The sequence below is a fragment of the Herbinix hemicellulosilytica genome (assembly GCF_002904165.1).
GTDB lineage: Bacteria > Bacillota > Clostridia > Lachnospirales > Lachnospiraceae > Mobilitalea > Mobilitalea hemicellulosilytica.
Window position 1 is genome coordinate 1 of the sequence record NZ_CVTD020000026.1, and the last position, 115,343, is coordinate 115,343.

The window sequence follows — 115,343 nt, forward strand, 5'->3', positions numbered from 1 at the left end:
CAAAGAGCCATAAAAAATAAATACTTAATGTCAAAAGGCTCTATGCCATATTAAGAATAATTGATATATTTCTTAATAACTGGCACAGAGCCTATTTAAATCTTTTATTATTTTAAATTTAAAGCCATTCAGATTAATTGCCAAAATTTTAAAGCAAATTATTACTTTTAAATATCGTAATCAGGTTACTATATGCATTCATTTATACTTTAATTTTCAGTCCTCATAGCCTCAATTGCACTGATCTTTGTCGCCCGTCTGGCAGGGAAATATCCGGACAAAAGTCCTACCACCACTGATATTCCCAGACCAAGGAAAGGCAAATAAAACGGTATTATTGAAAATGTAGCAGCCATACCTTCTGCAGGCTGGCTTCCGGACATCAGCGCTCCAAACAAAGGCTGCCCGTATTTGTTGATTAGAAATGAGGCCACAAAGCTAAATGCTACGCCGATAACACCGCCTAAAAATCCGATCATTCCCGCTTCAAACAGGAATAACATGCGGATATCCTTGACCATACATCCTAAAACCTTCATTATACCGATTTCCTTAGTCCTTTCATATATAGACATTACCATGGTGTTAGCTATACTTATGGCAGACACAAACATGGATACGGCACCAAGGAAGAAGAATATGATCTGTAAGGTTTTAGATGCTTCTATAGTAGGCTTGATATATTGCATCACACTGTATGATTGATACCCCATTTCTTTTAACTTATCCTGGACTTCTTCGACATGGTCAATATTGTCTACATTAAGTCTTATCTGCTGATAATTTTCCAGCTCTTGAAGGGCTTTCTTTCTGTCTTCCAAGACCAGGGTGTTAGCATATTGACGATATATTTTTTCGTAGAAACCAAGATCAATATATATGTAGTAATCGTGTTCCGATTTGGTTTCTACCATCTTGGCAATGTTATTTACCTGCCATACAAACTCTTTCTTTTTTTCATTTCTCCTATATTGCCAATCATTAAATTTGAAATATATTTTTTCCTTTTGCAGGTCAAGTTCTATAGGAGTATAGTTTCTCCAATTCTTTGAATCAAAAAATTCAGGCTGACCGGATCCGAATACAAATACACTGTCATTCTCTTCAGAAGGATATTCGCCATACTGCAGTTCCGGAAATTCAAAGTCATCGAATACGGCCATATCCATTGCCATCATATTGCTCCATCGGGTTTCATACTTTCCCGTATAGAATGTTCCATTTACATTTACTACAGGTGTTACCGCCCTTACATGATCAATAGATTTTATTTTCTCTACCAGATTTTTGTCCAGCTTCTGCTGCTGGCTTCCGGTCCAGTTTCCGCTCTCGTCATAGATATCTCCCCAGGTGTATATGGTTATCATAGTAAGGCTTCCGAATTCCTTTACCTGGGTTTCGAAACTTTTATCCATTCCATGACCGATAGAAATGGTTATAATAATGAACAAACAGCCGATAACGACCCCCAGTACAGTTAGAATGGTTCTTACTTTTCTTCTGAACAGGCTTCTGAAACCCATTTTCAGCAAATCACTAATCCTCATACAGATCAATTCCTTTTTTGATTTTAAGTTTGGCCAGGAACGCACCGAGAGCAATACTTACAAGAAGCACGGCTGCGGATATTCCTATCACAAACGGCCATGAAGAAAGTAACGGATCTTTCACCTCGCTCATTCCAGTTTCCATATCCGGATACATTATTTCTCCTTCAACATATCCGGGATCAACATATCCTTCATCGAACTCCGGGATTCCAATTTCTCCTTCTTCGAAAGACGGCTCCGCTGTCACTCCGTCTTCCATGCCTTCATTAAAAGCATCTCCGGAAGTATTTTCCTCGGAAACAGCGTCGAACTCTCCGGCATTTACTTCATCCGAAGCTGTATTTTCGTTCATAATGGCATCTGCTTCTGCATCTATGGTTATATTTTCATCGGATATAACATCCATAGTAGACATTTCCTCCGTAGCTGCTGTATTTTTTCCAATTCTCATAAATTCACCCATAATATCCTCCATTCCTATAAAAACCTTTTATAAGGCTAATTAGAACATTTCCTCTTCTTTCTTGCGAAGTCTGTTTTTATATATGCTTATGATTACTTTCCTGGATACAGGAACAAATACTATAAATAATGCAACCTGTAATACTACAAATGCCCATGTAGGAAGAATAGGTTTCTTAGGCTCAGGCAGGACAGGATTGAAAACATCAACCCCTCCGTCTTCAATGCCCGGATCCCAAACCTGTGCTCCCATTACAAAGGTCTCAAATTCCTTAATATATACCTGTTCGTCCCCGTTGCTGTCTTCATATGTTATTTTTAATATTCCTTTAGCCATTCCTTCCACATTGGGGATTACATCAAATTCTCCATATTGGCGGTCTCCCGCATTGACATTGCCTAAAAAATACATACTTCCGGCAGAACCAACAAAATCGCCTTCCACCGTAGCTATAACGTTATTAAGCATGGATTTACCCATGTTATAAAATTCAAACCCTAAAGTTGCCGGATTGCCCACCATTACATTACCGTCCCAGGAATAGACCTGGACATTATCTACCACCGGTCTGGCATTTTCCACAACCTGTAAATTTAATTCATGAGTTACTTTCTCTCCGATTTCTCCGGTAGTAGGATTTGGCTTAATACCGTCGTATTCATATTCTATGGTTACCGTTATCGGATATGCTGCGGTTGCCGCATCCGATTTGATCTTCAGCTCAAGAGTATTGGTATAGGTTTCTCCGGGTCCGATCTTACTTACAAAGAAACTGTTGCTTCCCTGGGTAGGGGAGAATATCTCTCCCTGACTGCCCGAAGACTTACCGGATACAGTTATAATAATGTTTTTAGCTGCTACCGATGAATGGGTATTGCGTACCTCAAATGTGAAATTGAATATTGAACCGGCACGGAGTTCTTCTGCATCCGATCCGTAATTGCTGATTATAAGCTTAGGTTTGCTGGCACTTCCCAACTCATTTCTTACATTTAAAATAGGTATGTCTATATCACTTCCGCCATCGGTATATGAATATCCCAGTGTCAGGATATTTAATCCTTCTACGGCACTTTCAGATACCGTAAAGTTCATAGTTACTCTCTTTTTAGTTCCGGCTTTTAGCACATTTATATAGTAGTAAGGATCGGAATCTACAGGAATAAAGCTGCTTCCTGCCAGATTTTTTATAAGCAATTTAAAATCATTAAGATCCTTTGAACTCTTGTTTTCCACATCAAAGGATACGGAGATTCTTCCTCCTGCTTCAGGACTTTCGGGAGTCTGTTTAACGTTGCTTATAAGTACGACTGGATTTCCGTCTTCTGTTACCCCTTCCGCTTCTATACTCGGGTAAATTGTTAAAGTAGACTTATACTCCACTCCCTGCTCATCAAAATATACCAGATTTAATTTAATTTCTTTTACTCCTCCCGTAATGTCTTTGGAAACCAGCAACGGGATTTCGGTTTTATATGTACTCTTGGCATCTATATCCCACAATTCTATATAGTCGGTGTAATAATCTTTTATAAATTTTGAAGCTCCGAGGCTTGATTCGTCCACACTGATTCTGGGATTATAGGCTGTTGTTTTACCGTTGTTTTTAAACTTTACAATGAGGCCCAGTTTTTCACCGGGTTTTACACTTTTCTCATATTCATAACCGTCCAAAATAAGGTTAGGCGCATCATTATTTTCTTTTAAGGTAATATATACATCATAAGAATCGGTTATGGATTCTCCTTCTGCTGTCTTATGAGTCAGATTAACTTTAATAACATTCATTCCCGGTTTTGCACTGGACAAAATCTTAATAGGAATTTTAACGGCTACTTCCTTAAGTCTTTCAATATCCTGAAGCTTAATATTTTTAGTAGCATAGTCGGCTATCATTCCTGTATCGCCGTAATCTACACTTACAAAAACATTTCTGGCAGTAATTTCACCGTCGTTTCTTACGGTAAATGTTAATTCAGTACTTTTTCCTATAACCGCATTGCTATATTTAATATTATAAATTCCCAGCTGCGCCGGTCCTATTTCCTGTAAAATCTGAGTATTAACTGTAAAATCCGTTGAAGCCGGATTCCCATTCTCATCGGTACTGTAAATGTATAATTTAATCTGGTAAATACCTATTTTTGCAGTTTCTGAAACTGTAACATCAAATTCTATGTACTGATCAACAGATTGATATTCATAAATTATATCGGTATTTAAACCTAATCCGGGCGTAACCAGTTTCGGCTGTGTAGCGGTATAAGGAGTCCCGCTGGTATCGGCTATTATAACCGGTGAATGTATGGAAGATCCCACAGCCCTTACCGGAACTTTAAGTGTTGTTGTCTCACCGGGAGTTAAAACATAAACTTCCGGCTTGGGGTTAATCACTTGAATTCCCTGTGCTTTAACCGGTATTGTATTACCTGCCAAAATCATAATTAACAATACTGCCGATAAAAATGTTGATATAAATCTTTCTACTCTCTTACTCATCCAATATCCCTCTACTTCCTATTATTTGTTATTATATCTTTGAGTTTAAATTAGTTTTAATCTTAAGACATTAATACAATTGCTAATTGCTTGCCGATAAGGCATTTATATTATCAGCTGTTTGCTCATAAACCTGATTTGGTGTGTTTTCGGAGCTTTCCTGACTTTCCTTACTGTCAGGATTAACCTCAATAATCTCCTGAATCTTACCGTCAAGTATGTGAATAATTCTATCAGCATAATCAGCTAAACTCCTGTCATGGGTAACCATGACTATCGTCTGATTATTCGCCTTTGCCATACTTTTTATGAGCTCCATAACCTCTCTGCTCGTTTTCGAATCCAGGTTACCGGTAGGTTCGTCAGCAAATACAATCTCCGGTTTACTGACAAAAGCTCTGGCAATTCCTACTCTTTGCTGTTGTCCTCCGCTCATTTCCGTAGGTTTATGTTTCAGGCGTGACCCTAAACCGACATTTATAAGCATCTGGCGGGCCAACTTCCGTCTAATCTTTGGCTTCATATGTTTAAAAACAAGAGGCAGTTCCACATTTTCCAGGGCTGTCATGGAATTAAGCAAATTATATGACTGAAATACAAAGCCCAAAGTGTTTTGCCTGAACTTTGCCAATGCTTTTTCACTCATTTTATGTATATTATACCCTTTAATAATTATTTGGCCCCTCGAAAGCTTTTCTATGCCGGCCATCAGATTCAGCAAAGTCGATTTACCGGATCCCGATGCGCCGTACAAGCAGCAAAATTCTCCTCTTTTTATAGAAAAGCTTACGTCATCTACGGCAACAATACGTTCCTTACCCATTCGGTAAATCTTTTTCGCATTTTTGACCTGTATAATAATATCCTGATCGTTTTTCATATGGCACCATCCTATACTTTTAGGCAAATTTTAGGCAAAGCCAGTATTATGTTTACAATATATTACATTATAATCCTTGTTAAAATTTTAATCAATAAATAATTTCTTTTATTTTCCTGATGTACTATATATTAGACGATTGAAACAAAAAAATATATCCATTAAATTTATAAAATTTATAAATTTTTTTATTTCTGTAAATTTATTCAAATTTTGTTCGGTTTAGCATCATTTGTCGTATCTGCAGGTTTTACAGTCTGACTTTTTTTAGCGGCTCTGTTTTCAACAAATCTTACAAATACCAGTTTCACATAAGCACCTACCGGCACCGCAAGAAGCATACCCAAAAAGCCGCCGACCGCACTGCCGAAGATTAGAGATATTATTATTATCAGAGGATGAATTTTAATTGAACGGCTTAAAAGTTTCGGCCCGATATAATTTCCGTCAATAAACTGAATGACGGCAAGAATTATAATGGATATTACAAGTTTTTTTATTTCACCGTTTATGAGACAAACGAATGCCGTACTTACATAGGCAATAACCGGTCCGAAATACGGTATTAAATTGCCTATTCCGGCAAATATGCCTATAACCAGTGCAAATCTGACACCGGTAAGAGACAAAGTTAGGCTTATTAGTACCATCATAACAAGAGCATCGGTCAATTGCCCTCTAAGATAACCGGAAAAGGCATAATCCAAATCATTCAGTATAAGGGTAATTCTGTTGTTGGTGTTTTCGGAAAAGACTGCATAAAATGTTTTCTTTATAAAATCCTTAATTATTTTTCCGTCGATGATAAAATAAAATCCGATGATAAAGCTAAAAATAACCGTTGTAAGATATTTTGATATATTAGTAAGAGTATTGACTATGTTTTGTGCCAAATTCTTTAGTGCATCCAGTATTACAGTCACGGTCTCTTCCACATACTGCTCCAACTGGCTTGAACGAATATCTAGCTTCTCCATATTTTGCAAAATAGAATTATAAAAAGCTTCCAAACTCTTTTTATAACCTTCCGCCAGTCTTATAATATCATCAAAGTTAGCCAGTTTTAGCTGATCCGTCACGCTGTAAATCAGCAGTGATATTAAAGAAGCCACAACTATAAACAATAGTACAACAGACAAAACAGCCGCCCAGGTTCTTTGCCTTTTCATTTTTTTAAACAATTTAAACTTATGAAATTTTTCTTCAAAAAATCCTACAACCGGATCCATCAGATAAGCAAATACAAAACCTAATATTACCGGTTTTATCACCTTAAGCAGCCAATTTAACTTTTCAATCAGTACAGACAAAATCTGCCATGCATTTTTCGCCAATAAAGAAAGTATATAAATAATAATAGCCGTGAAAATAACATACAGGGATATCTGCAAATACTTACGATTAAATCGGTCTTTAAGCTTCATTAAAACGATTTATCTCCTTTCGCCGTATTTAATATAATCCGCAATAATTTCAACCGCATTGTCTATACCCACATAATCACTTCGTACAGATATATGATAATTTTCAGTCCTGCCCCATTTTTCGCCGGTATAATAATTGTAATAATTCGCTCGTTGCTTATCGATTTTTAAAATATTATCCTCGGCCTTTTCTTTAGGCATACCGTACAAATTAATTGCTCTTTCCTTGCGGTAAGCCAAATCTGCCCATATAAATACATGAACAGCTTCCCGGCGGTCTTTTAATATATAATTGGCGCATCTTCCTACTATAACGCACGGCCCTTCCCCGGCTATTTTTCTGATTACATCAGACTGAGCCAGATATATCTGATCATCCAGAGAAAGATTAATAAAACCTATATCCTGGTTTCCGTATGCATTCATCCCCATAGCTATGGTATATAGAAGGCTGTTGGTTGCCTTTTTTTCCGCATTTTCAAAAAAAGCTTCAGAAAAGCCGCTCTCTTTTGCAGCTCTTGTAATTATTTCTCTGTCATAAAAAGGAACACCGAATTTTTTAGCCAGTTTCTCTCCTATTTCCCTTCCGCCGCTTCCGTATTGCCTGCTTATTGTAATAATGTTTTTAATAGTATTCACCCCCAAATACATTATCAAATACATTATTTAATACATCCAAATTCAGTATATCATACTATTTTTTATAATTGTTAATATTAGAACAAAATAAGATTAATTTTTAATTAAAAATCTTGCTTTTAAAATCACTCTTTTTATAGCGGAAGAACTGGTATATAACTGTTTGTATAAATTGTTATAAAACTCCTCTATGATCAAATACTCCATGAAACCAATTTCATTTTTTCCAAATCTGGCTTTCCTGGCAATATCCATGCATTCTTCAAAGTCTTTAACCGGAAGCAATGAAAAATTCATTTTTACATATTCTTCATTGTCTTCTAAGCTTTTTGCTTTATTTGGAAGCAAACCGCCGATAATAAATAACCGTTCAATGTTTTCATAAATCCTTAATGCTTTTTTGCTGAAGTTTTCATTTTTTTTGCCGAAATTTCTTTTAAATATATATGAACATAATGCCGCGGTAAGAATAAGTATCGCCAAACCGTACCATATGGTGCCTGATGAATTTTTTTCGGCTTTTTTGCCATTAATGCCATCTTTCTTTACGGCTTTATTTTCACCAGGCTCAGGTGCGACCGTTATATTCATATTATCCGGAATTTTGGTAGGCTCTGGACTGGGACTAGCCATAGCCTTAGTAGGAACCGGAGTAGGTAATACATCATCCCTGCTTTGTTCAGTCCCGTTAATATCTGCAATTATGTCAGACATATCATCCATGCCTGACCCGACAGTAAAATCCACCGGAATCCATCCAAAACCGTCCAAATAAACTTCAGCCCATGCATGGGCATTATTGTCCCTTACGGTTATTTCTACACTGCTGTCTTCTCCGTCTATTTCATCTAAATAAATGGATGAAGAATTCATAAGATCGGAACTGTTTATGGCATACCCTTCCACATACCTGGCCGGATATCCCATAGCCCGAAGCATCAATGCTCCTGCCGAAGCATAATGGGTACAATACCCTAATTTGTTTTCATACAAAAAATATTCTACAAAATCCTTGTCTTTTGGAAGCTTGCCCGGTGCAAGGGTGTACCGTGTATTATTAAACAAATATTCTTTTATATACGATATGGCATCGGCAAGATTTTCCGCTCGCCTTCCCAATGCTTCCCTAGAAAAATCATTTTTTAATCGTTCTAATCCTTTCTCGGGCAGTCTGGTATAGATATCATATACAAACGCTCTGTATTTTTCTTCATTTTTTTTATATTCAGCCAATTGATCGTCTGATTTAAGCCCTTCCCTTAATGTTTCATAAAAACTTCTATACAAAAATTCATTAAAACCGGTGGTTAAATTGTAATAATAATCATAGGTTCCTATTTTAATATTTTCGTCGTTCTTAACCGACAGGTCATACTCATAACCGACCTTGTCCTTCTCATAAAAAATACTGAAATAGGGTACGTATATTAATCTTTTATCGGCTTTCAGATAAATAACCGTATATCGGCCTTTTTGAACAAAGTGCCGATACGGATAATAGCTTAAAATTATAGCATTTCCTATAACAGGATCATACTCTTCTCTTGACATATCTCCTATAATTTCTTTATACCTGTCGGCAATCTCTCTGGTATGGGGTTCCCAGCTGTCACCGGTATAAACGCTTCCAACATAACCTTTCAAGTATATGCCTTCCGTTACCGAGCTTAGCGGAACTTTTATCAGAAGATGCTCTGTATTGTCATAAACCACCTGATCCACTTTCCCAAGATCTCCAAAATTAAGTCCGCCGGAGCTTGTAATCTTGCCGGAACCTATATTCCATTTAACATCGGCAATTTTCTCCGAAACATCCTGTATGGAAAAATTCATAATCTTGTTTTGTATCCTGGATTTTGCTTCGTATATTTTGCTTCTGTTGAAATTTTCATAATGCCTGGCAGGAATAATAAGTTTTAAGGTAAAAAATAAAGACAGCGACAAGAGACAGATTATCATGGCTGATTTTATTCCAATACGGCGAATCATACTCTGTTGAAACCGGCTTGATTTATTATGGGAATAGTCCGCAACCTGCAATAGACCGTTGGATACAGACATGAAAAGAAAAACCAGAATATATCCGATCAGTTGAATTTCCGGAGGGGTAATGCCCATGGCAAAGCTTACCGCCACAGGAAAAAGCATAAGGACATATATCATCCGGTTTAACCGGCCCCTAAGCAGCGAATAAGCCAAAATACCGGTTACCGGTACAAGAAAAAATATAATAACAAGGGTTAAATCCTTTTTGGCGTTAGAAATATCGACAACAAATTTGAACGCCTCAAATTCATAATACTCGCTTGCCCGTTTTATTACTGCATTTTCCAAGAGATAAAACCCGTTCCGGATATTCTTAAAAAAATAACGGAATAAACCGCCATATATAACAAGGGAAATTATCATTTTTATTAAGTCATAGGCAGGGTGTATGAAAAAAACAAAAAATATGCAACCTGTTATGAGTATACTAAAATACAGCCAAATGTATAAAATTTTTAAACTAAAACATCTTATTAAAAAGTCAATAAAGAAGCAGCTACCGCCTAATACAGCAAGCAGTTGTATTAATCTCATATAAAAAGGAAATTTCTTCTTGTTTTCCTCTTCCAGATAAACGGTATTATCAAAAATTATACCGTCTTTTCTCTTTTTTTTCATACCTTCATCGTCACTCCGAATTAATTTTCAGATTTTTAAGTCCTGACTTTATGTCTGAAGAACTTACAAAAAACAGGCCCATTCCGGTTTCAAGCAACTTTTCTTTAATATTATCGGCGGTAAAATCCTCTTGAGCAATTGAACTGTACTGGGCGGATTCTTCATCCTTATTAACGTATATAATAAGTCTGCAGGTGCTTTTTATCAAAATAAGAGAATCCAGTTTTTCGTCATTAACCCTGTTTGTTATATAGAATACATCCGTATATAACTCGTTGGCGTACTGTGCAAAATAATCTGCCGCTACATCCACATCTTTAATGTAAGGGCCACTGCTTAACAATCCGTCTATAGCTTCATATAAGTCATTTTCATTAACTATTCTTACTCTTATTATGGTTTCCTGTGTCTTGTCATACCAGGCAAGATAATGGATTTTACCTTTCAGCATAAAAGAATATGACAAAGATAGAGTACAATCCAGCAATGAATCTATTATATCCGGTCCGTCATTCCGCCCGGATATGGCCATATCGGCTATTATCACCACCGAGCAATTTAAAGGCTCGCTGAAATCCTTTATCATAAGCTGATTCTGTTTTAGACTGAGCTTCCAATGTATTCTCTGGGGCCTGTCACCCTCCCGGTATTCCCTGATGGCAAATACCTCAGAGGGATCATCTCCGCTTTTTGTATTTGAATAAGTATCGCTTTCTATCTGCATCCCGCAGCGGGCATTAATTATGTCATCGGTCATCTCATATAAATTTGGTAGCACCGCTACTTTAATTTCATTTAAATTTTTCTTTCTGAGAGAAAATATTTTTAAATAATCATATATTTTAACTTTAGATAAGGATACAACTATATTTCCTGCATAATCCGATTTAAGGTTACAAGTGGCATGGGTAGTCGAACGGCTGTCAACGGATACGTAAAAAACCTGTTTGTGCTGCTTAAACCGGTCCGAAAAAGAGTTTACATAACTGATTGTTATGCATATTACAGTAACAGGAAATAAGGTAGGATTATGAATTTGCACGGATACAGGTATGTTTTCCCCTTTACTTGCCACATGTGCTGAAGAAACCAGTTCAACGGACAGGCTTACATAGACATAAAAAAGAATAGCAAGAAGTATAAAAGGGCAAATCACAACCGCAAGAAACAAAATCCCCATATAATAATCATTGTATAATACAGCTAAAAGCCCTGTAAGGATTATAATTGCAATATACTTTAACTGATTTTGTACCATTGCCCACCTTCTTAATATCTAAAGCCGTATTCCGCTTCTTTTCCTTTTATAATAATTCTTGGCGGCCTTACTATTCTTAAAATATCGTCCAGCAGGTTGTCCACGGTAATGTTGTTTACCCTTGCTTTCGGTTTTAATATAATCCTGTGGGCAGCAACATCTTTAAATATATACTGGACATCCGACGGTATTACATAATCTCTGCCGCTTAAAAAAGCCAAGGCTTTTACCATATTCATTATAGCCAGGGACCCTCTCGGACTTACTCCCAGTTCTATCAAAGGATTTTCCCTGGTTTGCTGTACAAGTAAGGTTATATACTCATAAATGGAATCATGAATATATACACCCTCTACCATATTCTGCATATATAAAATGTCGTCCCGTTCAACTACTTTAGTAACCTTGTCCAGCGGATTGGAATTCTGTCTGTCTTTAAGAATTCCTATTTCGCTTTTTAAATCAGGATATCCTATTGATAATCTTACCATAAACCTGTCCAGTTGAGATTCCGGCAACATCTGAGTACCTATGGACCCTATCGGATTTTGTGTAGCTATAACCACAAAGGGTTTGGGTACGTCTCTTGTTATGCTGTCAACCGTAACTTTGCCCTCTTCCATAACTTCAAGCAAAGCCGATTGAGTTTTGCTGGATGTACGGTTTATCTCATCAGCCAAAAAAAGGTTACACATAACAGCACCGGGTTTGTACTGATAACTTTCCCCATCTTTGGTTAACAGATGAAATCCAACTACGTCCGTAGGCAGTACGTCCGGCGTAAATTGAAGCCTGTTATATTTGAGAGCCATAGCTTTTGAAAATGCCAAAGCCATAGTTGTTTTTCCGACCCCGGGATTATCTTCAAGCAAGATATGACCTTTGGCCAAAACAGCCGCCAGGACCTTGATAATTATTTCCCTTTTTCCTATAACAACCTCATTTACTTCGTTTATAATTTGCAATGCTTTACTGTTATAAACTTCCATCAGGGCCACTCCTGTTATCCAATTATTTCTGTATATGTTGTTATTATAACATATTTTTACACCAATTCAATTAATTTGGAACCCAAGTAGTCAATATATATGTAAATTATTAACATTTTTCTCTGGATTTAATAAGATAATTAGTATAGACTTAACATTTTAAAATCTTCTAAAAAATTATATTTTTATAATTTTACTAAAATATATAGGAGAAATTTTCTACATAGTAAAAAATAATCAGCTACATATTGACTTATCGTCAGAATCGTTTAAAATTAACTTCATGATAAAACGTTGGAGGTAGCAAAGTGAACAAAACAAAGAAAACAATAAAAGGTACTCAGAATATAAAAAAGAAAAAACAGTTTAAAATCAGCCCCAAAATATGGATTGCGACTTCTGCAGTATTAGGCCTGTTATTAATAGGCGCCATTTTATTTGATCAATTGTATAAAAGGCCGTTAATAACCATAGAAGGTGAAAAATTATATCTTGAAGACCTTACTTACTATTTTTACAATAGCGAGTCCACCTATGATTATATGAATCAGTTGTTTGGCGGTTCTTACTGGGACATGACTTACGACTATTCTACCGGCATGACTGTTAGGGACTACGCAAAATTGGAAACAATAAATAATGTCATTTATACTGAAGTCCTTTATAGAGAAGCCGTAGCCAACGGATATACATTGACCCAAGAAGAAGAGAATACTATTAAGGAAGACATTGATAAATTTTTAAACGATAGCGGCTTATCCGAGAAATTTATTGAACGGAACGGATTTACCCCTGAATATCTAACTGAGATATTCACTAAAATCAAATTGGCGGAGCGATACAAACAGGATGTTATTGACCTGTTGCCCATTGATGAAGAAGCAATCAAAGCAGATATAAATTATGACGAATACAGGCAATACGATATAGAGTATCTGTTTATATCCACCAAAAAAACCAATGAAGAAAATTCTTCCACTGAACCTATGAGTGAAGATGAAAAGAAAGCCGCCTATGATAAAATTGCCGATATGAGGGAAAAAGCCCTGAATACTGAAGACTGGTCCACACTTGTTCCCGTTGAGGAAAACGAGCTTAGATACCTAAAAACAAACTTCCTTGCCAAAGATACATTTTTCACCGATGAATTTAAAGAATCTGTAATGGCACTGGAAAACGGCGAAATAAGTGAAATCCTTGAAACAGAAGACGGATATTATGTTGTTCGCATGATTAACAACAATTCATCAGAAGCCTATAACAATGCTGTGGAACAAGCAATCAAAGATAAGGAAGAAGAAGCTTTCAGCAAGCAATATACTGAAAATATCCTTCCCAAATATGATTATAAGTTGCATGAAAGAGCAATTAGGAATTTAAGAATGGGCAGAATTACAATGGTTGATTAATTTTTCCTTATGGCCGTATAATATATCTCTTTTCTGAAATAATAGTAGTGTATAATTCCATAAGATATAACAATGCATTTTTGCTTTGTTATTCACAGAAAGGAGATATCATGGCCAAAAACAAAAACAATAATTACAAAAACAAGAATTCTGTAAAAAATCAGGAGAAAAATCAAGCTAAAAACTCGGTAAAAAATTCCCATGCCCAGGTTCCTGATGATTCACCCGGTCGCAGCGGTCCGGGAGGCAACTAAATATGAAATAATAATAAAATGAGACTGGATACACATAAAATTCATGTGTATTTCAGACTCATTTTGTTTATAATTATGTAAAAATTCCCTACTAATTTCCTATATATAAAACACAGTATAGTTAAAATTTTGCTATCGTAATATCTTGCATTTTGAATAAATAGTGCTATAATGAGTGAACGTAATTCCTATATCTAGATGAATCATAAAATATTTTTAAAAGTATATATAGCAGAGAGGAATATCAAAATGAAAATAATAATTGTTGGGTGTGGAAAAGTAGGCAGTACCCTTGCCGAGCAACTGGATAAAGAAGGCCATGATATCGTTGTTGTGGATAAAAAAAGTGCTGCTCTAAAAAAGGTTACCGATTCCCTTGATGTTATGGGAGTTATAGGAAGCGGAACCAGCCACCGTACCTTGCTCGAAGCCGGAATAGAAACGGCTGACCTTTTAATTTCGGTAACCGGTTCTGACGAACTTAACCTGCTTTGTTGCCTTATAGCAAGAAAGACGAGCCGCTGCCATACCATAGCCAGGGTACGTAATCCGCAATATAACGAGGAAATTGAATTTATAAAAGAAGGCTTGGGTCTTTCTATGACTATAAATCCAGAATTGGAAACCGCGGTTGAAATAGAACGGCTTATAAGGCTTCCGTCCGCAATAAAAGTCGAAACTTTTGCCAAAGGCAAGGTAGAATTGCTTAAACTTCATATACCGGAACACTCAGTGCTTGACGGTATGAAAATTTCGGAACTGTCCGACACACTTCGTTGTAAGGTATTGGTGTGTGTGGTAGAGCGCGGAAATAATGTTTACATTCCGTCGGGAGGTTTTGAACTTAGTTCAAACGATTTGATATCAATAATAGCATCTCCGCAGAATGCCATTGACTTTGTGCATAAATCCAGAATACTGGTCAACGATATAAAAAATATCATGATAGTCGGCGGCAGTACCATTGCAGAATACCTTGCGCTTAGGTTGGCTGATTCCAATATTAACTTAAAAATAATAGAACAAAATCTTGAAAGATGTGAAGAACTTAGTGAACTTCTTCCCGATGCGATTATTATCAACGCCAACGCCGCAGACAGGGATGTTCTTATAGAAGAGGGTATTGAAGATATCGACGCATTCGCGTCTCTTACAAATCTGGACGAAGAAAATATAATACTGTCCCTTTATGCTAAAAAGCATTCTAAAGCAAAGATATTTACAAAAATTACACGGCTGACATATGAAGATATTATTTCCGAAATGCCTTTGGGAATAATTATTAACCCGAAGTTTATTACAACCGACAGTATCCTGCAGCACGTAAGAGCTATGCAAAATTGCGGAGGTTCCGGTATAGAAGCGCTATACAGAATAGTAAGTAATAAAGTCGAAGCTTTAGAATTTTATGCAGGAAAGAATGCAAAACTTCTTGGCATCCCATTGGAAGCGCTTTCACTTAAACCAAATACATTGGTTTGTTGCATAAACAGAAACGGTGAAATAACAATCCCTACCGGAAAGGATTATATTTTGGAAGGAGATACCGTCATTATTGTGACTACAAATAAAGGTTTATACGATCTTAATGACATTCTGCTGTAGTGCTGTGTATCTTAAACAGCACTATATATTTTCTCTTATTTTTATATATAAAAGAACAGTTTAAATCATTTAAATATATCTAAAACAGTCAAAAGGGTTGGGATTAGAAATGAATAAATCGATTATATTCTACATAATAGGATGGATTTTAAATATAGAAGCAGCATTGATGATTTTTCCGGCTATTTGTGCCTTAATATACGGTGAAAAAAGCGGATTCGCTTTTTTAATTACAATAGCCGCCTGCTTATTGATAGGACTTCCCTTGTCCTTAAGAAAACCTAAAAGCAGAATATTTTTTGCAAAAGAAGGATATATTACGGTCGCCCTTTGCTGGATGTCTTTAAGTATTATGGGTGCACTTCCATTTTTCATAAGTGGGCAAATACCCAATTATATCGATGCCCTGTTTGAAATTATATCCGGTTTCACAACCACCGGTTCAAGTATTTTAACCGATGTTGAGGCAATGGATTATGGTATGCTGTTGTGGAGAAGCCTTACCCACTGGATAGGCGGTATGGGAGTTTTAGTTTTTCTGCTTGCAATTATTCCTATGTCAGGCGGTGAAAGTATACACTTCATGCGTGCGGAAAGCCCCGGCCCGTCTGTGGAAAAATTGGTACCCAGAATTAGAGCAACTGCCCTATTACTATATAAAATATATCTGGGAATGACCCTTTTACAAATTGTTTTGCTTTTAATCGGCGGTATGCCTCTTTTTGATGCTCTGACTATTACTTTCGGTACGGCGGGAACCGGCGGATTTGCTATTAAAAATACCGGTATTGCTGATTACACCCGGTACCAGCAAACCGTTATAACAATATTTATGTTTTTGTTCGGTATCAATTTTAATGTTTACTATCTTCTTTTATTAAGAAAATTCAAAGATGCCTTTAAAAGTGAAGAATTAAAATGGTATGTATCAATTGTAGCTGCTTCTATTTTTCTGATATCCTTAAATACCGGCGGTCCAAAAGGATTTTTCGCTGCAATTCATCCTGCGGCTTTTCAGGTTTCATCAATAATCACTACAACCGGATTTGCCACTGTAGACTTTAATTATTGGCCTACATTTTCAAAAGTAATTCTTGTAATTTTAATGTTTATCGGAGCCTGTGCAGGCAGTACCGGCGGGGGTATGAAAGTCTCCCGTATTGTTATTCTAATTAAAACTGTGCGCCATGAAGTTTCTTCACTTATGCATAAACGAAGCGTCAGAGTATTAAAAATTGACGGAAAGAAAATTGAAAATGAAACCATACGTTCCATTCATGTGTTTTTTGTAGCTTATATACTCATATTTGCTGCATCTCTTCTGATAGTATCACTGGATAACCAGGATTTCACCACAAGCTTTACGGCCGTTGCGGCTACATTAAATAATATTGGTCCGGGTCTTGAAACGGTTGGCCCTATGGGTAATTTCAGTGCTTTTTCAAACCTGACCAAAACTGTTCTAATGTTTGACATGCTGGCAGGAAGGCTGGAAATTTTCCCGATGCTTGCTCTTATAAATCTAGTAAAAAGCAAAATAATGTCCCACAAAATCACATTGACCAGGTAAAATCCGGTCAATGTTTTTTATGCTCAACTTGCAAATGTTAACTCTTAACAACTATTACTTCAGTTACCTAATAGGCTCAAATTCAACTTCATAAAGTCATTTTCATTATTACTTTATCAGCAAAAATCAGGTAATACGGCTCCGTCTTCGGAGAAAGGTATTAAAAATTCTGGTATACCACTGGCATAAGGGGCAATCTCATACTGCTGAAAATATATAACAACGCCGTCGTTTGTCAAATAGAAATTGCTGAGATTTAAATTTTCCCTTACGAGATTTTCGTAGTCATCAAAATACATCATTATTCCATTTTGAGGTTCATTTTTTATTTGCTCCAGTATTTCCCTTATATAATATTCCCTAATATCCGTACCGGCAGAAAACAGGTCTGTAATAGAAAGCGGCCTGCTGCAGGCTATATTCCATGAATCCGATGTACGGACCGTTGACCCGTGGGCTCCTCCGGTATACACATACCGGTCAAAATAAAAGCTTAAAATACAATCCCGGTTGTATGTTACGGTAAAATCTTCATATATCTCATACTGTCTTACCGGAAATTGATTAGCCATCGCATATTCATAATCAACCGTTGCCTGCATATATAGGTTTTTGATTTCTTTATTTATGTACATCATGGCCCTTGTCCTGTAATAGGCATTTATCTGCTCCAGAATAAGCAGATTATAATGTGAAGTGAAATAAGGATAGTTAACTGTATAGGTCAAAATAACCTGATTTTTATAATACATTTCCTGTGTTATAACATTCTTGCCAACAAAAATACGGCATTCAGGCATATAATTCAACTTCCGAAAAGTTTTCTTATCAAATCATATGCCTGATACCGTTTATCTATGCTTATCATTATATTACTGTTTACATTATATTGCCGGGCATATCTCATTCATTATTATAAATATATTATTAAATTCAGTTTATAAATCTTCTATCTTATAGGACAAGCCCCTGTTTCACATTCTTTATCGATTATATCATGGATATCGTCATTCTCTAATTTTGCCAAGAGTTCATAATCGAAGGGCTTAATTTTTTGAAGCCTCTCTTCGTAGTCCTCCTTTGTGGTACGCTCGAAAGGAAGGAGAGGGTATGTTTCTTCTGACAAAGGCAGGAAAGTTATTCCTACTATATCGTCAAAATTATCATAAACCCACTGTGCAACCTCATCCCATTCGTGATCTCTGACATGAACCGTAATAGAGGTATTATGGTCGGTCCAATGTTTCATTGACAACTTATAAAGCTCCAATTGCTCTATAGCTCCCACATCAAATTTTGTCTTGCCTTCGGATGCCTTAACCGGGAATTCTATAACCTTAATGGTACAATCTTCATCGGTCTGTCCTACCTCATTATAGATCGGATAGCATCCAAGTTTCTCAACCATTTTATACAAAGGATCGTTTACGGAAATTCTTATCCTGCGAATATAATAATTGGAGTGAGCAAAGTGAATTCCGCTGCTAACACAAGGTAACATTGATAATGTTCCCTCCGGTTTTATAGTGGTCATAAGACTCGGAGGTTCAATTCCCAGTTCTTTGCAGTAACGATGGCCTTCTTTGTGAACTTCTTCTTTCAATCTCGAAAGCAGGCCTGCCAGGTCATCATAGCTCATGCCGGTTTTATTTACCATGTCCATTATGCCGGTAAGAGATACCCCGATAATTCTGTCCTCCTGCATAACCTTATTCCATTCTGGAAGTTCAACATCAACCAAAGTCATCCTGATTGCCACCCTGGTTGACAGCCTAATAATTTTTTTAAGCTGTTCTTCATCCAAAACAGATCCTTTAACGAATCCCATCAGGTTATTGGTAGTAAGATTACAGCACTGTTTTGACCTAAGAAGAATTTCACCGCAGGGATTGCAGCCTTTAAAGGAAGGCTTTCTTCTTAAAGCTTCAGACGCATTTATAAAGCCCGGCTCTCCGTTTATTTTAATTGATTCCAAAATCTCTCTAATTCTTTCTTTAGAGGGGCGCTCAGTATAAAGTACGGAATTATTGCTCATCTTTCTGTGGGATATTTCTGTATCCTCTATCCATTTACCGTCAATAACCTTGTATATATTGCGTTTTGCATTTATAACTTCATCGTCGTCTTCATCGCATATCACCATCATAGCGCTTCTTCTGACTCCGCCGGATACCACATTCTCGCTGATGATTGTTGCAATATCAAGTATGTCTATGGTCTTAAGAACGCCGTCCTGCCTGCGATTTATAACCTTATTAATTTTTTCAAACATCTTTTTTAAAGATTTATGACCGGAAGCTCTGCCTCCAAATCTTCTTAACCTCTCACCCTCAGGTCTTACATAACTGTAATCAATTATTATCTTTGTTACATTTTTAAATTCGTCAAGGGTAACCAGCTTAAAAAAGCTGTCCAGAGCATCACACCAGCCTTCTTTACTGTCGCCTACAATAATTACCGCAATGGAATTATCCTTATCATCATGAATGCATCTGGTATTTTCCATTTCCTCTTTGGAAGTAACGGCCCTTATGGTACCGTCATATCTACCCTCCAAGGTAACGCGGCGCACCTTTGGCAGCTTTCCTATCAAATCTTTGGTTATACGGACTCCTACTCCGCTTCCTATCATAAGCAGATAAAAGACATCTACCAGATCGGATAATTTCTCTATATTGGTAAAGGCACAGTTATAGTTGGATAAAGGATATTCTTCCACAATTTCGGTCCCGCCCATATAAAGGGTTCTTCCGGAAGTAAATGTCCTGAGATTAAATAAGTTGTCAAATAAAAGCTCGGCTTCCTTAATCTCCTCGTCCATATTTATATTTATGCCCATTTTCTTTTTAAACTTGATACCCAGGCCTACATTATACTCCGTTGTCCTAAGAACCGTCTCAAACCATGTTTCGCGTCTTTTTTTATCTTCAAGATATCTGGAATAGGTCCGAAGATAAACAAATTCCCCGATGGGACTGAGCGGGTTTTTTGCATTGCGATATGTACTTAAAAATTCCTCTGATAATAAACGTTCCATTTCCGTACTCCTTCCTGTCGGCTTAATTCCTATGGATTTTTAATATTAATCATTTCACAATTATATTTGGATAAACCGTTTGGTTTTATTCGGCACAACATATTGTATGATATATTATATTATACTACTATATGTATGTCAATACTAATTGATTACTATTATCATTTATTACCAAAATTAATATTTTAAAGGCAAAATAATAAACACTATTTTAGGAATTAAAGTTCCGTCCTTAAATAGTGTTCATTTTCTCTAATTAAATTAAATTATATATTAATTATCGGTATTTAAGTTTATCCCTGGCTAAAACTGTTTATAAACCTCATCTCTTACCCCAGATTTTTAACGCAACAGCCAATTCTTATTTTTCTTTGGCTATCTCTTCCAAAGAAATGCCTGCCATAACCGTTTGGTCCATTTTTTATCATGCTCCAATCCGATTAAAAAACTGTCTGCTACTCTTCAAAATATGCCGTTGCATCATAGGGAATATCTTCGATCCGTTTAGCCAAGTTATCCCACAAAAGCTTGTAAAGTTTGTCTGAATCTTTCATCTTCAAAGCCTGCAGATAGCTTTCGTGCTCTAAGATCATGTTTTCCCTGTCATTCTTATCTTTAATAAATTTTTGTCCGTAAATCAGCTTAAAGAAAGATAAACAGTCCCACAACGATTCAATCATGGAACATATACGGGTTAAACCGCTTATATTATAAATACTGAAATGATAATAACGGTTAAGAATATATATCTCTTTGGCCGGTACCTCGTCCTGGCGTACGGTCATCTTATACTGTTCATGAATCTTTTCCAAAAGTTCAATGTCTTTCTCAGTGACTTTATTGCAGGCATAGCTTGCTGCAACAGGTTCCAATGCTTGTCTTGCTATATAAATCTGCCTTACATCTTCCTGCGTAAGCTTAGCAAGTCTGGTTCCCACATAAGGTATAGATTCTGCCAATCCCATCTTTTCCATGCTGCTTAAGGCTTCGCGAATAGGCATACGGCTGACTCCCAGTTTGCTGGCCAGCTCTTCGGTATTTAGCTTTTCTCCCATATGTAGTTTTCCGTCCATGATCCAATCCATCAGTTTATCAAGAACTAAATTAGGCAGCTTGTTATGTTGAATAACATCTGTATTAACATTATTCATTGTAATGCGCATATTTAAATTCATGACTATTCTACCATCCTGTACATAAATTATATAAACTTAGTATGCTTATCAAACCTATAGGATTTCCACCTGAGCGGTTTCTTCAATTAATTCTGCCGTATGAAAAGTATTAAGAGTGTCCTTGTCCATAACCACAATACCATGGTAGGCAAGTATAAATCCCGGAAGCTATGGATGCTCTTTTAATACTGCTTTCTATGCTTTTTAACATTCAATTCCTCACCTATCAATTTTATCATATCATCCATGTTTTTCAAATCCCTTCGTCAAAATTCCTCTTTTCATAATTATATCAATATTTTTTATAATCCGATAGAAACTATCTGTTTGTCATGAGCTTCTTCCAATGAACAGACCGTCTATACTCGGTTCCTTTATCAGTGCTTCAGTATTTACCATACTCAAATTTATTATTGAGGCTTACACCCCCTTGAAAAATATTATAAAAAGGTTTATAATTGGTAAAAATCAATATGGACATATCAGCGATGATAAAAGCTACGATTTGTGAACTTCTTCAGAGAGCCGATGGTTGGTGGGAATCGGTGAAGGACCAAATCTTTCCACTTTTGGAGCTGTTGGCGATGAGTCAAAGGCTGGTACCCTTTACAGTACTGACGAGTGGTCGGCTCTTTTAGCCGGCAATTTGGGTGGCAACGCGGATCCTTCCGTCCCATTAAATTGGGACAGAAGGATTTTATATTATATGCATAACGGCTGTTTTTGCCTGCCTGTACCTTTAAAATAATTAATTTAAATCGAGTATATGTAATTAAAAATTTGTAAGGAGGAATATTATGATTGATTTAAAATTTCTCAGAGAAAATCCTGAAATTGTTAAAGAAAATATCAGAAAGAAGTTTCAGGATCATAAGCTGGAACTGGTAGATGAAGTCATCGCTCTGGATATCGAAAACCGCAAAACCAAACAGGAAGCCGACAATTTAAGATATGAACGCAATACCCTGTCAAAGCAAATAGGAGTCCTTATGGGCCAGGGCAAAAAAGATGAAGCCATGGAACTTAAGAAAAAGGTTACAGAGCAATCCGACCGTCTTAAAGAACTGGAAGAAAAAGAGGCCGAATTAAACGAAAAAATAACCAAGATAATGATGATTATACCAAACATAATCGATCCCAGTGTTCCTATAGGTAAAGATGACAGTGAAAATGTAGAACTTCAAAAATTCGGCGACCCTGTTGTTCCCGATTTTGAAATACCCTACCATATCGATTTAATGGAAAGATTAAACGGTATAGACCTGGACAGTGCCAGAAAAGTTGCAGGAAACGGCTTCTACTACCTGATGGGAGATATCGCAAGGCTCCATTCGGCCATTATTTCCTATGCCCGTGACTTTATGATAGATAAGGGTTTCACTTATTGTGTTCCTCCCTTTATGATAAGAAGCGAAGTTGTTACCGGTGTTATGAGCTTTGCCGAAATGGAAGCCATGATGTATAAGATAGAAGGGGAAGACTTGTACCTGATTGGTACCAGCGAACATTCCATGATTGGTAAATTTATAGATACAATTATACCTGAAGAAACTCTGCCCCAGACTCTAACCAGCTATTCGCCTTGCTTCCGTAAAGAAAAAGGAGCACACGGTCTTGAGGAAAGAGGCGTATACAGAATTCATCAGTTTGAAAAACAGGAAATGATCGTGGTATGTAAACCCGAAGACAGTATGATGTGGTTTAATAAAATGTGGCAATACACCGTAGAATTGTTCCGTTCTTTGGATATCCCGGTACGGACCATCGAATGCTGTTCCGGTGATCTTGCTGACCTTAAGGTTAAATCTATAGACGTGGAAGCATGGTCGCCAAGACAGAAAAAATATTTTGAAGTAGGAAGCTGCTCCAATCTGGGTGATGCCCAGGCTAGAAGGCTTAAAATTCGTGTAGTCGGCGAAGGCGGCAAATATTATCCTCATACATTAAACAACACAGTAGCCGCTCCTCCCAGAATGCTTATAGCATTTTTGGAGAACAACTTAAATGCCGACGGTTCGGTCAATATTCCCAAAGTCCTTCAGCCTTATATGGGCGGAAAGACCATTATAAAGTAATATAAATCATAAGATCCTTTATGAAGGTTAAACACATAACGAAATAAGGCTTTGGTTTAAAGTTTATAAAACGGCTGTAATAAAATAATAACACACCGCTTTGATTTGATAATTATATTATCAAATCAAAGCGGTGTGTTTATAGAATTACCTTGTTATCTTCAAAGGTCTCATCATCTCATTGTCTTCATGATCCAATAGATGACAGTGCCATACATATCCTACCCCTGAAGCAGGATCAAAGGAGAAATAATTTTCACCGGGTTGTGACAAGCCTTCAGGTACATCCTGCGGGCTAAATCTTACCCTAATTCTGGTTACCTGGCCTGGATGAACTATAACCGTATCCTTCCAGCCTCTTTCGTTTTCAGCAGGCGGAATCGGTTCTCCTATTAAGAACGGCTCTACGGGTATTGCTACGGGAGGTTTTTTAAGAGGCAACGGCCCGTTTATCCTGCTCCATTCTCCTTCATAGGCATTTACATTAAAATTATGCCGGCCGATGATCTGGAACTGGATCAGATGTAAATGAATTGGATGGGAGCCAGCGGTCAGACTTACAATATACCAGTCCTCAGTGGCACCCACTATGGGAGTTTCTGTAACGTTATCCGTCCACAACTGTCCGTTAAGAAGCATCATGGTTGGTATACCGCCGGATGCCGCAATATCATTTACAGTTAAAATCCGTCTTGGCACATCGGCATACAAAGTCGGAATATAATTTAAAACTTTCGGAAGTTCCTTGGGCTTAACGGGTTTAGCCGCATCTAATGGAACCGTAAATTGCATTATTTGACCGACCGTTTCAGGATCAGGCGGAGCACCAAAAGGATACGGAGCCGGTGCATTATTTAAAAGAACTATTTTCGTACCCGGCTCAATACCCGAAAAGTCCACTACAATATCAGCTCTTTCACCAGGTGCAATCAAAAGTGATTGCAATTCTGCGGGATACTTTAGCAATCCTCCGTCACTGCCAATCTGAGTAAATTTCATACCGTTTGAAAAACTGAGATTATAGAATCTTGAGTTTGAACCGTTAAGTATTCTGAAACGATACTGGCGTCTTTCCACATCCAAGTTAGGCCATGCCTTACCGTTTACCACAATAACATCTCCGAAAAAGCCCGGAGACCAATAAGGATTTTCTTCGGGAGTAGTTCCCTCATTTATAAACAGCAAAGAACCGTCAGTATTAAACATCTTATCCTGTATAATCAAAGGAATCTCATAATCTCCTGAGGGTAAATCCAATCTTTGCTCGGAAAATTTCTTTTTAGATACCTTTTCATCCCTAAGAAGATAAAAACCGGCCAGACCGGCATATACATTTAGCCTTGTCATACCTAACGTATGATCATGATACCACAAGGTTGCCGGCTCCTGAGTGTTAGGGTAGGTATAAGTATCACTTACAAAAGCCGGTCCGTGTTTTCCATCATGAGTAAACCAGGCTTCAGGATGGCCATCGCTGTCTGACTGCACCTCGACGCCGTGTAGATGTGTTACCGTCGGTACAGGCCACTGGGCATTCTTAAATCCCGGCGGGAAAGACGGCCACGGTTTCGGCGGGTCCATGGGCATACCGTTAGGATTTGCCCAATGCAGAGTAGGATCTACCGCCAAAAAATGAGGTTCCTTAATCTTGTTTTTCCATTTTACCACGACCGGTATGCCCCGTTTTGCCTCAAAGGTACTTCCCGGTGAACTGACATGATAAATCAGTTTATTCGTTTTAGGATCATGAACAAATCCACCGTAACCGTATACCTTGGTCTTTGGGAATCCGGGCGGCAATATCTGCTGCATTGTCTCGCATATATCAATCTTGTAATGGTGCTGTATCTGAATGTGGTGCTCACCATTTTTCTTTATTTTTTCCTTAACCGTTTGAGGGAAAAAAGTAAGAGGTTTTTCCAATTTATTTACATACTTTGGTATTGCAAGAGGATCCAGTTTTTCAACCCGAACAACCGGCGTTTCCTTTGGCTCTTTGCTTTTTTTAATTTTCCCGAACTTTTTTAATTTTTTTAATTCTTTAGATTCTTTTATGGTAAGATTCTTCCTTCTTTTCTTTGATAGATTCTTTTTTAATTTTCTTCTGCCTCTATGTGATCTTTTGCCACTATTTGATAAAGCCATAAAAAGCCTTCTTTCCGAATGTTCTTAAAATATATTATGAAACATTCGTCAAGAAGGTTCTTATTTCGACCGTATTCAAATATTATATTATCACCAATTTTAATATAACATTAAATTCTGTAAGTTCCAAAATGTATATTTAAAGAGATCAGTAAAATCTTTTATAAATTCACATAAGTAGGCTCATGCCCTATGGCAGGAAGCACTTTCCTTGTAAGATCTGCCGTTTTAAAACGGATCCTTGATGTATTGATGCAAGAATAACAGACAAAATAAGTTTCAGGTCTGCCCTGATATACTGTATAGCTCATATTTTCCCTTCAATCCTGTATTACTGTTCAGTCATTATAAGTATATATGTACAAATCATCTTTAATTTCCTGTATTATAATTCTAATGCTATTATACATTAACCTCTAATTCTTCATTAACCATCGAAATTAGCTTTTCCTTCAAATCCATTACTATTTCCAGTTTTGTTTCTTCAATTATTTGTCTTACTTTATCATTGTTTTCTTTAGCTTGTTCCAAAAACACTTTCCAGTTTGCCGGTATAGTATCAAATCTTAGCAAAAAGTCGGCAAACAAATTTATATCCTTGTATCTGCTTAAATCTTTTCCTTCCAATTGCTTTGTATCCGTAATGAATAAAGCCTTGAATAACTCATATAAATTGGCTTTAATCCGCTCAAGTTCAGCTTCATCCTTTCGGCCTTCAGCCTTATAAGCCTCAACGGTACGTTTATATCCTTCAATCTTTTCATTTAGGAATGAAAGATATTTTTCCTTAACTTTATTCATCGATCTCCCTCTTCTATTATTATATATTGAAATTTTTAAACACTGGCAGTCGTAAGTGACAATATATCAAAAAGCAGCTTTTATAAAAAACTATTTTAAGTGAAAATATTTGTAACGGCAGAATTTGAATTAGATATAAACAGAATAAAATAAACGGTAATTTAAAATTATTATAGCTGATATTACTAACGGTGACAATGTAATAAAATATAATTCTTATATTAAGATATGACAACTTCAAATATAAAATGAAGTTTCATAATATTCTGACGATCTATACAGAAATGAAAATAATTATAAATTATTAATATAAGCAGCATGTATTTGCGACAGCATCTTTAAATAAGCCAAAGAAAAGCCATAAACGGCTAACCGGGCTATAAACCATGAAAATGAACTTATAACTAAGGATAATATGACTGCATATACAAAAAAAATTCCAACGTTATTATAAACGTCGGAACCCTTAATAACTGATGCAGTCGAGGGGACTTGAACCCCTACCCAGAAAACCCGGACTAGATCCTTAGTCTAGCGCGTATGCCAATTCCGCCACGACTGCCTATATTTTTTACGCTAATTTTTCTAGCGAACGAATTATATTATAACAATATTTAATCTAAAAAGCAATACTAAACTTAAAAGAAATTGATAGAAATTGAATGAAAAATTCTTACAATTTTAAATTTTTGCCTGATTTAATCAAAAGGTGACCAGTTAAAACTACTTCGTATATCCAAGTTTTATTAATAAACAGACCGGTACCATTCAAAGTTACCGGCCTTTTGTCGTTTTTTAAATGGATGTTATACGGTGTAGAAATAATTATAATTATCCTCTTTTTACTTATTATAAACAATAGTTTTATTCCTTAATGTTTTGTTTGCCATATCAACGTAACAAATGCTTTCCTGATCAGTATTAATTATTTTCAGTAGCAGAAATCCGTCTTCACTACCTAAGGAAAGCCGGGCTTCCGGTTCCTCATACAATAAATACAACTCCCCATTATCATAAAGATAAGCCCTATATTTTGATGAATCTTCCGATATCCACGCGATGTAATCATCAGCTCGTACCGCATATAGTATATTTGAACTTCCAACTTTAATACATTCTTCCAAATCGTTTGTATAAATATTTGCAGATTCAATATAGAAACACCCGTCATCCTCATTTTTTAAGGCATAAGTTATCATTCCGTTATAAACTGACGGAATAACAAACGATTTTGCCATTTTTAAGTCATCTAAACTGAATTTAAATGACTTATTAGTGTCAAGGTCAATAACATGAATGTTTTTATCATCATTGCTGATAAATTCATATAAGACCAAATATTTATCAAAAATATGCATCTGATCAATCTCAGAATATTCTTTAATGCTCCATATTTTACCATTCTCTAAATCATACTCATAAATTAAACTTGTTACGGCCTCATTCATCTTAATATAATTCCAAAACAGCCTTCCTTTATATTCACATATGTGATATATTCTTCCGTATCCTGATTCCCCTTCGTATTCATACACTGTCTGCCAGGTTCCGGTATCCATATTAAAACGCATAATGCATAATTGCCGGCTTGATATGCCTTGACTTAAACCATCTATTTTAGCTGCTTCGGCATATACTTCATTTCCGTTAAAGCAGTAAATGCCAATTTCGTATTCAGGATCGGGTAAAGTGTAATCTTTGAAATTTTTATATTCTGAAACAGATTCTTCAGTAAAATAATCGCTAACCGGTTGAATCTGTCCGGAAAAATGTTTTGACAAATCCAAATCAACCTTGTTGCTGTCGGTATTTGCCAACTTTTTGAATGAACCCGAGCATGATACTATAAGTATACATATGAAGAATATGCTTAATACAGAAGATAATCTGGTGTTAAAAATTTTTTTATTTTTCTTCATAAAACATATCTCCTTTAACTTTTGATAAATCTATTTATATAGACAAGCAAACAATAAATTTGCAACATCTGTTTACAACATTTTTTAAATATCTGTTTAAATTTTTCTATTACTAAAATATTGGTATCATTTTTCTCTCCGTGCATATAATATACTAAAGTTATTTATTAATTATATTTCAATAATCTGTCAGACGCAAACATAATTTGCTAATGAATGTTTATAATTACAGGTATCAATCTGAAAATATATATTTATACCGCCTGATTTTTATTAGGTTAATAATATATTTAAAATTTACATTTTAAGGATTGACATTTAAAAAATCATATAATATACTTGATGAGTAAACAGCAACGGCGCTGTGGAAATATTTCCACAGCGCCGTTTTTATTTTATTAAATTTTAAAGAGAGGATGGGTAGATATGAGCAAAGTATTCATACCAAAGGCTTATCGTTCAGCTTTAACCTTGTATGAAACACAGACTGCAATCGGCATGATTAAGAGGATTTTTGAGGACAATTTATCTAAAGCCCTGAACTTGAAACGGGTATCGGCTCCGCTTTTTGTTGAGCCTCAAACCGGTCTTAACGATGACTTAAACGGAGTAGAGCGTCCGGTTGAATTTGATATTAGGGAAACCCAAGGTACGGCACAGATTGTTCACTCCCTGGCCAAATGGAAACGTTATGCGCTTCACAAGTACGGTTTTAAAGTCGGTGAAGGCTTGTATACCGATATGAATGCGGTACGCAGAGATGAGGATATGGATAACCTTCACTCCATATATGTTGATCAGTGGGACTGGGAAAAAGTTATAGACCGCGAAACCCGAAACGTTGAAACACTAAAAGATACCGTACGTAAAATTGTCGGTGCAATCTGCGAAACACAAAAAGAGTTAAAAGCACATTTTGCCGGACTTCCCGATCTGCTTTCACCTGAAGTAAGCTTTATAACCACTCAGGAACTGGAAGATATGTATCCGGAACTTTCCCCGAAGGAAAGAGAAAACGAATACCTAAGAGAACATAAAACTGCCTTTATAATGCAGATCGGCGATCTTCTTAAATCCGGCCAGAAACATGACGGAAGAGCTCCCGATTATGACGATTGGCAGCTTAACGGAGATATCGTATTCTGGAACGATCTTTTAGGATGTGCTCATGAAGTTTCATCCATGGGTATCAGAGTAGATGAAGTATCTCTTAAAGAACAGCTTGTAAAAGCAGGCTGTGAACATCGTGCCAAACTGCCCTTCCACAAAGACTTACTCGAAGGCAAACTGCCTCTGACTATGGGCGGCGGTATAGGTCAATCCCGCCTGTGCATGCTCCTTCTCGGAAAAGCGCACATCGGCGAGGTTCAGGCATCTGTTTGGGATCAGGAGACTATCTCAGCCTGTGAAGCTGCCGGAATAATATTACTGTAAAATGTACATAAGTAAAAGAAAAAGGGGGAATTAAAATGAAGGATGTACCTAATTTGTTCGGCAGTATGGTTTTTAATGATGCCGTTATGCAGGCCAGACTGCCCAAAGATATATATAAAGCATTAAAGAAAACAATGACAGAGGGAACTCATCTTGAACTTGACGTAGCCAATGTTGTAGCCAATGCTATGAAAGATTGGGCTGTAGAAAAAGGGGCTACCCATTATACCCACTGGTTCCAGCCGATGACCGGCGTTACGGCAGAAAAGCACGACAGCTTTATATCTCCTCAAAAAGACGGTCGTGTCATCATGGAATTTTCAGGAAAGGAACTGATTAAGGGAGAGCCTGATGCTTCAAGCTTCCCTTCAGGTGGTTTAAGGGCTACTTTTGAAGCAAGAGGTTATACCGTTTGGGATTTAACATCCTATGCCTTTATCAAGGACGGTACCCTATATATACCTACGGCTTTCTGTTCATACAGCGGTGAAGCTTTGGATAAAAAGACTCCTCTGCTTAGATCCATGGAAGCCCTTGATAAACAAGCTATGCGTATCCTTAGGCTTTTCGGCAACAAGGACGCAAAAAGGGTTATTACCACTGTAGGTCCCGAACAGGAATACTTCCTTATAGATAAAGAAGTATATTTAAAGCGTCCTGATTTAATTTACACCGGCAGAACCCTGTTTGGCGCAAGGCCTCCCAAGGGGCAGGAAATGGAAGACCACTACTTTGGCAATATCAAGCCTCGTGTGGCCGCATTTATGAAAGAGCTGGAGGAAGAATTATGGAAACTTGGGGTTCCGGCAAAAACCAAACACAACGAGGTTGCTCCGGCACAGCATGAGCTGGCCCCTGTGTTTGGTACCACAAATATAGCCACCGACCATAACCAGCTTACCATGGAACTTCTAAAGAGCATAGCCAACAAACACGGCCTTACATGCCTGCTCCATGAGAAACCTTTTGCAGGTGTCAACGGAAGCGGCAAGCACAACAACTGGTCTATTTCCACCGATACCGGAGTAAACCTGCTTGAGCCCGGCGATACACCTTATGAAAATGCTCAGTTCCTGTTATTCCTGGTGGCTGTAATCAAGGCAGTAGACGAATATCAGGATCTTCTTAGAGTATCCGTTGCCAGCGCAGGCAACGACCACAGGCTTGGAGCAAACGAAGCCCCTCCGGCTATCGTATCCATGTTCTTGGGTGATGAGCTTACACAGCTTCTTGAAGCTATTGAAAACGGTACTGCCTACCAAGGTAAAGAAAAACACCAAATGGAAATCGGTGTTACGGTACTGCCTCACTTCCCTAAGGATACCACCGACCGTAACCGTACATCACCGTTTGCATTTACCGGCAACAAATTCGAGTTTCGTATGCTTGGCTCTGCATTCTCGATTGCAGGTCCGAATATAGTTCTGAATACTGCTGTTGCAGAAGTATTGAGGGAATTTGCGGATGTTCTAGAAAATTCCGAGGACTTTAAAGGTGATTTGACTAAACTCATACAAAAGACCATTAGTGAACATAAGCGCATCATCTTCAATGGCAACAACTACTCTGAAGAATGGGTACAGGAGGCAAAAAGACGCGGCCTGTCTAATCTGAAGACTACAGTTGATGCACTTCCCGCCTTTGTATCACAAAAGAGCATAGATTTGTTTACCCGCCATCATGTATTTACCGAAACTGAAATTCATTCCCGATACGAAATTTTGCTTGAAAATTACAGCAAGACCCTGCATATCGAAGCTCTGACCATGATCGATATGGTTAAGAAAGGCATTATTCCTGCCTGCGTAAGCTATCAGAATGAAGAACTGCAGCTTCTTAACAGCAAAAAAGCATGCGGAAGCAGTTTCGACTGCACACTTGAAGAGCAATTGGTAGATAAACTCTCAAGGCTTTCTTCCCGTTTGGTTAAGAAGCTTGAAGAGCTGGAAAACACCTTACTTGAATCAAAATCTCAAAGTGACGCTTTAAGTGTTGCCAGATTCTATCGTGACAAAGTATTTGTAGCCATGTCCGAGCTTCGTCTTATTGTAGATGAACTTGAAACTGTTGTTGCAAAGAAATATTGGCCGTATCCTACTTATGCTGAGATTTTATACAGTGTAATCTAATCCGGTCAATTAATTTACGGTAAGAATTTAAACTATGAATAGGCGCAGAAAAAACACTTATAAATCACCTGCTGCCATTTCCTTAACCTAATAAAGGTGATTTATAAGTGTAAATTATGCCCTTAATTATTAAATCCCTATTTACTTATCTTAAACTCCGGTATTTATCAAATTTAGCAATTTGAATGCTATGATATTTATTGCTATGGTTTTTACTATGATGATTTTAACTTTGATATTTATAAATTAGACACTAAGTTTATAAACATTTTTATCTTCTTTAATCTCACAAAATCTACGTCTGCCAAGGCTTTATTATTCAATTATAAACTTCATAGCATTAAATTCTTAATTCTTTCCATTGCTGTAATCACTTTTTCCCTGTCGCCAAAGGCGGTCAGCCTAAAGAAGCCCTCGCCGTTATTTCCAAACCCTGCCCCCGGTGTACCCACAACCTGTGCGTTTGTAAGCAGATAGTCAAAAAACTCCCAGGATAACATATTTTTCGGACATTTAAGCCAGATATAAGGGGAATTTTCTCCGCCCACAAACCATATGCCAAGCTTTTTTAAGGTATCGGTTATAATCCGGGCATTTTCCATATAATAAGCTATATTTTCTTTTATTTGCCCAAGGCCTGTGTCCGAAAATACCGCTTCGGCACCTCTTTGTATAATATACGGAACCCCGTTAAACTTAGTGGTCTGCCTTCTTAACCATAATTTGTTAAGCGGTACACCGTCTCTTATAAGTTCCATGGGTATAACAGTATACCCGCATCTTGTTCCGGTAAAACCGGCTGTTTTGGACAAAGAGCAGAATTCTATGGCACACTTCTTTGCTCCCTCAATCTGATATATGCTTGTAGGCAGTTTCTCATCCTGAATATAGCTTTCATAAGCACTGTCAAATAAAATTACCGCATCCCTTTTTAAAGCATAATTAACCCATTCTTTCAGTGCCTCTTTGCCGTATACGGCTCCGGTCGGATTGTTTGGTGAGCAAATATATATAATATCAGCTTCCACTTTATAATCGGGCATAGGAAGAAAATTATTTTCCTCATTTCCGTTCATAAAAATAATCTTTCTTCCATCCATTATATTGGTATCAACATATACCGGATAAACCGGATCTGGAATAAGCACGGTATTGTCTGTTTCGAATATGTCAAGGATGTTGCCGAGGTCACTTTTGGCTCCGTCGCTTATAAAAACTTCCTGCTCGGTTAAGTCCACACCCTTTTTCTTATAATAACCGCATATAGCCTGCCGTAAAAAGCCGTAGCCCTGCTCTTCGCCGTATCCTCTGAAAGTTTCCTTATTTCCCATTTCAAAAGAGGCCTTACTTAACGCTTCTACGACAGCCGGTACCAGAGGCCTTGTAACATCTCCTATGCCTAGGCTGATTACTTCCTTATCCGGATTTTGCTCTTTATATTCCCTTACTTTTCTTCCTATTAATGAAAACAGGTAACTGTCCTTTAAATTTAAATAATTTTTATTGATTTTCATAACTACCCCTTTCTCATTCTTATTTCATTACAAGGATTCCGTTTCAAAATACATGCCTTTTAAGGGTGTCTTTTATCCTTTTAATTTCCAGGTGTTTAAAGTGATTTTATCAGCTTCACACAGAAGTATGATGTATTCATAAATGTATCTATAAATGCATTTACAAATGTATCTATAAATGTATTTATAAATGTTCATAATAGTATTACATTAAGTATTACATGTATTACATAAAGAATTTATTAGGTATTACATAAAATTTACATTAAATATTAAATATTGCTGTATGCTGTTAATAAAAATTTATATTTATGTGTTTTAAAATAAAATTATTCATGCTTTTTAGCAGGTAAGGTTTTCCCTTGTTAACAGATCCGCTAAGATGGCGTGTATACAATACATTCTTATTCTCTATCTTTTTCTCTATCTTTCATATTTACTTTTAATTAAATCTAATGTGTATTTTATTTTACACTCTGATCGGCCTTACATGAATATTTTCTTTCATCAGGTATTCCTTTATTTCCGCCACTTTATAATTCCTCTCCATTCTCGGAGAGTAAAGCATACTGCTTATTATAGCAGCCTGGGCAGCCGTCTTTGAAAAAAGCTCTTTTAAATGTTCGGGTTTTCCTGCCCCGCCGGATGCTATCAAAGGAACCGATACGGCCTCACCTGCCATTTGCATAAGCTCAATATCATAACCTGACAGGGTACCGTCATTGTCGATACTGTTTATGCATATTTCTCCGGCTCCCAGGTCCTGCCCCCTTTTTATCCATTCTATGGCATCCATTCCGGTTGCCAGGCGGGCACCGTCAATGTATACTTCATACCCGCTCGGAATTTTTAAAGATTTTTGTGTTCTTTTAACCTGAGTGGAAAGAACTATGCACTGAGATCCGAAAGCCAAAGCCCCTTCTTTTATAATAGCCGGGTTTCTTACGGCCATAGAATCTATGCTGATTTTTTCGGCTCCCGCCTTAAGGGCCTCATGCATATCTTCAAGGTTTTTTATGCCTCCGCCCACGGTAAAAGGGATAAATATACGTGCGGCAACTTTTTTAACCACTTCTATATTAATCCTTCTTTTTTCGGCACTGGCTGTTATATCATAAAATATAAGTTCATCAATCTGTTCATCATACATTACTGAAGCCAAATCTTCTGCTGGACCCACATCTATATTGTCCTGAAACTTTACGGCCTTGGTTACCCTGTCTCCTATAATGTCAAAACAGGCTATTAAACGTTTGGTTATCATTATAACCTCCCTCCTTTCAAAGAGAGGAAACCGTTAAGCAGTGAAAGGCCGGCTTTCGCACTCTTTTCTATATGAAACTGGGTTCCGTATATATTTCCCTTACATACCGCCGCCGTAAACAGACCGCCGTAATCCGCCGTACCCCAAATATGGCTCTTATCTTCCGGAACTACATAATATGAATTAACAAAATAAAAATAATCGTCTTCAGCTTTATATCCCATATTTTCCGAGAAAGTAACCTTATTCCATCCCATCTGGGGCACACGAACTTTTTCACGGTCAAACTTTACCACCTGTCCGGGCAAAAAGCCCAAGCAGTCGGCATCATCCTCCTCACTGTGGTCAAAAAGGATCTGCATACCTACACAGACTCCAAGAAAAGGTACCTTATTTTCAAGAACAGCCGTCTTTATGGCATCAATAAGACCCAGTTCCTTTAGAGATTCCATAGTAGCTCCGGCAGAGCCTACACCGGGCATTATGATGTGGGTCATTTGAAGCACTCTTTCAGGCGTATTTACCAGTTCAGCTTTGTAACCCAGATGTGCAACTGCCGATAATACACTGGGGCCGTTTCCTGCCTTATAATCTATTATACCGATCAAGTTATCTCCCCATTTCTATTTATGTTTTTATGTATCATAACAGATGACTGCATAAATATACAATATAAAAATTAACCAAAATAATTTTTTAGGAAACGAATGATTATATGAAAATACCTTAATTTTTGTACCATAAGGATAACATCTTTATTTACCTGTATTTATCGAATTTTCTTATATATAATTTTTTAATATTAATCTTTTATTTAATTTTCTTATATTTATGTGTATAATCTTATTTGTTTATATGTATAATCCTGCATTTGCCTATATAAACTTTCATCATCCGTTCCCGATACCGAATCGTTTTATATTTCCACCTCTCCGTCAAAAACCTTCTTGCAGTCACCGGTCATGTAAACCGTATTGTCGGTATAGCGGATTATAAGGTCGCCGCCTAAGAGCTGTACCAAAATATCCTCATCTTTCTTACAATATCCATTCAGTACCGAAGCTACGGCAGCCGCACAGGCACCGGTTCCGCAGGCCATAGTTTCACCGCTTCCCCGTTCCCAGACTCTTATCTTTATATTATTTTCCCCTAAAACCTGCACAAACTCGGTGTTTACCCTGTCGGGGAACAAAGGATTATGTTCGAATAAAGGCCCGATTTCGGAAAGCTTAAGTAAGTCCACATCCCCGCAAAATACCACGCAGTGAGGATTTCCCATAGAAACGCAGGTTATGGAATACTCTTTATCCCCTATAACAACGTTTCGGGCTATTATACTCTCCCCCGACAGGTTTACGGGAATGCTTTTAGGATTAAGTTCGGCTTTTCCCATATCGACCCTGACGGATGAAACCAGGCCGTTTTGGGTATAAAGTTTAAGCCTTTTTATTCCCGACATAGTTTCTATAGCCATGTCTTTCTTGCGGACGATATTATTGTCATACAGGTATTTTGCTACACAGCGGATAGCATTGCCGCACATCCTGCCTTCACTGCCGTCCAGATTGAACATCCGCATCCTGGCATCGGCCTTATCTGATGGCAAAATCAGGACTATTCCGTCGCTGCCTACTCCGTAATGACGGTCGGACAAAAATACCGACAAAGATTCGGGGGAATTTATCTCAGTATCAAAACAGTTAATGTATATATAGTCGTTGCCGCAGCTTTGCATCTTTGTAAATTTTAGTTTTAAATGCTCACTTCTTAAATCATTTATATCAATCAGTTCTGTGTTAATCTCGGAATACCCGGACAAAAGGCATTCCGCCAAAGCATCCGCCGTATTTACCGAGGTTAGGCAGGGGATTCCTAACGCCACAGCCCGCCTTCGAAGTTTTACGTCATCCTGGGCCGGATCTCTTCCCTTAGTGGATGTGGAAATTATGTAGCTTATTTTTCCGCTTTCAAGAAGCGATGCCGTATTGTTTTCTTTTTCTTCGTGTATTTTACCTACCGCATGTACTTTTAAGCCTCGTTTTGAAAGGTAATCAGCCGTTCCCCGGGTAGCATAAAGGGTAAAGCCGCATTTTAACAACTTTCTTGCAATAAATACGGTTTCGGGTTTGTCGCTGTCTCTTACGGTAATTAAAACTCCGCCCTGTTTTTTTAGCCTGTATCCTGCCGCAACCAGACCTTTATATAAGGCTTCCCTCAGATTCTTTCCTATGCCTAAGACCTCTCCGGTAGATTTCATCTCCGGGCCCAGGTGGGTATCCACATCCGCCAGTTTTTCAAACGAAAATACAGGCACCTTAACGGCTACATAAGGAGGGATTTTCCCTATACCACTTTTAATTCCCATAGTTTCAAGAGTCTCACCCATGCTGACTCTGGTAGCCAGTTCGCACATGGGTACCCCGGTTACCTTGCTCATATAAGGTACCGTTCGGGATGCCCTCGGGTTTACCTCTATAACATAAATTTCATTCTCATGCAGAATATACTGGATATTAACAATGCCTTTTACCTGAAGTTCTATACAAAGTTTTTTGGTTATATCAAAAATTCTTTCGGCAAGCTCGTCATCCACATTTACCGGAGGATATACGGCTATACTGTCTCCGGAATGGACCCCGGTTCTTTCTATATGCTCCATTATACCCGGTATAAATACGTCCTCGCCGTCACTGATGGCATCCACCTCAAGCTCTATTCCCGAAAGGTATTTATCGATAAGGACCGGATTTTCCTGCTTGCTGCTTAAGATAATTTCCATATACTCGCAAATATCATCCGGATCAAAGGCTATAATCATGTTCTGGCCGCCAAGGACGTAAGACGGCCTCATAAGAACCGGGTATCCCAGTTTTGCCGCTGCCGTCAAAGCCTCGTCTGTTGTCATGACGCAGTAGCCTTTGGGCCGGGGTATATTTAACATTTCCAGCAACTCATCAAAACGGTTTCTGTCCTCGCAAACATCTATGCTGTCGGCAGATGTCCCTATTATGGGAACCCCTCTTTCATGAAGTTTTTTTGTAAGTTTGACTGCCGTTCCACCGCCGAATGCCACCACGACACCCACGGGTTTTTCGATTTCTATTATGCTCATTACATCATCTATGCAAAGCGGCTCAAAATACAGGCGGTCTGCCGTATCAAAGTCCGTAGATACGGTTTCCGGGTTATTGTTAATGATTATTACTTCATATCCCATCTTTTTCAGGGTCCAGACACAATGTACGCAGGCATAGTCAAATTCAATACCCTGACCGATACGAATAGGCCCGCTTCCTAAAACTACTACACGGGGTTTATCCGACTTTTCGATAAACTCCAGGGCTTCATTTTCCACCGCATCCGAAACCGAATAGAAATAAGGGGTAACGGCGGCAAATTCGCCCGCACAGGTATCTACCATTTTGTATTTGTAGGAAACCGTCTTTTTAGGCATAATGTTGTCTGCAATATTTTTCAGTTTATATAAGAACCAGCGGTCAACTTTTGTGATATCGAATATTTCATCTATGCTTATACCTCGCCTGATTGCTTCATAGATTACAAATAGCCGTTCATCGGTAGCCTTGTTTAATAGCTTTTTAATTTCTATATCGCTCTTGGATAAAAACTTAGGCAATACCAGATCTCTTAAGCCTATCTCCGCTCCTCTTACCGCCTTTAATATAGCCTCTTCAAAGCTATCGGCAATAGCCATTACTTCTCCGGTAGCCTTCATCTGGGTACCCAGTTCTCTTTTGGCATATACAAACTTATCAAAAGGCCACTTTGGAAATTTAACGGCCACATAATCGAGAGCCGGCTCAAATGCCGCATAAGTATTGCCGGTCACCGCATTTACTATCTCATCCAGATGATATCCGATGGCAATTTTGGTTGCAACCTTTGCTATGGGATAACCGGTAGCCTTGCTTGCCAGGGCGGATGACCTGGAAACTCTGGGATTTACTTCTATAACCGCATATTCAAAGCTGTCGGGATTTAAGGCAAACTGACAATTACAGCCCCCTTCCACCCCAAGGGCATTAATTATGTCAAGGGCCGCGGTCCGAAGCATCTGATATTCCTTATCGGCTAGTGTCACTGCCGGGGCAATAACTATGCTGTCTCCCGTATGTATTCCGACCGGATCAAAGTTTTCCATGGAGCAAACGGTAATCGCATTTCCGGCCCTGTCCCTCATAACCTCAAATTCAATTTCTTTCCAGCCTGCTATGGATTTTTCCACAAGTATCTGATGGATGGGCGACATAGCAAGGCCCCCCTTTGCGATTTCTATAAGCTCAGCCCTGGAATAAGCTATACCGCCTCCTGTTCCTCCTAAAGTAAAGGCGGGACGCACAATCACGGGGTAACCCGTTTCATCCGCAAACTTTAAAGCCCCGTCAACATCGGTTGCTATAACGGAAGGTACTACCGGCCGGCCTATCTGCTTCATGGTTTCCCTGAATAAGTGTCTGTCCTCGGCCTTGTCAATCGCCTCCGGGGAACTGCCAAGAAGCCTAATATTCATTTTTTCAAGGAAACCCTCTTTGGCAAGCTGCATGCAAAGATTAAGCCCCGTCTGACCTCCCAGTCCCGACAGGATGCTGTCGGGTCGCTCTTTTTCTATAATCCGCTTTACGGTAGTAAGGGTAAGAGGCTCTATATAAATTTTATCCGCGATATTTTTGTCTGTCATAATGGTCGCAGGGTTGGAATTGATAAGAACAATTTCAATTCCTTCCTCTTTAAGCACACGGCAAGCCTGCGTTCCTGCGTAGTCAAATTCCGCAGCCTGACCTATAACTATCGGGCCGGATCCGATAACAAGGGTCTTTTTGATACTTTTATCAACAGGCATGCTTATTTTCCTCCATTCTATCCACAAACAAATCAAACAGATACCTGGTGTCATGGGGACCGTGACAGGCCTCAGGATGAAACTGAACCGAGAATGCTTTGGTCTTTTTATACCGTATACCCTCACAGGTACCGTCATTGACATTGACAAACCATTCCTCAGCCAGATTTTTGTCAATAGTCTCTCTTTTGACCGCATACCCATGATTTTGGCTGGTTATGTAAACCCTTCCCGTGTTCATATCCTTAACGGGCTGGTTGGCTCCGCGATGACCGTATTTCAGTTTATATGTCTCAAAACCGTGGGCCAGGGCAAGAAGCTGGTGTCCCAGGCAGATTCCGAATATAACCGTTCCTGTCTTAATAAGTTCCTTTAAATTTCTGATAATCTCCGTATTCTCTGCCGGATCACCCGGCCCGTTACTGAGCATTATTCCGTCGGGAGCCAGGTCCATTATGTCCGTATAAGACGTGTTCCAGGGAAGTACCCATACGTTACAACCCCTTTTTAAAAGCTCTCTCTTTATGTTCTCCTTTAAACCGAAATCAAGCAAAGCAACGGTATATTTTCCGTTATCCGATTTATAAAACTTCCGCTCAGTGCAGGAAACTGCCTGAACAGCATTTTTTATTCTGTATGAGCATATTTCATCCAAAGAAACCTTATCCGGGCTTTCTTTTGTAATCCGTCCGTTCATAACACCCTGTTCCCTTATTATCCTTGTAAGAGCTCTGGTATCAATTCCGTAAAGCCCGGGAATATTTCTTTCCTTCAAAAAAATGTCAAGCTGACCCTCACTGCGAAAATTTGAGGGGGCTTGGCATGGTGTTTTAACTATATATGCTAAGGGACCGACGGATGTGCTTTCAAAATCCTGTGATATTACTCCATAATTGCCTATAAGGGGGAAGGTATGAAGCACAATTTGACCGTAATAACTAAGATCCGTAAGGGTTTCCAAATATCCGTTCATTCCTGTGGTAAATACAATTTCTCCCGTCACATCCTTCTCGGCCCCGAAACTAAAACCCTCAAAGACCATACCGTTTTCCAAAATCAAATACAGGGTGCTCATTCTTTTACACCTCCTCCAGGTCCTGCTTTGTTACGGATACTTTACACTTATGGCCCGTAAAGCATCCGGTACAAAAGCTTAGCCTGCATTTTTTACATGCTTCTTTTAATCCTTCGATACTTATATATCCTAAACTGTCCGCTCCGATCTGTTTGCAGATTTCATCAATGCTCATTTTATTTGCAATCAGATTATCAGGGCTGTCTATATCCGTTCCGTAATGACAAGTATATCTAAAGGGAGGAGAGGAAATCCGCATATGAACCTCTTTGGCACCGGCACTTTTAAGGCTTCTTACTATCTTCTCGCTGGTGGTTCCCCGTACTATCGAATCATCCACCAATACTATTCTTTTTCCTTCAATGTTGGCTTTAAGGGGATTTAGCTTTAACCTTACCGCGTAATCCCGCATATCCTGGGTAGGATATATAAAGCTTCTTCCTATATATCTGTTTTTTACAAACGCCGGAACCAAAGGAATATTGCTTTCAATGCTGTATCCTATGGCTGCTTCCAGGCCAGAATCCGGAACACCGCAGACAATATCAGCTTCTACAGGGTATTCCCTTGCCAGGGCTTTGCCCATATTTACCCGGGCTTCATAAACACTAAGCCCGTCGATTACCGAATCATGCCTTGCAAAATAAATGTATTCAAAAATACAAAGACCGCCGGTTTCATCTTCATTCTTAAGTACGACTTCTTCGTATGTTATTTTTCCGTTCTCGATAATAATTACTTCACCCGGCCTTACGTCACGGATGTAATCAAAGCCGCAGGTATCAAGCGCACAGCTTTCCGAGGCTACGGCTATCCCGTCGGAATTTTTCCCTATGCAAAGCGGTCTGTACCCTTTCGGGTCCCGAACGGCTATCAGTTTATTTTCGCTGCCGGCTATAATCAGGCTAAATGCCCCTTTTAAATATCCCCCGGCCTTTATAACTCCTTTAAGGGTATCCTGCTCTCTGGTAATGTGATAGGCTATTAAGGCCGATACCACCTCACTGTCGCTGCTGGAATTAAAGTCAACCCCGTAACTTTTAAGCTGTGTCCGAAGTTCCAGTGCGTTGGTGATATTGCCGTTATGCGCCGTGGCAATACGGCCCGTAAGATATTCTGTTATGAAGGGTCCAACGTTTTCTTTAGTATTGCTGCCTGTGGTTGAATATCTGGTATGGCCTACGGCAATATGACCTTTGAGGCGGTTTTGGAGTACGTTTCCGGAGAAAACTTCGCTGACCAGCCCCAGATTTTTGTGGTATAAGATTTTCCCTTTGGATACTACGGCTATGCCTGCCCCCTCCTGGCCCCTGTGCTGCAGGGTAAGTAATCCGTTATAAGTAATTCCGGCAGCTTCCTCCTTCAGGGTAGAAACTCCGAAAACCGCACATTCTTCATGAATTTTATCGCTGATTTCCATAAACATTATCTCCTCGGCTACAATTCATCTTTTGGTTTTGCAAATTAACATCTTAATTGCTGTATTCGCTCTAACCGGCTTTACCGCTCTATCTGCTTTATACCGTCTGTAACAGCATGCAAGTAAATATTTAATTTGCCGTATAAAGCTGCTTATAGGGATTTTTTGCATTGGGCCTTAATACGTAAAAACTGTCTGCCGCCAATTTTTCTGCGTCAAAGCCGAAAATTTCGCAATACTCGGTCAAATAAGGTATCATCTCTTCCTTATCTTCCTTTGTGGCAATCCCTACTACAACCTGGGCGGGCAGGCCTGTAAGCTCTTTGTCGGTGCGGATAAATATGCACCCGCCGTGCATCCCGGTACCGGTAAATTCACCAACCGGAAGGTCATCCGCTCCGATACCCAGGACAACAATGAGTCCTCCTGCCAGATACTCCCCGAGAAAGCTTCCTGCTTTTCCGCCTACTACGATAACCGGCTTTTTATCCTTGTACTGCTTCATGTGTATGCCTGTACGGTACCCGGCATCGCCCTTTACATAGATGCAGCCTCCCCTCATAGCATACCCCAAGGCATCCCCGGCATTTCCGTATACAATTATTTTTCCCTCATTCATGGTATCCCCGACGGCATCCTGAACGTTTCCTTTTACTTTAATTATGGCACCGTCAAGATAAGCTCCCAGGGCATTTCCGGGTGTCCCTTCAATGGTTATGACCTTATCCTTAAGGCCGCTGCCAATGTATCGTTGCCCGTAGCAGTCACTTATAAACACATCCCCTTCGGCTGCTTTTATCATCTCGTTTAACTCTTTAAAATCCATGTTTTCCGCTGATATATTCATAGATCGGCACCTCCCAGTTTTCTTACCCGTTCCTCCTTGGTAAATGCCATCAGGCCCGGTCTTTCACATATCAGTGAAAAGTCTATGGAGGAAAGCGGGGTCCTTTCACGGATCAGGCTTGTATATATTCCTGCCTTATCTACATTTTTAATAAGTATGTATCCGTTAAGCCGGTCCGATCCGTAAAACAGTTTTTTATAGCCTCCGTCTTTTTTATCCGTATAAACGTCACCGTAATATGATCCTGCGGTAATTATATGAAGGCCGAAAAAGCCTATGGCATTCATAGGAATGGCTTTGGCAAAGCTCATATCTGCCCCTGCCATATTAGCCCCGGCACATTCCCCCTGCATATAGGCATTGGGAAGAAGCGCCATTATTTTGCTTTGGCCGGTTGAAACGTCCACGGACTGAGTGCAGTCACCTGCAGCATAGATATCTTTTGCCGATGTTTCACACCTGTCATTAATTATTATGCCCTTGTCTATGTCGGCGATTCCGGCAAGGAGTTTCGTATTGGGCCGGACACCCACGGCTATTACCAGTATGTCAGAATCTACGCTTGCCCCATTATCTAAGATTGCAGTATTGCCATCAAAAGTTTTTACGCCGGAGGAAAGAATAAACTTCATGCCCTTCCTTTCAAGATGGTCCTGAACAATACGGGCACCCTCATCATCCAAAATGCTTGACAAAATCCTAGGAGCCAAATCCACTACGGTGATTTCCTTAACCTTATCCAATATTCCTTCGGCACACTTAAGTCCTATAAGGCCTGCTCCCAATATCAGAACTTTCTTTTCCTTACCAAGGGAGGCCTGTAATTTCCTCGCATCATCCAGGCTCATAAAGGTAAATTTATCTTTTACCGTATCCAGTCCTTCTATAGGCGGAACAAAAGCAGAAGAACCGGCGGCAACCAGCAATTTATCATAAGGTATGGTCTTTTTATCGTCCAGCTCAACATACTTATTGTCCGGACATATCTTTGTTACCGTCTTTCCGGCAAGAAAAGTGCATTTGTTTCTTTTATAAAAATCATCATCCCTGTATTTCATCCTTTGCTCGTCGGTTTTTCCCTGCAAAAGATATGATATGAGCGGGCGGGAGTATGTATGATGGGGCTCACTTGAAATAATTGTTATTTCACCCGATTTATCAAGCTGTCTTATTTTTTCCACAGCCCCGATTCCGGCAGCGGAATTTCCGATAATTACATATTTCACAACCCTCACCCTCTTTCCTCAAAAACTATGGCTCCGTTGGGACACCCCTTGACACAGGCCGGTGTCCGGTCTGCCGTTCTTATGCAAAGCTCACATTTAAGTACCGTTTTATCATCAGCATATGAAATGGCCCCGTAAGGGCAGCAAAGAATACATGTAAAGCAGCTTATGCATTTATCAGAATTTATTGTGACAACACCGTCAGATACGGTTAAGGCTCCCGTAATACACCCCTTTACACAAAGAGGCTCCTTACAGTGGCGGCAGGATACCGCAAAACTTATATCATCCTTTTCCTCTATTTTTATTCTGGGATTAGTCCTGATCCCTTTGAGGGCTCTTGCCATGTCTTTTTCTCCGGTTCCTGCGAAAGTACAGTAATATTCGCACAGGTGGCAGGCAAGGCACCACTTTTCATTTACATATACTCTTTTCACCGGGTCACCTCATTTCGATATAATCATCCCGGCCGGGCCCTACCGATACGTAACGGATCGGACACCCTACAGCCTTTTCAATAAATTCTATATATTTTCTGGCTGCATCCGGCAGGTCTTCGGGCTTTCTGCACCCTGAAATATCCGTTTTAAATCCTTCCATATATTCATAAACGGGTTTTGCTCTCATAAGCCTGTCACCGACAGGAAATTCCTCGCATCTTTTCCCGTCAATTTCATAGGCAACGCAAACCGGTATTTTATCCATATAAGCCAGCACATCCAGTTTCGTAAGGGCAATAAAGTCGGCTCCCTGAACCTTTACGCCGTACCTGCTTGCCGGAACGTCAAAACCTCCTACTCTTCTTGGCCTTCCTGTGGCAGCTCCGTATTCCGCCCCGGCTTCACGTAAGGCTTTGGCTTCATCCCCGAAAAGTTCAGCCACAAACGGGCCTTCGCCGACACATGTGGAATATGCTTTCATTACCCCCACCACGTTGTCAAGCTTGATGCCGGGAATTCCCGCTCCTGTGGTTGCATATGCCGCCAGGGTCTGGGAAGAGGTGGTATAAGGGTATATACCGTAATCAATATCCCGCAGGGCTCCAAGCTGGGCCTCAAACAGGATATTCTTATTTTCCTGCACTGCTTTATAAAGATAAGCTGAGGTGTCTGTTATATATGGCATTAAAGGTTTTCCGTATTCAATAAGCCACTCATATATCGACTCCAAAGACAGCCTTATCTGACCGTAACCGCTTAAAATAATGTCCTTCCATTCCAAAATGTTGGCAAGTTTATCTTTTAGGGTTTCCGGTTCTAAAAGGTCCATCATCCGAATGCCCTTTTTCATGTATTTATCCCCGTAAACCGGAGCTATGCCCCTTCTTGTAGAACCGTATTTTTTGTCACCCAGCCGTTCCTCTTCCAGGATATCCTGCTGCTTATGGTACGGCATGCATATAAATGCTTTGTCACTTATTTTCAGTTTATCCGGTGTTATTCTTATTCCCTTGCTTCGGAGGGTTTCTAACTCCCCGTATAAATGCTCCAGATCAATTACCATGCCACATCCCATAACGTTAACGACATTATCACGAAGGATACCCGACGGAAGAAGATTTAGTATAAATTTTCCCTTATCATTTATAACCGTATGGCCTGCGTTGTTTCCTCCCTGATACCTGCAGATTACATCATAATCGGCAGAAAGCAGGTCTACCATGCGGCCTTTTCCTTCATCTCCCCAGTTTATTCCCACAATAGCAGTAAGCATATTTTTCACCTCAATAATTTAATTGGCTTGTTACAGGCCAGATGTTTTCTTAAACCTGTATATTAACATCTACGCCCAATAAGTCTTTGTTTTCATCTAGTATGACGGCTATATCCGACAAGTATTCTTCCGTCTGTTCTTTTGCCCGGCCCGTAAAACGGCGGACATCCGTAATGGTATTTAATTCTTCTTCTGTTAATCCGAAAGCCTTATCTTCCAATATCCGCTTAAGCAGATCATTTTCCCCGCCTTCTTGCTTTACTTTACCTGCCGCCGCAATGGAATGTCTGCGGATGCGCTCATGAAGCGCCTGCCTGTCTCCGCCTTTTTTGACGCAGTACATCAATATATTTTCCGTTGCCATAAAAGGAAGTTCCTCATCCAGGTGCTTCTTTATCATCCTGGGATAAACCGTAAGGCCGCTTACTATATTAATGTAAAGAGAAAGAATACCGTCTACCGCAAGAAAGGCTTCAGGTATCGAAATCCTTCCGTTGGCTGAATCGTCAAGAGTCCGCTCAAGCCACTGGGCACTTGCCGTAAATGCCGGATTTTGCGTATTTACTATCACATATCTGGCAAGAGAAGCTATCCTTTCGCTTCTCATAGGATTTCGCTTATATGCCATGGCCGAAGATCCGATCTGGCCTGCTTCAAAAGGCTCTTCTATTTCTTTTAAGTGGGACAATAGGCGAATATCGTTTGAAAACTTTGCGGCACTTTGGGCTATACCCGAAAGAACAGAAAGCACATAATAATCTACCTTTCTGGAGTAGGTCTGGCCGCTGACCTTGTATACGCTGTCAAAGCCCATCTTTTCAGCTATTTTTTGCTCCAAAAGTTTTACTTTTTCATGGTCACCTTCAAACAGGGAAAGAAAGCTGGCTGCTGTTCCTGTAGTTCCCTTGCAGCCAAGAAGTTTTAGGTTTTTTAGAGTAAATTCCAGCTGATCAAGGTCAAAGACCAGATCCTGCATCCAGAGGGTTGCCCTTTTTCCTACCGTGGTAGGCTGGGCTGCCTGAAAATGGGTATAGGCTAAACATGGCAGGTCCTTGTATTTATCAGCAAATTCATAAAGTTTTGCAAGAGTATTTATAAGCAGCTTTTTTATACGCAAAAGGGCACTTCTCATAAGAATAATGTTGGTATTGTCCCCCACATAACAGGAAGTAGCCCCAAGATGTATAATAGGTTTTGCCAGTGGGCACTGCTCACCGTAGGCGTGTATATGTGCCATTACGTCATGGCGTACTTCCGCTTCTTTTTTCTTTGCAACTTCATAGTTTATGTCATAAATATGGGCCTTCATTTCTTCAATCTGATCATCGCTTATAGGAAGTCCCAGCTCCTTTTCGCTTTCCGCCAGAGCAACCCAAAGCTTGCGCCAGGTGGAAAATTTATTATCGTCAGAAAAGATTTGCTGCATTTCCTTACCGGCATAGCGTTTGCACAAGGGATTTTCATACACCGATGACATCTTTAAGCCTCCTTAGTACTTCTTTATAGCCTTCAGTCACATTACCCAGATCTCGCCTGAAGCGGTCCTTGTCGAGTTTCTCTTTTGTATTGGCATCCCAAAAGCGGCATGAATCCGGAGAAATCTCGTCGCAAAGTATTATTTCCTTTCCGGCTCTTCCGAATTCCAGTTTGAAATCCACAAGGATAATCCCGGCTTTTAAAAACAGGCCGCTTAGAAGCTCGTTAATTTTTTTAGCCTGTTCGGACATTTCCTTCAGTTCTTCAGCCGTAGCAATTTTAAGTGCCGTTATTTGGCTATCGTTTATCATAGGGTCTCCCAGTTCATCGCTTTTTAAACTGAATTCCACGACCGTATTGGCAAGAGGTGTTCCTTCCGGCACTCCGTATTTTTTTGAAAAACTGCCTGCCGCTAAGTTTCTTATAATTACTTCAACCATAACTATTTCGGCTTTTCTTACAAGAATTGTGGTTTCATCGATAACTTTTATTAAATGGGTTTTTATGCCGTTTTCTTCCAGGTACTCGTACAATAAATTTGATATTTCGGCATTTAATCTGCCTTTTTCGGGGATCTCCTCTTTTTTTACTCCGTTAAAAGCCGTAGCCGTATCTTTAAACCTAATAATGTAGCTGTTTTCATCCTCCCCTTCGTAAATTATCTTTGACTTGCCTTCATACAAAATCCTGTCCATGCCCTTCCTCCGTTCCGACATAATTTCGTGTATGTTTACAGCCAAATTAGACGGCTGGTTTTACTGGTGCAGCTTTATTTTTCTTTGCGTAGATTATGCGGTTTTTAGTCCGGCAATATGTTCTACACTAAACATTTTTTGGACTAAACATTTATGAAACATTTTTGATATGCCTGATGTGTTTTTATAATAACAATTTGTTAGTCCTTTTGTGCGCGAGACAAACCCTTATCTTTTTTACTTCTTACTTTACTCTCCCGCATGTTTGATTCCCAGAATTTCAAGCTCTTTTTCGTTTAGGCCCACACCCCGAAGCATCAGGCGGTTACCCTTAAGGGCTTCGATTGAATTGATACCCATACCGCCCATCATTTCCATAATTTCATGCTTCCAGGCATTCATCAGGTTAACCAGCCTCTTATAGCCGATTTCGGGATTTAGGCGTTTTACAAGCGAAGGAACCTGAGTTGCTATACCCCAGTTACATTTGCCCGAATGACAGCTTCGGCAAAGATGGCAACCAAGAGCAATCAGGGCGGCTGTTCCTATATAGACACAGTCAGCCCCGAGTGCTACGGCCTTTACGACATCCGCACTGGAGCGTATGCTTCCTCCGACGACGAGGGAAACATTATCCCTTATGCCCTCGTCCCGGAGCCTCTTATCCACACTGGCTAAGGCTAGTTCTATAGGTATTCCTACATTGTCTCTGATTCTGGTGGGAGCCGCTCCCGTACCTCCCCTAAATCCGTCGATGGCTATAATATCGGCTCCGCTTCTTGCTATGCCGCTGGCAATAGCCGCCACGTTGTGCACTGCGGCAATCTTAACGATAACCGGCTTTTTATAATCGGTTGCCTCTTTTAAGGAGTAGACAAGTTGCCTTAAATCTTCTATTGAATATATGTCATGATGGGGTGCGGGCGAAATTGCATCTGTACCTTCAGGTATCATTCTGGTTTTTGATATGTCTCCTACGATTTTTGTTCCGGGCAGGTGTCCGCCTATACCCGGTTTAGCTCCCTGGCCCATCTTAATCTCTATGGCAACCCCGCTGCTTAGATAATCAGGATGAACTCCGAACCTGCCGGAAGCCACCTGCACAATAGTATGGTCCCCATACTTGTAAAAGTCCTCATGAAGGCCGCCCTCACCGGTATTGTAGAAAATGCCAAGTTCCTTTGCGGCCCTTGCCAGGCTTTCATGGGCATTGTAGCTGATGGAACCGTAACTCATGGCACTGAACATAACAGGCATAGAAAGGGTTAGATGCGGAGTAAGATTATCGACCAGTTTGCCCTCGGCATCTCTTTTAATAGCCTTAGGCTTGGCACCCAAAAACACTTTGGTTTCCATAGGCTCACGAAGGGGATCGATAGAAGGGTTTGTAACCTGAGAAGCATTAAGGAGGATTTTATCAAAATAAATAGGATAATTTTCGGGGTTTCCCATACTGGACAGAAGGACTCCGCCGCTTTCTGCCTGCCTGTAAATTTCATTTATGGTCTTATTACTCCAGTTGGCATTTTCCTTGTAAGTATTGTCAGACTTAACAATCTTAAGGGCCCGGGTAGGACAAAGAGCCACACACCGGTGGCAATTTACGCACTTTGAATCGTCACAGGTCATCTTATTTAAATCGGGCAGGTATTCATGAACACCATTGGCGCACTGGCGTTCACAAACCCGGCATACTATACACCGGTCATAATTTCTTACTACTTCGTATTCAGGATATATATAATTAACTGCCACTATTTACACCTCCGTTTAAAAGGACAATCACAGGTTCTCCGCCTGAAGGGGCCCATACTCTGTCAAGATCCGGCTCTACAATCCTGATAGCCGCTTCTTCGTTGGCAATATATACTTTATCTCCCTTTTCACCGACAACCATGCTGCGCAGTTTCAGTCGGTCGTTAAGGGCCATTATCCCACCGTCAAATCCGACTATAATTGAGAAAGGGCCTGTAATCAGCTGGGCTGAGAACGCATTTCTTAGATATTCATGGTATTTTTGCTTCTCCGGCTCCATCCGGCTTATAGTCTGCCAGAAGGGGGCAGCTATAACCGAAGCGATTTCTTCCATCTTTAATCCTATTTTTCTGTGCAGGTAATCGATAATATAGGTAATAACCTCAGTATCGGTAAGAAGCGTACATTTGTATCCGTACATTTCTATGGCACGGCGGTTGGCGTCATAGGAAGATATTTCACCGTTATGTACTACCGAATAATCAAGAAGGGCAAAAGGATGAGCCCCTCCCCACCAGCCCGGCGTATTGGTAGGATAACGGCCGTGGGCGGTAAAGCAGTATCCTTCATATTCTTCAAGCCTGTAAAACCTTCCTACATCCTCAGGAAAACCGACCGCTTTAAAAACACCCATGTTTTTGCCGCAGGAAAATACGTATGCTCCCTGGATACGGGTATTTACGCGAAATACGCACTTTGCCATATATTCCCGCTCATCAAGCTGGCTGTCAGCCAGTTTTGTAGCAAACGGAGTTACAAAGTATCTCCATATAAGGGGTTCGTCCGTAATGCCTTTAACTTTTCTTGTGGGAATCTTTGAGAGATTGATTATGTCAAAATGCCGTTCCAAAAATTCTTCACAGCTTTTTTTGGCACCGGTATTTTCATAAAAGATATGAAGTGCATAAAAATCTTTGTATTCGGGATATATTCCGTAAGCCGCAAAACCTCCTCCAAGGCCGTTTGAACGGTCATGCATAACCGATATGGACTTGATAATAGCTTCGCCGCTCATGCGTTTACCTGTTTTATCTATAATGCCGGATATGGCACAACCTGACGGTATTCTTATTTGACCTTCCCGCATAATTAAACCTCCCGCTTAAAGTGTAGATAGGTAACTAAAAAGGCGCCCATCACATAATGTGTGAGCAAAGCCAACCAACCGGTATAAGTCCGGTTATAAGCTTTTTACACATTATCTGATGAACGCCTTTGTTCAGTGAAAATAGTATAATACATGGATTTTTATTTGTCAAACATAAAAAGGAAAAAATTAAATCTTTTTATCAACTTATGCATGAAAAAGAATATATATACATCCCTATATTACATATTATATGCAGGGACAAAAAAAGAAGTAAACATTTGTGCGTCATAACCGGACGGCTTTTGTGCCGATATGACGCACAAATCAATCCATATATTATTTATTTCTTCTTTTAACACAGGCATCAAAAACATCTCTCATGGCCGGATTGTTAATCAGCCTGCCCTGATAATCAAACCTGGAGCCGTGGCAGGGGCAGTCCCAGGTAAGTTCATTCTGATTCCATTCCAACTTGCATCCCAGATGAGGACACTTGGTGGAAACAAAATAATATTTGTCATTGTTGTCACGATACACTCCTACTCTTTGTCCTGCATAGCGTACAACTCCGGCTTTACCCTTTTCAATGTCCTTTAGCTTGTCATGGGGTATTTTTAAATGTTCCTCAAGCAGGCTTATTGTAATGATGGCCGCATCTTTAATAAGCACCCGGCTTCCGGAAAGCATTAATCTTCTTGGAATAAAGACTTTGCGGTATTCATTTTCTTTTCCTGTAATCATATCGCTTATAATCATGGCCGCTACCATAGAGCCTGTCATACCCCATTTGTTAAATCCCGTAGCCACGTATATATTGGGTGTGCGGACCGAATACCTTCCTATATAAGGAATAGCATCAGGGGTTATGCAATCCTGATTTGACCACTTGTATTTAATCTTTGCGTTCGGATACCACCTGTTTGCGGCTCTCTCTAACAGCCTGTAAGCATCAGGCGGCTGATACTTGCCCGTTCTGTGGCCGCCGCTTCCTAAAATGAGATAGTCTTTGTATTTTCTGAAGGTAAAGCCGTCCGGATCGGCATCAAGATACATACCGTCAAGGTCAAATTTTTTTTGCTCTCCCTCCAAAGCCGCAAGATATTCCCGCTCCTGATGGAGTCTTATAAAATAATACCCCGGTACATTTATAAAAGGATAATGGGTGGCTATGACAATATTTTTAGCCTTAACGCTGCCATGTTCGGTTATAATAAGCCCATTTTTATAAATTTGGGTCACCCTGGTATTCTCATAAATTTTTAAAGTGTCCGCCACCGCATCGAGAAATTTTAAAGGATGAAACTGGGCCTGATTGTCAAATCTGATTGCAGCCTTAACCTTAAAAGGCAGGGCTGTTTCTCTGGTAAATACGGCGGGAAGCCCTAATCTTTTAGCGGCTTCCACTTCCTGAACTATCCTTTGCTCATTATCAAGGGTATAAACATAACTTGGAAGTACTTCAAAGTCACAATCTATATTAAGTTCATCAATTATTTCCTTGTATTTTTCTATGGCAAGCTGGTTGGCCATGGCATATTCCATGGCTCTTTGCTCTCCTTTATAAGTAAGAAGTTTTTTATATATCAACCCATGCTGGGAGCTTATCTTTGCTGTAGTATTTTTTGTTATTCCTTCGCCGGCTCTTCTGCACTCTAAAACCACAACCGGTACTCCCCGCTTTTGCAGCATATAAGCTATAAGTACTCCTGCAAGGCCTGCTCCGATTACCGCTACTTCGCAGCTGATATCGCTTTTTAATGTGGGGCCGGCTATCCTGCCTGAAAAATCGTCATCTTTACCGAATCTGTACTCCTTTTGAATCCATATGGACTCTCCTATTTCAGTCCCTTCCTCTTTAAATGTACCGTTTTCCTTCCATAAAATATCCATATAATTCACCTCAAGGCTATATTTGCCTAAAAGGTTTAAAATTATTCTTAAAGAGGTGGTAAAATAAAAAACCGGAAATTTATCAAAAGTTTCCGGTTTTTCATATGAGGATCTATGGAATTTTGCATTAAATTTGTTAGCAAATGCCTATTAATAAAAAAACTCCCCGAGTAGGGCTCGAACCTACAACCCCGCGGTTAACAGCCGCGTGCTCTACCATTGAGCTATCGAGGAATACAAATTAATATTATATCGGCGATTTGCGATTGTCAATATCCTTTTAGTATTTTATTCGAAAAATTTTGTAGGTTTACAATACATGTGTTACAAAATTAAATAAATAAAAACGGAAATGCTCTCTTTTGTGTTATATTTAAGTTACCATACAAAAATACAAACAGAAAGGAGAAGCATTTCCGTATGGCTATTATAACACAGGATATGAGATTTAGACTAGCATTAATTAAGTATGCTGATAAATATGGTGTTTCAAAAGCTGCTGCTCGTTATAAAACCAATCGCCAGTATGTCTATCGCTGGAAACGCCGTTACGATGGCTCTTGGGATTCTCTTAGAGATCGGTCCAGAAGGCCTCATCATCATCCTAATCAGCATACTGAAGAAGAAATCAAACTTATTAATAACATGCGCCGTCGTAATCCTCATGATGGTTTGGTTGTTTTTTGGGTAAAACTTAGGCAACGTGGCTATAAAAGATCCATCACCGGTCTATATCGTTTTCTTCGTAAGAAAAGCCTTATGCCTACTAAACCAAAAAAACCAAAGTACATTCCTAAGCCTTATGAGAAAATGTCATATCCTGGCCAGAGGTTCCAGATTGATGTCAAGGCCGTACCTTCTTCATGCCTGGTTAATGAAGCCAAGGGGCAAAAGTTTTATCAGTATACTGCTATTGATGAATATTCCAGATGGCGTTATGTTGAAGCTTTTGAAGAGCGTAGTACATATTCATCTATGCAGTTTTTAGAGCACCTTGTAAAAGCATTTCCACTGCCCATAGAATGCATTCAAACAGATAATGGCATGGAATTCACTAAACGCCTTTCATCAGGAAATAAAGCTAAAACACCGACAATTTTTGAAGTACGACTTAAGCAACTAGGTATTCGTCATAAACTCATACGGCCATTTACGCCCAGGCATAATGGTAAAGTAGAACGAAGTCATAGAAAGGATAATGAGCGATTCTATTCAACGCATACCTTCTATTCATTCGAGGATTTCAGTAAGCAGCTAACTATATATAACAAAAGAGAGTATAACCGTTTTCCAATTAGACCCCTGGGATGGAAATCGCCACAAGAAGTCTTAAATGATTTTATTAAGTATGGTGTAACATATGTTTGACAAACCTACACTTTTAGTATTTTATTCGAAAAATTTATTTTTATACGAGGCGGCAAGTCTTTAATTTTTATCTATAAATTGGTCATATATTTATAAATTTTATAGTTGAATTTAAATTTCCTCTGTGTTATAATCTAATTCGTTCGGTAAATAAAACTGAATATGCAGTTGTGGCGGAATTGGCAGACGCGCTAGATTCAGGTTCTAGTCCGGGTTAACTGGGTGGGGGTTCAAGTCCCCCCAACTGCAGTAGAAGCGCTTGAAACGATATGTTTCAAGCTTTTTTTCTATCCGGATTAAGCTATATCCCAAAGATATATATCACATAAGGTCTGTACTACATACTTTTCTTCATATACGCGAAAACACTCTTGCACTTCGGATATACACATCCAACAGCCTTAAGTTTTAGTGGCAATTAACCATATAACTTAACCTGTTTCCTGTTATTTGCGGCTTTTCTGTTTATTAATCGCTTTATGCCAATATTGATTAGATATATCATTTATGATAAACTAATTTAGATGTAAATTATTATTAATATTAATTGATTGGTTTAAGATTTATGGAGGATTGTTATGTCTGTTCTGGAGGATTTTAAGCAATCCCTTTTACCGGGAAATTATGCACTGACAAAATCAATGGAATTAACAAAATCTACGTACTGTGGTACTTTATGGTATACAAAAAAATTTTTAACTCTATATTATTATGTTTTCTTATCAAATGAAATCACTACTATATCCTATAAAGACAAAATTAGAACATCATTTGAATTATACGTTAACAGTCTCGACGATTCTGTTAAAGATGAGGCCAACTCATTCTTTTTCCCTGATAATCCTACTATTAATGTAAAATCAGATCAATTTATTTTGTTTACCGAATTTGCTGGATATACAAAATTTAATTCTAATGAGGAACGTGATGCATACATAAGGAATGCCAAAAAATTATACTTTGCCATTTTGATGGGAAGCGGAGGTCAAACTGGAGTAAAAAAGCTTTTAAAAGAATATATTCAACAGCCCGGTTTTGTATATTCAAAAGCAAATATTGAAAAATGTATTTTAGATGCTGCTATTAAAACTTGTGTTACTGAAATAAACAATAACAAAAAAATCAGTGATAATTCTGTTAAATACATAATTTCAGACCAGGCTGTCAAACATTTGATTGACATTGCACAACACCAAAAGATTAGTGCTACAGACGTTCTTCAAGCAATTAATGACTTTCCACACAGTAATCCTAATTTCCGCATGATTGAAAGTGACCTGCCTGCATTTATAAGAAATGAACGTCAATTGTTGTATTACTATGGATTTTTCCATTCAAAATCATCCGGTGCCAACGATTTTGAATTTAGCAGTTTAACACCGGTCGGGGAACTAGCCTTAATGGCAAATGCATCAGAATTCTTAGCCATTTGGGAACATCAGAAATTAAAAATGATTTCTCAACCGGCAACAGCCGAAATTAATAATTTGTCAAATATAAAATGCAACCTTGATCAATTCGGAATAAGTTATTCACCATATACGGATATATTGGGATCACTCTTAAGAAGAGGCTCATTTTCTATTGATGAATATAAATATATCATAGCAAGAAAGAAACATAGTATTCCGGAAGAAGACTGGATTAAAGAAGAAAATGCTATTTTTGATGACTTACAAAATATAAAGCAAATTGTTAACAATTACAAAAGAGCAATGGATATTAGAGACGAAGATGCCAGAAAAGAATTATTGAAGTATATTTTAGGCATCCGGTCCGACTTAAAATTTGATAAATCAACCAATCCATTAAATATTGTGAAATTGGATAAAAAATCAATAACAGTTGTAAATAAGGATGCATTGGACCTTTTATATAAAGTTTATTCAAAATTAAATAACTACAAGATTCAAAAATATGAAAGTATTTTTATAGATTCCGAAAATGATTTAAAAAGCAGATACCGGGATGCCATAAACGGGATTAATACTGCTGTTAATGAACGCGTAAAAATATACTGGGATTTGTATAACATACGTGTTGATAAATTTATTCTCGTCAGTATAATGGCAACTATTGCTGCAGTTATGTCGGATATAAATGATATAGAAAACTTATCACAAAGTTCCATTGATAAAATATGCCAAAAAATCTTTAATACATTTAAAAAACTATTAAGATATATGGGCTTTCGCTCTTTAACGTCTATTAAGAAAGAAATATCGAATATAATATATTCGATTAAAAATGAAGATTATTCTGTTTACTTAGAAAAAGAAGCTGATTATGATGAAGAGTCAGTTGCAAAATACAGGACCGAAAGTGCAAGCGACTTAAAATCACGTATTGAAGAAATATCCAAATTGGCTGTAGTATCTCCTATAAAAGAGATATCCAGAAATTCCAACCTTACTAATTTATTAAAATCTTATTATATGATTTGCTTTGCCGAAGACAATATGCTTAAATGCGAATGTTGCGGACAAGAAACATTTATTACACAAGCAGGTGAACCTTATGTGGAGTTTCATCATTTGATACCATTAAAAATAGCTTATGGCCCTGATCATTATCTCAATTTATTTGCTCTTTGCCCAAATTGTCACAGAAAATTTCATCACTTGCCAATCAAAGATAAGGAAGTAATTTATATTAATTTAAACGAGAACAATTATTTACACCTAAGCTTCATTGAACGTTTACGTATATTAAAAGAACAAAACTTATTAAAATCATATCACCTGGAATTTTTACTGGCTGATAAAGCAATAACACAAGCTGATTATGAAGATATTGCAGCATGAGGTGACATATGCTAAATATAAATGATATAAAAAACAAAATTTTTAACGCATATTCTAATGATTTGTTATGTGAATTTCCAAATGATATAATAGATTTAGTAGTAACAAGTCCACCATATGATGACTTGAGAGACTACGAAGGTAAAATTGTATGGAACATGGATATATTTAAAAAAATAGCCAATGAAATATACCGTATATTAAAACCTGGCGGAGTAGTAGTTTGGGTAATCGGCGACAGGACTTTAAATGGCAACAGATCGTTAACCAGTTTTAAACAGGCTCTTTATTTTCAGGAAATTGGCTTCAATATGTATGACATTATAATATATGAAAAAGCAGGCTCCGGGCCGCCTCACCCAAATAGATATTTTAATACATATGAATTTATGTTTGTTCTAAGTAAAGGCAAGCCCAAAACAGTAAATCTCTTAAAAGACAAGCCCAATAAATGGGCAGGGGCAACAACATATGGCGAAGTTACAAGAAGAGAAAAGGATGGTTCTCTTACAAATAAGGGCAAAAAAACCATTCAGGAGTTTGGAGTTAGAACTAACATATGGCGATATGCAAACGGAAACGGTTACTCTACAAAAGATAAGATAGCCTATTTACATCCGGCAATTTTTCCGGAAAAATTAGTTGAAGATCATATCTTATCATGGAGTAACCCGGGCGACTTAATATTGGATCCATTCGGAGGAAGCGGAACAACAGCAAAAGTTGCCACAATTTTAAAAAGAGACTGGGTGTTAATAGAAGCCGTAAAAGAATACTGTGATATTGCAGAAAAACGATTGGCGGGTATTACAGATGCAAACGATAATAATTAATGCTTGTTATGAAAAAATCAAAAAAACGTTACATGATTCATATGATTTACTTTCTGATGAAGGATGTTTATTTGCTATTGTCAGAACAGAATATGACAATAACTATAATGTTGTACATGACTTCTTTCAGGTAATTAATGAAGCCATTAATATTGGCTATGATTATATTAATACTATTGTATATCCATCTTCATTTTATCAAAATACTTTTATAATTGATAACGTTAAATATATAGTATGGCTTGCGAAAAACCGCAAAAAAATGAAATTTAATAAAGATGCCATTAGAGAAAAACATATCTGGAAAGATATTGAATGGGGTAAAAGAGAAAAAAACTATAATCCCAAGGGAAAAGATCCGGGGAATGTTTGGATACCGACAGAAGATGATGGGCACGCAAATATAACTAATCATATTATTCTGGATGATGAAGGAGTTATAAAAAGGATACTTGATATGTCAGATTGCGGCTCTGATTTTATATTAATTAACGAGCCGACTGTGTATAATAATACACCTCCATCCCTTGACAATGCTCATCAAACCGATACAAACCTTACAATAAATGATTTATTTAGTCGAGTGTATTTTAAATCATCTGAAAACATGGATGATATAGAGGATGAAACCATCAAAGTGGTTGTTACCTCACCGCCTTATTGGAATCTTAAAAATTATTTTAAAGAAGGCCAAATAGGACAGGAAAGCTATGATTTGTATTTAGAACGAATAAAAAAAGTCTGGAGCCAATGTTACAAAAAGTTGACCCCTGATGGCAGCTTATGGATAAACATAAATATCAGAATGCATAACAGTAAAGTTATACTTATACCATATGACATTATTAAAATCTGCAAGGAAATCGGTTTTTATTATAAAGGGATATTGATTTGGCATAAGTCATCAGGGATTCCAACCAATGATAAAAATCTGGTTGACAGACACGAATACATATTAGCTTTCACCAAAAATTATGATGTAAATTTAAACTGCGATATAATGAGCTCTTTTTCAGACTATAAAAATGACATAATTAACGGAAAAGCTTTTTGGAATATTAACCGAAAAGCGGGCAGCATAGGTAAAAAATATATTCATCCGGCTATATACCCTAATGAACTTGTTACTCGCATAGTTAAAATGGCTTCAAATCCCGGTGACATAATACTTGATCCATTTCTGGGAAGCGGCACTTCATTAATTGCCTCTGTGCAGTTAGGCAGAAATTTTATAGGTTATGAGTATTATGAGGGTTTTCAGCCTTTGATGGAGTCACGATTTAAGGTTGAAATACCAAATACAAAAGTAGATTATATAATATGACAGAAATCATTGGCTTTACCGACAGCTTAAGTTTACAATATACCATTAAAGTTTAATAAATGTCTTTAGATTAATAGGCATTGAAAAAACCTCCCGGTGGTTTATTTACATACTGACACCGGGAGGTATTCTTTTATGGGCAAAATAGTAGGGTTGTAAATTATCCTATGCACATATCCTATAAATTTTAAAGAAACTATTTAAAAAGAGTTGTTTGACAACTGCAGGCCCGGTTCTTATCCGGACCTGCTTTTTCTTTAAGCGGAAAAATCTAACAAAAAAATAATCCTAATCTTTCTAAAATCACTTCAAATGTGAACTATTTAAAACAATTCGTAACACTTAAAAACATTTCTATAAGCTCAACCCCACAATTTTTAAGTTAATTACTTAAAACCGATTACAAGGACATTATCAAACAGTAACAATCCCCGCCTGCGGGGATTGTTACGAACTCATTGATGAATTAAAGAGAAGATTGGAGGGGTTGCAGTTCCCCTGTATACGGGGATTGTTACTAATATTAATACCGAAATAATCAGGCAGAAAGGTCGTTGCAGTTCCCCTGTCTACGGGGATTGTTACGTCCTTGTACTGGATCATTATTTTTAGGTTTCGGTGTTGCAGTTCCCCTGTCTACGGGGATTGTTACTAAATATCCTCAATATACTATCAACAAAAGAACAGTTGCAGTTCCCCTGTCTACGGGGATTGTTACAAGTTAGGTCAGGTCATCTTTGGATAACACATGAAGTTGCAGTTCCCCTGTCTACGGGGATTGTTACTGCGGCATTTAAAAAGCCTTATTACAAGCGGGTTTGAGCAGGCAAAAGTGCGAAACCCCTGATTGGGATAAATTGTAAGCCCGCAAACCCGCATAAAATGGGATTCGAGTTTTATGTGTGCTTGGGATTCGCACTTGATTTGTTTTTGTCTTCATAATCAAATTTAAATAAATTACCTATACATTTTAAAATACTTTTATCATACACTTCCTCTTTAATACCATTACATATCCACTCTTTTTGCTTATCAAACATGTATGAATTTTTATAAATGTAGCAATCTTTTTTATGTAAATGCTTAAGGTGTATAATCGGTTCATTTTCTATGTCTTCTTTTTCTTTAATATTAAAATATATTTGACCTTCGTCTACTCTACCCTCCCACTTTATTCTAATATGATAATCATTTAAAAGCAAATCATTGATAGTTTTAGTAACGGCATTCTGCCTTTTACGGTCATAAGCCAGTAAAATTCTTAAAGAGTTAATCAAACTTTCCAATGAACTTTTTGAATTTTGCTCTGTTTGGGTAAAATGATTCAAATGCGCAATAGGATTTCTTTTCCATATTATAGCGCCAAATTCATTTTTATTAAGTTTTTTATTCCAGCAAAGCATACTTACTAATTCTCTGTTTTTATTGTTAAGATTATTCTGTATCTTTTTAACTATACGCCCATCATTATTATCATCATTATTATTAAATATAGCTTCAAATCTTCTCTCCTCCAATACGCCATTATACACCAAAGCCTTAAACAAGAAATGCATATCCCGCTCCCAGTCTTGTGTATACCCTACCATACGGGCTGCTATATCAACATGAATCCTAAATATCCTATAAAGAGATTCAAAATTTATTTTATGCTGTAAATGCTTGTAGCGGGCAACTTGTTCTAGGTTTTCTACATATTCTTTTACCTTGTAAAAATCCTTTTTATCCAGGTATAAGGAATCTTTACCATTTTGCTTTTCAGATTTAAGTTTAATACGTTCAAGTTGTTCATGTAATTCATTTAAGCTGTTTTGATAATCTTTTATTATATTGCTTAATTTAATATATTCCAGACATTCTTTTTTCGTAATAAGATAATAACCTTTAAAAATATCTTTATACAAATGCAAAGGAGCCGATCTCATCAGCAGTGCCATATATTTTCTTGTCACAGGTGTCTTACTATCAGAATGATAATATAAATTTGAAGTTTTCGGGTTTTTGAAAACTTTTTTTTCAATAAAATCTTTGAAATATTTTTTTATCATTGTATCATATCCTGATTCTGCCTTAGCCGAAATTTCAGGGATTGACGGCATTGTAAACCTTACAAGCTCCATTAATTCTTCCAGTTCCGCAAGCAGTTCTGTTTCTTTTTCAAGCTTTGTACGGTTACCCGGAAATCTGCGTTCCTTCAGAGAACAACGGTATTTTATAAACTGGTGCTGCAATTTACATATCTCATTTTCATCCAGCAGGCGCAAAAACAAGTAGAAACATAAAAGATCCTTCCTTTTTATGTTCTTCTTATCTTTCTCATCTTCTTTGCCATCTGTTTTTACGGCTTCTGCGCTTGTATTATCTGTACTTTTACCCTTGTTGTCAATAAATGTACTTATGCTAAATCTGCATTTTATATTAAACGGGCTTTTTACTTTTTCTTCAGGAAACAGTTCTTTCAGAGTATCGTTTAAGCCAATGTTTTCTTTTGACAATGGGGGCTGTAATTCATTCTTATAATTTTTAAGTTTATTTTCCAAATATGCACCAAACGCCCATACAACAACATCCCGGATAAATTGTATGTAGTTATTGTTTCCCTCTTCTTTTTCATTTACTTCTTTTGCCCTGGCCATTTGCTTACGCTGAAGTACTTTTAAATAGTCGTCAAGTGATTCTCCCTGATAATCGGGGATGCTTTCATAGCGATATGTATTAACTGTAATATCATCATTTTCGTCAAAATTTTTATGTTTCTTATTATTTTTCGTATTTAATCTCTCTTCTGTTTCTTTGCGATTCCATTCTTTTGTCCGGTTTATAAAATCGGTTATTAATGCTTCATTTTCCCTGACCTCAGGCAAAAATGCATGGTAATATATCAACTGCAGCAAATTCTTATATGCATTATAGCTCTGATCATTATTTTTAACTTCAATATACCATGTTAACTCCCTGTATTCTTCCAGGGCTTTATATGAATTTTGTCCTTGATCCCCTGTTTCTTTGGGACCTTTATCCCTTATATATGCCTTATTAAGATTAGCACCTCTTTTATATACATTTTTAAACGCAGGCATTAAAGAGTTTTTCGGTGAGTAGAGGGCAAATTCCAGCCCGCATGTTTTGAAACAGTCGGATATCATATCAGCCTTATAATATTCCGCAATACCAAGGCTTCGAATCTGCTCACGAAATACATCGTATAAGTTTTCTATATCCCGCTTAATAAACTCTGCCGCTACAGAATAATCAATTTTGTTCTGACCGCTATTTTTATCATCTAATTCTTTAAGTAATTCCAGTAAAGAACTCTCCTTAAAATGGAATGTTCTATTACGCAGATAAGAAACACTTTCAATTGCATTTTTAACCAGTACAATTAAATTCTCTATATCATCATCCGGTCTATCTTTCTTGTCCTTAACATATACCGGATAGAAAAAGGCCAGCTTCTCTTTAAAATGGTCCTGCATCCTGCTGCAAGTTCTAAGTTTATTAAAATAATTACTTTCTATTGCTTCCTTAGCTTTTTTCGTTGTAATATCATCAAATTTTACTGTGTTGCTATCATCAATGAAAAAGCTGGTAAGTCTGTTAATTCCCCAGGATAAGGAAGTCATTACGGATTTTTTAAATGCTTCCTCCACCTGGATATACGACAGGCCATAGGAGTTAAGAAAATCCTCCTGCCAAGTATCATTGTAATAAAAGTAATACAGTAATTTACCCTGCTGTATAAGTCCTGCAACAAGCTGATTTATTATTGAACGGTTAACTTCTTTTTTTACAACTTTATATGAGCAGTAATTTTTATATTTATCTACCAGGCTCTTATCTTTGCTTTTGTTGGAATGCTTTGATTTGACAGGAAAATACTTCTTAAAATATTGCTCCACTTCTTTAAGAAAAAGTAAAAACTCCTCTTTATCCGGATTATATTTTGCACTGCCGCCATTATCAAGCCCGGCAGCCGGCCGGTCTCCGGAAACAAACCTATTATAATTAGTCCTTAAATTCTTGTGGTACTCTCTTAGCTCTTCGGAAACAGCCCTGGAAATTGACCGGGCTTTTTTATCTGTTTTGTCTAATCTATTAGTTATATTGGCTTTCAATTTATCGTAATCATATATTTCCCAATACTTTTCAAGCATTTTTTCATTGAATGTTTTATTAGGCACATCAATCAGCTTAAACAACCATTTCATTTTTTTGGTCGAAGGAACAAGTTTACTTCCTTCAAGAGAGAACGGAATACGGTTATTTTTTATCGACTTTAAAAGCTGCTCCTTTCTGTTTACAATATCTTTTTGTATCATTTCTTTTATTTTCTTAAGTTCAGGAAGTACCTCTTCTTCCGGTATACCGGCTTGTATCTTACGTATCAAATTTTCCAGTGTATCATTAGAATCGGGCGCTTTTAGGTTTCTGCCAAACCCTGTCAGGTTTTTGTTTATTAATATATCTAAATTATCAGGATCGCTATCAACATCAATAGGCTCACATACTATTTTATCGTTACTGCCAACCAATCCTTTTACAAACATATAAAATGGGTTTTTATCGTCTTCTCCGTTTTTTAAAATGCGGCCACGCCAGGAACGTTCAAAGTCCATGCTCTCTATAACTTTATCTGTGCAATCATTATCCTCCGAATCATAATAAAGCAAACCTTGGGACATATCCCTGTAAAACGCAGCAGTTATTTTTTGATCTACACTATTCCCACTAATTCTTCTGCGGGTTAGCTTCATAATAATTACCCCCAAATTTATATGTAAATTTAACCCACTGTCTATTAATGTCAAAATATCATACAAATTTGTAAAAGTCAATGTTTCAGCCAGATATTGGAGGTAATACTTAACTTATGCTTTCTTAGCAAAAAGGTAGCCGAAATTAATCAGCTACCTCAATTATCTATCATATTTGAAAATTATCAGTATGCCCTCAGGTTTTCACCCTTTAATCCTATATATGCGTCCAGACCGATTTCAGATACTACATAATAGTATGAATTATTTAAAACAATTTTAACACGGGACTTGTAACATTTTAAAAAACGATAATCTGCTTATTCTTTATGCGTAAAACGTTATCTTCCTATTCTTTATTTATATTGCTTACCGCCAACCCTCTGTGTATAAATTTATCATTGCCAATATCTGTATTGTGGGGTAATTTTCGTTTATCAAAATTAATATAGTTTTGTGCCGCCTCTTTATGAATGTCTGTAAAATGTATAGGTAATCCCATCGAATAAAAAAGCTTTTTCTGTCCTGTATTTGAAAATGAAGATGCGGTTCTGACGAATTGCCCGAATTACCGCATTTTGCTATCACTTCACCCCGCCTGACATATTGGCCTTTTTGTACCTGTATACTGCGGGGCAAAAGATGTGCCAGGCAACTGTATTCATTTTCCGCATGTTTTATTATTATATAATTGCCCCGTATATCGGTTATAGCCCGATCCATAAACCCATAATTAAATATTTTACTGTCCTTGTGGTTAACTTTTAAATCGACTACGATACCGTCCGCAGGCGCAAGCACATCTTTTCCGTAACAATAATAATTTTCCGGTCTTTTTCTGTCTCCGGCCGCGCTGTTGCCATCCTTATCCAAAATTAGAAAGTCGTAAGCATATCTTTGAGATTGGGTATTCCACGAGTGAGAACCGTCTTTATATACACCGCCGTTGATAACTGTCCATTTTTCTTTAAACGGCAAAGAATATAAAACTTTAGGATTATAACTATGTATATCCGGTAATTTAAATTTATACCTAATATATATAATCGGAATTGCTGTAACCTGTTTTATGGATTGAACAAGCACCGGTAATGTCAATATTATTTCCAATATGCCAAACAGCCAAAAAAGAGCAAAACATTTCCAAATCATATTGTCTGAAAACAATGCCGGAATTCCCAGCAATCCTATATATTTCAATATCCCAATGACCAAAATTACTCTGCTCATTTTTCAGCTCCTCTTATTTATTCTTATATATCTTCTTTAAGCTTAATATATTTGATTAAATAGCAAATGTCAATTTATTACAGCAATTAATTATACGATCCTATTTTTCCTAAATGTTTTTAACAGAATAACTACTTACCAATGATACTCAAATCATTACGGATTAAAAATATATATGAGAAACAGTACGAAAGCTTTTCTGATATACGGTCAACGTATTGGTAAATTATGAACCTATGTATGCATATTATAATGAATGTTATTTTACCTTATATTATAAAAAAAGACCTTCAGAATAATTTCTGAAAGCCCTTTATAAATTTATATATCAAAAAATGCACAATATAAACATTACTATTTCTCAATACTCTAACCCATACCCAATATCAAACAGCAATTCCGGATTTTCTTTTCCGATATCTTCAACACTCTTATAATAAGGCATGGGAAGTTTTCCGGTAAATGGAGCCACACCGGACAGGACGGATGCTATACCGTCTCCTTCGGTTCCCGGAAGATAACACATAACTACAGCATCCCAATCGTCTATATAATCTGTTATTAGTACGTTTCTTCCGGCAATAATCAAGGTAATTACAGGCTTATTAAGGCTTTTTGCCAGTTCTATTGCTGCCGCATTGTCAGGATGAGCTTTATCCCCGACTATAGAAAGATCTGCCGTATCTCCCGTATATTCTGCATAAGGCACTTCACCGATTGCCAGTATTACCAAGTCGGCTTCATTTGCTCTTTCTTCATCGGTTATGATTTCAAAACCAAATTTGCTGCCATACTCAAGTAAACCTTCCAAAATAGTTGTTCCTTCCGTTGCCTTATACATTCCTCTGTCCATGCTGCCCTGCCAGGTTTGCATCCATCCGCCGCACTGCATACCAAGGTCATTGGCGGCAGGACCGGTAACAAATATTTTCTGACCCTTCTTTAAAGGAAGCATATTGCCGTCGTTTTTAAGCAGGACCAAAGACTTTTCTACCAATTGCTTGGCAAGTTTACGATACTTTTCACTACCCAAATTTTCAACTTCACGGCCTACAATTTCCATATAAGGGTCATCAAATAAGCCTATTTCCTGCTTTACAGTCAGAATCCTTCTTACCGCATCGTTAATTCTATCTTCAGATACTTTTCCTGTTTTTGCCGCATCAAGCAGGGCATCATAAGCCTTTTTATAGCTAACTGCTTCCATGAACATATCTATTCCGGCATTAACCGCTTTTACTATATTTTCTTCGTAAGTTTGGCCGCTTAGAGTGGATACTGCCTCGTAGTCGGATATAATAAAACCTTTAAAGCCCAGTTCATTCTTAAGGACATCGGTAAGAAGGTATTTGTTCTCATGCATCTTAACTCCGTTCCAGGAACTGTAGGAAGCCATAATTATCTTGACCCCGCTGTCTATCAGTTCCTTATAAGGAAGGAGATGAATCTCTCTTAGTTCTTCTTCGGAGATTATAGCATCTCCTCTGTCTATTAGAAAATCTCCTTCTCCGGTTCCAAATTTGACCCCACCGTCAGCCACATAATGTTTTGCCGTAGGTGCAATTCCATGATCCATCTGCCCTTTTATATAAGCCTTAGCCAGTTTAGCAACTATGGCAGGATCACTGGAATAACATTCATAAGTTCTGCCCCATCTGGGATCGGTATTTACGGCAACGCAAGGCGAGAAATTCCACTGTACCCTTATCAGCTTCATTTCTTCGGCAACCGCAGCCCCCATTTCATATACCAATTCGGGATCATTGGCTGCACCTATACCGATATTGTGGGGAAATACAACGGCATTTTTGACAAGGGCAAGGCCGTGTACCGCATCCACCCCGTAAATTATAGGAATCCCTTTATCGGTCATTAAAGCTGCACTCTGATAATTTTCAATCATCTCCTGCCAGTCTTCTATGGTATTGTTTTTAGGGTAAGAGCCGCCGCCACTTAATACGGAACCAAGCATCAGGTTTCTTATGTCGCCTGTCGAAACCATATCCCTGGCCCCCTGTATCATCTGGCCTATCTTTTCTTCCATCGTCATCGAGACGATCAGTTCATCAATAGATGTTTCTTTTGACACTTTAGGTGGCGGGTTTAAATCCTTTTCGTCGGAAGGAGACGTCTTTTTAAGTTTTCCTGAACATCCACCAAGTACCAGTACTAATACCAGCAGTAAAGCTAAATACTTATAACCTCTCATAATTATTTTTACCTCTCTTAATTATACGTCGTATTGTTATATACGATTAATTTTCAATACTGTTCAATAACTGATTTACTTTCTCCTTATACTCCTGATTGTGCTCAATCCACATCATTACATGTTCACTGTCTTCAACCGTCCATATCTGCTTATTGTTGCCTTTGATGATTAATTACTAATTTTCTTTTCAAAAAATCAACTCCTCATTGCCATTTTATCCCTTAATTAACTGTATTAATTATATAGTTATTTATATAAAAAGAAAATAGTATGCCAGGTTAATTTTAAAATTTACTACATAAAACAAAACAGTATCTTTCCCTATAATTAAGTGCCCCGCTTTTTAAAAATGTGATAAAATATATCAAAACCTACATTTAAAACTTTTACGGAAAGGCTATAACTATGAAACTAAATTACAACATAAGATACGGAACCTTTATCGGCAGGCCAAACAGGTTTATTGCCCACATAGACATAGACGGGCAACAGGTAATAAGCCATGTCCCCAATACGGGAAGGCTGAAAGAAATATTAATACCCGGTGCACCGGTTATAGTATCCTATCATCCCGAAGAAAGCAGAAAAACTAAATATGAACTTAGGATGGTAAAAAAGAAAGATTCTTGGGTATCAATTGATTCTCAGCTTCCAAATGCCCTGGCTTATGAGGCTGTTGCAAAGGGGCTTATTAAAGAACTTAGCGGATTTAATCATATAAAAAAAGAAGTAACCTACCAAAACAGCCGTTTTGACCTTCAATTATCAGATGATAACGGTCAAATCTGTTTTGTTGAAGTTAAAGGAGTAACTTTAGAAAAAGACGGCTGGTCATATTTCCCCGATGCTCCTACCGAGAGAGGAAGAAAACATATAGATGAGCTTATCCATGCAGCCGGGTGCGGCTATAAAGTAGCCCTTTTGTTTGTAATCCAGTTTGAACAGGCAGCAGGCTTTTCACCAAACCATGTAACCGATCCTGCTTTTGCAAACAAAGTAAAAGAAGCCAAAAATGCCGGAGTAGAAATACTGGCATACCGATGCACAGTAAAGCCTGATGAAGTAAGTATTACGAAAAAAATTCCGGTTATATTGTAACATACAAGGTTTGATATTTTATCCATCTTAACAAATTTATAAAATATGTTAGGATAAAAATAAAAAGGGGAAATAGGATTTGAAAGTAGTAGTTGCAATAGATTCGCTGAAAGGGAGCCTTTCTTCTATAGAGGCCGGCATGGCAATTAAAGAAGGTATCTTAAAGGCTTGTGAAGCAGAAGTTATAGTAAAACCCCTGGCAGACGGCGGGGAGGGAACGGTTGATGCTCTGCTTTTCGGAATGGGAGGGGCAAAAATACAAACAGAAGTTACAGGCCCGCTGGGAGAAAAAATCACCGCTTCTTACGGTATTTTGGATGATAAAAAGACCGCCGTCATTGAAATAGCCGAGGCAGCAGGCATAAAGTTGGTTCCAAAGTCCAGGCTTAATCCTTTATATACAACCACTTACGGTGTAGGTGAAATGATTAAGGATGCCATCTTACGGGGCTGCCGTAATTTTATTGTCGGTATCGGAGGAAGCGCAACCAATGACGGCGGTATCGGTATGTTAACCGCTTTGGGAATTGAATTTTTTGATGCAAAAGGAAATGCAGTAAAACCCATAGGAAATGATTTAATAAAAATAACAGATTTAAGTACAAAAAACGCTTTAAAAGAGCTTTCGGAATGCTCCTTCAGGATTGCCTGTGACGTTAATAATCCTCTCTACGGGCCGATAGGAGCCGCATACGTCTTTGGACCTCAAAAAGGTGCCACACCCGAAACAGTAGAAATACTTGATAAAGGTTTAAGAAATTATTCCGATGCGGTAAAAAAGGCTACGGGCAAAGATACCGCAAATTATCCGGGTACGGGAGCCGCAGGAGGCCTAGGTTATGCGTTCTTAACTTTCCTTAATGCCCGGCTGGAATCCGGCATTAATATTATTCTTGACGAAATTAAGCTTGAAGAAGATATAAAGGATGCCGATTTTGTAATTACCGGTGAAGGCAAACTGGACTTTCAGACCGCTATGGGTAAAGCCCCCATTGGGGTAGCCAGGCTGGCTAAAAAATACGGCAAAAAGGTAATTGCTTTCGGCGGAGGCGTAGCAAAAGACGCTTATAAATGCAACGAAAAAGGCATAGACGCTTTATTTTCCATACTTCAGCTTCCCATAACATTGGAAGAAGCCATGGAAGAAAAAACCGCAAGATATAACTTGTTTGCATCAGCTTATCAGGTATTCAGGCTCATCCGTGCGCTTATTAGTTAAAGTAAATAAAATACACTAATCCATTGCTTCTTTAATAAACCCAATTTTTTATGTAAGCGTCAGGCGAAAACCGCCTGGCGTTTGCATAACCATATATGAAAATATTAGTTAGTACATTCAGAAGTATTTCATATATATTATTCCAGACACTGAGCCAATCTTTTCTTGTCCAATATCTTAAAACTTCGTCCGTACAAATCAATCAAACCCTCATCTTTCATTCTGGACAGTTCCCTGCACATAGACGTACGGGATACATTTAAAAAGTCTGCCAGTTCCGTCCGGTTTAAGGGTATCTGAAAGGTATTGCTACCGTATTCCATTGATGTCTTAAGCAAATAACTTGCCAGTTTCTCACGCATTCCTTTTAGGGTTAGAAGTTCCAGCTTCCAGTTTAGTGTTACGTTCTTTTCCCCCAGAATTACCATCATATTTTGTATCAGGGTAAAATGATAACCGCACGTCTGACCGCAGCTTTTAATAATTCTTTCATAGGGGATAAGAAGAACTTTAACCGGTTCCATTGCCTGAACCGTAACCGGAGACATCCTGGATGCCGTACATACAATACCTTCCGCAAACATATCTGACTCTTCCAAAATCGCGATAATGTGCTTGTTTCCCGCCAGGCTCTCTTTCATAATCTGAGCTCTTCCGGAAAGTATTATTCCGATATGATTAATTACATCCCCCGCAAAAAGAATGTATTCCTCTTCTTCATAGCTTTTTACCTGCACGCCCAGGCACCCTAAAAGATGCTTATAATTGCTTTCATCTATATTACGAAACAAAACACTTTTTTTAAATATGGGAAAATACTCTTCCAAGACTACTCCTCCTTAATGATATATCCAATTATATATTTGATATCTCCCATAAGTAGGTAACCAAAAAATCTTTTTCTTTGCAAAAATGTTGCCGCGGCTACACTTTCTTTCTCATGATTGTATTATACTCACCGTAGATTGAAGATGTCAACCAAAACATTTAAATACAAAATAAGAGTCAATAAGGAGAGGAATTATGGAAAACAAGATGTTTTGCTATCAATGTCAGGAAACAGCCGGATGCAAAGGATGCACCACGTTTGGTGTGTGCGGCAAGTCACCCGACTTGGCGAGAATGCAGGATTTACTGGTTTATGTAACAAAAGGGCTGAGTGCCGTTACAACAGCTTTACGGGCACAAGGCGAAACTGTTTCGGCAGACATTAATCATTATATTACAATCAACCTTTTTACAACTATAACAAATGCCAATTTTGATAATGAAGTCTTTTACCAAAGAGTTTTTGAAACCTTGCGTATTAAGAATAAATTATTAGATAAGATAAGCGATAAGAATAATCTTCCCGAAGCCGCCCTTTGGAATGCTTCAACCAGGGAAGAACTGGACGAAAAGTCCGTTACAGTCGGTGTTCTTTCGACAAAGGATGAAGATATAAGAAGCTTAAGAGAATTGATTACTTACGGACTAAAAGGCCTGGCTGCTTACATGAAACATGCCAACGAATTAAATTACGACAGCGAAGAAATCAACGCGTTTATGCAGAAAGCCTTAGCTTCCACCTTAGATGACAATTTAACCGTTGATGAGCTTATAGCTCTTACTTTAGAAACCGGAAAAGTAGGAGTAGACGGCATGGCTCTTCTTGATTCGGCAAACACCGGAACTTACGGAAATCCGGAAATCACTAAGGTTAATATCGGGGTAAGAAACAGGCCCGGTATCCTCATATCCGGCCATGACCTAAGGGATTTGGAGCAGCTTCTTGAGCAAACCAAAGATACGGGTATTGATGTATATACTCACTCCGAGATGCTTCCTGCCCATTACTATCCTGCTTTCAAAAAATACGATCACTTTGTCGGAAACTACGGCAATGCTTGGTGGAAGCAGAAAGAAGAGTTCGAAAGCTTCAACGGGCCTATACTTATGACAACCAACTGCGTTGTTCCTCCTGCGCCTTCGTATAAGCACAGGCTCTTTACTACCGGTGCTGCCGGAGTACCCGGATGCGTTCACATTGAAAGGGACGAAAACGGTTATAAAGACTTCTCCCCTATAATAGAAATGGCTAAGACCTGCCAGCCTCCCAAAGAAATCGAAAAAGGTGAAATCATCGGCGGCTTTGCCCATGCCCAGGTATTTGCCCTTGCCGATAAGGTAGTGGAGGCCGTAAAATCCGGTGCCATCCGCAAATTCTTTGTAATGGCAGGTTGTGATGGCCGTCAGAAAGCAAGAAACTACTATACCGAATTTGCCAAAGCTCTGCCTAAGGATACCGTTATCTTAACCGCAGGTTGTGCCAAGTACAAATATAATAAATTAAACCTTGGCGATATCAACGGTATACCAAGAGTTCTTGACGCAGGTCAGTGTAACGACTCATACTCCCTGGCACTCATCGCCTTAAAACTGAAAGAGGCCTTTGAGCTTACCGACATAAACGAGCTTCCTATTGCATTTAATATCGCATGGTATGAACAGAAAGCGGTAATAGTTCTTCTTTCACTCCTGTACTTAGGGGTTAAGAACATACACTTAGGGCCTACCCTTCCTGCCTTCCTTTCACCCAATGTTGCCAAGGTACTAGTTGAAAACTTCGGCATAGCAGGAATTGGAACCGTAGAAGATGACATAAAGCTGTTTTTGGAATAAAACATGCAAACATAGCCCCTACTCCATTTAGCATAGATTAAGACAATTTAATTTACCGGTAAAGTACAGACATAAAAAGGAGCGGCTGTTATTTGGGATTTGAGCCCAATAGCTGCTCCTTGTTGCCATTAAATAATATTAATAAGTGTTATCGGAAGATATACCTTTTTGCTTCTTTGTAAAACGGCAATAATAGTAGTATAAACTATCAACAATTAAAGGAGGTATCATGGACAGTATTAAGTTAATGATGGAAGAACATCAATATATTCTAAGGATGCTAGCCGTTGTGCGAAAAGCCTGTCTCGGTATAATGAACGGTAATGATATAGATTACAAAGATTTTGATAGAATGATAGATTTTATCCGCAATTATGCCGATGCCCACCACCACGGCAAAGAAGAAAAGCTTTTATTTAATGAAATGGTGGAACACCTGGGCCCTTTGGGAAACAAGTTAATAACCCATGGCATGCTGATTGAACATGACCTTGGCAGACTGTATATCCGGGAACTTGAAAGTGCTTTGGACCGGGTTAAAAAGGGCGATGCCGAAAGCCGAATAGACGTAATAGCCAATGCCATCAGCTATACACATCATTTGAAGCGACATATAGAAAAAGAAGACAGCGTTATATATACCTTTGCAAAAAACCGGCTTCCGGCGGAGATTTTAAATAAGGTTGATAATGATACCGATTCTTTCGAAGCAAATGCGAAAGAAAAAGGAATCCAGGACTACTATATATCGTTGCTTGATGAGCTGGAAAGGAAATATATAAATTAGTTTTATATACTTTTTATAATAAAAATTAATTTTAAATGTTTTTTAAACCGGCTTAACTTCCTTATTCACATATATTTATTAAGAGGCTGTTGCACTAGATTATGCAGCAGCCTCTTAATTTTATGTATTTGGTCCTAAAATTTTATTTTCAAAAAATCATTAATTTCAGGCAGAAAAACCTTTTTATTTCCAAAAATTATGTTACAATATATTTATAATTATAAAAAGTAAGGATTTTATATGCAACGCCTATTCAGGGGGAGATTTAATGATTGATGTTAATGCCATAGAGGACTATCTTCTGCTTCACGGTGATTGCATGGAATACCTTAAGGAAATTCCGGATGGCAGCATCGATTTAATTCTGTGCGATCCTCCCTACAATCTTGCCAAATATTCAACCGGCAATATGCAATTTAACTGGCGAAGCGAAATTAACAACGACCTGGCTGAATGGGACCTTGTAGAGCTAAATCCTGCAGATTTCGTTAAAGATTTTAAAAGGATTCTTTCACCCACCGGAAATATATTTATCTTTACCGGTTATAACCTGTTCGGAAAATGGCATGAAGTATTTGATAAGGAATTTGACACTTTTCAGTTCATGGTATGGCATAAAACCAACCCTGTTCCGAGCATACGAAAGTCTTCTTTTCTTAACAGCTGCGAACTGATTGTCTGTATGTGGAATAAAGGCCATACCTGGAATTTCTTAAAGCAAAGCCAGATGCACAATTTTATAGAAGCACCCATCTGCATGGGCCAGGAAAGGCTAAAATATCCGAAGCACCCCACTCAAAAACCCCTGTCAGTACTTAGGCATATTATTGAAATAGCCAGCAATGAAAATGATTTGGTTCTTGATATGTTTATGGGCGTAGGCTCTACCGGTGTTGCGGCCTTAAATCTTAATCGCCGCTTTATCGGTATAGAAATTGACAAGGAGTATTATACGGCAAGTGTAAAACGAATAAAAGAAGCCGTCTCAGAAAAAGATTACCCCTCACGCACCAAAACCCACTGATGGGTTTTTACATGGTATTTTATGTGTATTAACTGGGCACAACCGTTTCTTATTATATTGCAGCAAAAGTGTATAGCCGGCATTCCGGCATACTTTTCTTCCCGTGAAAAAACTATATTTTCAATTTTAAAAGTCTGCAGGGTGTGCTCTTCATCTTCAAGCCTTATATAATTCGGCCTGATTTTTCCCTGAACATTGAAAGTTGCAATTACATCCACCGGCATATTCAGCATCTTCATACCCTTCCTTCTGTTCCGAAATTAATTAACTTCCTTTATGAGCCTTAATATATTTCTGTTCTTATACCTAAATGTATTTCTATGTTTCACATCCTTTTCTGATATATAGGCGGCTGTATCAGTTTTTACTTTCTGATATCAAATTTTGCTTTCTGATACTTGCCCTTAATTTAAATCCAATTTTCTTTCACGGTTTATACCTGACTTTTATCTTTGCAGCTTATTATTTATTTTACTTTCTTAATAAGATAATACTTTATTCTCATATCATTAAATTGCCTTAATTATAAGGTTATCCCTTCTTTATACATTGGTTTTCGCTTTTCCGGAGAAATACCGCCGGCCATATGATAAACCGGCCCTTTTAAAAAAATAGCCCGCTTGACGGAATCTTCACCGTACCGTTCTCTTATTGTGTCCACAACCGCATCCAGCCTGGACAGTTTCTCGTAACGGTTCATATCAAAAAGATTTATCTGTTTATAAACTTCTCCCCTTACTATTTTGCTTGTGTGAATTCCAAGATGTCTTATCGGTGTTCCGTCCCAAAGCCGGTCAAACAATTTGCAGGCGGCTTTGTGTATCTCGTTTGTGATATTTGTCGGAGAGATAAGGGTCATCTGGTGGGATGAGTGCCGGAAATATATATCTACTATACTTACCGCAACCACCGTTGCCATAACATTGTCTGCCCGCAGCCTTGTGCATACTTTTTCTGCCAAAGAAAGCAGCACCATCTTGGCGGTACTGCCGTCATCCACATCGAACGGAATAGTCGTCGAATTGCCGTAGCCCTTATTGGGAGGCGCTTCTTCGGCAACAACGGATAAATCAATCCCGTTGGCAAAGGCATGAATTACCTCCCCATACTTTTTAAAATGCGCCCTAAGGATATCCGGGTCCGTATTGGCCAGTTGCCCGATTGTATGGATTCCCAAAGCATGAAGCTTTCTTTTGGAGGCAGGCCCGACAAAGAACAGGTCCCCTACAGGCAAGGGCCACATTTTCTGCTCTATCTCTTCGGGAAATAAGGTATGCACCATATTGGGCTTTTTAAAATCTGACGCCATCTTTGCAAGTATCTTATTTGTGGAAATTCCCACATTTACCGTAAAACCCAGTTCGCTGTAAATCTTATCTTTAAGAAGAGTGGCCGCAACCACAGCAGAGCCGTAAAGCCCTACCGTTCCGGTCATGTCACAAAAAGCTTCATCCACCGAATACTGTTCAACACAGGGAGAAAACTCTTTAAGAATCTCCATCATAGCCTCAGAACAGCTTTCATAAAGGTCATAGTGGGGCGGCACCATAACCAGATTCGGACAAAGCTTTAAGGCATCGTTTATGGTATCTCCCGTCCTTACGCCGTATTTTTTGGCAGGAGTAGACCTGGCGAGGATAATCCCGTGTCTCTTTTTCACATCTCCTGCCACAGCAGAAGGAATCTCCCTCAAATCCGTTTTCTCTCCACGGATTCGCAGTCGATAAACGGCTTCCCAACTTAGGAAAGCCGAATTTACATCAATATGAAAAATAATTTTATTCATAAATGCGACCACCTCTTGGCGTCATTAAACAGAACTTATGTTCGATTAGATTATAGCAGAACTTATGTTCGGTGTAAAGAGGGAATAAAAGTAAATTCATCGCAAAAATAGTTATTTAATAACTCTTTGGATTTATATTATCCGGTTGACACCCGCAGTTAAAAGCATTTCTTAAATGACATATAACATTATAAAATACTGCGTAAAATTTGATTGACAATTTTTTTTTAATAATGTATTATTGAATTACATTATTTTCAATAATTAGTAGTTTTATTACATTTTAGAAAAGAGTATTGTCTACATACCAAATTTGTGGATATCAGATAATTATAATTCCTCACGTTTTAAAAGTTTTCTTAATGATGCAGCTTCTGTGTGGAATTCAAGTGGAGTAGTGCAGATAGGAGGTAATTATGATTAAAAAACATTTTAAAAAAGCTATATTCATCTTAGCAGTATGCTTAGCCTTATGTGGCGCTATTGTTTATGACTCTTTACATTCAAAAAATCCAGAAAGAGTCGAAATACATACTAGCTATACTTATAATTATGGAAGTCTTGATGAGCTGGTTAATAATAGTAATATCATTGCAGTTGTCGAAATAACTAGTAATGGAAAACAAATTGGAAACGGCCCTCTTCCAGAAACCATATTTACCGCTGAGGTAAAAAAATCCATATATAATTGCAAAAAGGGTGAAGAGATTAAATTATATATGATTGGAGGGAAAAAAGATAATCGTATTTACGAAAAAAGTGATGATCCGTTGATGAAATCTGGAGAAAAATATTTGATATTTGCCAAAAAGAATGATGATGGTACCTATACAACTCTTAGCGGTACACAAGGAAGAATGAAATATGATAATGGAAAAATCAATTCTTTTAAATTTGCTAATAAAAATTCAAATTTAACCTTTGATAATGTATCAGAAGATTCCATGGTTAAAATGATAAATGAGGTAAAAAGGATAAAATAAATTTTAATTATATCAATACTAGTGTTAATTAACTTACATCGTATTCTCGGTAAGACTTATAAAAAGTGCTTTTTTGCAAAATCAACCGGATACTTTTTCTGTTTTAAACGGTAGATAGTGATTTCTCAATTAAATATTCGCCTCACATTTGAGCAACAAACATAAGACAGGGTTTATTTTCGGTATTTCATTTAGCGGCAGCTTGCATTTTATTTTTCTTCAGCCTGAAAGATGCATAATTTATCCTCAATTTACCAATATGGAATTTTATTTGGGCAGTAATTCTTTATAGATGCAGCCCTAATTTCCACAAAACAACCGCATAACCTGCACAAGCCGTTCATAAGATATTGGCATTTGCTGCAGCTTTCAAGCCGAGCGGCATAGATATCTTCCGGTGTTTTTAATTCTTCCGGAATATTGGATATGTAATTTGAAATGGTTTTATAATACTCTTTATCTGAAAATCCTTCGGTCAAACATTTTCTGCAAAATCTTTTGTCCAATTTTAACTTCCCTTCTGCTATTGCATTATATTTTTTATTGCTATAAGTCACGTTAAAGATTTCCCGCATAAATTTTATATAAAATCGAAATTTCTGAATTGGCTTTTTGATAATCCGGTAAGATTATGGATATAGGAATATTAAATTAATACTTTTTCATTTACGCCATTATTTTAAATTATAATACACTTAAACTTATAATTCCATTATTGAAGCTAATATGACCAGATAAATATAGAATACTGAAATTCTATATTTCAATGCGTATTGCCTTATTTTTTACTTTATGAACTCTACTCCATATTAGATAATAAATAAGTAGAGCTAAAAGTATATATAACTTTCAGCTCTACTTTCTCGTTTTTATAGAAGTTTAAAAATCCTCAAATATGCATCTTGGTATTCCCTGTTCAATCTGAGGTTTCAGATATTCGATGAGGGCAGGCAGATCCATTGCTCCAAGATCACCGTCTTTGCGGCTGCGGACTGCAAATGTATTATTTTCAGCTTCCATGTCGCCGACCACAAGAATATACGGTACTTTCTCAAGTTGAAAATTCTTTATTTTATTTCTCATATTGTCATTATCCAGGTTTAATTCGACACGAAAACCTTGTCCTCTAAGCTGACTTGAAATTTTCTTTGCATAATCATTGTGTTTTTCCCTTATAGGCACCACGCCAAATTGAACGGGAGCCAGCCAAAACGGAAATTCACCCTTATAATGTTCTATTAAAAGAGCTATAAACCTTTCCATGCTTCCAAATAAGGCCCGGTGAATCATGAAGGGAGTATGCCTCTTGCCGTCCTGCCCGACATAGAACACATTAAATCTGGCAGGTAAATTAAAGTCAAACTGTATAGTGCTGCATTGCCATTCTCGGTTCAGTGAATCATAAAGTTTTATATCAATCTTCGGCCCGTAGAAAGCTCCGCCGCCTTCGTCAATCTTGTAGTCCAAACCTGCCGATATAACAGCTTTTTTAAGAACCTCGGTAGCCATTTCCCAGTCCTTTTCGTCACCTATAGATTTATTCTCAGGTCTGGTTGAGACATAAGCCTGGAACTTATTAAGACCAAAGGACCTCAATATATAAAGTGAAAATTCAAGAGCTCTTTCAACTTCCCTTTCCACCTGCTCGGGAGTGCAGAAAATATGGGCATCGTCCTGGGTAAATCCCCTGACCCTGGTCAGACCGTTTAAAGTTCCCGAAAGCTCATATCTGTATACATTTCCATATTCGGCATACCTTATAGGCAAATCCCGGTACGAATGTATCCGGCTGTTATAGATATTGATGTGGAAAGGACAGTTCATAGGCTTTAGATAATACTCTTCATCATCAATTACAATAGGATTATACATTGTTTCTCTATAGAATTGCAAATGCCCCGATGTTTTCCAAAGTTCTGACCGGCCGATATGAGGCGTATAAACCCACTGATAACCGTTAAGTATATGAGCTTTCTGTCCGAAACCCTCCAAAATATATCTTAGCATTGCCCCCTTTGGATGCCATAATATCAAGCCCTGGCCGATATCATTTGAAGCAGAAAACAGCTCTAATTCGTTTCCTAAGACTTTATGGTCCCGTTTTGCGGCCTCTTCAAGAAAATTCTTATATTCCATAAATTCATCAGCTGTAGGAAACGCTGTAACATAAATTCTTTGAAGTACACGGTTATTTGCATTATCATCCTCATATACTCCTGAATAGCTTCGTAATTCAAACACACAATCAATGTCATCTGCCGATATTTGTTTTCCTATTTCTTCAAAAATCTTCGGAACAAGCGGAGGAATATCATAGTCGCAATAGAATCCTTCGTTGCTTTCCATAAATTTAATACAGTTCGCTTCATGAAAATGTTTTCTTACCGCTTCTGTCAATCTGTCTGCCAATAATTTTTTATAACTTACCATAAACTCATCTCCTCATTTTAATCAGATTTTTAATATATTAAAATGAAAAGACAGCGGTCAGGCGCTCCTGGGAATAATCCGCCATTATTCCTTTAATCATCGGAGCAATCACCCCCTTTATATTTTAAAAACTCATATATCTAAAAAATTTATAGTAAATAAAAACACCCTGCACTTTTTTGGTGCAAGGTGTTTATCTATCTCCTTGCAACCACACGACCTTAAGGGCTGGCCTTTGTCGTTGGTTGCATTAACAACTAACTTCAAAGGCAGCCCTAGCCGGTAGTGGTGGTTGCAAATATGGATATTAATACGGTATAAAGTTTCTTAGCCATAACCATACCTCCAAGTTTCATATATAATACCAGATACCATTCATAATTTCAATACCCGAAAAAGAATTTTTAAGCAAAACTTTCCAATATTATGCTTAATTTACGAAACACGTACTCTGCCGGCAAAATATATCCGCAAGTGTTCTTTCAAAACCAACCTAAGGTTTGAAATGAGAATTAATATGCAATATATTGTAGATGAAATCCTGTCGAATAAAAAGCCTGCATTAAGATTCCTTATTATACCTGCTCTCTAATAAGCATCGGCGGAACCCTATTAAGGATATCTCCGGTTGCTTTGTCATCCAAAATCCATGTTTCGATTTCATGTTTATAAATCACAAGAGGCATTCTGTTATGCACATCCTTCATGGATTCGTTAGCCTGTGTCGTAAGAATTACAAACCGCATCTCATCCTGATAATACGAAAAAATCCCGGCCATATAGAGGGTATTGGTTCCTTCCAGCTTAAACAAAAACTTTCTTTTTTCGCTGTCCCATTCATAAAAGCCCGTGGAAGGTATGACACACCTGCGGTTAATAACACTGTCCCTAAATGTTTTCTTTTCAAAAACGGTCTCGGAGCGGGCATTAATAATTACACCCTTTTTATCAAATTTGGGAAAACCCCAGATACTTAAAACCGGTGATGCCTGATTTTCCTCCTCTATAAGGACAGGAACCTGATGGGTGGGAAATATTTCGCCTGTATTAAATATCTTTCCCCTAACCTTTGCATTCAGTTTATCAAGCAATTCCCTGATTTCTTCACTTTGCTCCACAGTAAAATTGTACCTTCCGCACATACCAATACCCTGCCTTCCGTTTTTTATTTTTCTTAAACTAATCCGAACAAATTACTTTATTTATTATCAGCCGTTTTTTTTATCTTTATAAGCCCGTCGAATATTCTTTTCTTCTTTTGCTTCATATTGATATCAGATTTTAACAATTATAATATCTGCTTTTATGTTCTATAAGTTTAATTATAAGAAATTTTAAATCCAATGAAAAGCAGGAAAAAAACCGTTTGACTTTTTTTCTTTTTTGATTATGATAGAGTATAGTGTGTAAATAAGCTTGTATTATATACTAATGCAGATTATTAAAAATTCTTATGAAAAACTTCAAATATACCGATATCTTATATAAAGTTATTAAAGGAGGTACTTCATGAAAGCCGGATTTGATCCACAAAAATACATTGAAGAACAAACAAAATATATCTTGGAACGGGTAAATAACTTTGACAAATTGTATTTGGAATTCGGAGGCAAGCTAATAGGTGACAAACATGCCAAAAGAGTTTTACCCGGTTTCGATGAGGATGCAAAAATTAAAATCCTCCAAAAACTAAAGGATCAGGCAGAAATTATTATCTGCGTATACGCCGGCGATATTGAAAGAAATAAAGTTCGAGGAGATTATGGCATTACTTATGATATGGAAGTCCTCCGTTTATTGGATGATTTTCGAAGCTATGATCTTAAGGTAAACAGCGTTGTTATTACCCGCTATAACAAGCAACCGGCAACCAATGTCTTTATAAACAAGCTTGAACGCCGCAACATAAAGGTATACAAGCATATGACAATTCCCGGCTATCCTGCCGATGTGGATACAATTGTCAGCGAGAACGGTTACGGTATCAATCCTTATATACCTACAACCAAGCCCATAGTTGTGGTTACCGCTCCCGGTCCTAACAGCGGTAAGCTGGCAACCTGTTTAAATCAGCTTTACCATGAATACAAATTGGGCCGCGTGGCCGGATATGCCAAATTCGAAACATTCCCTGTCTGGAATCTGCCTCTTAAACACCCTGTAAATATTGCATACGAAGCTGCTACAATAGATTTAAAGGATGTTAATATGATAGATAACTTCCATTTTGAAAAATATAATGAAGTTGCGGTAAATTATAACAGGGATCTGGAAATGTTTCCGGTGGTAAAAAGAATAATTGAAAGAATAACAGGCAAGTCCGTATACCATTCTCCGACTGACATGGGGGTAAACAGAGTCGCCTGTGGCATAATAGATGATGAAGTGGTCTGTGAAGCTTCAAAGCAGGAAATAATACGCAGATATTTTGCCACCGCCTGTGATTTCAAAAAGGGATTGCTGGATGAGGATGCTCTTAACCGTATGAAGGTTATAATGGAAGAGTTAAAATTAAGGCAGGAAGACAGGCGATGTGTAATGCCAGCCAGAGATTATGCCGCAAAACTTAAAGAAACCTGCAATGATAACGAAACCGTATCCGTAATGGCCTTTGAAATGCACGACGGTAAAATAATAACAGGCCGCAGTTCCTCCACCATGGATTGTTCTGCTGCCGCCATTTTAAATGCTATTAAGTATCTGGCAGGAATAAGCGATGAAATATATCTGCTTTCACCGCTTATCTTAAATACAATCCGCGATTTGAAGGAAAAAGATCTTAACAGCAAAATATCCCGCTTAAATGTCAACGAAATTTTAATAGCCCTTAGTATTTGTGCAGTTACCAATCCTACAGCACAGCTTGCATATGAGAAATTGTCTCTTCTTAAGGGTGTTCAGGGTCATTGCACTACCATACTTAACAAAAACGACGAGCAAATTTTAAGAAAGCTCGGAATCGACATTACCTGCGATCCTTTCTATCCGTCCGAAAATTTATATTACGTTTAAAATAGGGCACAAATAATGAACATAATTAAGCCCTGTGGTCTTATCCCACAGGGCTTATAATATTTATAGTCAAATATAAATAACTTGACTTATTGGTATCAATTTGCTTATGAATTACAAACCAATTTAATCCCGTTAAAACCCTACCTCAACAGTAAATCAATCCCCTAAGGAAATTGCATCCCAAACTTCACTGTTGATTACCACATCATAATCCGCAAACCACTGTTCATAAAGTTCGGCAAAAAGCTTGGTACGCCTGTCTTCTATAATTTTCTCTTTAACCTCGGTTGTAGCATCTTCGTTAAAATCGGTTACGCAGTATATAATATGCCATCCGTAATCTGTAGTGATAATGTCGCTTATTTCTCCGGTCTTTAAGTTAAATGCTGCCTGCTCAAACGTATCGCTGAATTCTTCAGGCCCCGTGCCTCTTCCGAAAGTATATTCAATAACTTCATCTTCTGAATTGGCTTCCGCAAGAGAATAAAAGTCTTCTCCGCTTCTTGCCCTTTCAAGCAGGGAAACTGCTTTTTGATAAGCCTTTTCTCTCTCCTCAAAAGATAGCGGTTTTCTGTTACCTTCATCATCAGGTTCGGTTCCGTATATCAATATATGCTGTACCGTAATCTGTCTGGATTCATAATCGGATACATTGGTGTCCACATCTATGGTCAGGGTTTCAAAAACTTTTTCAGCCAATAGATTTTCGCTATATACCTGTTCCAAAAGTTCACGGCTTACCAGGTACCGGTCTATATCGGCATCAGAAAGTCCGGCAAAATGCTCGGCTGCATAAGAGACGGCATCAGCCATTTCCTCTTCCGTTAAAGCAATGCCCAGTTGTTCGGCTTTATCGCGGATTATTTTAATTTGGGTTATCTGCTTTATAACCTCATCTTTTATATGTTCACCGAAAGTCTTTCCGTCTCCAAAAATATCCACATTCCAGATATCTTTTCCGTACTCCGTTTCATACGTTTCCTGTGCCGATTTTAAGTAAACCATAACCTCATTGTAATATACCCTTATGTCTCCTATCAGGGCAATCAGTTCTCCGGCAGTGGTATCTTCGGTTACCTGCTGCTTGTCGGGCTTAAAATAATAATAAGACATTCCGGTAACCTTATGCGTATCAATATCATAGGAAATATATAATTCACTGTCAGTGTTTTTGTAAGTATAAGTAACCGAGTTTTTATCCGACTCCAGAGTTTTATTCGTTTCAACCCCGTAAAACTCTTTAATCTTATTTTCCGCCTCGGTTTTGTCCATTCCTATTTCTACACCAAAAATTTTGTAGTTTTTACCCCCGTCAAGAACCATAATGGATGTAATGTCACCTTTCGGCGCAATAAGCTGTAAGGCCCCTTCCAGCTTATAAACGCCGTTACTTTCTTCTACCAGTTCGGTTTTTGTCTTTTTCTCAAAGGTGTTTACAGATTTACCTTTATAATTGGTCAGTTCATAGCTTGATTCGTCTATCCTGCAACCGTTTAAAAGAGGCAGAATAAAAAGAATCAGTAAAATAATCTTTAATCTATTGCACATGTTATACATGTAATTTTTACTCATTTTATGTCCCTCTCATTCAGCTTAACTTTATAACGGTTAAGCTTATTTACTTACATTTACGATATGTTCTTATCTTGTCCAGTTATATCAAAATAAACCTAAGCATTAGTATGAAATTGCACGCAGCCGCTAAATTAACCTTTAGCTTATACGCTTAACTTAAGCAAAATTTACCTGCTTTTATCTCTTGCTTAAATTCATTGTAGATAAGCCCATACCTATTGTCAAGATTGCGGAAGTAAAGTTTTAAAATCATCAAGCAGTTTCTTAATGTTTTCAAATATCCAGTTGTTATCTGCTTTTCCTTTGGCAGGCTTAGGCAGCTGATAAGTAAAATACGGATTTCCCTGGGCATAAAACTTAAGGCTGCTTCCATACTTCTTAATAAGTTCCGGTATTTTTGCCGCGTCCAGTTTCGCTTTCGGATACATCATCAGCTTAACTTCATTGCCTTTTTGCACCAGCCCCTGAACATATACGCTGTGGCAGTACGACTTAATCAGGGCGATATTAAGAAGATTATTAACCGCATTCGGCAAATCCCCGTAACGGTCAACAAGTTCTTCCTGCATATCCATAAGTTCATCCTCTGTTTCAATAGCGGCAATTCTCTTATAAATATCAAGCTTTTGTATCTCATTCATAATATAAGTAGACGGTATGAAAGCATCCATTTCCATGTCTACCGTTGTTTCAAAGAATTCTTCTTCCTCTTCGTCGCCCTTTAAAGATTTTATGGCTTCATTAAGCATCTTGCAGTACAGATCATACCCTACGGCATCCATATGGCCGCTTTGTTCAGGTCCAAGCAGGTTTCCTGCGCCACGAATTTCTAAGTCCCTCATGGCAATCTTAAAGCCGGATCCCAGTTCTGTAAATTCTTTTATGGCATGAAGCCTTTTTTCCGCCACTTCCTTAAGGACTTTATCCTTTTTATACATTAAAAATGCATATGCCGTACGGTTTGACCTTCCTACCCGGCCTCTTAGCTGATAAAGTTGTGACAGGCCAAGCCTATCAGCATCCTCAATTATTATGGTATTTACGTTTGATATATCAAGGCCTGTTTCTATAATTGTAGTCGAAACCAAAACATCGATTTCACCGGATATAAAATCAAACATAATCTTTTCCAAGGTCCGTTCACTCATCTGTCCGTGGGCAACGGCTACGTTTGCCTCAGGTACCAGTTTGGATACATTAGCCGCTATTTCATCAATCCCTTGTACCCTGTTATAGACATAGTATACCTGTCCGCCTCTGGCAAGTTCCCTGTTAATAGCCTCACGGATTATCTCGTCGTTATGTTCCAATACATAAGTCTGGACAGGCAAACGATCCACAGGCGGCTCATCCAGGATACTCATATCACGAATGCCTATAAGGCTCATATGCAAAGTCCTCGGAATAGGGGTTGCGGTAAGGGTAAGAACATCCACGTCTTTTTTAAGCTGCTTTATTTTTTCCTTATGGGCAACTCCGAATCGCTGCTCCTCGTCTATGATTAACAGTCCCAGATTCTTAAAACTTACGTCCGACGAAAGTACCCTGTGGGTACCTACAACAATATCTAAAGTTCCGTTTTTGAGCCTTTCAATAGTCTTTTTTTGCTCGGCAGGGGTCCTAAAGCGGGAAAGCAAACCTATACTTACCGGATAATCCATCATTCTTTGGACCAGGGTATTATAATGCTGTTGCGCAAGTATAGTTGTAGGAACAAGGAAAACTACCTGTTTACTGTCTGCTACAGCTTTAAATGCGGCCCGGATAGCTATCTCGGTCTTACCGTAGCCCACATCACCGCAAATAAGCCTATCCATTATGCGGTCGCTTTCCATATCCCTTTTGGTTTCTTCAATGGCTTTAAGCTGGTCTTCTGTTTCCTCATAGGGAAAGGCTTCCTCAAATTCCTTTTGCCATACGGTATCGGGGCTGAACTTAAAGCCTTTTTTCTGCTGCCTGCTAGCATAAAGCTCCACCAGCTCTTTGGCGATTTCCCTTACAGCTCCTTTTACCCTGGCTTTGGTATGTTTCCACTCGGAAGAATTAAGCTTGTTAAGTTTAGGTTTCCGCCCTTCAGTACCGTTATATTTCTGAATCACGTCAAGGCCTGTTGCAGGTACATACAACACGCCTCCGTCACCATACTCTATTTTGATATAATCCTTGGTTACCTTGTCTACCTCTATCTTTTCAATTCCTCTGTAGATACCAAGACCGTGATTTTCATGGACAACATAATCTCCAGGAGTAAGGTCAGTAAAACTTTGAATTTTCTGACCGTCATATGAGTATTTTTTCTTCTTTTTCTTTTTCTCTGCCCCAAATATATCGCTTTCCGATATGATAACAAATTTGATTAAAGGATACGAAAAACCTCTTTTCAGATTGCCGTAAGTTATCATAAGTTCCCCTTCCTGGAGAACCCTATCTAAATCTTCGCTGTAAAAAGGATTAAGGTTAAAATCCCTGAGGTCTTCGCTCAGACGCTTAGCCCTGGTTCTTGACCCGGAAAGAAGTATCACCCTGTATTTGTTTTTCTTCCAATATTCCAGGTCTTTTACAAGAACGTCAAAATTCTTATGATAGGAAGAAAGAGACTGGACGGAAAAAACATATTTATTTTTTACATCTATATAGCTGTTTCGGGGCTCCATGGTGCTTATAAGCAGGGTATTTTTCTTTGACAGAATATTTAAGACATCTTTATAGCCATATATTACATTCATCTGCCCCGGAAGAATGTAACCTTTTTCAATCCTTCCTATCATACCCTCACGAAACTCATTTTCAACAGCTTCTCCTTTTTCAATAAGCCTGCCCGGTTCATCCAAAAAGAAAATGCTGTCCGAGTTGTCAAAATACTCATAAAAACTCATGGTATTATCGTAAAAATAATTTATATAGCTTTCCAGGCTTACGGACCCCTGAAAGACCTGCAAATTCTCCTTAAACTCGGCTATAATTCCACGAATCCTATTGGCTTCCTCGGTCTTATTCTGCTGGGTCAGGGTTTTTATATACTGCTTTTCTTCTTCTTCAATTTTCTTAAGGCCCAAAGCAAGCTGTTTTTCATCGGGGATAATTTCTGCGGCAGGATAAATAGTTAAACTCTCTACCTGCTCAATTGATCTTTGGCTGCTTACGTCAAAGGTACGGATAGAATCTATTGTATCTCCCCACAGCTCTATACGGTACGGCACTTCTTCGGTAAGAGGAAAAATATCTATAATTCCTCCCCTTACGGCAAAATCTCCGGGCGCTTCAACCTGAGCCTGTCTTTCATATCCTAGCCTTATAAGGGTGGCCTCAAAATCCTTCAGTTTAATTTCAGTATCCATATCAACGGTTATTATTCTTTCCTTGATATGCTGAAGGGGAAGAAGCCTATCCATACCGCCGTCCAGGCTCATTATAATTGTAGTATCCTGCTTTTCTATGATTCTTTTAAGTATCTGAAGCCTTTCCCGGACTATGGCTCTTCCGTGGATATCGGCACTGTAAAAGATAATGTCCTTTGACGGATATATGAACACGTTTTTATCATATAAACGGTAATCTTCATATATTTCTTTGGCTTTCAGCTCATTGTAAGTAACTATAACTTTAAATTTAAAGCCTTCGCTAAGGCCGTAAATCAGATGGCATTTTTGTGAATCAATACAGCCGGTAATCATTACCGGCAATGTCCCCGTTATTATATTGTCCTTTATTTCATTAAATTCTTTTAATTCCTTCAAGGGTTCTGTAAAGGTCTTCAACCGGGATTCCTCCTGTTAGCCGTTATATGCTTATATTTTCCCTTGCTAGTATATCCTGAGTATTATGTTTATTCAAATAAGATAAATTTATAAAGCTGTAATATATGTCCCGACTTAAAAAATCTGTTGTATCGCATTTAATTATTTTTTCGCAGAATCTTTTTAAAAAAGGATTCCTTTGCATCTTCCCGGGCTTTTCCGGATGGCCCGGAACCTGATTTTTCCTCTTTGCTATCCGGCTGCTCTAAAGCCGTCTTCTTTTTATTATATTTATTCATGGCAGCATCCATTCCGGAGGTTATAATCATCCGGCAGGCATCCGAAGCCTCCTTTAAAGCCTGTCTTATAGCTTCCTGTTCTTCTGCCTTAAATCTAGACAAAACATAATCGGCCAAATCCCAGTCCTGGGGTTTTGCACCTACCCCGATTCTTATTCTGGGAAATTCGTCGGTCCCCAGATGGCTTATAATGCTTTTTATACCGTTATGGCCTCCGGCACTGCCTTTCTTGCGAATCCTTAGCTGTCCCACATCCAGGCTGATATCGTCATAAATTATAATAATGTCATCGGTGGATACCTTATAATAATCCACCAGTTCCCGTACGCTTTCACCGCTTAGATTCATATAAGTAACAGGCTGGGCAAGAATTACTTTCTCCCCTTCGATATAGCCCATACCGCATTTAGCCTTATGTTTCATCTGATTTAACGGAATTCTGTAATCATCCGATATCCGTGTAATGGCATCCCAGCCGATATTATGCCTTGTGGCCTGATATTTTTCCGTTGGGTTTCCTAGTCCTATTATTATACGCATGTCCTACCTCTTCTTTACTAAAAAATTGCATGACAATATATACTTAATGCGCCTGACATTAAGTATATATTATAGTGTATGTATTTTTGTAATATATACCATAAACTTTCAGCTGTTATTATATTATAACCTTTCAAAAAAGATGTGGCAACTTAATAATTATCTATAAGCTGTTCATCATAAAAATGACAGTCCCTTTTAAGATATTTACAAAGCAATTTGCAGGCTTTATAATGCCTCCGCTTCTATCTCGGATACCTTGTCGGCTCAGATTATTATCCCGCCTAAATAATAAACCTTTGCACATATATATTTTATATATTATTCCACGCAAAAAAGGCAGCCTAAGCTGCCTTTTCTGTCTTTTTTGGACTATTTTACTCTCCTACTCCTCTGTTACAGCCTCAGTTACAGCTTCCTTTTCTGCCTCTTTTTCTGATTCTGCCTCTAAAGCTGCTATCTCGTACTTTTCAAGGATGATACTTTGGATCATCTCTCTGGTTTCCGAATTAATCGGATGAGCGATATCCCTGTATTCACCATCCCCGGCTTTCCGGCTGGGCATAGCGATGAATAATCCCTTGTCGCCTTCAATTACTTTGATATCATGAACAACGAACTGATTATCAATAGTAATTGAGACAACAGCCTTCATCTTCCCCTCCTTACTAACCTTACGTACGCGAACATCGGTAATTTCCATGGTTTTGTCCCCCTTCTGTCATAATTTATCGTTAGTTATCAAGAAAAAGTATGTTAACAAAGTTAATATAACTTTTCCTGTTTCTACCTCCCTGCATAAACCCCAATACTAAGGTTCATAATTATTCAAACATCTATACTATAAGACTATTATACCATATATAAAAAAAATGTGAATATTTGTTGCAAAAAAATAGCAAAGGTTTGCAGTTTTTATGTCAATTTTCATAGTTTTTATGTTATTTTAGACCTCATTTACGCCATTTTATTTAAAAAATTTATTGTATACTTGCATTCTTGTTTACATTAAGAATATATTACTATATAGGCCCTTAAGATTATTTATGCAAAAAAAGCCTCTAAAAAGTAAAATCCTGCATTTTCTATTGTATTTTAAGCCAAAAGAGTTATAATAGCTAAAGATTATAAAATATAAGTATAAAATAAGAATAGGAAGGTTTTTATGTACAAAATAGACTTCAACAAGCCTTGCCGCATCCATTTTATAGGGATTGGCGGAATCAGTATGAGCGGTTTTGCAAAATACCTGCATAGTATCGGATTTAAGGTCAGCGGTTCTGACAGCCACAAAAGTAAAATTACAGAAGAGCTTGAAAGTATGGGCATTAATGTTTACTACGGCCAAAGAAAAGGAAATATAAGCCCGGATATTGATGTGGTTATTTATACTGCCGCCATTAAAGAAGATAACGAAGAACTTTTGGCGGTTATGGAAGCGGGTATACCGGCACTAAACCGGGCTCAGCTTATTGGCCAGGTAATGCAAAACTTTAAAAATTCGGTAGCGGTATCCGGTACCCACGGCAAAACTACCGTAACATCTATGCTGTCACTTATTTTTGTCGATGCGAATTTTGACCCCACCATCTCGGTCGGCGGTATTTTGGATGCTATCGGAGGAAATATGCGTATTGGCGGTACCGACTATTTTATTACGGAAGCCTGCGAATATATGAACTCCTTCCTGGAATTTAAGCCGACAAAAGCAGTTATATTAAATATTGACGAAGACCATACGGACTTTTTTAAAGATATAAACGATATACGAAATTCCTTCCGTAAATTTGCCGGTCAAATTCCTAAAGGAGGCCAGCTATTTATAAACGGCGATATTCCCGATTACGAAGAAATAATTAAGGACCTGGATTGCGAAGTATTTACATACGGAATAACAGACCCTGTTTACGGTTGTAAGGATAAATCATATGATATAGCAGCTGATAATATAAAATTAAACGACAGTGCCTGCCAAAGCTTTGATCTTTATTACAAAGGAAAATACATAGACCGGTTCGGGTTAAATATCATAGGTATACATAATATATCCAATGCTTTGCCGGCTATAGGAATTGCACTTCAGGAGCAAATTCCGGCAGATATAATAAAGAAATCCCTGCTGCGGTTTAGAGGCGCAGACCGCCGTTTTCAGTACAAAGGAACCGTTGGCGGTGTAACTATTATTGACGATTATGCCCATCATCCTACGGAAATTGCGGCAACTTTAACTACCGCCAAGACTTTTTACGGTGAGAAAACCATATGGTGTGTTTTCCAGCCCCATACATACAGCAGAACCAAACGGCATTTAAAAGAATTTGCCCGTTCCTTATCAATAGCTGATAAGATAGTACTGGCTGATATCTATCCTGCGAGGGAAAAAGATCCCGGGGATATTTCTTCTCTGGACCTGCTAAGAGAATTAAAAAATTTAAATAAAGAAGTATACTACTTTCCCACCTTCGATGAAATTGAGAACTTTTTACTAGAAAATTGTATAAACGGTGACCTGTTGATAACTATGGGCGCCGGAGATATCGTGATTGTGGGAGAATCATTATTAGGTATATAGTTATCCACATTATCCACAGTATTATCAACATTTTATGTTAACCAATACTGTGGATATAATTATATTTTCTATCTATACTACAAGAATAGATTTTCTATTTAAAAAAAACATAAATTCTAACTGTTATAGCATAATTTTACATTTTATTACAATTATGCCGGCTGTTTTTATCCACTTTATCCACATAATCCACATACCATTTTAACCCTTTTAATCCCCGCAACCCCCAAAGAAACAGCCTATTTCAATATATTTTAGTTTATGTTATAATGTACACGATAAGCGGATTATTCCAAGGAAAAGGTAATGTTTTATGTGACACATAAATGAGTCACAATAAAACATTGGCTTTTTCTTGGATAAGTGTAACGTAACCTACAACACCGGAGGTGTTGTAGGTTATAATCCGCAGAAAGCAGATTAGACCAAGGAAAATAGAACGTTTTTTGTGACATGAATATGTCACAGTAAAACGTTATATTTTTCTTGGATAAGTGCAACGTGAACGAAAAAACACGAAGTGTTTTGAGTTCCTAATCCGCGGATAAGCGGATTATTCCACACATCGTGAGCCTATTTTATCCACAGCCATAACAGATATAGAGAAATTTTTATTTTGACCATGGGTATGCAACTAGCAGAAAGGGGATGGATGAGAATTGAATAAAATTTCTTTATACTCTGAAGGTATTTACGACGTAACCATCGTCCCAAATACCTTTATTGATTTATATATGCCATCTGCAAACGGAGCTTATGTAAAGGTTTATCTATATCTGTTACGCCATATAGGCTCCAGCAATACCGAAATAACCATATCCTCTATTGCCGACCATCTTGAGGATACCGAAAAAGATATAATCCGTGCTTTAAACTACTGGGAAAAACAGAATCTGTTAAAAATAGAAAGAAACGCTCAGGATGAAATTACGGCAATTTACCTTGCTGACTTATCAGGTCTTAATAAGACAGGTCATAGTACCGCCACAATTGATGACGCATTGGAAGAACTTGATTCCGTTACAGTTTCTGAGCCGGATGAAATTGCTTCTAATATACATACCGAAACAGAGCCTGCTGCCATACCGACATATTCCCAGGATAAGATAGATGAACTTAAGAGCAATGATAAATTCCAATATGTCACGCATATTGTTGAGCTTTATCTTGGCAGGCCGATGAAACCTGTAGATTTGCAATTAATTATATATTTGTATGACGAATTGAAATTTTCTCCGGAACTTATTATATATCTTTATGAATACTGTGTTTCCAAAAACAAAATGAATCCTTCCTATATCGAAGCCGTAGCTTTAGAATGGGCCAAGGAAGGAATAGATACGGAAGAAAAAGCCCGGGAAGCCACCCTGCTATATAACGAACACATCAATAATGTTATGAAGGCATTCGGGTTAAACAGAACCCCCGGTCAAATAGAACGAAAATATATAACCAAATGGGTGGAAGTATATTCTTTTTCGGATGATATAATTACCGAAGCCTGCAACCGCACTATCTTAAGGACTCAAAAACCTGATTTTAAATATGCGGACAAGATTCTTGAAACATGGTTTAAAAAAGGTGCCAAAACCCTGGAGGACATCGCAATACTTGACGAGGAATTTGCCAAAGGCGGCAGAGCCAAGACCGTACCTAACGTAACCCCCATTGCCAAACCTTCTGCCAATAAGTTTAATCAGTTTCCACAACGGACATACTCCGCTAAAGATTACGCCGAACTTGAACGAAAACTTATCAACAAGGGGTTATAATACGCAAAATATTTAAATAAAAAACTGAATTCCACAATATCTAAGGAAAATAAAAGCTCCATACGGTCAAAAATAATAATAATCTGTGTACTTATTAAGATCAATTATACGTATACATACCTCATTGGAATTTCCATGTTTTATATTATTTAATTTTCTTAAAGCATAACTTATCATTAATCTTGTATTTTAAAATTCCAAATAATCAAAAATAAGCAGGAGAATCCTTATGTCTCTGAAGAACGATCAGTATAATAAAATACTGCGTGAATACGAAGAACGCAGACTTAAAAATAAGTACGAACTGGACAAGCGGATTGAGGAAGTCTATAAAGCCATACCCAGGATAAAGGAGCTGGAAGAGCAAATAATTTCCCTTTCCGCCGAATCGGGAAGGCAGGCTCTGTTCGGCAACACCAAAGCCCTTGATAATTTAAGGAAAACCACAGCTCAAATCAAGGAAATGCAAAGGAAACTCCTTGTAGAAAGCGGATATCCTGAAGATTATCTGGATATGCGGTTTCACTGCTCCAAATGCCGGGATACCGGCTTTATTGGCAACGAAAAATGCAGTTGTTTTAAGCAGGCTATCGCAGACGCCATTTATATGGGCTCCAGCATAAAATCCGTGCTTGAGCGGGAAAACTTCCGTACTTTTTCTTTTAAATACTATTCCGACGATTACATTGACGAAACTACAGGCTTATCCCCCCTGTCCAATATGCAAAAGATAGTAGCAAGCTGTAAAAGTTTTATCAGACATTTTGATGAAAAGCATGAAAACCTGCTGTTTATCGGTAACACCGGCGTAGGCAAAACCTTTTTGGCAAACTGTATAGCAAAGGAACTTTTGGACCGGGGCTATACGGTAATTTATTTGACTGCTTTCAGGCTATTTGACATCCTGGAAAAATATAAATTCGGAAGGGAGGAAGAAGATTCCTTAATAGCATCGGATCAGTTTGACTATATTCTTGATTGTGACCTGCTTATAATTGACGATCTTGGGACCGAACTTAACAATACATTTACTACTTCGCAGCTTTATCACATAATTAACGAGCGGCTGCTTAGACAAAAATCCACTATTATTTCGACTAATTTATCCTTGGATAATCTGCTGACAATCTACAGTGAACGGATTTATTCAAGAATTATAAGTAATTACAGTATTAGACGGATTATAGGTGATGATATAAGACTGCGTAAGGCACTTGGCGAAATATCGTCTTAATATATTTTATTTGGCTTGACTTCAAATATTTATAATGTTATAACATTGGATGGATTTAATTCAACAACAATTTTATGGAGGTACTATTGTAATGCCAAAGCGTGAAATGATCGTTGATACTATACCCGTAGGGCCGCTTGGAATCATTGCCCTTGAAAGCAGCAAAACCCTGGGGGAAAAAGTTAATGACTATCTTGTATCCTGGCGTAAACAACGTGAGAGTGAACATAAAGAAACCATAATGTTTAGCGGTTACCAAAGAGATACTTTCCTGTTAAACGCTTGCTGTCCCAGATTCGGAACAGGCGAAGCAAAAGGAATGATTAAGGAATCTGTTCGCGGATATGACCTATATTTACTTGTAGACGTTACCAACTATAGCCTAACTTATACAGTTTGCGGACATACCAACCATATGTCACCGGATGACCATTATCAGGATTTAAAGCGTATCATAGCGGCAGTAGGTGGTAAAGCAAGAAGAATCACCGTCATAATGCCCTATCTTTATGAAGGTCGTCAGCATAGACGCAACTCAAGAGAATCCCTGGATTGCGCCTTGGCATTACAGGAACTGACCAATATGGGAGTTGAAAGCATCATAACATTTGATGCTCACGATCCCAGGGTTCAGAACGCTATTCCCTTAAAGAGTCTGGAATCGGTTCAGCCCACCTATCAGTTTATCAAGGCTATCCTTAAAAATGTACCCGATGTTAAAATAGATGCCGACCATATGATGATCATAAGCCCCGATGAAGGCGGAATGGGAAGAGCCGTATATTATGCCAATGTTCTGGGGCTTGATGTGGGTATGTTCTATAAGCGGCGCGATTATACTAAAATTGTCAACGGCCGTAATCCTATTGTAGCTCATGAGTATCTGGGCGACAGTGTCGAAGGAAAAGATATCATTATCGTTGACGATATGATATCATCAGGAGAAAGCATGCTGGATGTTGCAACCGAATTAAAGAGAAAAAAGGCTAACCGTATATTCCTTTTGGGTACATTCGGCTTGTTTACAGGCGGTTTATCAAAATTTGACGAAGCATATGAAAAAGGATTGATATACAGGCTTCTTACAACCAATCTGGTTTATCAGTCGCCGGAACTGCTGACAAAACCTTATTATATCAGTGTTGATATGAGCAAGTATATAGCTCTGATTATTGATACTCTTAATCACGACAAGAGTATAAGCGGATTGCTTAATCCGGTTGAAAGAATTCATAACATCCTTGAAAAATATAATCAGGTTAAGAAAAAGTAAGTTTATTTATAAATGCAAAAAGTGATTAATAGTAAATACTTTATAGATATAAAAAATAGTGTCAGGACATACTGTCCAGGCACTATTTTTATGCATATATTTGCTTGCACTTAAAAACATACGGTAAACTGACCGCTTCTTTGTTATAGAAGGCTATTCTTCAGGCACTGCATTGCGGTCATATGTTTTAAATGTTCTGCTCATTCCCGGCTCATGTATCCGGTCCATAAAACTATGCCATATATAAAGCGGATATGATGACCCTTTTAAGTCCGAAACGGGCTTTGGCATATCGTATCCTACCCATACGGAAGTAGTGTAATAGGGGGTATATCCCACAAACCAGCCGTCCTTTTTTTCATCGGTTGTACCTGTTTTTCCGGCGCTGACAGTATTTTTTAGACCATACCCTTTTGCTGTGCCGTTTTTAAGCACTCCCGTCAATGCTTCCGTTGTCATTCTTGCGGCATTTTCATCGTAAATTCTAATACTTTCTGTTTCATCCTTTACCAGTTCATTGCCTTGCGCATCGGTTATACTTACAATACATGTAGGTTCCCTGTAATAACCGTCATTTGCTAGTGCAGCATAGCCCGCAGCCATCTCAAGAGGGCTAACTCCGACGGTAAAACCGCCAAGTGCTGCTGCCATATAGTAATCATTATCTTCAATTCTGGAAAAATTCATTTTAAGCAAATATGAAATTCCCACTTTAGGAGTCAGTTCCTCATAAAGTTTCCACGCCACCGTATTTTTTGATACTTCAATGGCCCTCTGAAGTTTCATTTCCCCCGCATAATAGCCGTCGGAGTTTTTTGGTCCTCCCTCAATCGGACCGTCAACTACTATGCTGTCCGGAGTATATCCCCTTTCAAACGAAGGGGCATAAACTATCAGAGGCTTTATGGCACTGCCGGGCTGACGAAATGCCTGATAACCCCTGTTAAAAGTGTAGCCGGCATATTCCTGGGTCCTACCGCCGACTATTGCAACTACTCTACCTGTATCGTTGTCTATACATACGGCAGCACCCTGCATTTTATAAATGCCTTCCTCATTTTTTTCCTGAAATTTTTCCAATGCTTCATCAACTGCCCGCTGAAGAAGCTCCTGCTTTTTTTGATCAATAGAGGTATATATCCTGTAACCGCCTGTGTACAATTTCTTCTGATAGAGGTAATACATATCCTTATAGGCCTCTTCATATTCCTTACGGTCTTTTTCGTTATCAAAACTGTTTCTAAATTCAAATCCTTCTTCCTTCATCAATGCCCTGATGGCACAGTGATATGCAAATGTTTCTATATAATTCTTTTTGTCAAACTCCTGTTTTACCAGTTTTATGGGTTCATTTATGGCGTTCTCATATTCGGTATAATTAATTATACCGTTTTCGTACATTTGCTTAAGAATTCTGTTTCTTCTTTCAATTGTATTTTGCTTGTTTTCTACAGGATCATATTTACTGGGATTGTTGGGTATGGCACATAAAAATATCAGCTCTGACAGGCTTAACTGATTAACTCCCTTGCCGAAGTACCCGTTGGCCGCAGCCAATATGCCGTAGTATCCGTTTGAAAAATATATGTTGTTGATATAAAACTCAATAATTTTATCCTTGGAATAAACTTTTTCCAGTTCCTGAGCAATAAATATCTCCCTTAATTTTCGCTCATAGGTGGTTTCATGGGATAAAAATACGTTTCTTGCAAGCTGCTGCGTTATGGTGCTTGCTCCTTGCGTTATTTCCCCCTTATTCTTAATTAGTGCTATGGCAGCCCTGATATTTGCCAGATAATCAATTCCCTGATGGTCGAAAAATTTCTTGTCTTCGGTTAAAATAATGGCATTTATTACAGCCGGAGGTATGTCTTGGTATTCAATATAATAAACATCTTTAACCCCTTTTAAGGCTGTTATAAGTTCTCCGTCACTGTAATAAACCAGGCTGGTCTGGGAAGAACGAAAAGTATCCTCGGAGGACGAACGGACTATGCTTCTTGCTTCCTGTTGGTATTTCATAATTATTTTCCCATAGGTATTATAAAAATAAAATATCCCCACTATGGCAGCTAGCAGCACAAGAAAAACAGTCAGTTTAAAAACCAGCTTTATGCTCTGTCCTATTTTCTTAACCAGTCTGTTAATTTCGGCCTTTTTTCTTTTGTTCATAAAGATCCTCCGATTGACCATTTGCGGGAATATCTAAGTTGTTATAAATAATATAGCACTAATCAAAGTTTTATAAAATTATACGGTAGTCCCATCTTTTGAAGAAGAATCTTTTCTCTCATCTGGCAGCTAAAAATAAGCACCTGTCTGCGGCCACCTATTTTTTCTAGGGTAGCCCTTAATCTGTTATCGTCATACAGGACAAAACTGTCGTCCAAAATAAGAGGCATATTGTCACCGCCAAAAAGCAGGTCGGCTACCGCAAGGCGAAGAGCAAAGTAAATCTGGTCTATTGTGCCTGCACTAAGCCTGTCAAGTTTATATAAATTATCTTGCCATGAAACCTGTATATTCAGTTCTTCATCTATTTTAATATCCTTATACTTTCCGTTTGTAACCTCACTTATAATACTGGCTACCGCCAAGTTCAGCTCTTTTCCGAAACTGTCATGAATAGTTTCCGAAAGTCTGTTTATCGTATTAATGGCTAAATCAATGGCCGAAACTTCCGCTTCGGCTTCCTTTTTCCTTTGCAGCATTTCTTCATATTGTGCTTTATTTTTTAAAAGCAGAGTTTCATTATCCTCCATACTTGAAAGTTCCCAATTTATTTTCTCAATTTTAAGCTTAATGTCGCCCAGCTCGGCGTTAAGGCGGCTTATATTATTTTCTTTTTGTTTCTTTTTTTGGTTTATAATATCCTTTAGCCTTTGTATTTCCCGGTCAGTTAGTTCTTCCGCAGGAATAAAATTTCTCATATAAAGCATAATTGCATCATGCAGTTCATCACAATTATCTTCAAGGGATTTTGCCCGTTCAAGCATATTATCCAGGGCCTTTTTGCCATGTTCCAAAGAAACGGTAAGCTCCAAATATTCCTCATGTTTTTTGGCAAGTTCCGAAAGTGAAGAAACCCGGTACTTATCAAATATCTGCTTAAGTTGCTTTTCGGCATTGGAGTTATGTTCCTTTAATTCTTTTATTTTTAAATCCCCGCTGTCCTTATTGATATTTTTATTGTTAATAAAAATTACTCCTCCTATACCGAGCAAAACCGCTAGTACCGCAGTTAAAGCCGCAAACGACCGGGTAATTACGTAAGCAGCCAGGCTTAAAATAACCGAACCCAATGCATATGTAAACGCTTTCTTTCTGCCGTTTATAATTTTATCTTCTTTTACTTTATAGACATTATGAATCTCTTCCATGTAACGGGACAGGTCCATATCCAGCCGCCTGGCTTCGTTAAGATCGTTTCTTAAGGTTGAAGCTTGCGATGCTTTATGTTGTAACCCTTCTATTTCTGACCGTAGCTTTTCGATTTGAACTTTCAGGCGGTCATATTCTTTTGTATATTCCTTATATCTTATGAACCTTTCAATTATTGCCGGAAGCTCATCCATAAGTTTTGCTTCTTTTTGAAAATCATATGAATTAAGTAATTCCAGTTCCTTTATTATCCTGTCTTTTTCTGCTTCCAGCCCTTTTAACTCTTCGGTCAGTAAATTTATTTTTTCTTCCGCCTCTTCCCCCTCTTTAATTTTTTCGGCAAGCTCTTTAAGCTTAAGTTCATATGGTACGGACTCCAGGGCCTTTTTCTTTTGCTTTAAAAGCTCGGTTGCTTTAACTACATTCACTTCTTTGCTTTTTGATATGGATAAGTTGGTTATATAATTTTTTATCTGGGCAGCCAACTCGGCATCGGTGCGGGCTTTTAACTGCCCTATGCTTACCGTGTTTCGAAAAGCCGCCTCACTTAACCCCGGTATAAGCTCACCGATATGGCCTTCTTTAAGTTTAATTTCCCTCCCTGTTTCTAAATCTGTAACGGTAAAACAACGGTCGTTTGCGTGAAAGCTCCTAATCAGGCGATAATGTTTATCCCCCACCAAAATGTCCATCTGTCCACCGTATGCACCGGGATAATTCCAGGGCAGATATCTGGTGTATATATCATCTTTTGAAGCCGCGCCTCTTCCTCTAAGTCTTTCAATACCAAACAACATTCCCTTGATAAATGCATGCAGGGTGGATTTGCCAGCCTCATTTTCTCCGTATATTATATTTATTCCCGGCTTTAAAATTATTTCCCGTCCGGAAAACTTTCCGAAATAATCAAGTTTTAACCTGGTTATAAGCACTATTTTTCCCCCTTTTTGTGCCTTTCAGGGTCTAATTCCAAATCTATATTAAATAAATTCGAATAACTAAATACCGTCTGTATCTCTTGCTCCGAGCAGGGCTTCTATTCCATAATAAAGAGCCTTTCTTGCCGTTTCTTCCTGATTACTTTCTTTTATTTCTTTAATAAACATACCGATCAGGTTATCGGCATTTTCCAGATACAAAGCATCAAAATCGTAATCCGGAACCGATTCGTCTGTAACTTCAAGAATATTACCTAAAGAATATATAGCATCTTTGTCAAACCGTATATTTTCATCCCTAAGACCTTTGATAAGAATTTGATATATATGCTGCTGCCCTTCTTCGGAAATTTTCTCTTTTATTAAATCTACTAAAGCCCCGTTTGTAGTTTGTGAAGACACCGTTATATCAAATTTTTTATATTCCCGCAGAGAGCTTTTTATAAATCTAATTTCAGTCTGCTTCTTACCGTTCTTTTTGATTTCTCCAAGAATATACCCTCTTGGTCCCGTCTCATTTTTATCAAGCGGCTCAAGGGAACCGGCATAGGCCATATTTTCGCTTATAATCTCAGGCTTATGAATATGCCCCAGGGCAATATAGTCAAAACCGGCATTAAGAAGCCTCTTTCTGTTTATTGGAATGTTCTTTTCGTCCCCTCCGTGGGCAATAAGGATATTTATTGAATCGCCCTTTGCCGGCTGTACCGAATCATACAATGGGTCTGTTATATCCCTTTTTAAATAGCTAAAGCCGTATACAAAAGTATCGATATTGGAAAAATATACGGATTCTATCGTATCATTAAGAAACATATATACTTTTTCATCCCAATTAAATCCCGCATAATGGGATCTGGGCCCAATGTAGTCATGGTTTCCTGCCATCAATACAACCCGGGCGGTTTCCAGTTTTGAAAAGCAGTAATTTACTTCCTTAAGCTCTCTTAACAATGGTTGCCTGTGAAACAAATCACCGGCAATAAGAAGGAGGTCAGCCTTTTCTCTGTTGCATACTTCTATAATATTTTTAAAACTATCCCATATTTCTCTTTGGCGTAAATCAGCCCAGGGCTTGTCCGAATCCGGCGTTGCCCCAAGATGTACGTCCGCAATATGTACAAACTTCATAAGCTCCCTCCTTTATATATTCCTGTGCCGTAACTTTATTGGTCCGATTATGTTAATAAATTCTCCCGATATGTTTAATTAATATTTCAAAATATCTTTTACCGAAATGATTAATTATATGTTTATAATTTAAATTATAACACAGCCTAAGAACAAACATCAAGGAAACCGCGAACATTCATTCTGGCTGTTTAATACTTGTATTCAGTACTAATTCTTGACTTATGCGGCATATATCTGTATAATCTTCAAAAATATCCGGAAGGTGATTGCCATGAAAACTATTGAAACCGAACGGCTTATATTAAGGCCTTTTACAGAAACGGACCTGGATGATTTATATGAGTATGCCCAAAGCCCAAATGTCGGACCGAATGCGGGATGGAAGCCCCATGAAAGTCCGGATGAATCGAAAGCCATATTAAAGGATTTTATGGAAAATGACGAAGTATTGGCCATCGTATGGAAAGAAAACAATAAAGTAATAGGCTCAATAGGCTTGCATAATGACGTTTTCAGGTCTATCGACAATGTCAAAATGATGGGATATGTACTGTCGGAAGACTATTGGGGCCGAGGTATTACAACAGAAGCAGCCAAAGCTGTTCTAAAATATGCCTTTACCGATTTAGGCCTATACATGGTTACGATCCGCCATTATCCTTTTAATATCAGATCAAAAAGGGTCATTGAAAAATGCGGTTTTGCTTATGAAGGGACCTTAAGATATTGTGCCAGGATATATAACGGTAATATTTATGATGTGGTATGCTACTCCATGACTAAAGAAGAATGGGAAAAATTATATGGCTGATATAACACAATACTTATACTTATATAAAAATATTAATATATTAAAAAAGGTACTGACAGAATACCGATCTGGCCGTACCTTTTTCTAAATTTGATTAATCAACATAATACATTTTTTTCGGGTCTCCGTTATTAAATTGTAATATAATTCCGGGCTTTTAGGCCGACTCTTTTTAAACTAATAATCAATTATTTTTACCTGCCGAAGTATTGGTGTCAGGCATACTTTCCTGTCCGTTATTTGGTATTAAATGCCTTATTAGTTCATGGGTGCCGGTTGAAGCAAGCCCGCTAGCAAGACCACCAAGCAAAATCTCCGGCGTAAACTGCCATCCGTTTATCCACAAGTTCAATATGACACCCGTAATACCCATTATAAGAGGTATGTATTTATTGGGTATAAAAGAAATACTGTGCTTTATAATATATCCTAAGCATAAACAAATTCCCAGTACCACCAATACTACATATCTTGCCAAAAACTCCATTCGGATACCCCCTTAAATTACAGTCCCAACAGGCTTTTACCTTGTCTATTAAATAGATATGCTTGTTTTCTTATGCAAATACCAATATTATCTAATATTTGCTTGACATAGTAAATTGTTGATGGTAACTTACATATATACCTTATTTAAGTAGATAGGGAGAACATGATGAGCTACTTAAAAAGCATACAATATATAGAAAGCAAACATCAGCTAAAAGGGGAATATGAAAAAGCTTTCATGTCTATAGAAAAGTTTTATGTTAATAGCTATCCAAGACAAAGCATAGATGTTCAAATAGCTCTGCACCGAATTCTTGATAATTTTCTTGCTGCACAAAAGGAAGGCAAACCCTTAACAGAAGTGATCGGTTCCGATATAAAAAAATATGCCCTTAAAATGATTGACACAGGCAGCAAAGTCAAAAAGTTGGTATCATATATTGCTGCGCTTTTATGGCTTGCTTTATTTTTAATATTTATAGATAACATGCCAAATGAAATCCATAAAGGAGCTCCTTTGCCTTTTATCGTAAATCAGTTAATTATTCCTTTATCGGTTTTATTAACTGAATTTATACGTGGCTTATGTAAAAGATACTTCTTTTTTAAGCCGGATATATACAGATATTTAAACTTTATGCTAACTTTCCTGTTAACTCTCCTGATAATTTTTCGTGAACATATACCCTACGGCAGCGTAACATTGGTCCAAATTCCTTTTTCAGTGTTTATAACCCTATTCGTTGCTTCAACAATATTTATTATAGTGGCATTATGTATTTCAATTATAAAGACTAAATTAAAAAAACGTTATCTTTCAGTGTAAAAATGTAAACCGGCAGATAAACCGAAAATTAACACAGGTTAAAATTCCCCTTCGGTATACATATATGAATTTTGTACCATGCAGGGTTTATTTTGACAGTGTTATCTATATGCAATATAATTTACTTATTAAATCAGCCTGATGAAAGGAGACTGTTATGAAAAAATTTATTTCATTCATTTTGATTCTTGCCTTGTGCATTCCTCTTATAAGTCCTGCAACCGCATCCGCAGCCACAACAATTAAACTGAATAAAACCAAACTTGAACTGCATGAAGGCGAATCCTATACCTTAAAATTAAAAGGCGCATCGGGAACCGTAAAATGGTCTAGCAGCAAAAAATCGGTTGCCACTGTGTCATCAAAAGGGAAAGTAAAGGCGGTAAAGGAAGGAAAAGCCACCATTATAGCTACATACAAAAATAAGACATACAAATGCAATGTAACCGTTATAAGCGGTAAAAAAGCCGATATAATTTTTACCGCATTTTTAACGGAAGATATGTCCTTAGAGGATTACGCAAAAACTTTCTATGGTGACAATCTGAAAATTTTAAATATAAAAGAATACGATGACGAACATATTGCGGTAACCATATACGAAACCGACAGACTTGAAATGGTCAAAGAAATTAAAAATAATTATAAAGATTATGCTATATCCCTCATAGCAGATGATAATCTTAAAGGTATTTTTACCGATGTAAAAACCGATAAACTGTTTAAAAATATCAAATTATATACTGACAAAGATGTTTTTGAAAGTTCTCCACTAGCACCTTTATTTGCCGTTATTTATTTCGGATTGGCAAGCGACACCATACAGGCCATTAACCTGATAGATCCGGAAGACAGAATATGCAATATTACTATTATCGACAATGCTACCGGTGAAATTTTGCTTAGCATTGACTAAGCCTTATTATTAGTAAATCAAGATCTCTCGTAAAGTGTGAACTGCATTTCCTTGTTTTTTAACATTGGTGTGCAGTTCACATTTAATTTTGTATAACATTACTTATAAGTTTTAGAATCGGTCCTGTTTTAACAAAAATTAGCCTTTATTATGTCTGTTGTTTGACAGATGTCAAGATTCCTTAAATTATACCTTTACAAAATACTTAATTAATTTTATTATACTATTTGTCAGTTCGAGACCTTCCTGACGTAAAACAAAACTAAAGGAGAATTAATATGAACAAGAAAACTTTGTACTTAACACAGGCAGCCGTAATTGCCGCAATTTACACCGTATTGGTCTTTGTATTTCAGTATTCCAGTTTCGGGCCGATACAATTTCGTATAGCAGAAGCGCTTACGGTTCTTCCCTACTTTACCCCTGCTGCCATACCGGGCGTTACCATTGGGTGTTTATTAAGCAATATCCTTTTTAGAGCGGATATCCTGGATATTATTTTCGGAACCCTGGCAACCCTAATAGCAGCCATACTTTCTTATGTATTAAGGTTCAATAAATACCTGGTTCCTATTCCCCCTATAGTGGTAAATGCCATAGTTGTTCCCTTTGTATTAAAGTATGCATATTTCGAAGCTGATCCCATCCCTCTTATGATGTGTACCGTGGGATTAGGCCAGTTGGTTTCTGCAGGGATAATAGGAATGATTTTATTGTTTGCTTTGGAAAAAGTAAGATATGTAATCTTTAAAAACAATTAATTAGAGCCTAATGCTATAGGCCGTTTGGCATATATTATTAACTTTTAATCTGTTAAAATGAGTTTATATTCTTAAATACTTACTGCTTATCAGTAAAAATAATGCCGTGACCGGATGTTATTGCCTGACTCTATGTCATACTTTAACTCCCGTCACGGCAGTTTTTTATATGTCTTTCAATGTCTACCGGTTATTTATTGATTCATTTGATATTTTGACTTCACCCATATGTTTTAACGTCAAAAGCAAATCTTAAATTATATGGCAAAGGATTCTCCAAATCCTTGGTGATTTGCAGGATATAAGGCTTTATGTTATAATTACCTCAATTTTTATAAAATTATTTGAATTTTTCAGTTAATTAACCGGCAGTTTTAACATACCTTTAATTAAAGGGGGAAGATAATATTTATGGGCGTATATAAAAATATAAACAACCTTACCATGCCAAAGATGATTATATTTGACTATGGGCATACCCTCATTTATGAACAGGCTTTTGACAGCATAAAGGGAACCCAGGCTGTTATGGCCCACGCCATAAAAAACCCAAAAAACCTAACCGTATCGGAAGTAAACGAATTTGCCCGCAAATTGTATAGAGATCTCATCGGTTTTTCAAAAGAGCGTGATATAGAAATCTACAATCAGAAGTATCAAAATTTAGTTTATGAATATCTGGAAATCGAACTGGCCTTATCACCGAAAGAAACGGAAAAAATTTATTGGGATAATTCATCTCCCGGTGTTATAATGCCTTATATAGACGAAGTTATAACTTATATAAATAAAAGAGGCATCAGAAGCGGTGTTATAAGCAATATCTCATTTTCTGGAGATACTCTTGCCGAAAGGATTAACCGCCTGATACCCCATAATAAATTTGAATTTATTATAGCTTCCAGTGAATACGTTTACCGCAAACCCAACAGGCTGCTTTTTGAGCTTGCCTTAAAAAAAGCCGGTTTAAAGCCGCAGGAAGTTTGGTTTTGCGGTGACAATATACGGGCCGATATTATAGGAGCTTCAAATGTCGGCATGTTTCCTGTATGGTATGAAAGCAGCCTTGAATGTTTTTATTTGAACAAGACAGACAACATCCCACCCGATTGTGACTATTTGCATATAACCGATTGGAGAGAACTTATACAGGTTCTTGAACAACTGAAGCCTTAAATATCTTTCTAAAATTATAATAGGAATAAAAATTACACTTATAATAATTTTTAATACATAACCTTAATGTTTATTAGCTGTATGTGCGCGCTGTAACCTAAATCTCATATTCTTTAAAACGTTTATTTTAATATTTATATTTTAATATTTTAAGTAAATCAAAAAGGGAAGGTATATCTATAAAGGAACCTTCCCTATATATTATTTAATTTAAAATTGTATTATATTGATGTAATATTGCTGTATTTTAAATAAAAATAACTATTCTATATCTTATCTGTTTAGTACGACGCTGACTACGGAAAAATCTTGATTATAATTCACAGTGGTTTACGGTTCTGGGGAACGGTATTACGTCACGGATATTGCTCATACCGGTCAGATACATGACACAACGTTCAAATCCGAGGCCAAATCCCGAATGCCTTACCGAACCGAACTTCCTTAAGTCAAGATAGAATTCATAGTCTTCTCTGCTTAATCCCATTTCATCCATGCGTTTAAGAAGCTTTTCATAATCGTCTTCTCTCTGGCTTCCACCTATGATTTCACCGATGCCGGGAACTAAAAGGTCCATAGCAGCCACGGTCTTGTTGTCCTCATTCAGTTTCATATAGAAAGCCTTTATATCCTTAGGATAGTCGGTTACAAAAACAGGTTTTTTAAATACCTGTTCAGTAAGGTAACGTTCATGTTCAGTCTGCAGGTCACAGCCCCAGAAAACTTTATAATCAAAATTATCATTGTTTTTCTTTAATATTTCGATAGCATCGGTATATGTCACATGAGCAAATTCGGAATTTACTACATTATTAAGCCTGTCCAGCAAGCCGTTATCAATAAACTGGTTAAAGAACTCCATTTCCTTAGGTGCATTCTCAAGCACATAGTTAATAATATATTTAAGCATATCCTCAGCCAGTCTCATGTTATCGTTCAAATCGGCAAAGGCCACTTCAGGTTCAATCATCCAAAATTCTGCCGCATGGCGGGTTGTATTGGAATTCTCGGCACGGAAAGTAGGCCCGAAAGTATAGATCTTTTTGAAGGCCAAAGCATAAGTTTCACCGTTAAGCTGTCCGCTTACCGTAAGGTTCGTGGGTTTGCCGAAAAAGTCCTGAGAGTTGTCCACTTTGCCGTCCTCGGTAAGAGGCAGATTATCAAGATCCAAAGTGGTAACCCTGAACATTTCACCTGCACCCTCGCAATCGCTGCCGGTTATAATAGGGGTATGCACATATACAAAGCCTCTTTCCTGGAAAAACTTATGAATGGCATAGGATAGCAAAGAACGCACACGAAATACGGCCTGGAAGGTATTTGTCCTGGGTCTTAAATGGGTGATGGTCCTTAAAAATTCCAAGGAGTGCTTTTTCTTCTGTAGAGGATAATCGGGAGACGAATAACCTTCGATAATTACTTCCTCTGCCTGAATTTCAAAAGGTTGCTTCGCCTGGGGAGTTTCCACAAGCTGTCCGGTTACTATAATCGAAGAGCCCACATTTAATTTTGAAATCTCGGCAAAATTATTTAAATTATCGTGATATACTACCTGCAGCGTTTCAAAACAAGTTCCGTCATGCAGTACAATGAATCCGAAAGATTTGGAATCTCTGACGCTGCGTATCCAGCCTCCGACTGTTATTCTTTTGCCGATATACTCTTCTTTATTACGGTATAATTCCCTGACTTCTACTAATTCCATAGTCAAACTCCTTTTTACTTAAGATTTTTATATAATAGCTTAAATTGCCAATTCCAATCTGCTTATCCTGATATTATAACATAAGATTTCAAGATTACAAGCAATTCTTAAGTTTCAAATTCAGGTTTATCCTGCCGTTTTAACCAGGGCTTCCAGTACCGCCCCGTGGGTTTTTTCTTTAACTTCAATAAAATTGACAGCCTCGTTGATTTCTCCCAGGGTATGAGCATCGGAATTATATATTATATTGCATTTATTAAAATAGGGATGTTTAATTTTTAAATCTTTTTCTTTATCTGCGTCTTTAATCTCAGCACATTTAAAATCCGCGTCGGGAGGAACAAAGCCCAAGTTGGATATAAGGCTGGTTGATGTTTTGTCCACATGGGCAGGAATATACACCCCATCATATTCTTTCATTAATTTATCCAAATTATCAAAGGTTATGTCTGTAGCATTGATTAGCAAATACGGTTCTTCCCCGATTTTTATATCGTCTTCGTTATATATTTCCTGTTTTCCGAATATCTTTTCATTATTCGGAACCTTAATTAACCTGTCATACACAAAAGTATCAAAGGCCATGGCTTTTTTTAAATCAGAAAAAAAACAAAGCACATGGACTTCTTCCATAGTGCATAACTCCATTCCGGGAACAACAATTATATTGTTTTTCTGGGCATAAGAGTAAACCGCCGGACAGTTTTTACAGGTATTGTGGTCTGTTACGGCAATTAGATCCAGTCCTATGATTTTTGCCATATTAACTATATTGGCGGGAGTCATATCCTCATTGCCGCAGGGAGACAGGCAGGAATGAATATGAAGGTCGTAGGCCAGTTTATACATTAATCCTGTTATAAATTTTCAGGGCAGCTTCAAAAACCGGCAGGTTAGTATACAAAACCGTTATGCCCTGTTCTTTTGCTTTTAGTGCTGCGGCTGTATCAAGCCTGCTTCCTTCTGCCAGAATGACACATGCTGCATCGGCTAAAGATGCCACAGCCAAAGTATTGATATTTGCCATTACCGTAACCCATGCGGCATCCTGGGGCATCTTGCTCATGGCAATGCTAAGCAGGTCACAGCAATACGGCACGGCTATCTCCCTGTTTAAATTACTGCCTTTATTTAATACTTCAAATTCCTCAGATTTTATCAGTTCTTCTACGGTCATATTTCCTCCTTGGTAGTCTGTTTTTACTTTTTCTTGTCAAATCTGGACAACTCATCAGACAACTTGTGAATATAATCCCTCAGAATATGTATGCAGTCTTCTTCTTTTGCCACTCCGCGGACTATATCCTCAGCCAACGCTTTACATGTAGGTGCACCGCATGAACCGCAGTCCAGCCCGGGAAATTTGTGCATAAGTTCTTCCACCTTAGCCATTTTATTTATACTTTCTCTCATATTCTTTCCTAATTTAAAGACAGGTTCATATGGTACATCTTCAGTCCAAAAAGCATCTGCACTTTCTTCGGTATCAAGATGGGAACAGGCTACGGGAAGGTATTTTCTTAAACGCTTAAGCTTAACCTTGGCAAGATAAGGGTTTTCAACCGTAAGAACCCCGCCCACACATCCGCCTGCACAGGCGTTAAGTTCAACAAATTCCAGCCTTTCAAATTTCTGATCCTCAAGATCCTCCAAAACCCGGATCACATTTTCTATCCCGTCTGCCGCCAGGTAATTATCCGTAAGCAACGCTCCGGCTTCTCCTCCGGTACTGCCCCATCCTATTCCGATCCTACCCGATTTTCCCAAATCCTCAACCTTATTGACACTCTCTTTCATATACGGTAGGAGCATGGGGTATATTTCTTTCATAGCCAAAACACCGTCAATTTCACTCTTTTTTATACCGATAGGGGACTTTACCGCAGTTACTTTTGCCGGACAGGGCGATATAAATATAATCCCTATTTTTTCCGATGGAAGGTTGGTCTCTTTCATTGCCTTATTTCTGGCATTTATGGCTGCCAAATCCACCGGTGCATATATAGGCAGAAGATGATCTATAAGATTAGGGAATCTGATCTGAATTAACCGCACCACAGTAGGGCAGGCGGTACTGATTACAGGCCACTTGTCTTCATTTTCCGCCACATATTTTCTGGTCATTTCCGAGACCAGTTCTGCGGCACTGCTAACTTCATACACATCGTCAAACCCCATTTTTTTAAGGGCTGTGAGCACAATATTTACATCGTCCAAATTATTGAACTGTCCGTATAATGACGGTGCGGGAAGAGCCACATTATATTCAAATTTTTTCATTATGTCCGGGGAGTCATATGTAGCTACCTTGGCATGGTGAGGACATATCCTTATACATTCCCCGCAGTCAATACAGAATTCTTTGATTATAAAAGCCTTGCCGTCCCTTACCCGTATAGCTTGTGTAGGACACCTTTTAATGCAGTTTATGCATCCTTTACATAATTCTTTTTTTAATAATACCGAAGTAAAAAATTCACTCATGCCCTCGCTCCCTTTATTAAATCATCGGTCTTTATTCTTTCGGTATAAAGACCTTCATTTTGACCGTTGTACCTACTCCCACCGTACTCTCTATATTAAATTCATCCGAGTATTTTTTCATATTGGGAAGCCCCATTCCCGCACCGAAACCTAAGTTTCTTATGTTATCCGGCGCGGTAGAATAGCCGGCCTGCATGGCCAGTTCGATATCTTCAATTCCGGGCCCTTTGTCTGTCAGTATCATCTCTATTTCCTCGGGTGATATTATTACTTCGATTATGCCGCCGTAAGAATGGATAACCATATTAATTTCACCCTCATACAAGGATATGGCAACCTTTCTTACGATATCCGGATCGACACCCAATAGTTTCAGCCTTCTTTTAACATTACTGGAAGCTTCACCGGCTCTGGTAAAATCATTGGGGTCAACCTCGTATCTTAGAACAATTTTTTCGTTCATTGACAAGGAGCACCTCCGCGGAGCCCCTTTTCATATAATATACCACAAGCAGTAAACATCCTGTGCCCGGTAGAAAGAAGGACGATCTCCCTTTCTTTTGCCATTTCAATCATAGTTTCGTCAGGCATTTTCCCTCTGACAAAAACAATGCATACAACATCCATCATTTCTGCTGTACGAATTACCTGCGGATTGCATAATCCCGTAAGCAAAACCGACTTTTCCTTCATAAAGGCAAGGACATCGCTCATCATGTCTGCTCCGCAAGCCGAATGAACTTCCCTGTCCTGAAATTCTTCCCCGCAAATAAACTTAGCGCCTAAAGCTTCCCTTATTTCTTTAACGGTCATATATATTTATCCTCTCCTATCTCTATTTTTAAGTAAGGTTGTTTTATTAAATTCTAAAATATTATATTAATTAAAATGCCGGTTTTATCTTTCCTGTATTATACAAATCAGAGCGGGCGAATTTAAGAGTTACTTGTAACCGATGGATAAAAAACCTCAAACGAATTTCCGTAATTTTTCTTTGCTATTGCCAAGGCAGACTTGGCATTTGTAATTGTCGTACCATAATCAGATTTACCCAAAGCAAAAGCAATTCCGATACTTACATATAAACAAGCTTAAATATGGATTTGGGCCATATATCCGCTTTATAGTCAATAAGATTAAAAAAAGCGTCATTTGCAGACACTATTGTCAGTTCATCATCCAATGCCACCTGCAGCAGACTGCATGGCAAATCTTTAACTTTCTCTTTAAAGTTGTCCGGAAGTACACTGCTCATAAATTCCTACCCTTCTATAAATATGAAAATTCAGAGAATTCTAAGTAATAAACCAGTATTAAGTGCGTTAATATTATAATACAACTTTTTTACATTTACAATCATTGATAATTTTATAAATACCCCCTTTTATTCCTTATGTAGAATTGTGGCCTCGTATTTTATGTCGCTTTATGCATCTTGCATATTAGAATGGAAATTTATTCTCTATCATTGTTTATAATTTTTGTAGATTTTTTAACAATAATATGCTATAATGATTATGTTTTGGCCTGATAAAAAATTATAGGAGGTTATATAATGGGTATGAAACAAAGTACGGTGCCTTTTACCGGAACAAGCGAGCAAAAAGAAGCGCTGCTTAAAGTTATAGCAGAACATAAAAATGACAAAGACGCGCTAATGCCCATAATGCAGAAAGCTCAAGAAATATACGGTTATCTGCCGATTGAAGTTCAGTCAATTATTTCGGATGAAATGGGCATTCCGCTGGAAAAAATATATGGTATCGCAACCTTTTATTCCCAGTTTGCGCTTAATCCTAAAGGAAAATATAAAATATCTGTTTGTCTCGGAACGGCTTGCTATGTAAAAGGTGCAGGTGATATATTTAACAAACTTCAGGAAGTACTGAAAATATCTGACGGAGAATGCACCCCTGACAGAAAATTCTCGCTCGAATCCTGCCGCTGCATCGGAGCATGCGGATTGGCTCCTGTTATTACCATAAATGACGATGTATATGGAAAAATAACGGCAGACGATGTTGAAAAAATTCTTGCAAAATACGAGTAAGAGTAATTATGCTTCCCGAGTTGTCTTTAAATATTTTGGATATAGTCAACAACTCCATACGGGCCAAGGCCGATTTGATAACGATAGAAGTTCGCATACATAAGAAAGAGGACGTTCTGATTATCAAAATAACCGATAACGGCCACGGCATACCGGAAGAACTTCTTTCCAAAGTTGAAGATCCTTTCTTTACTACCCGCAACACAAGAAATATCGGACTTGGCATTCCTTTCTTAAAACAGGCCGCAGAAATTACAGGCGGGATATTTAAGATTGAATCCATACCCGGTATAAAAACTGTTGTTTATGCTTCATTTGGACTTACCCATATTGACCGAATGCCACTGGGAGATATTTGCTCTACAATTTACACCTTATTGCTGGCAAACCAGAGTATTGATTTTTTATATATTTATGAGGTTGACGGCAAGGAATTTCAACTGGACACGAGAAAATTCCGCGAAATTTTAGGTGATATTCCCTTTGATACACCTGAAGTTGCCGGATTTATCCGGGATTATCTGACGCAAAATCATAGGGAAGTGGATGGCGGCATTATATTTTAACTGAAACAATCATATAAACAACGTTTATATTTTAAAATAAATAGGAGGAAAGCAGATGAAATCTCTAGAAGAGCTGAGAGCAATCCGTGCAAATATGCAGGCACAAATGGGCCTTCGTAAAGAAGACGGCAACCAGACCCGTATAGTAGTGGGAATGGCTACCTGCGGTATTGCCAGTGGTGCCAGACCTGTACTTGTTGCCCTTTCCGATGCCGTACAGGAAAAGGGATTAAAGAATGTTACTGTTACACAGACCGGATGTATAGGCTTATGCAAATATGAGCCCATAGTCGAAGTAATAGAACCCGGTAAAGAAAAAGTAACGTACGTTAAAATGACACCGGAAAAAGCCCTGGAAGTGCTTGAAAAGCATATTATCCGTGGTCAGATAGTGAAAGAATACACCATTTCCGAAATGATCGGATAACTGAAGGAGGTCACATTATGTATCGTTCGCATGTATTGGTCTGCGGCGGAACCGGCTGTACATCCTCCGGAACCCCAAAGATCCTGGAATGCTTAAATGAGGAAATAAATAAAGCAGGCCTGAAGAATGAAGTGGCAGTTGTCCAGACCGGATGCCACGGATTATGTGCTTTAGGCCCCATCGTTATTGTTTACCCCGAAGCAACTTTTTATTCAATGGTAAAACCCGAAGATGTTCCCGAAATCGTTAACGAACATCTCTTAAAAGGCCGTATCGTACAAAGACTGGTTTATGACGAAACAAAAACCGAAGAAGGAACAGTTACATCCATCAATGAAACCGCCTTCTATAAAAAACAGCACAGAGTTGCTCTTCGCAACTGCGGTGTAATTAATCCGGAAAATATTGACGAGTATATTGCAACCGGCGGTTATGAAGCCCTCGGAAGAGTACTTACAGAATACACTCCCGATCAGGTTATTCAAATGATAACCGACAGCGGTTTAAGAGGCAGAGGCGGCGGCGGTTTCCCTACCGGTTTGAAATGGAAACTGGCAAGAGCCAACGAAGCCGATCAGAAATATGTATGCTGTAACGCCGACGAAGGCGATCCCGGTGCTTTCATGGACCGTTCCATCCTGGAAGGCGACCCTCACGTAGTATTGGAAGCTATGGCTATAGCCGGTTATGCCATCGGCGCAAATCAGGGATATATTTATGTCCGTGCCGAGTATCCTATAGCTGTTAAACGTCTTAGCATAGCTATAGAACAGGCAAGAGAATACGGTTTGCTTGGTAAAAATATATTCGGTACAGGCTTTGATTTTGATATAGAACTTAGACTTGGTGCGGGAGCATTCGTCTGCGGTGAAGAAACTGCCCTTATGACTTCCATCGAAGGCAACCGCGGTGAACCTCGTCCCCGTCCTCCTTTCCCCGCTCAAAAGGGATTGTTCGGAAAACCTACTTTGCTTAACAACGTAGAAACTTATGCAAACATTCCGCAAATTATACTTAACGGTCCCGAATGGTTTGCTTCCATGGGTACCGAAAAATCCAAAGGAACCAAGGTATTTGCTCTCGGTGGAAAAATCAACAACACCGGTCTTGTTGAAATACCTATGGGAACAACCCTTCGTGAAGTCGTAGAAGAAATCGGCGGAGGTATTCCTAACGGCAAGAAGTTCAAGGCAGCACAGACTGGCGGACCTTCCGGCGGATGTATTCCTGCCGAACATTTCGATATCCCGATTGACTACGACAACTTAATAAGCATTGGTTCCATGATGGGATCCGGCGGACTTATTGTCATGGATGAAGACAACTGTATGGTTGACATCGCAAAATTCTTCCTTGAGTTTACGGTAGACGAATCCTGCGGAAAATGTACTCCATGCCGTATCGGTACCAAACGTCTCCATGAAATGCTCGATAAGATTACACAAGGCCAGGGTACCCTGGAAGATATAGATAAATTGGAAGAACTGTGCTATTACATTAAAGAAAATTCCCTGTGCGGACTCGGACAGAGCGCACCAAACCCGGTATTATCCACTATTAAATACTTCAGAGACGAATATGTATCACACGTTGTCGACAAAAAATGTCCTGCCGGTGTATGTAAGGCCCTGTTGTCTTATGTAATTGATCCCGAGTTATGTAAAGGTTGTACATTATGTGCGAGAATCTGCCCGAACAACGCAATCTCCGGCAAAGTTAAAGAAGCACATAGCATAGACCAGAGCAAGTGTGTCAAGTGTGGTGCATGTATAGAAAAATGCCGCTTTGGCGCTATTTCGAAACGCTAGAATGGAGGTTAGTATGGAAACTGTAAATGTTAAAATAAATGGTATATCCATAGATGTTCCGAAGGGTTCCACCATCTTGGAAGCAGCCAGGCTGGCACATATTGAGATACCTACCCTTTGCTACTTAAAGGAAATAAACGAAATCGGTGCGTGCCGTATCTGCGTAGTTGAAGTAAAAGGCGCAAGAAGCCTTGTAGCTTCCTGTGTATATCCTGTTTCCGACGGTATGGAAATTTACACCAACACACCGAAAGTCCTTGCTTCCCGCAGAAAAACCCTGGAATTAATTCTTTCAAATCATGACAGAAAATGCTTATCCTGCGTAAGAAGCGGTAACTGCGAACTTCAAAAGCTGTGCCGTGACCTTAAAGTTGAAGATGAAAGCACTTATGACGGCCTTCGTACCAAATATGAACTGGATACATCATCAGCCCATATGGTAAGAGACAATAATAAATGTATCCTTTGCCGCCGCTGCGTTGCTGTATGTGAAAAAACTCAGGGAGTCGGCGTAATCGGAGCCAATGAAAGAGGATTTGATACCAATATTGCCTGTGCTTTCGATATGGGCCTTGGTGAAACAAGCTGCGTATCCT

Annotated in this window: 86 protein-coding genes, 3 tRNA genes, 2 pseudogenes, 1 CRISPR repeat array and 1 other annotated feature (1 of these 93 running past the window's edge); of the genes and pseudogenes, 33 read left to right on the forward strand and 58 right to left on the reverse strand. The window is 38.1% G+C overall.

Translation table 11 applies throughout. From position 1 onward, the window contains the following. Window positions 1-209 precede the first annotated feature (209 nt). The 9 genes from HHT355_RS11495 to HHT355_RS11535 form a co-directional block, all read right to left on the reverse strand. Window positions 210-1,547: an ABC transporter permease gene (locus HHT355_RS11495; protein ID WP_103203592.1), complete on the reverse strand. Its 1,338-nt coding sequence runs from the start codon at window positions 1,545-1,547 to the stop codon at window positions 210-212. After that, a complete protein-coding gene (locus HHT355_RS11500; protein ID WP_103203593.1) occupies window positions 1,537-2,013 on the reverse strand; it encodes a hypothetical protein in 477 nt (158 codons plus the stop codon). The genes HHT355_RS11495 and HHT355_RS11500 overlap by 11 nt, the downstream gene beginning before the upstream one ends. Before the next feature lie 39 nt (window positions 2,014-2,052). After that, window positions 2,053-4,512 (reverse strand): COG1361 S-layer family protein, encoded by a 2,460-nt coding sequence (locus HHT355_RS11505; RefSeq protein WP_103203594.1) that lies wholly within the window; start codon window positions 4,510-4,512, stop codon window positions 2,053-2,055. A gap of 82 nt (window positions 4,513-4,594) precedes the next feature. Beyond that, a complete protein-coding gene (locus HHT355_RS11510; protein ID WP_103203595.1) occupies window positions 4,595-5,392 on the reverse strand; it encodes an ABC transporter ATP-binding protein in 798 nt (265 codons plus the stop codon). Between the two features lie 206 nt (window positions 5,393-5,598). Continuing rightward, entirely contained in the window at window positions 5,599-6,816 is a 1,218-nt protein-coding gene (locus tag HHT355_RS11515; RefSeq protein ID WP_103203596.1) for an AI-2E family transporter, read from the reverse strand. A 9-nt stretch (window positions 6,817-6,825) separates the two neighbouring features. Further along, window positions 6,826-7,479 carry a cytidylate kinase-like family protein gene (locus tag HHT355_RS11520; protein WP_242967668.1) on the reverse strand — a complete coding sequence of 218 codons (654 nt, stop codon included), beginning with the start codon at window positions 7,477-7,479 and terminating at the stop codon, window positions 6,826-6,828. Window positions 7,480-7,548: 69 nt separating this feature from the next. Further along, window positions 7,549-10,119 carry a transglutaminase-like domain-containing protein gene (locus HHT355_RS11525; RefSeq protein ID WP_103203597.1) on the reverse strand — a complete coding sequence of 857 codons (2,571 nt, stop codon included), beginning with the start codon at window positions 10,117-10,119 and terminating at the stop codon, window positions 7,549-7,551. Window positions 10,120-10,129: 10 nt separating this feature from the next. Next, entirely contained in the window at window positions 10,130-11,377 is a 1,248-nt protein-coding gene (locus HHT355_RS11530; RefSeq protein ID WP_103203598.1) for a DUF58 domain-containing protein, read from the reverse strand. A gap of 11 nt (window positions 11,378-11,388) precedes the next feature. After that, window positions 11,389-12,366, reverse strand: coding sequence for an AAA family ATPase (locus tag HHT355_RS11535; protein ID WP_103203599.1), 978 nt, complete (start codon window positions 12,364-12,366; stop codon window positions 11,389-11,391). Between the two features lie 308 nt (window positions 12,367-12,674). Here HHT355_RS11535 and HHT355_RS11540 point away from each other — a divergent pair, with 308 nt between their 5' ends. From HHT355_RS11540 to HHT355_RS11550, 4 genes are all read left to right on the forward strand, one after another. After that, entirely contained in the window at window positions 12,675-13,775 is a 1,101-nt protein-coding gene (locus HHT355_RS11540) for a peptidylprolyl isomerase (RefSeq protein ID WP_103203600.1), read from the forward strand. Window positions 13,776-13,885: 110 nt separating this feature from the next. After that, a complete protein-coding gene (locus HHT355_RS13660) occupies window positions 13,886-14,029 on the forward strand; it encodes a hypothetical protein (protein WP_158245961.1) in 144 nt (47 codons plus the stop codon). Between the two features lie 249 nt (window positions 14,030-14,278). Continuing rightward, window positions 14,279-15,634, forward strand: a complete 1,356-nt coding sequence (trkA, locus tag HHT355_RS11545; protein WP_103203601.1) for a Trk system potassium transporter TrkA — start codon at window positions 14,279-14,281, stop codon at window positions 15,632-15,634. Between the two features lie 109 nt (window positions 15,635-15,743). Continuing rightward, a complete protein-coding gene (locus HHT355_RS11550; RefSeq protein ID WP_103203602.1) occupies window positions 15,744-17,204 on the forward strand; it encodes a TrkH family potassium uptake protein in 1,461 nt (486 codons plus the stop codon). A 116-nt stretch (window positions 17,205-17,320) separates the two neighbouring features. On the opposite strand, the gene HHT355_RS11555 is transcribed toward HHT355_RS11550, so the two are convergent. From HHT355_RS11555 to HHT355_RS11565, 3 genes are all read right to left on the reverse strand, one after another. Further along, window positions 17,321-18,004: a DUF3298 and DUF4163 domain-containing protein gene (locus tag HHT355_RS11555; protein WP_103203603.1), complete on the reverse strand. Its 684-nt coding sequence runs from the start codon at window positions 18,002-18,004 to the stop codon at window positions 17,321-17,323. 149 nt (window positions 18,005-18,153) lie between these two features. Next, entirely contained in the window at window positions 18,154-20,241 is a 2,088-nt protein-coding gene (gene nrdJ, locus HHT355_RS11560) for a ribonucleoside-triphosphate reductase, adenosylcobalamin-dependent (protein WP_103203604.1), read from the reverse strand. 455 nt (window positions 20,242-20,696) lie between these two features. After that, window positions 20,697-21,416 (reverse strand): GntR family transcriptional regulator, encoded by a 720-nt coding sequence (locus tag HHT355_RS11565; protein ID WP_103203605.1) that lies wholly within the window; start codon window positions 21,414-21,416, stop codon window positions 20,697-20,699. A 479-nt stretch (window positions 21,417-21,895) separates the two neighbouring features. Then, window positions 21,896-22,095 (forward strand) — a binding site (T-box leader). 118 nt (window positions 22,096-22,213) lie between these two features. Between HHT355_RS11565 and serS the strand changes: the two genes are divergently transcribed. After that, a complete protein-coding gene (serS, locus tag HHT355_RS11575) occupies window positions 22,214-23,491 on the forward strand; it encodes a serine--tRNA ligase (protein ID WP_103203607.1) in 1,278 nt (425 codons plus the stop codon). 147 nt (window positions 23,492-23,638) lie between these two features. On the opposite strand, the gene HHT355_RS11580 is transcribed toward serS, so the two are convergent. The 5 genes from HHT355_RS11580 to HHT355_RS11600 form a co-directional block, all read right to left on the reverse strand. Then, a complete protein-coding gene (locus HHT355_RS11580; protein WP_103203608.1) occupies window positions 23,639-25,636 on the reverse strand; it encodes a multicopper oxidase family protein in 1,998 nt (665 codons plus the stop codon). 161 nt (window positions 25,637-25,797) lie between these two features. Continuing rightward, window positions 25,798-25,947 (reverse strand): YbaK/EbsC family protein, encoded by a 150-nt coding sequence (locus HHT355_RS13665; RefSeq protein ID WP_158245962.1) that lies wholly within the window; start codon window positions 25,945-25,947, stop codon window positions 25,798-25,800. Window positions 25,948-26,038: 91 nt separating this feature from the next. After that, on the reverse strand, window positions 26,039-26,437 hold the full coding sequence (locus HHT355_RS11585) for a hypothetical protein (protein ID WP_103203609.1): 399 nt from the start codon (window positions 26,435-26,437) through the stop codon (window positions 26,039-26,041). Between the two features lie 477 nt (window positions 26,438-26,914). Further along, window positions 26,915-26,999, reverse strand: a tRNA-Leu gene (locus HHT355_RS11590). Between the two features lie 280 nt (window positions 27,000-27,279). Then, entirely contained in the window at window positions 27,280-28,356 is a 1,077-nt protein-coding gene (locus tag HHT355_RS11600; protein ID WP_103203611.1) for a hypothetical protein, read from the reverse strand. Between the two features lie 426 nt (window positions 28,357-28,782). Here HHT355_RS11600 and asnA point away from each other — a divergent pair, with 426 nt between their 5' ends. Both asnA and HHT355_RS11610 read left to right on the forward strand, forming a co-directional pair. After that, window positions 28,783-29,790, forward strand: a complete 1,008-nt coding sequence (gene asnA / locus HHT355_RS11605; RefSeq protein WP_103203612.1) for an aspartate--ammonia ligase — start codon at window positions 28,783-28,785, stop codon at window positions 29,788-29,790. 35 nt (window positions 29,791-29,825) lie between these two features. Next, on the forward strand, window positions 29,826-31,919 hold the full coding sequence (locus HHT355_RS11610; RefSeq protein WP_103203613.1) for a glutamine synthetase III family protein: 2,094 nt from the start codon (window positions 29,826-29,828) through the stop codon (window positions 31,917-31,919). A gap of 332 nt (window positions 31,920-32,251) precedes the next feature. Here the strand turns inward: HHT355_RS11610 and HHT355_RS11615 are convergent, their stop codons facing one another. The 17 genes and pseudogenes from HHT355_RS11615 to HHT355_RS11690 form a co-directional block, all read right to left on the reverse strand. After that, window positions 32,252-33,433, reverse strand: coding sequence for an LL-diaminopimelate aminotransferase (locus HHT355_RS11615; RefSeq protein ID WP_103203614.1), 1,182 nt, complete (start codon window positions 33,431-33,433; stop codon window positions 32,252-32,254). 469 nt (window positions 33,434-33,902) lie between these two features. After that, complete coding sequence (hisF, locus tag HHT355_RS11620; RefSeq protein ID WP_103203615.1) at window positions 33,903-34,697, reverse strand: imidazole glycerol phosphate synthase subunit HisF; 795 nt, start codon at window positions 34,695-34,697, stop codon at window positions 33,903-33,905. Next, window positions 34,697-35,305 (reverse strand): imidazole glycerol phosphate synthase subunit HisH, encoded by a 609-nt coding sequence (hisH, locus tag HHT355_RS11625; RefSeq protein ID WP_103203616.1) that lies wholly within the window; start codon window positions 35,303-35,305, stop codon window positions 34,697-34,699. The genes hisF and hisH overlap by 1 nt, the downstream gene beginning before the upstream one ends. Before the next feature lie 308 nt (window positions 35,306-35,613). Next, window positions 35,614-36,432 (reverse strand): diaminopimelate epimerase, encoded by an 819-nt coding sequence (dapF, locus tag HHT355_RS13985; protein WP_408609720.1) that lies wholly within the window; start codon window positions 36,430-36,432, stop codon window positions 35,614-35,616. A 42-nt stretch (window positions 36,433-36,474) separates the two neighbouring features. After that, window positions 36,475-39,558: pseudogene (carB, locus tag HHT355_RS11630) on the reverse strand (carbamoyl-phosphate synthase large subunit); the annotation flags it as partial. Beyond that, on the reverse strand, window positions 39,548-40,633 hold the full coding sequence (locus HHT355_RS11635; protein ID WP_103203618.1) for a carbamoyl phosphate synthase small subunit: 1,086 nt from the start codon (window positions 40,631-40,633) through the stop codon (window positions 39,548-39,550). The pseudogene carB and the gene HHT355_RS11635, both read right to left, overlap by 11 nt. Before the next feature lie 4 nt (window positions 40,634-40,637). Further along, the gene (purF, locus tag HHT355_RS11640; RefSeq protein ID WP_103203619.1) at window positions 40,638-42,053 is read right to left on the reverse strand and encodes an amidophosphoribosyltransferase; all 1,416 of its coding nucleotides are present in this window, start codon (window positions 42,051-42,053) and stop codon (window positions 40,638-40,640) included. 130 nt (window positions 42,054-42,183) lie between these two features. Then, complete coding sequence (locus HHT355_RS11645; protein ID WP_103203620.1) at window positions 42,184-42,900, reverse strand: GltB/FmdC/FwdC-like GXGXG domain-containing protein; 717 nt, start codon at window positions 42,898-42,900, stop codon at window positions 42,184-42,186. After that, entirely contained in the window at window positions 42,897-44,126 is a 1,230-nt protein-coding gene (locus HHT355_RS11650; protein ID WP_103203621.1) for an NAD(P)/FAD-dependent oxidoreductase, read from the reverse strand. Before HHT355_RS11650 ends, HHT355_RS11645 begins: the two co-directional genes overlap by 4 nt. 5 nt (window positions 44,127-44,131) lie before the next feature. Then, window positions 44,132-44,563 (reverse strand): 4Fe-4S dicluster domain-containing protein, encoded by a 432-nt coding sequence (locus tag HHT355_RS11655; RefSeq protein WP_103203622.1) that lies wholly within the window; start codon window positions 44,561-44,563, stop codon window positions 44,132-44,134. A gap of 4 nt (window positions 44,564-44,567) precedes the next feature. Next, a complete protein-coding gene (locus HHT355_RS11660) occupies window positions 44,568-45,839 on the reverse strand; it encodes an adenylosuccinate synthase (RefSeq protein ID WP_103203623.1) in 1,272 nt (423 codons plus the stop codon). A 49-nt stretch (window positions 45,840-45,888) separates the two neighbouring features. Beyond that, the gene (gene purB / locus HHT355_RS11665) at window positions 45,889-47,316 is read right to left on the reverse strand and encodes an adenylosuccinate lyase (RefSeq protein WP_103203624.1); all 1,428 of its coding nucleotides are present in this window, start codon (window positions 47,314-47,316) and stop codon (window positions 45,889-45,891) included. Then, window positions 47,300-48,010, reverse strand: a complete 711-nt coding sequence (gene purC / locus HHT355_RS11670; RefSeq protein WP_103203625.1) for a phosphoribosylaminoimidazolesuccinocarboxamide synthase — start codon at window positions 48,008-48,010, stop codon at window positions 47,300-47,302. Before purC ends, purB begins: the two co-directional genes overlap by 17 nt. A gap of 249 nt (window positions 48,011-48,259) precedes the next feature. After that, the gene (locus HHT355_RS11675) at window positions 48,260-49,765 is read right to left on the reverse strand and encodes a glutamate synthase-related protein (protein ID WP_103203626.1); all 1,506 of its coding nucleotides are present in this window, start codon (window positions 49,763-49,765) and stop codon (window positions 48,260-48,262) included. Next, window positions 49,755-50,852, reverse strand: coding sequence for a class II glutamine amidotransferase (locus HHT355_RS11680; protein WP_103203627.1), 1,098 nt, complete (start codon window positions 50,850-50,852; stop codon window positions 49,755-49,757). The genes HHT355_RS11675 and HHT355_RS11680 overlap by 11 nt, the downstream gene beginning before the upstream one ends. Before the next feature lie 339 nt (window positions 50,853-51,191). Next, window positions 51,192-52,745, reverse strand: a complete 1,554-nt coding sequence (locus HHT355_RS11685; protein ID WP_103203628.1) for an FAD-dependent oxidoreductase — start codon at window positions 52,743-52,745, stop codon at window positions 51,192-51,194. Between the two features lie 162 nt (window positions 52,746-52,907). After that, window positions 52,908-52,979: transfer RNA gene (locus HHT355_RS11690), tRNA-Asn, on the reverse strand. A 186-nt stretch (window positions 52,980-53,165) separates the two neighbouring features. On the opposite strand from HHT355_RS11690, the gene HHT355_RS11695 reads away from it, so the two are divergent. From HHT355_RS11695 to HHT355_RS11715, 5 genes are all read left to right on the forward strand, one after another. After that, window positions 53,166-54,113 carry a DDE-type integrase/transposase/recombinase gene (locus tag HHT355_RS11695; RefSeq protein WP_103201470.1) on the forward strand — a complete coding sequence of 316 codons (948 nt, stop codon included), beginning with the start codon at window positions 53,166-53,168 and terminating at the stop codon, window positions 54,111-54,113. A gap of 164 nt (window positions 54,114-54,277) precedes the next feature. After that, window positions 54,278-54,362, forward strand: a tRNA-Leu gene (locus HHT355_RS11700). A 329-nt stretch (window positions 54,363-54,691) separates the two neighbouring features. After that, on the forward strand, window positions 54,692-56,917 hold the full coding sequence (locus HHT355_RS11705) for an HNH endonuclease signature motif containing protein (protein ID WP_103203629.1): 2,226 nt from the start codon (window positions 54,692-54,694) through the stop codon (window positions 56,915-56,917). Between the two features lie 8 nt (window positions 56,918-56,925). Continuing rightward, entirely contained in the window at window positions 56,926-57,750 is an 825-nt protein-coding gene (locus HHT355_RS11710; RefSeq protein WP_103203630.1) for a DNA-methyltransferase, read from the forward strand. Beyond that, entirely contained in the window at window positions 57,731-59,074 is a 1,344-nt protein-coding gene (locus tag HHT355_RS11715; protein WP_103203631.1) for a DNA-methyltransferase, read from the forward strand. The genes HHT355_RS11710 and HHT355_RS11715 overlap by 20 nt, the downstream gene beginning before the upstream one ends. 486 nt (window positions 59,075-59,560) lie before the next feature. Beyond that, a CRISPR array of direct repeats spans window positions 59,561-59,859; the repeat unit is 32 nt; unit sequence GTTGCAGTTCCCCTGTCTACGGGGATTGTTAC. A 111-nt stretch (window positions 59,860-59,970) separates the two neighbouring features. Here HHT355_RS11715 and cas13a read toward each other — a convergent pair. From cas13a to HHT355_RS11730, 3 genes are all read right to left on the reverse strand, one after another. Then, window positions 59,971-63,828: a type VI-A CRISPR-associated RNA-guided ribonuclease Cas13a gene (gene cas13a, locus HHT355_RS11720; protein ID WP_103203632.1), complete on the reverse strand. Its 3,858-nt coding sequence runs from the start codon at window positions 63,826-63,828 to the stop codon at window positions 59,971-59,973. 369 nt (window positions 63,829-64,197) lie between these two features. Then, window positions 64,198-65,058 carry a M23 family metallopeptidase gene (locus tag HHT355_RS11725; RefSeq protein WP_103203633.1) on the reverse strand — a complete coding sequence of 287 codons (861 nt, stop codon included), beginning with the start codon at window positions 65,056-65,058 and terminating at the stop codon, window positions 64,198-64,200. A gap of 361 nt (window positions 65,059-65,419) precedes the next feature. Further along, a complete protein-coding gene (locus tag HHT355_RS11730) occupies window positions 65,420-67,267 on the reverse strand; it encodes a glycoside hydrolase family 3 protein (RefSeq protein ID WP_103203634.1) in 1,848 nt (615 codons plus the stop codon). A gap of 408 nt (window positions 67,268-67,675) precedes the next feature. On the opposite strand from HHT355_RS11730, the gene sfsA reads away from it, so the two are divergent. Beyond that, the gene (sfsA, locus tag HHT355_RS11735; protein ID WP_103203635.1) at window positions 67,676-68,368 is read left to right on the forward strand and encodes a DNA/RNA nuclease SfsA; all 693 of its coding nucleotides are present in this window, start codon (window positions 67,676-67,678) and stop codon (window positions 68,366-68,368) included. Window positions 68,369-68,447: 79 nt separating this feature from the next. Then, window positions 68,448-69,587, forward strand: a complete 1,140-nt coding sequence (locus tag HHT355_RS11740; protein ID WP_103203636.1) for a glycerate kinase — start codon at window positions 68,448-68,450, stop codon at window positions 69,585-69,587. Window positions 69,588-69,724: 137 nt separating this feature from the next. Here the strand turns inward: HHT355_RS11740 and HHT355_RS11745 are convergent, their stop codons facing one another. Continuing rightward, window positions 69,725-70,414 (reverse strand): Crp/Fnr family transcriptional regulator, encoded by a 690-nt coding sequence (locus HHT355_RS11745; protein WP_103203637.1) that lies wholly within the window; start codon window positions 70,412-70,414, stop codon window positions 69,725-69,727. Window positions 70,415-70,610: 196 nt separating this feature from the next. Between HHT355_RS11745 and hcp the strand changes: the two genes are divergently transcribed. From hcp to HHT355_RS11760, 3 genes are all read left to right on the forward strand, one after another. Continuing rightward, entirely contained in the window at window positions 70,611-72,248 is a 1,638-nt protein-coding gene (gene hcp / locus HHT355_RS11750; protein WP_103203638.1) for a hydroxylamine reductase, read from the forward strand. A gap of 229 nt (window positions 72,249-72,477) precedes the next feature. Then, entirely contained in the window at window positions 72,478-73,035 is a 558-nt protein-coding gene (locus HHT355_RS11755; RefSeq protein WP_103203639.1) for a hemerythrin domain-containing protein, read from the forward strand. A 268-nt stretch (window positions 73,036-73,303) separates the two neighbouring features. Beyond that, a complete protein-coding gene (locus HHT355_RS11760) occupies window positions 73,304-74,059 on the forward strand; it encodes a DNA-methyltransferase (RefSeq protein ID WP_103203640.1) in 756 nt (251 codons plus the stop codon). On the opposite strand, the gene HHT355_RS11765 is transcribed toward HHT355_RS11760, so the two are convergent. Then, window positions 74,032-74,298: a hypothetical protein gene (locus HHT355_RS11765; RefSeq protein ID WP_103203641.1), complete on the reverse strand. Its 267-nt coding sequence runs from the start codon at window positions 74,296-74,298 to the stop codon at window positions 74,032-74,034. The two genes, HHT355_RS11760 and HHT355_RS11765, sit on opposite strands and share 28 nt — an antisense overlap. A gap of 284 nt (window positions 74,299-74,582) precedes the next feature. Then, a complete protein-coding gene (locus tag HHT355_RS11770; protein WP_103203642.1) occupies window positions 74,583-75,845 on the reverse strand; it encodes a DNA polymerase Y family protein in 1,263 nt (420 codons plus the stop codon). 416 nt (window positions 75,846-76,261) lie between these two features. Between HHT355_RS11770 and HHT355_RS11775 the strand changes: the two genes are divergently transcribed. Further along, a complete protein-coding gene (locus HHT355_RS11775) occupies window positions 76,262-76,828 on the forward strand; it encodes a hypothetical protein (RefSeq protein ID WP_103203643.1) in 567 nt (188 codons plus the stop codon). 251 nt (window positions 76,829-77,079) lie between these two features. On the opposite strand, the gene HHT355_RS11780 is transcribed toward HHT355_RS11775, so the two are convergent. The 3 genes from HHT355_RS11780 to HHT355_RS11790 all read right to left on the reverse strand — a co-directional run bounded on the left by HHT355_RS11780 (window position 77,080) and on the right by HHT355_RS11790 (window position 80,400). Continuing rightward, entirely contained in the window at window positions 77,080-77,334 is a 255-nt protein-coding gene (locus tag HHT355_RS11780) for a DUF6171 family protein (protein WP_103203699.1), read from the reverse strand. A gap of 373 nt (window positions 77,335-77,707) precedes the next feature. Further along, window positions 77,708-79,258 (reverse strand): threonine--tRNA ligase, encoded by a 1,551-nt coding sequence (thrS, locus tag HHT355_RS11785; RefSeq protein ID WP_103203644.1) that lies wholly within the window; start codon window positions 79,256-79,258, stop codon window positions 77,708-77,710. A gap of 575 nt (window positions 79,259-79,833) precedes the next feature. After that, window positions 79,834-80,400, reverse strand: a complete 567-nt coding sequence (locus HHT355_RS11790; RefSeq protein WP_103203645.1) for an SOS response-associated peptidase — start codon at window positions 80,398-80,400, stop codon at window positions 79,834-79,836. A 367-nt stretch (window positions 80,401-80,767) separates the two neighbouring features. Between HHT355_RS11790 and HHT355_RS11795 the strand changes: the two genes are divergently transcribed. Next, window positions 80,768-82,270, forward strand: coding sequence for a DUF1846 domain-containing protein (locus HHT355_RS11795; protein ID WP_103203646.1), 1,503 nt, complete (start codon window positions 80,768-80,770; stop codon window positions 82,268-82,270). Between the two features lie 159 nt (window positions 82,271-82,429). Here HHT355_RS11795 and HHT355_RS11800 read toward each other — a convergent pair whose 3' ends face one another. From HHT355_RS11800 to spoVG, 4 genes and pseudogenes are all read right to left on the reverse strand, one after another. After that, the gene (locus HHT355_RS11800) at window positions 82,430-83,845 is read right to left on the reverse strand and encodes a peptidylprolyl isomerase (RefSeq protein ID WP_103203647.1); all 1,416 of its coding nucleotides are present in this window, start codon (window positions 83,843-83,845) and stop codon (window positions 82,430-82,432) included. Window positions 83,846-84,069: 224 nt separating this feature from the next. Beyond that, the gene (gene mfd, locus HHT355_RS11805) at window positions 84,070-87,606 is read right to left on the reverse strand and encodes a transcription-repair coupling factor (RefSeq protein WP_242967669.1); all 3,537 of its coding nucleotides are present in this window, start codon (window positions 87,604-87,606) and stop codon (window positions 84,070-84,072) included. 254 nt (window positions 87,607-87,860) lie between these two features. Continuing rightward, window positions 87,861-88,424: pseudogene (gene pth / locus HHT355_RS11810) on the reverse strand (aminoacyl-tRNA hydrolase); the annotation flags it as partial. Window positions 88,425-88,809: 385 nt separating this feature from the next. Next, complete coding sequence (spoVG, locus tag HHT355_RS11815) at window positions 88,810-89,127, reverse strand: septation regulator SpoVG (RefSeq protein WP_103203649.1); 318 nt, start codon at window positions 89,125-89,127, stop codon at window positions 88,810-88,812. Between the two features lie 462 nt (window positions 89,128-89,589). Between spoVG and murC the strand changes: the two genes are divergently transcribed. From murC to HHT355_RS11835, 4 genes are all read left to right on the forward strand, one after another. After that, window positions 89,590-90,996, forward strand: coding sequence for a UDP-N-acetylmuramate--L-alanine ligase (murC, locus tag HHT355_RS11820; RefSeq protein WP_103203650.1), 1,407 nt, complete (start codon window positions 89,590-89,592; stop codon window positions 90,994-90,996). A gap of 659 nt (window positions 90,997-91,655) precedes the next feature. Next, the gene (locus tag HHT355_RS11825) at window positions 91,656-92,768 is read left to right on the forward strand and encodes a DnaD domain protein (RefSeq protein ID WP_103203651.1); all 1,113 of its coding nucleotides are present in this window, start codon (window positions 91,656-91,658) and stop codon (window positions 92,766-92,768) included. A gap of 229 nt (window positions 92,769-92,997) precedes the next feature. Next, complete coding sequence (locus HHT355_RS11830; protein ID WP_103203652.1) at window positions 92,998-94,002, forward strand: ATP-binding protein; 1,005 nt, start codon at window positions 92,998-93,000, stop codon at window positions 94,000-94,002. A 91-nt stretch (window positions 94,003-94,093) separates the two neighbouring features. Beyond that, entirely contained in the window at window positions 94,094-95,275 is a 1,182-nt protein-coding gene (locus HHT355_RS11835) for a ribose-phosphate pyrophosphokinase (protein ID WP_103203653.1), read from the forward strand. 153 nt (window positions 95,276-95,428) lie between these two features. On the opposite strand, the gene HHT355_RS11840 is transcribed toward HHT355_RS11835, so the two are convergent. The 3 genes from HHT355_RS11840 to HHT355_RS11850 all read right to left on the reverse strand — a co-directional run bounded on the left by HHT355_RS11840 (window position 95,429) and on the right by HHT355_RS11850 (window position 100,725). Then, complete coding sequence (locus HHT355_RS11840) at window positions 95,429-97,447, reverse strand: transglycosylase domain-containing protein (protein ID WP_158245963.1); 2,019 nt, start codon at window positions 97,445-97,447, stop codon at window positions 95,429-95,431. A gap of 62 nt (window positions 97,448-97,509) precedes the next feature. Continuing rightward, entirely contained in the window at window positions 97,510-99,588 is a 2,079-nt protein-coding gene (locus HHT355_RS11845) for an ATP-binding protein (protein ID WP_158245964.1), read from the reverse strand. 66 nt (window positions 99,589-99,654) lie between these two features. Beyond that, window positions 99,655-100,725 (reverse strand): metallophosphoesterase family protein, encoded by a 1,071-nt coding sequence (locus HHT355_RS11850; RefSeq protein ID WP_103203656.1) that lies wholly within the window; start codon window positions 100,723-100,725, stop codon window positions 99,655-99,657. A 274-nt stretch (window positions 100,726-100,999) separates the two neighbouring features. On the opposite strand from HHT355_RS11850, the gene HHT355_RS11855 reads away from it, so the two are divergent. Beyond that, window positions 101,000-101,539: a GNAT family N-acetyltransferase gene (locus HHT355_RS11855; RefSeq protein ID WP_103203657.1), complete on the forward strand. Its 540-nt coding sequence runs from the start codon at window positions 101,000-101,002 to the stop codon at window positions 101,537-101,539. A 184-nt stretch (window positions 101,540-101,723) separates the two neighbouring features. Here the strand turns inward: HHT355_RS11855 and HHT355_RS11860 are convergent, their stop codons facing one another. Beyond that, the gene (locus tag HHT355_RS11860; RefSeq protein ID WP_199179194.1) at window positions 101,724-102,026 is read right to left on the reverse strand and encodes a phage holin family protein; all 303 of its coding nucleotides are present in this window, start codon (window positions 102,024-102,026) and stop codon (window positions 101,724-101,726) included. 168 nt (window positions 102,027-102,194) lie between these two features. Here HHT355_RS11860 and HHT355_RS11865 point away from each other — a divergent pair, with 168 nt between their 5' ends. From HHT355_RS11865 to HHT355_RS11880, 4 genes are all read left to right on the forward strand, one after another. Then, entirely contained in the window at window positions 102,195-102,854 is a 660-nt protein-coding gene (locus tag HHT355_RS11865; protein WP_103203659.1) for a DUF1048 domain-containing protein, read from the forward strand. Between the two features lie 157 nt (window positions 102,855-103,011). Beyond that, complete coding sequence (locus HHT355_RS11870) at window positions 103,012-103,770, forward strand: Ig-like domain-containing protein (protein ID WP_103203660.1); 759 nt, start codon at window positions 103,012-103,014, stop codon at window positions 103,768-103,770. A 278-nt stretch (window positions 103,771-104,048) separates the two neighbouring features. After that, on the forward strand, window positions 104,049-104,531 hold the full coding sequence (locus HHT355_RS11875) for a QueT transporter family protein (protein ID WP_103203661.1): 483 nt from the start codon (window positions 104,049-104,051) through the stop codon (window positions 104,529-104,531). A gap of 411 nt (window positions 104,532-104,942) precedes the next feature. Then, the gene (locus tag HHT355_RS11880) at window positions 104,943-105,707 is read left to right on the forward strand and encodes an HAD family hydrolase (RefSeq protein ID WP_103203662.1); all 765 of its coding nucleotides are present in this window, start codon (window positions 104,943-104,945) and stop codon (window positions 105,705-105,707) included. Between the two features lie 313 nt (window positions 105,708-106,020). Here HHT355_RS11880 and asnS read toward each other — a convergent pair whose 3' ends face one another. From asnS to HHT355_RS11915, 7 genes are all read right to left on the reverse strand, one after another. Beyond that, window positions 106,021-107,412, reverse strand: a complete 1,392-nt coding sequence (gene asnS, locus HHT355_RS11885; protein ID WP_103203663.1) for an asparagine--tRNA ligase — start codon at window positions 107,410-107,412, stop codon at window positions 106,021-106,023. A 126-nt stretch (window positions 107,413-107,538) separates the two neighbouring features. After that, the gene (locus HHT355_RS11890; RefSeq protein WP_103203664.1) at window positions 107,539-108,261 is read right to left on the reverse strand and encodes a PHP domain-containing protein; all 723 of its coding nucleotides are present in this window, start codon (window positions 108,259-108,261) and stop codon (window positions 107,539-107,541) included. Then, window positions 108,254-108,589, reverse strand: coding sequence for a hypothetical protein (locus tag HHT355_RS11895; protein WP_103203665.1), 336 nt, complete (start codon window positions 108,587-108,589; stop codon window positions 108,254-108,256). The genes HHT355_RS11890 and HHT355_RS11895 overlap by 8 nt, the downstream gene beginning before the upstream one ends. A 23-nt stretch (window positions 108,590-108,612) precedes the next feature. Beyond that, on the reverse strand, window positions 108,613-109,896 hold the full coding sequence (locus HHT355_RS11900; RefSeq protein ID WP_103203666.1) for a [Fe-Fe] hydrogenase large subunit C-terminal domain-containing protein: 1,284 nt from the start codon (window positions 109,894-109,896) through the stop codon (window positions 108,613-108,615). A gap of 31 nt (window positions 109,897-109,927) precedes the next feature. Beyond that, complete coding sequence (locus HHT355_RS11905) at window positions 109,928-110,359, reverse strand: ATP-binding protein (protein ID WP_103203667.1); 432 nt, start codon at window positions 110,357-110,359, stop codon at window positions 109,928-109,930. After that, window positions 110,356-110,709, reverse strand: coding sequence for a DRTGG domain-containing protein (locus tag HHT355_RS11910; protein WP_103203668.1), 354 nt, complete (start codon window positions 110,707-110,709; stop codon window positions 110,356-110,358). Before HHT355_RS11910 ends, HHT355_RS11905 begins: the two co-directional genes overlap by 4 nt. A 262-nt stretch (window positions 110,710-110,971) precedes the next feature. Beyond that, window positions 110,972-111,151 carry a hypothetical protein gene (locus tag HHT355_RS11915; RefSeq protein ID WP_103203669.1) on the reverse strand — a complete coding sequence of 60 codons (180 nt, stop codon included), beginning with the start codon at window positions 111,149-111,151 and terminating at the stop codon, window positions 110,972-110,974. 300 nt (window positions 111,152-111,451) lie between these two features. Between HHT355_RS11915 and HHT355_RS11920 the strand changes: the two genes are divergently transcribed. The 5 genes in view from HHT355_RS11920 to HHT355_RS11940 are tightly spaced (at most 55 nt apart) and all read left to right on the forward strand, a layout consistent with a single transcriptional unit that may run on beyond the window. Continuing rightward, complete coding sequence (locus HHT355_RS11920; protein ID WP_103203670.1) at window positions 111,452-111,946, forward strand: NADH-quinone oxidoreductase subunit NuoE family protein; 495 nt, start codon at window positions 111,452-111,454, stop codon at window positions 111,944-111,946. An 8-nt stretch (window positions 111,947-111,954) separates the two neighbouring features. Beyond that, window positions 111,955-112,512, forward strand: coding sequence for an ATP-binding protein (locus HHT355_RS11925; protein ID WP_103203671.1), 558 nt, complete (start codon window positions 111,955-111,957; stop codon window positions 112,510-112,512). A gap of 55 nt (window positions 112,513-112,567) precedes the next feature. Beyond that, entirely contained in the window at window positions 112,568-112,939 is a 372-nt protein-coding gene (locus HHT355_RS11930) for a (2Fe-2S) ferredoxin domain-containing protein (protein ID WP_103203672.1), read from the forward strand. A 17-nt stretch (window positions 112,940-112,956) separates the two neighbouring features. Continuing rightward, the gene (nuoF, locus tag HHT355_RS11935) at window positions 112,957-114,747 is read left to right on the forward strand and encodes an NADH-quinone oxidoreductase subunit NuoF (RefSeq protein WP_103203673.1); all 1,791 of its coding nucleotides are present in this window, start codon (window positions 112,957-112,959) and stop codon (window positions 114,745-114,747) included. A gap of 13 nt (window positions 114,748-114,760) precedes the next feature. Then, window positions 114,761-115,343, forward strand: partial view of an NADH-dependent [FeFe] hydrogenase, group A6 gene (locus HHT355_RS11940; RefSeq protein WP_103203674.1) — the 5' end (the start) only. 1,166 nt of this gene lie beyond the right edge of the window; 583 of the gene's 1,749 nt are visible here — the first part of the coding sequence; its start codon is at window positions 114,761-114,763; its stop codon lies beyond the right edge, outside the window.

Coding starts and splice junctions, on each gene's coding strand:
- HHT355_RS11495 (WP_103203592.1), bottom strand. CDS start 1,547: ATGAGGATTAGTGATTTGCTGAAAATGGGTTTCAGAAGCCTGTTCAGA.
- HHT355_RS11500 (WP_103203593.1), bottom strand. CDS start 2,013: ATGGGTGAATTTATGAGAATTGGAAAAAATACAGCAGCTACGGAGGAA.
- HHT355_RS11505 (WP_103203594.1), bottom strand. CDS start 4,512: ATGAGTAAGAGAGTAGAAAGATTTATATCAACATTTTTATCGGCAGTA.
- HHT355_RS11510 (WP_103203595.1), bottom strand. CDS start 5,392: ATGAAAAACGATCAGGATATTATTATACAGGTCAAAAATGCGAAAAAG.
- HHT355_RS11515 (WP_103203596.1), bottom strand. CDS start 6,816: ATGAAGCTTAAAGACCGATTTAATCGTAAGTATTTGCAGATATCCCTG.
- HHT355_RS11520 (WP_242967668.1), bottom strand. CDS start 7,479: ATGTATTTGATAATGTATTTGGGGGTGAATACTATTAAAAACATTATT.
- HHT355_RS11525 (WP_103203597.1), bottom strand. CDS start 10,119: ATGAAAAAAAAGAGAAAAGACGGTATAATTTTTGATAATACCGTTTAT.
- HHT355_RS11530 (WP_103203598.1), bottom strand. CDS start 11,377: ATGGTACAAAATCAGTTAAAGTATATTGCAATTATAATCCTTACAGGG.
- HHT355_RS11535 (WP_103203599.1), bottom strand. CDS start 12,366: ATGGAAGTTTATAACAGTAAAGCATTGCAAATTATAAACGAAGTAAAT.
- HHT355_RS13660 (WP_158245961.1), top strand. CDS start 13,886: ATGGCCAAAAACAAAAACAATAATTACAAAAACAAGAATTCTGTAAAA.
- trkA (WP_103203601.1), top strand. CDS start 14,279: ATGAAAATAATAATTGTTGGGTGTGGAAAAGTAGGCAGTACCCTTGCC.
- HHT355_RS11550 (WP_103203602.1), top strand. CDS start 15,744: ATGAATAAATCGATTATATTCTACATAATAGGATGGATTTTAAATATA.
- HHT355_RS11555 (WP_103203603.1), bottom strand. CDS start 18,004: ATGCCTGAATGCCGTATTTTTGTTGGCAAGAATGTTATAACACAGGAA.
- nrdJ (WP_103203604.1), bottom strand. CDS start 20,241: ATGGAACGTTTATTATCAGAGGAATTTTTAAGTACATATCGCAATGCA.
- HHT355_RS11565 (WP_103203605.1), bottom strand. CDS start 21,416: ATGAATTTAAATATGCGCATTACAATGAATAATGTTAATACAGATGTT.
- serS (WP_103203607.1), top strand. CDS start 22,214: ATGATTGATTTAAAATTTCTCAGAGAAAATCCTGAAATTGTTAAAGAA.
- HHT355_RS11580 (WP_103203608.1), bottom strand. CDS start 25,636: ATGGCTTTATCAAATAGTGGCAAAAGATCACATAGAGGCAGAAGAAAA.
- HHT355_RS13665 (WP_158245962.1), bottom strand. CDS start 25,947: ATGAGCTATACAGTATATCAGGGCAGACCTGAAACTTATTTTGTCTGT.
- HHT355_RS11585 (WP_103203609.1), bottom strand. CDS start 26,437: ATGAATAAAGTTAAGGAAAAATATCTTTCATTCCTAAATGAAAAGATT.
- HHT355_RS11600 (WP_103203611.1), bottom strand. CDS start 28,356: ATGAAGAAAAATAAAAAAATTTTTAACACCAGATTATCTTCTGTATTA.
- asnA (WP_103203612.1), top strand. CDS start 28,783: ATGAGCAAAGTATTCATACCAAAGGCTTATCGTTCAGCTTTAACCTTG.
- HHT355_RS11610 (WP_103203613.1), top strand. CDS start 29,826: ATGAAGGATGTACCTAATTTGTTCGGCAGTATGGTTTTTAATGATGCC.
- HHT355_RS11615 (WP_103203614.1), bottom strand. CDS start 33,433: ATGAAAATCAATAAAAATTATTTAAATTTAAAGGACAGTTACCTGTTT.
- hisF (WP_103203615.1), bottom strand. CDS start 34,697: ATGATAACCAAACGTTTAATAGCCTGTTTTGACATTATAGGAGACAGG.
- dapF (WP_408609720.1), bottom strand. CDS start 36,432: ATGCAAAGCTGCGGCAACGACTATATATACATTAACTGTTTTGATACT.
- HHT355_RS11635 (WP_103203618.1), bottom strand. CDS start 40,633: ATGAGCACCCTGTATTTGATTTTGGAAAACGGTATGGTCTTTGAGGGT.
- purF (WP_103203619.1), bottom strand. CDS start 42,053: ATGGAAATCAGCGATAAAATTCATGAAGAATGTGCGGTTTTCGGAGTT.
- HHT355_RS11645 (WP_103203620.1), bottom strand. CDS start 42,900: ATGAATATATCAGCGGAAAACATGGATTTTAAAGAGTTAAACGAGATG.
- HHT355_RS11660 (WP_103203623.1), bottom strand. CDS start 45,839: ATGCTTACTGCTATTGTGGGAATAAACTGGGGAGATGAAGGAAAAGGC.
- purB (WP_103203624.1), bottom strand. CDS start 47,316: ATGTCATCGGTGTATGAAAATCCCTTGTGCAAACGCTATGCCGGTAAG.
- purC (WP_103203625.1), bottom strand. CDS start 48,010: ATGGACAGGATTTTGTATGAAGGCAAGTCAAAGATAATTTACGAAGGG.
- HHT355_RS11680 (WP_103203627.1), bottom strand. CDS start 50,852: ATGCGGGAAGGTCAAATAAGAATACCGTCAGGTTGTGCCATATCCGGC.
- HHT355_RS11685 (WP_103203628.1), bottom strand. CDS start 52,745: ATGGATATTTTATGGAAGGAAAACGGTACATTTAAAGAGGAAGGGACT.
- HHT355_RS11695 (WP_103201470.1), top strand. CDS start 53,166: ATGGCTATTATAACACAGGATATGAGATTTAGACTAGCATTAATTAAG.
- HHT355_RS11705 (WP_103203629.1), top strand. CDS start 54,692: ATGTCTGTTCTGGAGGATTTTAAGCAATCCCTTTTACCGGGAAATTAT.
- HHT355_RS11710 (WP_103203630.1), top strand. CDS start 56,926: ATGCTAAATATAAATGATATAAAAAACAAAATTTTTAACGCATATTCT.
- HHT355_RS11715 (WP_103203631.1), top strand. CDS start 57,731: ATGCAAACGATAATAATTAATGCTTGTTATGAAAAAATCAAAAAAACG.
- cas13a (WP_103203632.1), bottom strand. CDS start 63,828: ATGAAGCTAACCCGCAGAAGAATTAGTGGGAATAGTGTAGATCAAAAA.
- HHT355_RS11725 (WP_103203633.1), bottom strand. CDS start 65,058: ATGAGCAGAGTAATTTTGGTCATTGGGATATTGAAATATATAGGATTG.
- HHT355_RS11730 (WP_103203634.1), bottom strand. CDS start 67,267: ATGAGAGGTTATAAGTATTTAGCTTTACTGCTGGTATTAGTACTGGTA.
- sfsA (WP_103203635.1), top strand. CDS start 67,676: ATGAAACTAAATTACAACATAAGATACGGAACCTTTATCGGCAGGCCA.
- hcp (WP_103203638.1), top strand. CDS start 70,611: ATGGAAAACAAGATGTTTTGCTATCAATGTCAGGAAACAGCCGGATGC.
- HHT355_RS11755 (WP_103203639.1), top strand. CDS start 72,478: ATGGACAGTATTAAGTTAATGATGGAAGAACATCAATATATTCTAAGG.
- HHT355_RS11760 (WP_103203640.1), top strand. CDS start 73,304: ATGATTGATGTTAATGCCATAGAGGACTATCTTCTGCTTCACGGTGAT.
- HHT355_RS11765 (WP_103203641.1), bottom strand. CDS start 74,298: ATGAAGATGCTGAATATGCCGGTGGATGTAATTGCAACTTTCAATGTT.
- HHT355_RS11770 (WP_103203642.1), bottom strand. CDS start 75,845: ATGAATAAAATTATTTTTCATATTGATGTAAATTCGGCTTTCCTAAGT.
- HHT355_RS11775 (WP_103203643.1), top strand. CDS start 76,262: ATGATTAAAAAACATTTTAAAAAAGCTATATTCATCTTAGCAGTATGC.
- thrS (WP_103203644.1), bottom strand. CDS start 79,258: ATGGTAAGTTATAAAAAATTATTGGCAGACAGATTGACAGAAGCGGTA.
- HHT355_RS11790 (WP_103203645.1), bottom strand. CDS start 80,400: ATGTGCGGAAGGTACAATTTTACTGTGGAGCAAAGTGAAGAAATCAGG.
- HHT355_RS11795 (WP_103203646.1), top strand. CDS start 80,768: ATGAAAGCCGGATTTGATCCACAAAAATACATTGAAGAACAAACAAAA.
- HHT355_RS11800 (WP_103203647.1), bottom strand. CDS start 83,845: ATGAGTAAAAATTACATGTATAACATGTGCAATAGATTAAAGATTATT.
- spoVG (WP_103203649.1), bottom strand. CDS start 89,127: ATGGAAATTACCGATGTTCGCGTACGTAAGGTTAGTAAGGAGGGGAAG.
- murC (WP_103203650.1), top strand. CDS start 89,590: ATGTACAAAATAGACTTCAACAAGCCTTGCCGCATCCATTTTATAGGG.
- HHT355_RS11830 (WP_103203652.1), top strand. CDS start 92,998: ATGTCTCTGAAGAACGATCAGTATAATAAAATACTGCGTGAATACGAA.
- HHT355_RS11835 (WP_103203653.1), top strand. CDS start 94,094: ATGCCAAAGCGTGAAATGATCGTTGATACTATACCCGTAGGGCCGCTT.
- HHT355_RS11840 (WP_158245963.1), bottom strand. CDS start 97,447: ATGAACAAAAGAAAAAAGGCCGAAATTAACAGACTGGTTAAGAAAATA.
- HHT355_RS11850 (WP_103203656.1), bottom strand. CDS start 100,725: ATGAAGTTTGTACATATTGCGGACGTACATCTTGGGGCAACGCCGGAT.
- HHT355_RS11855 (WP_103203657.1), top strand. CDS start 101,000: ATGAAAACTATTGAAACCGAACGGCTTATATTAAGGCCTTTTACAGAA.
- HHT355_RS11860 (WP_199179194.1), bottom strand. CDS start 102,026: ATGGAGTTTTTGGCAAGATATGTAGTATTGGTGGTACTGGGAATTTGT.
- HHT355_RS11865 (WP_103203659.1), top strand. CDS start 102,195: ATGAGCTACTTAAAAAGCATACAATATATAGAAAGCAAACATCAGCTA.
- HHT355_RS11870 (WP_103203660.1), top strand. CDS start 103,012: ATGAAAAAATTTATTTCATTCATTTTGATTCTTGCCTTGTGCATTCCT.
- HHT355_RS11875 (WP_103203661.1), top strand. CDS start 104,049: ATGAACAAGAAAACTTTGTACTTAACACAGGCAGCCGTAATTGCCGCA.
- HHT355_RS11880 (WP_103203662.1), top strand. CDS start 104,943: ATGGGCGTATATAAAAATATAAACAACCTTACCATGCCAAAGATGATT.
- asnS (WP_103203663.1), bottom strand. CDS start 107,412: ATGGAATTAGTAGAAGTCAGGGAATTATACCGTAATAAAGAAGAGTAT.
- HHT355_RS11890 (WP_103203664.1), bottom strand. CDS start 108,261: ATGTATAAACTGGCCTACGACCTTCATATTCATTCCTGCCTGTCTCCC.
- HHT355_RS11895 (WP_103203665.1), bottom strand. CDS start 108,589: ATGACCGTAGAAGAACTGATAAAATCTGAGGAATTTGAAGTATTAAAT.
- HHT355_RS11900 (WP_103203666.1), bottom strand. CDS start 109,896: ATGAGTGAATTTTTTACTTCGGTATTATTAAAAAAAGAATTATGTAAA.
- HHT355_RS11905 (WP_103203667.1), bottom strand. CDS start 110,359: ATGAACGAAAAAATTGTTCTAAGATACGAGGTTGACCCCAATGATTTT.
- HHT355_RS11910 (WP_103203668.1), bottom strand. CDS start 110,709: ATGACCGTTAAAGAAATAAGGGAAGCTTTAGGCGCTAAGTTTATTTGC.
- HHT355_RS11915 (WP_103203669.1), bottom strand. CDS start 111,151: ATGAGCAGTGTACTTCCGGACAACTTTAAAGAGAAAGTTAAAGATTTG.
- HHT355_RS11920 (WP_103203670.1), top strand. CDS start 111,452: ATGGGTATGAAACAAAGTACGGTGCCTTTTACCGGAACAAGCGAGCAA.
- HHT355_RS11925 (WP_103203671.1), top strand. CDS start 111,955: ATGCTTCCCGAGTTGTCTTTAAATATTTTGGATATAGTCAACAACTCC.
- HHT355_RS11930 (WP_103203672.1), top strand. CDS start 112,568: ATGAAATCTCTAGAAGAGCTGAGAGCAATCCGTGCAAATATGCAGGCA.
- nuoF (WP_103203673.1), top strand. CDS start 112,957: ATGTATCGTTCGCATGTATTGGTCTGCGGCGGAACCGGCTGTACATCC.